This is a genomic window from Streptomyces sp. NPDC008137 (genome assembly GCF_042957035.1).
GTDB lineage: Bacteria > Actinomycetota > Actinomycetes > Streptomycetales > Streptomycetaceae > Streptomyces.
Genome location: NZ_JBIBHN010000010.1, coordinates 1 through 112,286 on the forward strand (window position 1 = coordinate 1; position 112,286 = coordinate 112,286).

101 protein-coding genes, 1 other RNA gene and 3 pseudogenes (1 of these 105 running past the window's edge) are annotated in these 112,286 nt (G+C 71.9%); 59 read left to right on the top strand and 46 right to left on the bottom strand.

The features are described 5' to 3' along the window. Positions 1–91: 91 nt before the first annotated feature. On the bottom strand, positions 92–1,144 hold the full coding sequence (locus ACFZBT_RS18450; protein ID WP_391104495.1) for an MBL fold metallo-hydrolase: 1,053 nt from the start codon (positions 1,142–1,144) through the stop codon (positions 92–94). Between the two features lie 86 nt (positions 1,145–1,230). Here ACFZBT_RS18450 and ACFZBT_RS18455 point away from each other — a divergent pair, with 86 nt between their 5' ends. Continuing rightward, positions 1,231–2,682 carry an aldehyde dehydrogenase family protein gene (locus ACFZBT_RS18455; protein ID WP_391104498.1) on the top strand — a complete coding sequence of 484 codons (1,452 nt, stop codon included), beginning with the start codon at positions 1,231–1,233 and terminating at the stop codon, positions 2,680–2,682. A gap of 2 nt (positions 2,683–2,684) precedes the next feature. Beyond that, positions 2,685–2,918: a ferredoxin gene (locus ACFZBT_RS18460; RefSeq protein ID WP_184592076.1), complete on the top strand. Its 234-nt coding sequence runs from the start codon at positions 2,685–2,687 to the stop codon at positions 2,916–2,918. A 273-nt stretch (positions 2,919–3,191) separates the two neighbouring features. Here the strand turns inward: ACFZBT_RS18460 and ACFZBT_RS18465 are convergent, their stop codons facing one another. Continuing rightward, complete coding sequence (locus ACFZBT_RS18465) at positions 3,192–3,830, bottom strand: TetR family transcriptional regulator (RefSeq protein ID WP_391104501.1); 639 nt, start codon at positions 3,828–3,830, stop codon at positions 3,192–3,194. Between the two features lie 235 nt (positions 3,831–4,065). Between ACFZBT_RS18465 and ACFZBT_RS18470 the strand changes: the two genes are divergently transcribed. From ACFZBT_RS18470 to ACFZBT_RS18480, 3 genes are read left to right on the top strand one after another with little or no spacing between them, the layout of a single operon-like run. Then, on the top strand, positions 4,066–5,505 hold the full coding sequence (locus ACFZBT_RS18470) for a glycosyltransferase (RefSeq protein ID WP_391104503.1): 1,440 nt from the start codon (positions 4,066–4,068) through the stop codon (positions 5,503–5,505). Continuing rightward, a complete protein-coding gene (locus ACFZBT_RS18475) occupies positions 5,499–6,233 on the top strand; it encodes a methyltransferase domain-containing protein (protein WP_391104505.1) in 735 nt (244 codons plus the stop codon). The genes ACFZBT_RS18470 and ACFZBT_RS18475 overlap by 7 nt, the downstream gene beginning before the upstream one ends. Next, positions 6,230–7,300 (top strand): prenyltransferase, encoded by a 1,071-nt coding sequence (locus tag ACFZBT_RS18480; RefSeq protein ID WP_391104508.1) that lies wholly within the window; start codon positions 6,230–6,232, stop codon positions 7,298–7,300. Before ACFZBT_RS18475 ends, ACFZBT_RS18480 begins: the two co-directional genes overlap by 4 nt. A gap of 123 nt (positions 7,301–7,423) precedes the next feature. Here ACFZBT_RS18480 and ACFZBT_RS18485 read toward each other — a convergent pair whose 3' ends face one another. The 7 genes from ACFZBT_RS18485 to ACFZBT_RS18515 all read right to left on the bottom strand — a co-directional run bounded on the left by ACFZBT_RS18485 (position 7,424) and on the right by ACFZBT_RS18515 (position 13,893). Beyond that, a complete protein-coding gene (locus tag ACFZBT_RS18485) occupies positions 7,424–7,717 on the bottom strand; it encodes a hypothetical protein (protein WP_003989869.1) in 294 nt (97 codons plus the stop codon). A gap of 46 nt (positions 7,718–7,763) precedes the next feature. Continuing rightward, complete coding sequence (locus ACFZBT_RS18490; protein ID WP_391104511.1) at positions 7,764–8,774, bottom strand: LLM class F420-dependent oxidoreductase; 1,011 nt, start codon at positions 8,772–8,774, stop codon at positions 7,764–7,766. Positions 8,775–8,871: 97 nt separating this feature from the next. Continuing rightward, complete coding sequence (locus tag ACFZBT_RS18495) at positions 8,872–9,729, bottom strand: hypothetical protein (protein ID WP_391104513.1); 858 nt, start codon at positions 9,727–9,729, stop codon at positions 8,872–8,874. A 158-nt stretch (positions 9,730–9,887) separates the two neighbouring features. Beyond that, positions 9,888–10,835, bottom strand: coding sequence for an N-acetylmuramoyl-L-alanine amidase (locus ACFZBT_RS18500; protein ID WP_391104516.1), 948 nt, complete (start codon positions 10,833–10,835; stop codon positions 9,888–9,890). A gap of 176 nt (positions 10,836–11,011) precedes the next feature. Then, on the bottom strand, positions 11,012–11,305 hold the full coding sequence (locus ACFZBT_RS18505; protein WP_391104519.1) for a hypothetical protein: 294 nt from the start codon (positions 11,303–11,305) through the stop codon (positions 11,012–11,014). Positions 11,306–11,412: 107 nt separating this feature from the next. Continuing rightward, positions 11,413–12,063, bottom strand: coding sequence for a class I SAM-dependent methyltransferase (locus tag ACFZBT_RS18510; protein WP_391104522.1), 651 nt, complete (start codon positions 12,061–12,063; stop codon positions 11,413–11,415). Between the two features lie 90 nt (positions 12,064–12,153). Next, positions 12,154–13,893, bottom strand: coding sequence for an MFS transporter (locus tag ACFZBT_RS18515; protein ID WP_391104525.1), 1,740 nt, complete (start codon positions 13,891–13,893; stop codon positions 12,154–12,156). A gap of 239 nt (positions 13,894–14,132) precedes the next feature. On the opposite strand from ACFZBT_RS18515, the gene ACFZBT_RS18520 reads away from it, so the two are divergent. From ACFZBT_RS18520 to ACFZBT_RS18540, 5 genes are all read left to right on the top strand, one after another. Continuing rightward, positions 14,133–15,551, top strand: a complete 1,419-nt coding sequence (locus tag ACFZBT_RS18520; RefSeq protein ID WP_391104527.1) for a DHA2 family efflux MFS transporter permease subunit — start codon at positions 14,133–14,135, stop codon at positions 15,549–15,551. 271 nt (positions 15,552–15,822) lie between these two features. Beyond that, entirely contained in the window at positions 15,823–16,605 is a 783-nt protein-coding gene (locus ACFZBT_RS18525; RefSeq protein WP_391104530.1) for a methyltransferase domain-containing protein, read from the top strand. A 206-nt stretch (positions 16,606–16,811) separates the two neighbouring features. Continuing rightward, on the top strand, positions 16,812–17,669 hold the full coding sequence (locus ACFZBT_RS18530) for a MaoC/PaaZ C-terminal domain-containing protein (protein ID WP_391104533.1): 858 nt from the start codon (positions 16,812–16,814) through the stop codon (positions 17,667–17,669). 46 nt (positions 17,670–17,715) lie between these two features. After that, entirely contained in the window at positions 17,716–18,792 is a 1,077-nt protein-coding gene (locus ACFZBT_RS18535) for an alcohol dehydrogenase catalytic domain-containing protein (RefSeq protein WP_391104535.1), read from the top strand. A gap of 11 nt (positions 18,793–18,803) precedes the next feature. Further along, the gene (locus tag ACFZBT_RS18540) at positions 18,804–19,745 is read left to right on the top strand and encodes a 3-oxoacyl-ACP reductase (RefSeq protein WP_391104538.1); all 942 of its coding nucleotides are present in this window, start codon (positions 18,804–18,806) and stop codon (positions 19,743–19,745) included. Positions 19,746–19,821: 76 nt separating this feature from the next. On the opposite strand, the gene ACFZBT_RS18545 is transcribed toward ACFZBT_RS18540, so the two are convergent. Together ACFZBT_RS18545 and ACFZBT_RS18550 are read right to left on the bottom strand one after the other, a co-directional pair. Beyond that, positions 19,822–19,989: a hypothetical protein gene (locus ACFZBT_RS18545; protein ID WP_391104541.1), complete on the bottom strand. Its 168-nt coding sequence runs from the start codon at positions 19,987–19,989 to the stop codon at positions 19,822–19,824. Between the two features lie 97 nt (positions 19,990–20,086). Then, entirely contained in the window at positions 20,087–21,322 is a 1,236-nt protein-coding gene (locus ACFZBT_RS18550) for a hypothetical protein (RefSeq protein ID WP_391104543.1), read from the bottom strand. 267 nt (positions 21,323–21,589) lie between these two features. Between ACFZBT_RS18550 and ACFZBT_RS18555 the strand changes: the two genes are divergently transcribed. From ACFZBT_RS18555 to ACFZBT_RS18565, 3 genes are read left to right on the top strand one after another with little or no spacing between them, the layout of a single operon-like run. Then, entirely contained in the window at positions 21,590–22,444 is an 855-nt protein-coding gene (locus ACFZBT_RS18555; protein WP_391104546.1) for a Nif3-like dinuclear metal center hexameric protein, read from the top strand. Continuing rightward, positions 22,441–23,184, top strand: a complete 744-nt coding sequence (locus ACFZBT_RS18560; protein ID WP_391104940.1) for a C4-type zinc ribbon domain-containing protein — start codon at positions 22,441–22,443, stop codon at positions 23,182–23,184. The genes ACFZBT_RS18555 and ACFZBT_RS18560 overlap by 4 nt, the downstream gene beginning before the upstream one ends. Positions 23,185–23,239: 55 nt before the next feature. Next, positions 23,240–24,466, top strand: coding sequence for a bifunctional RNase H/acid phosphatase (locus ACFZBT_RS18565; RefSeq protein ID WP_391104942.1), 1,227 nt, complete (start codon positions 23,240–23,242; stop codon positions 24,464–24,466). On the opposite strand, the gene ACFZBT_RS18570 is transcribed toward ACFZBT_RS18565, so the two are convergent. The 4 genes from ACFZBT_RS18570 to ACFZBT_RS18585 all read right to left on the bottom strand — a co-directional run bounded on the left by ACFZBT_RS18570 (position 24,441) and on the right by ACFZBT_RS18585 (position 27,403). Next, positions 24,441–25,088 (bottom strand): bifunctional 4-hydroxy-2-oxoglutarate aldolase/2-dehydro-3-deoxy-phosphogluconate aldolase, encoded by a 648-nt coding sequence (locus ACFZBT_RS18570; RefSeq protein ID WP_391104549.1) that lies wholly within the window; start codon positions 25,086–25,088, stop codon positions 24,441–24,443. The two genes, ACFZBT_RS18565 and ACFZBT_RS18570, sit on opposite strands and share 26 nt — an antisense overlap. A gap of 75 nt (positions 25,089–25,163) precedes the next feature. Continuing rightward, the gene (yaaA, locus tag ACFZBT_RS18575) at positions 25,164–25,946 is read right to left on the bottom strand and encodes a peroxide stress protein YaaA (RefSeq protein ID WP_391104551.1); all 783 of its coding nucleotides are present in this window, start codon (positions 25,944–25,946) and stop codon (positions 25,164–25,166) included. Positions 25,947–26,001: 55 nt separating this feature from the next. After that, a complete protein-coding gene (locus tag ACFZBT_RS18580; RefSeq protein ID WP_391104553.1) occupies positions 26,002–26,580 on the bottom strand; it encodes a hypothetical protein in 579 nt (192 codons plus the stop codon). Positions 26,581–26,647: 67 nt separating this feature from the next. Next, a complete protein-coding gene (locus ACFZBT_RS18585) occupies positions 26,648–27,403 on the bottom strand; it encodes a MerR family transcriptional regulator (RefSeq protein ID WP_391104555.1) in 756 nt (251 codons plus the stop codon). Between the two features lie 132 nt (positions 27,404–27,535). On the opposite strand from ACFZBT_RS18585, the gene ACFZBT_RS18590 reads away from it, so the two are divergent. From ACFZBT_RS18590 to ACFZBT_RS18670, 17 genes and pseudogenes are all read left to right on the top strand, one after another. Then, positions 27,536–28,102 (top strand): Uma2 family endonuclease, encoded by a 567-nt coding sequence (locus ACFZBT_RS18590; RefSeq protein ID WP_391104557.1) that lies wholly within the window; start codon positions 27,536–27,538, stop codon positions 28,100–28,102. Positions 28,103–28,127: 25 nt separating this feature from the next. Continuing rightward, entirely contained in the window at positions 28,128–28,967 is an 840-nt protein-coding gene (locus ACFZBT_RS18595; RefSeq protein WP_391104559.1) for an AraC family ligand binding domain-containing protein, read from the top strand. An 82-nt stretch (positions 28,968–29,049) separates the two neighbouring features. Beyond that, positions 29,050–29,766: pseudogene (locus ACFZBT_RS18600) on the top strand (DMT family transporter); the annotation flags it as partial. A gap of 124 nt (positions 29,767–29,890) precedes the next feature. After that, an RNA gene (rnpB, locus tag ACFZBT_RS18605) (RNase P RNA component class A) lies at positions 29,891–30,296 on the top strand. 221 nt (positions 30,297–30,517) lie between these two features. Next, complete coding sequence (locus ACFZBT_RS18610) at positions 30,518–31,537, top strand: lytic murein transglycosylase (protein WP_391104944.1); 1,020 nt, start codon at positions 30,518–30,520, stop codon at positions 31,535–31,537. Positions 31,538–31,591: 54 nt separating this feature from the next. Continuing rightward, positions 31,592–32,704 carry a sigma-70 family RNA polymerase sigma factor gene (locus ACFZBT_RS18615; RefSeq protein WP_391104561.1) on the top strand — a complete coding sequence of 371 codons (1,113 nt, stop codon included), beginning with the start codon at positions 31,592–31,594 and terminating at the stop codon, positions 32,702–32,704. Positions 32,705–32,901: 197 nt separating this feature from the next. Further along, positions 32,902–33,831 (top strand): ATP-binding cassette domain-containing protein, encoded by a 930-nt coding sequence (locus ACFZBT_RS18620; protein ID WP_391104565.1) that lies wholly within the window; start codon positions 32,902–32,904, stop codon positions 33,829–33,831. Continuing rightward, the gene (locus ACFZBT_RS18625; protein WP_386492312.1) at positions 33,828–34,598 is read left to right on the top strand and encodes an MlaE family ABC transporter permease; all 771 of its coding nucleotides are present in this window, start codon (positions 33,828–33,830) and stop codon (positions 34,596–34,598) included. Before ACFZBT_RS18620 ends, ACFZBT_RS18625 begins: the two co-directional genes overlap by 4 nt. A gap of 3 nt (positions 34,599–34,601) precedes the next feature. Further along, positions 34,602–35,405 carry an ABC transporter permease gene (locus ACFZBT_RS18630; RefSeq protein ID WP_328338145.1) on the top strand — a complete coding sequence of 268 codons (804 nt, stop codon included), beginning with the start codon at positions 34,602–34,604 and terminating at the stop codon, positions 35,403–35,405. Positions 35,406–35,413: 8 nt separating this feature from the next. Beyond that, on the top strand, positions 35,414–36,655 hold the full coding sequence (locus ACFZBT_RS18635) for an MCE family protein (RefSeq protein ID WP_391104570.1): 1,242 nt from the start codon (positions 35,414–35,416) through the stop codon (positions 36,653–36,655). After that, positions 36,652–37,689: an MCE family protein gene (locus ACFZBT_RS18640; protein WP_391104572.1), complete on the top strand. Its 1,038-nt coding sequence runs from the start codon at positions 36,652–36,654 to the stop codon at positions 37,687–37,689. Before ACFZBT_RS18635 ends, ACFZBT_RS18640 begins: the two co-directional genes overlap by 4 nt. After that, positions 37,686–38,852, top strand: a complete 1,167-nt coding sequence (locus tag ACFZBT_RS18645; RefSeq protein ID WP_391104575.1) for an MCE family protein — start codon at positions 37,686–37,688, stop codon at positions 38,850–38,852. The genes ACFZBT_RS18640 and ACFZBT_RS18645 overlap by 4 nt, the downstream gene beginning before the upstream one ends. Continuing rightward, positions 38,849–39,964, top strand: coding sequence for an MCE family protein (locus ACFZBT_RS18650; protein ID WP_391104578.1), 1,116 nt, complete (start codon positions 38,849–38,851; stop codon positions 39,962–39,964). The genes ACFZBT_RS18645 and ACFZBT_RS18650 overlap by 4 nt, the downstream gene beginning before the upstream one ends. Continuing rightward, the gene (locus tag ACFZBT_RS18655) at positions 39,961–41,271 is read left to right on the top strand and encodes an MCE family protein (RefSeq protein WP_391104581.1); all 1,311 of its coding nucleotides are present in this window, start codon (positions 39,961–39,963) and stop codon (positions 41,269–41,271) included. Before ACFZBT_RS18650 ends, ACFZBT_RS18655 begins: the two co-directional genes overlap by 4 nt. Beyond that, positions 41,268–42,545, top strand: a complete 1,278-nt coding sequence (locus ACFZBT_RS18660; RefSeq protein WP_391104584.1) for an MCE family protein — start codon at positions 41,268–41,270, stop codon at positions 42,543–42,545. The genes ACFZBT_RS18655 and ACFZBT_RS18660 overlap by 4 nt, the downstream gene beginning before the upstream one ends. Beyond that, positions 42,542–43,030, top strand: coding sequence for a hypothetical protein (locus tag ACFZBT_RS18665; RefSeq protein WP_391104946.1), 489 nt, complete (start codon positions 42,542–42,544; stop codon positions 43,028–43,030). The genes ACFZBT_RS18660 and ACFZBT_RS18665 overlap by 4 nt, the downstream gene beginning before the upstream one ends. A 48-nt stretch (positions 43,031–43,078) precedes the next feature. Beyond that, the gene (locus ACFZBT_RS18670) at positions 43,079–43,867 is read left to right on the top strand and encodes a hypothetical protein (protein ID WP_391104586.1); all 789 of its coding nucleotides are present in this window, start codon (positions 43,079–43,081) and stop codon (positions 43,865–43,867) included. A gap of 93 nt (positions 43,868–43,960) precedes the next feature. Here the strand turns inward: ACFZBT_RS18670 and ACFZBT_RS18675 are convergent. Continuing rightward, positions 43,961–44,155, bottom strand: a pseudogene (locus ACFZBT_RS18675) (fumarylacetoacetase); the annotation flags it as partial. A gap of 82 nt (positions 44,156–44,237) precedes the next feature. On the opposite strand from ACFZBT_RS18675, the gene ACFZBT_RS18680 reads away from it, so the two are divergent. Beyond that, entirely contained in the window at positions 44,238–44,873 is a 636-nt protein-coding gene (locus ACFZBT_RS18680) for a TetR/AcrR family transcriptional regulator (protein ID WP_391104589.1), read from the top strand. 16 nt (positions 44,874–44,889) lie between these two features. Next, positions 44,890–45,534 (top strand): TetR family transcriptional regulator, encoded by a 645-nt coding sequence (locus ACFZBT_RS18685; RefSeq protein ID WP_391104592.1) that lies wholly within the window; start codon positions 44,890–44,892, stop codon positions 45,532–45,534. Positions 45,535–45,581: 47 nt separating this feature from the next. Here ACFZBT_RS18685 and ACFZBT_RS18690 read toward each other — a convergent pair whose 3' ends face one another. Next, entirely contained in the window at positions 45,582–46,193 is a 612-nt protein-coding gene (locus ACFZBT_RS18690; RefSeq protein ID WP_391104594.1) for a TetR family transcriptional regulator, read from the bottom strand. A 126-nt stretch (positions 46,194–46,319) separates the two neighbouring features. On the opposite strand from ACFZBT_RS18690, the gene ACFZBT_RS18695 reads away from it, so the two are divergent. Then, positions 46,320–47,942: an MFS transporter gene (locus ACFZBT_RS18695; protein ID WP_391104596.1), complete on the top strand. Its 1,623-nt coding sequence runs from the start codon at positions 46,320–46,322 to the stop codon at positions 47,940–47,942. Positions 47,943–47,951: 9 nt separating this feature from the next. On the opposite strand, the gene ACFZBT_RS18700 is transcribed toward ACFZBT_RS18695, so the two are convergent. The 4 genes from ACFZBT_RS18700 to ACFZBT_RS18715 all read right to left on the bottom strand — a co-directional run bounded on the left by ACFZBT_RS18700 (position 47,952) and on the right by ACFZBT_RS18715 (position 61,048). Next, positions 47,952–58,649, bottom strand: coding sequence for an amino acid adenylation domain-containing protein (locus ACFZBT_RS18700; RefSeq protein WP_391104598.1), 10,698 nt, complete (start codon positions 58,647–58,649; stop codon positions 47,952–47,954). Then, positions 58,609–59,955: an MFS transporter gene (locus tag ACFZBT_RS18705; RefSeq protein WP_391104600.1), complete on the bottom strand. Its 1,347-nt coding sequence runs from the start codon at positions 59,953–59,955 to the stop codon at positions 58,609–58,611. Before ACFZBT_RS18705 ends, ACFZBT_RS18700 begins: the two co-directional genes overlap by 41 nt. 114 nt (positions 59,956–60,069) lie before the next feature. Further along, entirely contained in the window at positions 60,070–60,441 is a 372-nt protein-coding gene (locus ACFZBT_RS18710; protein WP_391104603.1) for a MazG nucleotide pyrophosphohydrolase domain-containing protein, read from the bottom strand. A 49-nt stretch (positions 60,442–60,490) separates the two neighbouring features. Further along, positions 60,491–61,048, bottom strand: coding sequence for a DoxX family membrane protein (locus ACFZBT_RS18715; RefSeq protein WP_391104605.1), 558 nt, complete (start codon positions 61,046–61,048; stop codon positions 60,491–60,493). Between the two features lie 158 nt (positions 61,049–61,206). Between ACFZBT_RS18715 and ACFZBT_RS18720 the strand changes: the two genes are divergently transcribed. Together ACFZBT_RS18720 and ACFZBT_RS18725 are read left to right on the top strand one after the other, a co-directional pair. Further along, positions 61,207–61,533, top strand: coding sequence for a nuclear transport factor 2 family protein (locus ACFZBT_RS18720; protein ID WP_391104607.1), 327 nt, complete (start codon positions 61,207–61,209; stop codon positions 61,531–61,533). A 68-nt stretch (positions 61,534–61,601) separates the two neighbouring features. Next, on the top strand, positions 61,602–62,588 hold the full coding sequence (locus tag ACFZBT_RS18725) for an aldo/keto reductase (protein WP_391104610.1): 987 nt from the start codon (positions 61,602–61,604) through the stop codon (positions 62,586–62,588). Between the two features lie 266 nt (positions 62,589–62,854). Here the strand turns inward: ACFZBT_RS18725 and ACFZBT_RS18730 are convergent, their stop codons facing one another. Then, positions 62,855–63,613 carry an SDR family NAD(P)-dependent oxidoreductase gene (locus ACFZBT_RS18730; protein WP_391104613.1) on the bottom strand — a complete coding sequence of 253 codons (759 nt, stop codon included), beginning with the start codon at positions 63,611–63,613 and terminating at the stop codon, positions 62,855–62,857. Positions 63,614–63,747: 134 nt separating this feature from the next. Here ACFZBT_RS18730 and ACFZBT_RS18735 point away from each other — a divergent pair, with 134 nt between their 5' ends. Further along, positions 63,748–65,388 (top strand): alkaline phosphatase D family protein, encoded by a 1,641-nt coding sequence (locus tag ACFZBT_RS18735; RefSeq protein WP_391104615.1) that lies wholly within the window; start codon positions 63,748–63,750, stop codon positions 65,386–65,388. Here ACFZBT_RS18735 and ACFZBT_RS18740 read toward each other — a convergent pair. Then, the gene (locus ACFZBT_RS18740; protein ID WP_391104618.1) at positions 65,375–66,418 is read right to left on the bottom strand and encodes a Gfo/Idh/MocA family oxidoreductase; all 1,044 of its coding nucleotides are present in this window, start codon (positions 66,416–66,418) and stop codon (positions 65,375–65,377) included. The genes ACFZBT_RS18735 and ACFZBT_RS18740 overlap by 14 nt on opposite strands. A gap of 86 nt (positions 66,419–66,504) precedes the next feature. Between ACFZBT_RS18740 and ACFZBT_RS18745 the strand changes: the two genes are divergently transcribed. Genes ACFZBT_RS18745 through ACFZBT_RS18755 form a run of 3 tightly spaced genes read left to right on the top strand, consistent with a single transcriptional unit; the run spans position 66,505 to position 69,978 of the window. Further along, positions 66,505–67,815, top strand: coding sequence for a Bcr/CflA family efflux MFS transporter (locus tag ACFZBT_RS18745; protein WP_391104620.1), 1,311 nt, complete (start codon positions 66,505–66,507; stop codon positions 67,813–67,815). Further along, positions 67,755–68,942 carry a serine hydrolase gene (locus tag ACFZBT_RS18750; protein ID WP_391104622.1) on the top strand — a complete coding sequence of 396 codons (1,188 nt, stop codon included), beginning with the start codon at positions 67,755–67,757 and terminating at the stop codon, positions 68,940–68,942. The genes ACFZBT_RS18745 and ACFZBT_RS18750 overlap by 61 nt, the downstream gene beginning before the upstream one ends. 46 nt (positions 68,943–68,988) lie before the next feature. Continuing rightward, on the top strand, positions 68,989–69,978 hold the full coding sequence (locus tag ACFZBT_RS18755) for a small ribosomal subunit Rsm22 family protein (RefSeq protein ID WP_391104625.1): 990 nt from the start codon (positions 68,989–68,991) through the stop codon (positions 69,976–69,978). 55 nt (positions 69,979–70,033) lie between these two features. Here the strand turns inward: ACFZBT_RS18755 and ACFZBT_RS18760 are convergent, their stop codons facing one another. After that, a complete protein-coding gene (locus tag ACFZBT_RS18760; protein ID WP_391104627.1) occupies positions 70,034–71,410 on the bottom strand; it encodes a S28 family serine protease in 1,377 nt (458 codons plus the stop codon). 128 nt (positions 71,411–71,538) lie between these two features. After that, positions 71,539–71,751 carry a DUF6243 family protein gene (locus ACFZBT_RS18765; protein WP_391104630.1) on the bottom strand — a complete coding sequence of 71 codons (213 nt, stop codon included), beginning with the start codon at positions 71,749–71,751 and terminating at the stop codon, positions 71,539–71,541. Between the two features lie 110 nt (positions 71,752–71,861). Between ACFZBT_RS18765 and ACFZBT_RS18770 the strand changes: the two genes are divergently transcribed. Further along, positions 71,862–72,491 (top strand): TetR/AcrR family transcriptional regulator C-terminal ligand-binding domain-containing protein, encoded by a 630-nt coding sequence (locus ACFZBT_RS18770; protein WP_391104632.1) that lies wholly within the window; start codon positions 71,862–71,864, stop codon positions 72,489–72,491. On the opposite strand, the gene ACFZBT_RS18775 is transcribed toward ACFZBT_RS18770, so the two are convergent. Next, positions 72,470–73,390 (bottom strand): glycerophosphodiester phosphodiesterase family protein, encoded by a 921-nt coding sequence (locus tag ACFZBT_RS18775; protein ID WP_391104634.1) that lies wholly within the window; start codon positions 73,388–73,390, stop codon positions 72,470–72,472. The genes ACFZBT_RS18770 and ACFZBT_RS18775 overlap by 22 nt on opposite strands. A gap of 192 nt (positions 73,391–73,582) precedes the next feature. On the opposite strand from ACFZBT_RS18775, the gene ACFZBT_RS18780 reads away from it, so the two are divergent. Continuing rightward, positions 73,583–74,311 carry a bifunctional DNA primase/polymerase gene (locus tag ACFZBT_RS18780; protein WP_391104636.1) on the top strand — a complete coding sequence of 243 codons (729 nt, stop codon included), beginning with the start codon at positions 73,583–73,585 and terminating at the stop codon, positions 74,309–74,311. 18 nt (positions 74,312–74,329) lie between these two features. On the opposite strand, the gene ACFZBT_RS18785 is transcribed toward ACFZBT_RS18780, so the two are convergent. From ACFZBT_RS18785 to efeO, 4 genes are all read right to left on the bottom strand, one after another. Continuing rightward, on the bottom strand, positions 74,330–75,322 hold the full coding sequence (locus tag ACFZBT_RS18785; RefSeq protein ID WP_391104639.1) for a hypothetical protein: 993 nt from the start codon (positions 75,320–75,322) through the stop codon (positions 74,330–74,332). 389 nt (positions 75,323–75,711) lie between these two features. After that, positions 75,712–76,554 carry an iron uptake transporter permease EfeU gene (gene efeU / locus ACFZBT_RS18790; protein WP_391104641.1) on the bottom strand — a complete coding sequence of 281 codons (843 nt, stop codon included), beginning with the start codon at positions 76,552–76,554 and terminating at the stop codon, positions 75,712–75,714. A 4-nt stretch (positions 76,555–76,558) separates the two neighbouring features. Then, positions 76,559–77,800, bottom strand: coding sequence for an iron uptake transporter deferrochelatase/peroxidase subunit (gene efeB / locus ACFZBT_RS18795; RefSeq protein ID WP_391104645.1), 1,242 nt, complete (start codon positions 77,798–77,800; stop codon positions 76,559–76,561). A gap of 11 nt (positions 77,801–77,811) precedes the next feature. Next, positions 77,812–78,960 carry an iron uptake system protein EfeO gene (gene efeO, locus ACFZBT_RS18800; protein WP_391104648.1) on the bottom strand — a complete coding sequence of 383 codons (1,149 nt, stop codon included), beginning with the start codon at positions 78,958–78,960 and terminating at the stop codon, positions 77,812–77,814. Positions 78,961–79,221: 261 nt separating this feature from the next. On the opposite strand from efeO, the gene ACFZBT_RS18805 reads away from it, so the two are divergent. After that, positions 79,222–79,866, top strand: coding sequence for a PhzF family phenazine biosynthesis protein (locus tag ACFZBT_RS18805; protein ID WP_391104651.1), 645 nt, complete (start codon positions 79,222–79,224; stop codon positions 79,864–79,866). Positions 79,867–79,920: 54 nt separating this feature from the next. On the opposite strand, the gene ACFZBT_RS18810 is transcribed toward ACFZBT_RS18805, so the two are convergent. Together ACFZBT_RS18810 and map are read right to left on the bottom strand one after the other, a co-directional pair. Next, entirely contained in the window at positions 79,921–80,568 is a 648-nt protein-coding gene (locus ACFZBT_RS18810) for a biliverdin-producing heme oxygenase (protein ID WP_391104654.1), read from the bottom strand. A gap of 157 nt (positions 80,569–80,725) precedes the next feature. Beyond that, entirely contained in the window at positions 80,726–81,583 is an 858-nt protein-coding gene (map, locus tag ACFZBT_RS18815; RefSeq protein WP_391104657.1) for a type I methionyl aminopeptidase, read from the bottom strand. Positions 81,584–81,641: 58 nt separating this feature from the next. Here map and ACFZBT_RS18820 point away from each other — a divergent pair, with 58 nt between their 5' ends. Continuing rightward, complete coding sequence (locus tag ACFZBT_RS18820; protein WP_102913475.1) at positions 81,642–81,875, top strand: hypothetical protein; 234 nt, start codon at positions 81,642–81,644, stop codon at positions 81,873–81,875. An 81-nt stretch (positions 81,876–81,956) separates the two neighbouring features. Here ACFZBT_RS18820 and ACFZBT_RS18825 read toward each other — a convergent pair whose 3' ends face one another. Further along, positions 81,957–82,559 carry a hypothetical protein gene (locus ACFZBT_RS18825; protein WP_391104660.1) on the bottom strand — a complete coding sequence of 201 codons (603 nt, stop codon included), beginning with the start codon at positions 82,557–82,559 and terminating at the stop codon, positions 81,957–81,959. A 117-nt stretch (positions 82,560–82,676) separates the two neighbouring features. Here ACFZBT_RS18825 and ACFZBT_RS18830 point away from each other — a divergent pair, with 117 nt between their 5' ends. The 3 genes from ACFZBT_RS18830 to ACFZBT_RS18840 all read left to right on the top strand — a co-directional run bounded on the left by ACFZBT_RS18830 (position 82,677) and on the right by ACFZBT_RS18840 (position 84,787). Next, the gene (locus tag ACFZBT_RS18830) at positions 82,677–83,786 is read left to right on the top strand and encodes an exo-alpha-sialidase (protein ID WP_391104663.1); all 1,110 of its coding nucleotides are present in this window, start codon (positions 82,677–82,679) and stop codon (positions 83,784–83,786) included. Positions 83,787–83,824: 38 nt separating this feature from the next. Beyond that, the gene (gene npdG, locus ACFZBT_RS18835; RefSeq protein WP_391104666.1) at positions 83,825–84,544 is read left to right on the top strand and encodes an NADPH-dependent F420 reductase; all 720 of its coding nucleotides are present in this window, start codon (positions 83,825–83,827) and stop codon (positions 84,542–84,544) included. A gap of 63 nt (positions 84,545–84,607) precedes the next feature. Next, on the top strand, positions 84,608–84,787 hold the full coding sequence (locus ACFZBT_RS18840; RefSeq protein ID WP_391104669.1) for a hypothetical protein: 180 nt from the start codon (positions 84,608–84,610) through the stop codon (positions 84,785–84,787). Positions 84,788–84,796: 9 nt separating this feature from the next. On the opposite strand, the gene ACFZBT_RS18845 is transcribed toward ACFZBT_RS18840, so the two are convergent. Then, complete coding sequence (locus ACFZBT_RS18845) at positions 84,797–85,597, bottom strand: site-2 protease family protein (RefSeq protein WP_391104672.1); 801 nt, start codon at positions 85,595–85,597, stop codon at positions 84,797–84,799. Between the two features lie 105 nt (positions 85,598–85,702). Between ACFZBT_RS18845 and ACFZBT_RS18850 the strand changes: the two genes are divergently transcribed. Both ACFZBT_RS18850 and ACFZBT_RS18855 read left to right on the top strand, forming a co-directional pair. Then, entirely contained in the window at positions 85,703–86,269 is a 567-nt protein-coding gene (locus ACFZBT_RS18850) for a DUF6578 domain-containing protein (RefSeq protein WP_391104675.1), read from the top strand. Between the two features lie 84 nt (positions 86,270–86,353). Beyond that, positions 86,354–89,629, top strand: coding sequence for a BTAD domain-containing putative transcriptional regulator (locus ACFZBT_RS18855; RefSeq protein ID WP_391104678.1), 3,276 nt, complete (start codon positions 86,354–86,356; stop codon positions 89,627–89,629). A gap of 29 nt (positions 89,630–89,658) precedes the next feature. Here the strand turns inward: ACFZBT_RS18855 and ACFZBT_RS18860 are convergent, their stop codons facing one another. From ACFZBT_RS18860 to panB, 3 genes are all read right to left on the bottom strand, one after another. Further along, positions 89,659–90,480 (bottom strand): ABC transporter permease, encoded by an 822-nt coding sequence (locus ACFZBT_RS18860; RefSeq protein WP_391104681.1) that lies wholly within the window; start codon positions 90,478–90,480, stop codon positions 89,659–89,661. Continuing rightward, positions 90,477–91,496: an ATP-binding cassette domain-containing protein gene (locus tag ACFZBT_RS18865; protein WP_391104684.1), complete on the bottom strand. Its 1,020-nt coding sequence runs from the start codon at positions 91,494–91,496 to the stop codon at positions 90,477–90,479. Before ACFZBT_RS18865 ends, ACFZBT_RS18860 begins: the two co-directional genes overlap by 4 nt. A gap of 153 nt (positions 91,497–91,649) precedes the next feature. Beyond that, positions 91,650–92,501: a 3-methyl-2-oxobutanoate hydroxymethyltransferase gene (gene panB / locus ACFZBT_RS18870; protein WP_391104686.1), complete on the bottom strand. Its 852-nt coding sequence runs from the start codon at positions 92,499–92,501 to the stop codon at positions 91,650–91,652. Positions 92,502–92,891: 390 nt separating this feature from the next. Here panB and ACFZBT_RS18875 point away from each other — a divergent pair, with 390 nt between their 5' ends. The 4 genes from ACFZBT_RS18875 (at position 92,892) to ACFZBT_RS18890 (ending at position 97,757) form a co-directional block, all read left to right on the top strand. Next, a complete protein-coding gene (locus ACFZBT_RS18875) occupies positions 92,892–94,493 on the top strand; it encodes a DHA2 family efflux MFS transporter permease subunit (protein ID WP_391104689.1) in 1,602 nt (533 codons plus the stop codon). Positions 94,494–94,552: 59 nt separating this feature from the next. Next, positions 94,553–95,215 carry a TetR/AcrR family transcriptional regulator C-terminal ligand-binding domain-containing protein gene (locus ACFZBT_RS18880; RefSeq protein WP_391104693.1) on the top strand — a complete coding sequence of 221 codons (663 nt, stop codon included), beginning with the start codon at positions 94,553–94,555 and terminating at the stop codon, positions 95,213–95,215. A gap of 268 nt (positions 95,216–95,483) precedes the next feature. Further along, complete coding sequence (locus tag ACFZBT_RS18885) at positions 95,484–96,443, top strand: endonuclease/exonuclease/phosphatase family protein (protein WP_391104948.1); 960 nt, start codon at positions 95,484–95,486, stop codon at positions 96,441–96,443. Between the two features lie 96 nt (positions 96,444–96,539). Then, positions 96,540–97,757, top strand: coding sequence for an MFS transporter (locus tag ACFZBT_RS18890; RefSeq protein WP_391104696.1), 1,218 nt, complete (start codon positions 96,540–96,542; stop codon positions 97,755–97,757). Between the two features lie 86 nt (positions 97,758–97,843). Here ACFZBT_RS18890 and ACFZBT_RS18895 read toward each other — a convergent pair whose 3' ends face one another. After that, on the bottom strand, positions 97,844–98,254 hold the full coding sequence (locus tag ACFZBT_RS18895) for a MerR family transcriptional regulator (RefSeq protein ID WP_391104698.1): 411 nt from the start codon (positions 98,252–98,254) through the stop codon (positions 97,844–97,846). A gap of 54 nt (positions 98,255–98,308) precedes the next feature. Here ACFZBT_RS18895 and ACFZBT_RS18900 point away from each other — a divergent pair, with 54 nt between their 5' ends. Further along, on the top strand, positions 98,309–99,169 hold the full coding sequence (locus ACFZBT_RS18900) for an alpha/beta fold hydrolase (protein WP_391104701.1): 861 nt from the start codon (positions 98,309–98,311) through the stop codon (positions 99,167–99,169). A gap of 40 nt (positions 99,170–99,209) precedes the next feature. Here ACFZBT_RS18900 and ACFZBT_RS18905 read toward each other — a convergent pair whose 3' ends face one another. Beyond that, positions 99,210–99,923: a haloacid dehalogenase type II gene (locus ACFZBT_RS18905; protein ID WP_391104703.1), complete on the bottom strand. Its 714-nt coding sequence runs from the start codon at positions 99,921–99,923 to the stop codon at positions 99,210–99,212. 85 nt (positions 99,924–100,008) lie between these two features. Between ACFZBT_RS18905 and ACFZBT_RS18910 the strand changes: the two genes are divergently transcribed. Continuing rightward, positions 100,009–100,563, top strand: coding sequence for an ABATE domain-containing protein (locus ACFZBT_RS18910; protein WP_391104706.1), 555 nt, complete (start codon positions 100,009–100,011; stop codon positions 100,561–100,563). Between the two features lie 150 nt (positions 100,564–100,713). Then, positions 100,714–101,202, top strand: coding sequence for a hypothetical protein (locus ACFZBT_RS18915; RefSeq protein WP_391104709.1), 489 nt, complete (start codon positions 100,714–100,716; stop codon positions 101,200–101,202). A 46-nt stretch (positions 101,203–101,248) separates the two neighbouring features. Here ACFZBT_RS18915 and ACFZBT_RS18920 read toward each other — a convergent pair whose 3' ends face one another. The 4 genes and pseudogenes from ACFZBT_RS18920 to ACFZBT_RS18935 form a co-directional block, all read right to left on the bottom strand. Beyond that, positions 101,249–103,003, bottom strand: a complete 1,755-nt coding sequence (locus tag ACFZBT_RS18920) for an NAD+ synthase (protein ID WP_391104711.1) — start codon at positions 103,001–103,003, stop codon at positions 101,249–101,251. Between the two features lie 76 nt (positions 103,004–103,079). Next, a pseudogene (locus ACFZBT_RS18925) lies at positions 103,080–103,484 on the bottom strand (serine protease); the annotation flags it as partial. Positions 103,485–104,243: 759 nt separating this feature from the next. Further along, positions 104,244–104,861 (bottom strand): DUF305 domain-containing protein, encoded by a 618-nt coding sequence (locus tag ACFZBT_RS18930; protein WP_391104714.1) that lies wholly within the window; start codon positions 104,859–104,861, stop codon positions 104,244–104,246. Beyond that, the gene (locus ACFZBT_RS18935; protein WP_391104716.1) at positions 104,858–105,529 is read right to left on the bottom strand and encodes a DUF3105 domain-containing protein; all 672 of its coding nucleotides are present in this window, start codon (positions 105,527–105,529) and stop codon (positions 104,858–104,860) included. Before ACFZBT_RS18935 ends, ACFZBT_RS18930 begins: the two co-directional genes overlap by 4 nt. Before the next feature lie 186 nt (positions 105,530–105,715). Here ACFZBT_RS18935 and ACFZBT_RS18940 point away from each other — a divergent pair, with 186 nt between their 5' ends. After that, a complete protein-coding gene (locus ACFZBT_RS18940; RefSeq protein ID WP_391104718.1) occupies positions 105,716–106,153 on the top strand; it encodes an Rrf2 family transcriptional regulator in 438 nt (145 codons plus the stop codon). A gap of 13 nt (positions 106,154–106,166) precedes the next feature. Here ACFZBT_RS18940 and ACFZBT_RS18945 read toward each other — a convergent pair whose 3' ends face one another. Next, positions 106,167–107,354: a globin domain-containing protein gene (locus tag ACFZBT_RS18945; protein ID WP_391104720.1), complete on the bottom strand. Its 1,188-nt coding sequence runs from the start codon at positions 107,352–107,354 to the stop codon at positions 106,167–106,169. Between the two features lie 294 nt (positions 107,355–107,648). On the opposite strand from ACFZBT_RS18945, the gene glnA reads away from it, so the two are divergent. Continuing rightward, the gene (glnA, locus tag ACFZBT_RS18950; protein WP_184596240.1) at positions 107,649–109,010 is read left to right on the top strand and encodes a type I glutamate--ammonia ligase; all 1,362 of its coding nucleotides are present in this window, start codon (positions 107,649–107,651) and stop codon (positions 109,008–109,010) included. 75 nt (positions 109,011–109,085) lie between these two features. On the opposite strand, the gene ACFZBT_RS18955 is transcribed toward glnA, so the two are convergent. Together ACFZBT_RS18955 and ACFZBT_RS18960 are read right to left on the bottom strand one after the other, a co-directional pair. Further along, positions 109,086–109,532 (bottom strand): VOC family protein, encoded by a 447-nt coding sequence (locus ACFZBT_RS18955; protein WP_391104723.1) that lies wholly within the window; start codon positions 109,530–109,532, stop codon positions 109,086–109,088. Further along, complete coding sequence (locus tag ACFZBT_RS18960; RefSeq protein WP_391104725.1) at positions 109,516–109,776, bottom strand: hypothetical protein; 261 nt, start codon at positions 109,774–109,776, stop codon at positions 109,516–109,518. Before ACFZBT_RS18960 ends, ACFZBT_RS18955 begins: the two co-directional genes overlap by 17 nt. A gap of 248 nt (positions 109,777–110,024) precedes the next feature. Between ACFZBT_RS18960 and ACFZBT_RS18965 the strand changes: the two genes are divergently transcribed. After that, positions 110,025–111,362: an RNA-guided endonuclease TnpB family protein gene (locus ACFZBT_RS18965; RefSeq protein ID WP_391104727.1), complete on the top strand. Its 1,338-nt coding sequence runs from the start codon at positions 110,025–110,027 to the stop codon at positions 111,360–111,362. 353 nt (positions 111,363–111,715) lie between these two features. Further along, on the top strand, positions 111,716–112,286 hold the beginning of the coding sequence (locus ACFZBT_RS18970) for a bifunctional [glutamine synthetase] adenylyltransferase/[glutamine synthetase]-adenylyl-L-tyrosine phosphorylase (protein WP_391104729.1). 2,438 nt of this gene lie beyond the right edge of the window; the window shows 571 of its 3,009 coding nt (coding positions 1–571); the start codon lies at positions 111,716–111,718; the stop codon falls past the right edge of the window.

Sequence of the window (112,286 nt, forward strand, 5' to 3'; positions counted from 1 at the left end):
AAGCCGAGCGTGGGGGAGTCGGCGACCGACGAGAACGCGGCAGATGTGCGTGCCAGGCCCCGCGTCTGCGGCGTGATCCAAACGACAGGCCCTAGACCGCCACGTACGTCACCGGCTCGCTCCCCGGTACCGCCTCCGCCCGGCCCAGCTTCACCAGGCGGCGCAGATGCGCCTCGGCCTCCGAGACCGCGATGTTCCGGGAGCCGTAAGGGATCTGCTCCCAGGGGCGGTTCCACTCCATGCGTTCGGCGAGCTGCCAGGGCGTGAGGGGCTCGGCGAGGAGGGCCCGCAGGGCGGTGAGGCGGGCCTCGTGATGGTCGAGCAGTGCGCGTACGCGGGCGGTGGCGTCGGGGAACGGGTGCTGGTGGGCCGGGAGCACCTCGGCGGGGGCGAGGCGGCCCACGCGTTCGAGGCTGTCGAGGTAGTCGCCGAGGGGGTCGGTCACGGTGGCGTCGTCGGGATCCTCGTAGAGGCCGATGTGCGGGGTGATCCCGGGCAGCAGGTGGTCGCCGGAGAACAGGCGGCCGTGGCCGGGCAGCCGGGCCGGGTGGTCCTCCTCCAGGTGCAGGCAGACATGGCCCGGTGTGTGGCCCGGGGTCCAGATCGCGCGCAGGCGGCGGCCTGCCAGGTCCAGGAGTTCGCCCGGGACGATGTCGCGGTCGGGCAGGGCGGGGGAGAGGCCGGGCAGGGCGCGGGGCCGGGGCGTGCGGAGCGGGGCGATGTGCTCCTCGGGCGCTCCGGCCGCGGTGAGCTTGGCCGTCATGTACGAGAACCAGCGCTCGGGACGGGCCTGGCGGGTCCGTCGTACGACCGCGGTGTCCGCCGCGTGCATCGCGATCCAGGCGCCCGACGCCTCGCGGACCCGGCCGGACAGGCCGTGGTGGTCAGGATGGTGGTGGGTGATGACCACGCCGTGGATCTCGGCCACCGAGGTGCCGCACGCCGTGAGGCCGGCCGCGAGGGTGTCCCAGGACTCCGCATCGTCCCAGCCGGTGTCGACGAGGACCGGGCCCCGGTCGGTGTCGACGACGTACACGAGCGTGTGGCCGAGGGGGTTGTCCGGGATGGGGACCCGCAGGGACCGGACGCCTCCGCCGTGGTCATGCACCACCGGTGTGGGTTCGCGGTCCTGGCTGCTTGTCATCTGCCCTCCTTCCCAAGGCCATTGCCCACTATAACGAGAACTGGTATCAGTTTCTGAAACACCGTCAGATATGAGGGCAGTCGGCCATGACCGGACTCGTGGAACACGGACAGCTGTTCATCGGCGGGGAGTTGACCGACCCCCTGGGCCAGGACGTCATCGAGGTGATCTCGCCGCACACGGAAGAGGTCATCGGGCGCGTCCCGCACGCCTCGACCGCGGATGTCGACCGGGCCGTGGGGGTGGCGCGGCGGGCGTTCGACGAGGGGCCCTGGCCGCGTATGAGCCTCGACGAGCGGATCGAGGTCGTGAGCCGGATCAAGGACGGGATCGTCGCCCGGCACGAGGAGATCGCCCGCGTGATCTCCGGCCAGAACGGCTCGCCGTACTCGTGGAGCGTCCTCGCCCAGGCCTTCGGCGCGGTGATGGTCTGGGACTCGGCGATCACCGTCGCGCGGAACTTCACCTATGAGGAGCGGCGCGACGGCGTGCTCGGCCGCATCCTCGTACGGCGCGAGCCGGTCGGGGTCGTGGCCGCCGTCGCGCCCTGGAACGTCCCCCAGTTCGTCGCCGCCGCCAAGCTCGCCCCCGCGCTGCTCACCGGCTGCACGGCCGTCCTCAAGCCCTCGCCCGAGTCGCCGCTCGACGCGTATCTGCTCGGCGAGATCGCCCGCGAGGCCGGGCTGCCCGAGGGCGTGCTGTCGATCCTGCCCGCCGACCGGGAGGTGAGCGAGTACCTGGTCGGGCACCCCGGCATCGACAAGGTCTCCTTCACCGGGTCGGTCGCGGCCGGGAAGCGCGTGATGGAGGTGGCCGCCCGCAACCTCACCCGGGTGACGCTCGAACTGGGCGGCAAGTCGGCCGCCGTCGTCCTGCCCGACGCGGACGTCGAGACGGCCGTCGCGGGCATCGCCCCCGCGGCCTGGATGAACAACGGCCAGGCCTGCGTCGCCCAGACCCGCGTCCTGCTCCCGCGCTCCCGCTACGACGAGTTCGCCGACGCCCTCGCCGCGGCGGCCGGCGCGCTCGTGGTCGGCGACCCGCTGGACCCCGCCACCCAGGTGGGCCCGCTCGTGGCCAGGCGGCAGCAGCAGCGCAACCTCGACTACATCCGCATCGGACAGGAGGAGGGCGCGAAGATCCTGACCGGCGGCGGGCGCCCGGCGGATCTGGACCGCGGCTGGTACGTCGAGCCGACCCTCTTCGGCGACGTCGACAACTCCATGCGCATCGCCCGTGAGGAGATCTTCGGCCCGGTCATCTGCCTGCTGCCCTACGGCGACGAGGCCGACGCCGTGAAGATCGCCAACGACTCCGACTACGGGCTGAGCGGCAGCGTCTGGACCGCGGACGTCGAGCGCGGCATCGACATCGCCCGGCAGGTCCGCACGGGCACGTACTCGGTCAACACCTTCAGCCTGGACATGCTGGGCCCGTTCGGCGGCTACAAGAACTCGGGCCTGGGGCGGGAGTTCGGGCCCGAGGGGTACGGGGAGTACCTGGAGCACAAGATGATCCATCTCCCGGCGGAAGCGTAGCGATGGGCGACCGCTGGCACGTCGAGGTCGACCGCTCCCTGTGCATCGGCAGCGCCCAGTGCGTCCACCACGCCCCGGACGGCTTCCGCCTGGACCCGGCCCGCCAGTCCCATCCGGTCGCCCCGGACACGGACGCGAACGAACGGGTGCTGGAGGCGGCGGAGAGCTGTCCGGTGGAGGCGATCGTGATCACGCTGGGGGGCGGCGGCGAGGCGGTGTTCCCCCCGGAGGAATAGCGCCCGAGAACGCTCGAAAAATCATGCTTCCGGGGGGTTCATTTCCGTTGGGGTGTTTTATTCTGGAAATCGGCCTACGAGGCGAGTGAGGGAGTCCGACCGGAGTAGCCGACAGTGGCAGGAAGCCAGGACGATCGGGTTTCCGCCGTTGCCGACTGCGACGGTAGGGCTGAGAGGCCGGAAGGACGCAAGGTCGACAGGCCGGGCGGCCGGAAGGCGACCCCCAGTACCTGATCCGGACCATGCCGGCGAAGGGAACCCGTCTCGTAGGTCCTACTTCTGCCCTTCCGGCCCCTGCCCCTCGGGTTTCGTCAGGGTGATCAGCCGGCACACCGTCTCGATGTCGATCCGCACCTGGGCGATCGAGGCGCGGCCCGACAGCCAGGTGATCAGCGCCGAGTGCCAGGTGTGCTCGATGACCCGGACCGCCGAGAGCTGCTCCGGGGTCGGGTCCTCGAGGCCCATCGCGTCCAGGATGATCGCCGTCGTCTGGCGCGAGACCTGGTCGACCTCCGGGCTGACGCTGCGGTCGGCGAAGGTGAGGGCCCGGACCATCGCGTCGGCCAGATGCGGTTCGCGCTGCAGGGCGCGGAAGGCCCGCATCAGCGTCTCCGCGACCCGCTCGGCCGCCGACTCGCCCTGCGGCGGCTTCTTCCGCAGGGTGCCGTGCATGTGCTCCAACTGGTCCTGCATCGTCGCGACCAGCAGATGGATCTTGGAGGGGAAATAGCGGTACAGGGTGCCGAGCGCCACCTGCGAGGACTCCGCGACCTCGCGCATCTGCACGGCGTCGAAACCGCCCCGGCTGGCCAGTTGCGCGCTCGCGTGCAGGATGCGGCGACGGCGGGCCTCCTGCCGCTCCGTGAGGGGCGGGGAGGCGGGGGCTGCGGCTCTGGCTTCCACCTTGGCCACTGTGTTCACCTTGGCTTCCGCGGGGCTGGGGTCCCCGTTCCGTGACGGTCCGTGAGGGCGAGTGATCAGACAGCATGGCACGGGGTCGGTCGTGGCGTGAATCACCTGATCCACTGCTCACAGCGCCGCTACCTGCCGGTAGATTCAGAGCCTCCGAACGATCAAGTCTGTAACTTGTTCTAGATTAGCGTCCCGGCGTAATCTCGCGGGACAGTGCAGGGAGAAGGGGGCCAGAGTGACCGCTGAGGCCAGGGAGGCCGGGCCCTCGGAGGACCCCGCCGCCGACGGCTTGCGACCGCTCCGCATCGCGCTCCTCACCTATAAAGGGAACCCGTTCTGCGGCGGCCAGGGTGTCTACGTCCGGCACCTCTCGCGAGAACTGTCCCGCCTCGGTCACCGCGTCGAGGTCATCGGTGCCCAGCCCTATCCCGTCCTCGACGAGGGATATGACGGCCAGCGCCTCACCGAGCTGCCCAGCCTGGACCTCTACCGTCAGCCGGACCCCTTCCGCACCCCGGGGCGCGACGAGTACCGCGACTGGGTCGACGCGCTCGAAGTGGCGACCATGTGGACCGGCGGCTTCCCCGAGCCCCTGACGTTCTCGCTGCGCGCCCGCCGCCATCTGCGGGCCCGCCGCGGCGAGTTCGACGTCGTCCACGACAACCAGACGCTCGGGTACGGGCTGCTGGGAGACGTCGGCGCGCCCCTGGTGACCACGATCCACCACCCCATCACCGTCGACCGGCAGTTGGAGCTGGACGCGGCGGACGGCTGGAAGCGGCGCCTGTCGGTGCGCCGCTGGTACGCCTTCACCCGCATGCAGAAGCGCGTCGCACGCCGTCTCCCCTCCGTCCTCACCGTCTCCGGCACGTCGCGGCAGGAGATCGTCGACCACCTCGGTGTCCGCCGGGACCGCGTCCACGTGGTCCACATAGGCGCCGACACCGACCTGTTCTCCCCGGACCCCTCGGTGCCCGTCGTGCCGGGCCGGATCGTCACGACGTCCAGCGCCGACGTGCCGCTGAAGGGCCTGGTCCACCTCGTCGAGGCGCTCGCCAAGGTGCGCACGGAGCACCCCGGCGCGCACCTCGTCGTCGTCGGCAAGCGGCCCACGGAGGGGCCCGTCGCCCAGGCGATGGAGCGGTACGGCCTCGCCGGCGCCGTCGACTTCGTCAAGGGCATCTCCGACGCGGAACTCGTCGACCTGGTGCGCTCGGCGCAGGTCGCGTGCGTGCCGTCGCTGTACGAGGGCTTCTCGCTGCCGGCCGCGGAGGCCATGGCGACGGGCACGCCCCTGCTCGCCACGACCGGCGGCGCCATACCCGAGGTCGCCGGCCGGGACGGGGAGACCTGCCTGGCGGTACCGCCCGGGGACGCGGGCGCCCTGGCCGCCGGACTGGGCCGGCTGCTGGGCGACGCCGAGCTGCGGGCACGGCTCGGCGCGGCCGGGCGCGAACGGGTGCTGCGGCACTTCACCTGGGCCAGGGCGGCGGAGGGGACGGTGGCCCGGTACCGCGAGGCGATCGCCAGGTCCGAGGGCGTCGGGGCGGTCCGCTCCGCTCCCTTGCCAGGTGCCGAGCGCGTGGCTGTCACGGATGTCGTGCCCACGGCCCCCGCAGCCGCGGCCCCCACAGATGTAGAAGGCGTCAACTCCGAAAGCAGGGCCACGTGCTGACCGTCGACTTCTCCCGGTTCCCGCTCGCGCCGGGCGACCGTGTCCTGGACCTCGGCTGCGGTGCCGGGCGGCACGCGTTCGAGTGCTACCGGCGCGGCGCGCAGGTCGTGGCGCTGGACCAGAACGCCGAGGAGATCCGCGAGGTCGCCAAGTGGTTCGCGGCGATGAAGGAGGCCGGCGAGGCCCCCGAGGGCGCCACCGCCACGGCCATGGAGGGCGACGCCCTGGCGCTGCCCTTCCCCGACGCGTCCTTCGACGTCGTCATCATCTCCGAGGTGATGGAGCACATACCGGACGACAAGGGCGTCCTCGCGGAGATGGTGCGGGTGCTCAAGCCCGGCGGCCGCATCGCCATCACGGTCCCGCGCTACGGCCCCGAGAAGGTCTGCTGGACCCTGTCCGACGCCTACCACGAGGTCGAGGGCGGCCACATCCGCATCTACAAGGCCGACGAACTCCTGGCGCGCGTCCGCGAAGCCGGCCTCAAGCCCTACGGCACCCACCACGCCCACGCGCTGCACTCGCCCTACTGGTGGCTGAAGTGCGCCTTCGGCGTCGACAACGACAAGGCGCTGCCGGTACGGGCGTACCACAAGCTCCTCGTCTGGGACATCATGAAGAAGCCGCTGGCCACCCGGGTCGCCGAGCAGGCCCTCAACCCGCTGATCGGCAAGAGCTTCGTGGCGTACGCGACCAAGCCCCATCTCCCCCGGGTGGACGCCAAGTGACGACCCCCCGGACAGAACACCTCGTCCTGCCCGGGGTCCTCACCGCAGGGCAGGCCGCCGCGACCGTCGCCGGCATCCTCGCCGTGCAGCGTGAGGACGGGGCGATCCCGTGGTTCCGGGGGCACCACCTCGACCCGTGGGACCACGTCGAGGCGGCCATGGCCCTCGACACGGCCGGCGAGCACGAGGCCGCCGAGCGGGCCTACCTGTGGCTGGCCCGGCACCAGAACGACGACGGCTCCTGGTACGCGGCCTACGCGGACGGAGAGGCCGGCGACGTCACCGACCGGGGCCGGGAGACCAACTTCGTCGCCTACATCGCCGTGGGCGTCTGGCACCACTACCTCTCCACCGGCGACGACACGTTCCTGGAGCGGATGTGGCCGGCGGTGTACGCGGCGGTGGAGTTCGTCCTCAGCCTGCAGCAGCCGGGCGGGCAGATCGGCTGGCGGCGCGACGACGACGGCACGGACACGGCCGATGCCCTGCTGACCGGCAGCTCCTCGATCCACCACGCCCTGCGCTGCGCGCTGGCCATCGCCCAGCAGCGGGAGGAGACGCAGCCGGACTGGGAGCTGGCGGCGGGTGCGCTGCGGCATGCCATACGCCGGCACCCGGAGCGGTTCCTCGACAAGAACCGGTACTCGATGGACTGGTACTACCCGGTGCTGGGCGGTGCGCTGACCGGGGCCGAGGCCAAGGCCCGTATCGAGGAGGACTGGGAGCGGTTCGTCGTCCCGGGACTTGGGGTGCGGTGCGTGGTGCCCAACCCGTGGGTGACGGGGGGTGAGTCGGCCGAACTCGCCCTCGCGCTCTGGGCGATGGGCGAGTCCGACCGGGCGCTGGAGGTGCTGCAGTCGATCCAGCATCTGCGGGATGCGGAGAGCGGCCTCTACTGGACCGGTTACGTGTTTGACGACGACGCGGTCTGGCCGCGGGAGTTGACCACGTGGACGGCGGGGTCGTTGTTGCTGGCCGTGGCCGCGTTGGGTGGGCATGAGGCCACGTGCCAGGTGTTCGGTGGGGATGAGTTGCCCAGTGGGCTGGATTCGGAGTGCTGCGCCTGAGAGCTCGGGGGGTTGTGCCTGGTTCGGGGGGCGCGGGTTGTGCGTGGCTGGTCGCGCCCACGCGGCGGAGCCGCAGGTCGACACAGCCCCGCGCCCCTGAGGACGAGCCCCGTAGGGCGTTTTTCAGTGCCGGTGTGCGCGATTGGCTATGGCGTGGCCCACGAACAGGTAGACCACCGCAGCCAGGCCGTAGCCGCAGACCACTCGGGCCCAGGCCTCGTCGAAGGTGAAGAGGTCGTGGGACCAGCCTGCGAGCCAGCGGGCCGCGTCGTGGATGAACTGGACGAAGCTGTTCGCCTGGTTGGCGTCCAGCAGGTACATCAGGATCCAGAGACCCAGGATGAGAGCCATGATGTCGGCCACGACCGCGACGATCGTGCCGGCCTGATTCGCACCGTTGCGATATCGAGGGGACATGTCATTCGGATTGCCCTTGAACTCGGGATGAAACCCGGGGATTCGCTCAGGCGTTCAACTCGGCGAGTACGCGCAGCGTGTGGCGGTCGGGGCTGAGCACCAGCAGGTCCGTCACCGGCCCCTCGCGCCACGACTCCAACCGCTCCGCGATCCGTTCGCGCGGACCGACCAGGGAGATCTCGTCGGCGAAGGCGTCGGGGACGGCGCGCACGGCCTCGTCCCGGCGGCCGGAGAGGAACAGGTCCTGGATGCGGCGGGCGTCTTCCTCGTAGCCCATGCGGGCCATCAGGTCGGCGTGGAAGTTGCGGGCCGCGTGTCCCATGCCGCCGATGTAGAAGCCGAGCATCATCTTGACGGGCAGCAGGCCCTCGGCGACGTCGTCGCAGACCCGGATCTGGGCCATCGGCGCGACCAGGAAACCCTCGGGCAGGTCGGCCAGGGCCGGGCCGTACACCTCCGGCCGGGAAGGCGACCAGTACAGCGGCAGCCAGCCGTCGGCGATCCGGGCCGTCTGGGCGACGTTCTTCGGCCCCTCCGCACCGAGCAGGACCGGCAGGTCGGCGCGGAGCGGGTGGGTGATCGGCTTGAGGGGTTTGCCGAGGCCGGTGGCGTCAGAGCCCCGATAGGGGTGGGAGTGGAAACGGCCCGCCAGTTCGACCGGCGCCTCGCGCCGCAGCACCTGCCGTACGACGTCGACGTACTCGCGGGTGGCGGTGAGCGGGGACTTCGGGAACGGGCGGCCGTACCAGCCCTCGACCACCTGCGGTCCGGACAGGCCCAGCCCCAGCATCATGCGGCCGCCGGAGAGATGATCGAGGGTGAGCGCCTGCATGGCGGTGGTGGTCGGCGGGCGGGCCGCCATCTGGGCGACCGCCGTGCCCAGCTTGACGGTGGAGGTGTGGGCGGCGATCCAGGCGAGCGGCGTGAACGCGTCCGAGCCCCAGGACTCCGCCGTCCACACGGAGTCGTAGCCCAGCCGTTCGGCCTCCTGCGCCAGAGGTATGTGGTCGGGGGAGGGGCCGCGGCCCCAGTAGCCGAGTGCGAGACCGAGCCGCATACCTGCCTCCTGACGGTGCGTCAGCCGACTGGGGCGACGACTGTACGGCAACGGCCCCCCGCCCGGAAGGGCGAGGGGCCGTGAAGGGGCCGTGGGCTCAGCCGCGCTGGATGCCCGAGGTGTCCTGGAGGACGCCGCGGCGGCCGTCCTGCGTCTGCGCGACCAGGGCAGGGCCGCGCTGCTCGACGGCCAGGTACCAGGTACCAGGGGCGAGTTCGGCGATCGGCGTCGGCGAACCGTCCTCCGCGAACAGCGGACGCGGCACCGGCACCGCGAACCAGAACGGCGAGAAGTCCCCGGCCGGGGCCTGCGGCGCCTGCGCCTGCTGTGGCTGGGGCTGACCGCCGAACGGCTGCCCCGGCTGCGGCTGGCCGGGCTGACCCGGCTGCCCGGGCTGCGGGTGACCGTAGCCGCCGGGCTGCTGGGCGCCCGGGTAGCCGTAGCCACCGGGGGGCTGGGCACCGTAGGGCTGCGGGGCGGCCGGGCGGGGAGCCGGGAGGAGGGCGCCCTTGAGGGCCGGGACGAGGGGGGTGGCGATCGCGGCGCCGGCCATGAGCAGCGTCGCGACGAGGGCGAGGATCAGGCCGATGCCGGGAGTCGGGAGGTTGTCGCCCGGGTTGTCACCGATGTTGTCGAAGCCGCCCGGCACGTCGACGATGTTGCCGAGCGCGCTCCATGCGGCGAACACCGTGAAAGCGGCACCGAACTGGCCGAGGTCGAGCCCGGCGACCTTCGGCACCTGCGGCAGGCCCCGGGCCACGACGACGAGCGCGGCGCCGATGATCCCGGCCAGCACGACGCTGAACACGACCGGGCCGCTGCCCCACAGCATGGGGAGGTCGACGCTGTCCGGGACATTGTCGAACGAGTACAGGTCGAGGAACGACGCGATGAAGAGCAACACCGCTGCTCCGAGCACCACGCCATCGCCTCGAGTGAGGGAGCGGATATTCACTTCAGGTCCTTCGTAGGTCGTCTCATCGTCGGTAGAGGCGTCGCTGTCACCATGTCGCCGTCAGGCCCCTGTGTGAAGCGCGGGGGTGGCCCCTCATCGTAGGGATGACACTATCGTCCGCCCTGTCAGGGTGTCCGCCGGGATCCGACCGTCGAGAGCTACCCGTGCAGGAAACTCACGATTCCCTCAGAGATCCCTTGCGCCGCTTTCTGCCTCCACGCGCCACTGGTCAGTGATGCCGCGTCCTTGCTATCGCGCATGTTGCCGCACTCGATGAACACCTTCGGAACCGTTGACAGATTGAGACCGCCGAGGTCCTTACGCGTGACGAGGCCGGAGCCGTCGCCGACGTAGTTGGACGGCGCGCTGCCGGTGACGGCGACGAAGCGGCCCGCGACGCGCTCGCCGAGGTCGCGGGAGGGGGCGACGATGGCGCGGGTGTCGGCGGAGCCGGCGTGGACCGCGCCGGGCAGGATGACGTGGAAGCCGCGGTTGCCGGTGCCCGAGCCGTCCGCGTGGATCGAGACCACGGCGTCGGCCTTCGCCTCGTTGCCGATCCGGGCCCGCTCGTCCACGCACGGGCCGTACGGCCGGTCGCCGTCCTGCGTCAGCTTCACCGCGGCGCCCTGCTCTTCGAGGAGCGCGCGCATCCGGTGCGCGACGTCCAGGGTGAACTCGGCCTCGGTGTAACCGTCGTTGGTGGACGTACCCGTGGTGTCGCACTCCTTCCAGTTCGTCCCGATGTTCACCTTGCGGTTGATCTCGGACGGGTGCTGGAAGTTCTCCGGGTTGTGCCCGGGGTCGATGACGACGACCTTGCCCTTGAGGGGGCCGGAGGCGGTGGGCGTGGGGTCGGCGTCCGGCTTCTTGCCGTCGTCGGTGGCCTCGGCCGTGGCGTCCTCGGTGGCCGGGCTCGACGCGGCGGGCGGGGAGGACCGTACGGTCGCCTGACCCGAGCCGCCGCCGTCCCCCGAGCCGCCCACGGTCTCGTACACGAGCCAGCCGAGCAACGCCCCCGGCACCAGCGCGGCGAGCGCGACGGTCAGGGGGCCGCGGCGGGGGCGGCGGGGCTGGGGTGGTTCGAAGTCCGGGCCTACGTACGACACGTCCCTCACCTTAGGGCCTGTCGTCCGGAACGGGTCGCAGACGCGGGGCCTGGCGCGCGCGTCCCCGCTCACGGCGTTGAAGAGGTACCGCCGGCTACCTGCAGCCTGATCCGGCCGACAGGCCCCACCGCCGCCCCGGGCCGGCCGCGTGCCGAGGACGGCCGGGTGGGTGGCGGCTACCGCTCGTTCCCGTCCGGGTCCTCGCGGCCCACCGCCTCCTTCACCTCCGCCTCGATCTCCTGGCGGGGTGTGTCCTCCTGTTTCGCGTACGCGGTCAGCGCCGCCTGGACGTCGCGGGCGAGGTCGCGCCAGGCACGCCAGGCGGTCTCCCACGTCGTGGTCTGCTGGTCGCTCCACTTGGTCTGGGTGGGCGGACCGTAGGCGTCCCGCAGCTTCCGCATACGGGCGTGCGCCTCGTCCGCCGCGCGCTGCTTCTCCACGAGCTCTGCGAATGCGATGGTGTGTGCCACGCGCCCGGATCCTTGGGCAGTGACCGTCCCCGACCGACGCGCCACGCCGCCCGTGGGCCGACCGGGAGAGCGCGCGGGCGGTGCGGTTCACCCGGCCAGCCGTTCTCCTAGACGCCCGGGCCGGTGCGCCGCAGCACGCGCAGGGAGTCCGTCGCCGAGACCTCGGTGAACGCGCCCGAGGCGAGGGCGCGCAGGTAGACGCGGTACGGGGCCTGGCCGGTGAACTCGTCCTGCGGGTCCGGGAAGACGTCGTGGATGACGAGCAGGCCGCCGTCGGCCACGTGCGGGGCCCAGCCCTCGTAGTCGGCGTTGGCGTGCTCGTCCGTGTGGCCGCCGTCGATGAAGACCAGGGCCAGGGGAGTGCGCCAGAACCCGGCGATCTGCGGGGAGCGGCCGACCAGGGCCACCACGTGGTCCTCCAGGCCCGCCTTGCGCAGTGTGCGGCGGAACGTGGGCAGGGTGTCCATCAGGCCGATCTCGGGGTCGACCGTCTCCGGGTCGTGGTACTCCCAGCCCGGCTGCTGCTCCTCGCTGCCGCGGTGGTGGTCGAGGGTGAGTGCGCTGACCCCGGCCGCGCGGGCCGCGTCGGCGAGCAGGATCGCGGAGCGCCCGCAGTAGGTGCCGACCTCCAGCAGCGGCAGCCCCAGCCGCCCGGCCTCCACCGCCGCCGCGTACAGGGCCAGCCCCTCGTCCACGGGCATGAACCCCTTCGCCGCCTCGAACGCGGCCAGGATTTCGGGCTCGGGGGCCGCGGGCATGGGGTTCCTCTCGGTCGTACGGGTGTCCGGGCGCCCATCGTGCCGTACCCCCGCCGCAGGAGCGACGGGGGGTACCGAGCAGTAACAGGATCAGGCGGGGACTGTCGCGCCCGGCAGCGGCAGGTCGAGGTCGACCGGGCGGTCGTCGCCCGTGTGGGTCGCGGACGAGGCGAGCGGGGCGTGGCCCGGGGCCCGGGCGGCCACGACGTAGGAGCCCTGGGAGGGGACGGTGAGCGCGTAGCTGCCGTCCTCGGCGGAGAGGGTCGCGCCTGCCTGGCGGCCCCGCCGGTCGATCAGCGTGACCTTGGCCCGGGCGACCGGGGCGCCGTCCGCGTTCAGGACCCGGCCGCGGAAGCCGCGCAGGACCGCTTCGGCGTGCTCCAGGTTGGCGTCCTCCTCGCTGCTGGCCCGCAGCTGCGGATGGTCGGCCGGGCGGCGGCCGGGCAGGAAGAGGGCCAGGACCAGGCCCACGGCGACCGCGGCGGTCGCGATCAGGAAGGAGACCCGGAAGCCGTGCATGGTCGGGATCGCGACGCCGCCGACATCGTTCGCGGTGTTGGCCAGCACCATGCCGATCACGGCGCTCGACACCGACGTGCCGATGGAACGCATCAGGGTGTTGAGGCCGTTCGCCGCACCCGTCTCCGAGGCCGGGACCGCGCCCACGATCAGCGCGGGCAGCGAGGAGTAGGCCAGTCCGATGCCCGCGCCCAGCAGCACCGAGATGACCAGGCTCTGCCAGGCGGCGCTCATCAGGCCGAGGCCGGCGCCGTAGCCGATGGCGATGATCAGCAGGCCGAGGATCAGGGTGACCTTGGGGCCGTACTTGGCGGACAGCCGGGCGTAGACGGGCGCCGTGAACATCATCGTCAGGCCGAGCGGAGCGACGAGCAGACCCGCGACGACCATCGACTGGCCGAGACCGTAGCCGGTGGACTCCGGCAGCTGGAGCAGCTGCGGCAGGACCAGGGAGACGACGTAGAAGGAGACGCCGACCATGATCGAGGCGAGGTTGGTGAAGAGGACGGCCGGGCGGGCCGTGGTGCGCAGGTCCACCAGGGGGGCCTTGACGCGCAGTTCCATCACGCCCCACAGGAGCAGGACGACCACGGCGGCGCCGAACAGGCCGAGCGTGGTGCCGGAGGTCCAGCCCCAGTCGCTGCCCTTGGTGATCGGCAGCAGGAACAGCACGAGACCGGCGGACAGGCCGAGCGCGCCCAGCAGGTCGAAGGAGCCCTCGGCGCGCATCGGGGACTCGGGTACGACGAGGAGGGTCAGGACGATGGAGAGCACACCGAGGCCCGCGGCGCCGTAGAAGAGGGCGTGCCAGTCGGCGTGCTGGGCGACCAGCGCGGCGGCGGGCAGGGCGAGGCCGCCGCCGACGCCTATGGAGGAGCTCATCAGGGCCATCGCCGAGCCGAGGCGTTCCCGGGGCAGCATGTCGCGCATCAGGCCGATGCCGAGCGGGATAGCGCCCATCGCGAAACCCTGGAGCGTACGGCCGGTGATCATGACCAGCAGATCGCTGGTGAGCGCGCTGAGCAGGGCGCCGGCCACCATGACGGCGAGGCTGAGGATCAGCATGCGCCGCTTGCCGTAGAGGTCGCCGAGGCGGCCCATGATCGGGGTGGCCACGGCACCCGAGAGAAGGGTCGAGGTCAGGACCCAGGTCGCGTTGCCGGGGTCGGTGTCCAGCAGTTGCGGCAGATCCTTGATCACCGGGACGAGCAGGGTCTGCATCACCGCGACAACGATGCCCGCGAAGGCGAGCACCGGGACCACGGACCCGCTCGCTCTGCCGGCGGGACGGTCTGTCGTCGTCTGCGTCATTGAGGGGGGCCTCCAGGCCGGGAAGGTGTGCGGGAGCCACAGGGACGGGCTGGGCGGTTACGTGGTGTCTGAACTTGTATGTGCAGGCAACTATTCCGTTGCTTCGGCACTCTAACGAATTCTTGACCTTCTCTTGGGGGAGGGGCCTTCTCCTGGGGGTGGGGTCCAGGTCTGCGGTCGCGAGCCCTAGGCCGAAATCCCGATGCCAGGAGCGTGGATTGGTTGAGAGCATGACACCCATGCTCCAAACCGCCGAAAGGACCCGCACTCCGCGCCGTACCGCGCCGCCCACCTGGCTTGTGGTGGCGCTCACCTGTGCCGGGCAGTTCCTCGTCGTGCTGGACGTGTCCGTCGTCAACGTGGCGCTGCCCTCGATGCGGACCGGGCTCGGGCTGAGCGGGCAGGGACTGCAGTGGGTGGTGAACGCCTACACCATCGCCTTCGCCGGGTTCATGCTGCTCGGCGGGCGGGCCGGGGACCTCTACGGCCGCAAGCGGATGTTCCTCGTCGGGCTCGGCGTGTTCACCCTGGCCTCGGTGGTGGGCGGACTGGCGCAGGAGGACTGGCAGTTGCTGGTCGCGCGGGCCGTGCAGGGGCTGGGCGCGGCGGTGCTGGCACCCGCGACGCTGACCATCCTCACGTCGTCGGTTCCGGAGGGCCCCGCGCGGGCTCGGGCCATAGGGACCTGGACGGCGGTCGGGGGCGCCGGCGGCGCGGCGGGCGGTCTGGCCGGCGGGCTCCTGGTGGAGGCGCTGAACTGGCGGTGGGTGCTGCTGATCAACGTGCCCGTGGGGGTGGTGGTGCTCTGCGCCGCCGCCTGGTTCCTCGTCGAGGGCCGGGCCGGGGACCGGCGGCGGCTCGACCTGCCGGGCGCGCTGCTTGCCACGACCGGGCTCGGCACGCTCGCCTACGGCATCTCCCAGACGGAGGCGGAGGGCTGGACGGCCGCGGCCACGCTGCTGCCACTGCTCGCCGGGCTCGTGCTGATCGCCCTGTTCCTCGCGGTCGAGGCCCGCACCGCGAGCCCGTTGATGCCGCTCGGGCTGTTGCGCCTGCGGTCGGTGGCGTCGGCGAACGTCTCGATGTTCCTGTGCGGCTTCGCGATGTTCTGCATGTGGTTCTTCATGACCCTGTACGCGCAGAACGTCCTGGGCTACACACCCCTGGAGGCCGGACTGGCCCTGGTCCCCAGCTCCCTGGCCGTCGTCCTCGGCTCCAAGCTCGCGCCCCGGCTGATGCGGGCGGCCGGGCCGCGCACGGTGGCGGTGCTGGGCACGCTGGTCGCCGTGGCCGGCTTCGCCTGGCAGTCCAGGATGACCGCCGAGGGCTCCTACGTGACGGCGATCCTGGTCCCCGGCGTCCTGATGATGCTCGGCGCGGGCCTCGCGTCGACCCCGCTCGCGGCCCTGGCCACCTCCGGCGCCGCCCCCGGTGAGGCCGGCCTGGTGTCCGGCCTCGTCAACACCTCCCGCACGATGGGCGGTTCACTGGGCCTGGCCGTCCTGTCCACCCTCGCGGCGGCCCGGACGGCGGGCAGCGCGACACCGGAGGCGCTGACGGAGGGGTACGCGCTGGCGTTCCGGGTGGGGACCGGGGTGCTGGTCGCGGGGGTGCTGCTGATGTGGGTCTGGCTGCCGAGGATGCCGCGGCAGCGGTAGGGCCGGCAGGGCCGGTAGGGCCACCGGACGTCTGCCGCCTGCCCGGCGCTGCGAATCAGCGCGGGTCGCGTTGTCCGGAATGGGGGCGCCGCGGCCCCTGGACGGGGTGCCGCCGGTGTACCGGGCCGGGGGTGAGGTGGTGCGTCGGCGAGGTGTGTCCCGGTGGCGCTGGAGGCCGCGTACGGCGTTCCGCCGATGCCCGAAAACCTACTCTGACCTGGGGATTTGTTGGATCCCGGCATACGATTGGCGGATGCGGAAGGGGGTCCGGATGGACCGGAACATACGCACCGTCGACGACGTACTCGCCCTGCTCGACGGGCTGTTCGCGCACGAGGCCGACCGGTGGACGGGCCGGGGTGCCGACTGGTGGGACGGCTTCTACGCCGACCGTTCCCGGCCGGTGCCGTTCTTCGTGGCGAAGCCGGACGAGAATCTGGTGAGTTGGGCGGAACGGGGACTGATCAGCGGCGGCCGCGCGCTGGAGCTGGGGTGCGGTCCGGGGCGCAACGCGCTGTACCTGGCGGCCCGGGGGTTCGAGGTGGACGCGGTCGACCTGTCTCCGGCGGCCGTCGACTGGGCCGGGGAGCGCGCCCGAGAGGCGGGGGTGGAGGGCGTCCGGTTCCACTGCGGTGACGCGTTCACGCTCGCCGGTACGGAACTCACCGGGCCGTACGACCTCGTCTACGACTCCGGCTGCTTCCACCATCTGCCTCCGCACCGGCGGATCAGCTATCTGGCGCTGCTGGAGAAGGTCCTGGCACCCGGCGGTCTGTTCGGCCTCACGTGCTTCGCCGCGGGTGCCGGGGGGATGGGGTCGGAGCTGTCCGACGCGGACTTCTACCGGGAGGCGGGCGGACTGCGGGGCGGGCTCGCGTACACGGCCGAGTCGGTGCGGGGGATCTTCTCGGGGCTCACCGAGGTCGAGCTACGACGGATGCGGGACGAGCCGGAGGAGTCGGGGTGCTTCGGGGAGGGCTTTCTGTGGACGGCGCTGTTCCGCGGGGCGGGGGCGCGGGGCTCACGGCCGGCCCTGGCTGCGGGCCTCGCGTAGGGCCTCCATCTCCCGGAACCTCGCTATCTGACACGACGTCAGGAGGCTTCACAAGTGTGCGGGCCTGGGCTATACAGAGGTCGCAGGACTGGAACGCGTTCCAGTTCGGCCCCAGACGGCCTCGGTGCGGCCGACGGTGCGGACGGCCGTGCCGAGGTCTCTTCCACGGCGCCGCCGAGGCCATTCCCACGGCGATCAGGAGCCCCATGCCCATCGACGCAGCCAAGGCGCTCGCCGCCGAACCCCGGACCGGCGAGATCACCTGGGACCACAAGGACGTGCAGCTCTACCACCTCGGCATCGGCGCGGGCACCCCCGCCACCGACCCCGACGAGCTGCGCTACACCCTGGAGTCCCGGCTGCACGTCCTGCCGAGCTTCGCCACCGTCGCGGGCGGCGGAAAGCCCGGGGTGACCGGCGGGCTGTCCATGCCCGGCATCGAGGTCGACCTCGCCCGCGTCCTGCACGGCGGCCAGAGCCTCGCCCTCCACCGGCCCCTCCCGGCGGCGGGCACCGCCACCGCGACCAACCGGATCGCCGCCGTGTACGACAAGGGCAAGGCGGCCGTCCTGGTGCTGCGTACCGAAGTCGGCGACGCCGACGGCCCGTTGTGGACCAACGACGCCCAGATCTTCATCCGCGGCGAGGGCGGCTGGGGCGGCGATCGCGGCCCCTCCGCCCGGCTCGATCCGCCCGCCGGTGAGCCGGAGCGGGTCGTCGAGCGGCACGTCCGCGAGGACCAGGCCCTCCTCTACCGTCTCTCCGGCGACTGGAACCCCCTGCACGCCGACCCCGAGTTCGCCAAGCTCGCCGGGTTCGAGCGGCCCATCCTGCACGGGCTGTGCACCTACGGGATCACGCTCAAGGCCGTCGTCGACACACTCCTCGACGGGGACGTGACCCGGGTGCGCGCCTACACCACCCGGTTCGCCGGGGTCGTGTACCCGGGGGAGACGCTGCGGATCCGCATGTGGCGGACGCGCGAGTCCACGAGGGTCGCCGTCAGCACCGTCGAGCGGGACGACGCGCCCGCCCTCGCCGACACCATCGTCGAACACACCTGAGTCCTTCGATTCCTTGAACGCACGCCGTACGAGGGGAGCCCGCACCATGCGCGCAGCCGTACTGCACGAGATCGGCCAGGACAAACTGGAGGTCCTCGACGACGTCGAGGCGGTGGGGTTCGGACCCGGCAAGGTGCGGATCAGGGTGCGCGCCACGGGGCTGTGCCACTCGGACCTGTCCGCGATGAGCGGGGTGCTGCCGCAGCCCGCGCCGTTCGTGCCCGGGCACGAGGGTGCGGGGGAGATCCTCGAAGTCGGCGAGGGCGTCGGCCACTTGAAGGCCGGCGACCGGGTCGTCGTGTGCTGGCTGCCCGCCTGCGGCGCCTGCCCCGCCTGCAAGCGCGGGCAGACCGAACTGTGCCTCGCCGGGTTCATGAACGCCGGCACGCCCAACTTCAAGCGCCCCGGCGGAGACGTCTTCGGTTTCGCCGGCACCGGCACCTTCACCGAGGAGGTCGTCGTCGACGCCGGCTGCGCGGTACCGATACCCGACGACGTGCCCTTCGACATCGCCGCCCTCATCGGCTGCGGCGTGACGACCGGACTGGGCGCCGCCCTCAACACGGCGGACCTGGAGGCCGGCTCGTCGGTGGCGGTCATCGGCTGCGGGGGCGTCGGCATCTCCGTGATCCAGGGCGCCCGGCTGCGGGGCGCCGCCGAGATCGTCGCCGTCGACCCCATCGCCTCGCGCCGCGAGAGCGCGCTCGAGTTCGGCGCCACCAGGGCCGTCTCCCCGGACGAACTGCCCGACGTCAAACAGCGGGTCACCGCCGGCGAGGGCTTCGACTACGTCTTCGAGGTCGTCGGCAAGTCGGCCACGGCACGGACCGCGTACGAGACCACCCGGCGCGGCGGCACCCTCGTCGTGGTCGGCGCCGGCGCCATGGACGACTTCCTCCAGCTCAACATGTTCGAGCTGTTCTTCGACGAGAAGCGGATCCTGCCGTCCATGTACGGCGGCGGAGACGTCCTGCGCTCCTACGAACGCACTATCGCCCTGTGGCGCGCCGGCCGGGTCGACCTGGCGGGCCTGATCACCCACCGGGTCCCCTTCGCCGACGTCAACGAGGCCCTGGATCAGATGCGGACGGGGACCGCCCTGCGTACGTGCATCGAGATGTGAGGACATCCATCATGCCGCTGCCTCTCCAGGGATTGTCCGCCGTCGTCACGGGCGCGGGCCGCGGGCTCGGCCGGGCCGAGGCGCTGGAACTCGCCCGGCTCGGTGCCGCCGTGGTCGTCAACGACTACGGGCAGCCGGGCCGCGACGGCAGCGGCGAGGCGTCCCCCGGGCCCGCCGAGGAGGTCGCCGCCGAGATCCGGTCGGCGGGCGGAGCCGCCCTCGCGCACACCGGTGACGTCTCCGACTTCCGGCAGGCGGGCGAGCTGGTCGAGGCGGCCGTCGCCGCGTTCGGCAGGCTCGACATCCTCGTCAACAACGCGGGCATCCTGCGCGACCGCATGGTGTTCTCGATGGCCGAGGAGGAGTGGGACGCCGTGCTCCGTGTGCACCTCAAGGGGCACTTCAACACCACCCGGTTCGCCGCCGCCCACTGGCGGGAGCGGTCCAAGCGGGCCGGGGAGCCGGTGTTCGGACGGATCGTGAACACCTCGTCGGAGGCCTTCCTCGCCGGTTCCGCCGGGCAGCCCAACTACGCGGCCGCCAAGGGCGGGATCGTCGGCCTCACCACCTCCACGGCCCTCGCCCTCGGCAAGTACGGCGTGACGGCCAACGCGATCTGCCCCCGCGCCCGCACCCGGATGACCGAGGATGTCTTCGCCGGCGTCGAACAGCCCTCCGGCAACGGCCTCGACCCGCTCGCCCCCGAGCATGTCGCCCCGCTCGTCGGCTATCTGGCCTCGCCCGCCGCCGCCCAGGTGAACGGGCAGCTCCTCGTGGTGCACGGCGGAATGGTCGCCGTCGTCGAACGGCCGCGGGTCGCCGCCAAGTTCGACAGCAAGCAGGACACCTTCACGTACGACGAACTGGACGCCGCCCTCGGGCCGTACTACGCGGACCGGCCGGCGGGGGAGACCTTCGCGGCGGCCGAGGTACTGGGACTGAAACGCGGCTGAGCGACGGGAAACGGAAACGGCCCCGCCCGTCATTCCCACGGGTGGGGCCGTTCACTGTCCGGTCACTGACGTTCCGTCAGGCCGCCGTCTCGGTCTGCTCGCTCTCCGCCACCGGCTTGCGGTGGCGGCCGCGCGGAGCCGACTCGCTGTCCCGCGTGGAGACCTCGCCACGGTGCCGGCCTGGGCCGGTGGAGGTCTCCTGGACGTCGGCGGTGTGCAGCTGGTTCGTGCTGGCGTCGCTCATCGGATGGAATTCACCCCGTCAACATGATCTTTCTTACAGCCGGGCGAGTGTAACCGGCACCCCTCACCCGTGATCCAGGCGGCCACGCCAACCGGCACTAGTTCGTTACAAGCCGTCCCAATGGCGCTTGCTGCAGCGGCACCGGGCGAGGTGTGGAGGGGGCCGGGGGTGCCGGCTCCGCTGCCGGTCCTGGTGCCGTTGCCGGTCCCGGTTCAGGGGGATGCCCCGGGGCGGCGGTCGTGCAGGCTGTCCGCCCGCCCGCCTCCCGCCCTGATTCCTCGCCGGGCTCCGGCACCGGCACCGCCGCCCCGGGCGGGCTCACCTGCGCCACGCCGCACGGCACGACCTCCGTCGCGTACGGCAGCCGCAGCACCCCCTCCGGTGTCCACAGGCCGGTGCCCGCCAACCACCCCTCGGGTGCCGGGAGATGATGCACCCGCCGCTCGGCCGGCCGCCAGACGGCGACCCAGCTGCCCGCCGGCCCGTCCACGCGCAGCGCCACCGCGCAGCTCTCCGGCGTCAGCACCTGCCCCGGCTGGATCGCGAACGGCGTGACCGCGCAGTCCCGCAGCCGCAGGCACTCCGGGAAGCGCACCGGCAGGGTGCTGCCCAGGACACCCCAGCCCAGCCGGTCCTGGCCCGGCGACGGCGCGTCCGAGCGGACGATCAGCAGCCCGCTGTCGTGATCGGCGAGGAGCAGCCGGTCGTCGCTGTCGGCGGCGATCTGCAGCAGCGGCGACACCTCGCCGCCGCGCTCCAGGTCCACCACGACGGTCTTGGTGGGCCCGCCGGTCTCCCGGTCCAGGGCCAGCAGCCGCCCGGCCGGGTCCAGCCAGACCCCGCCCGAGCAGCGGCCGGGCAGCTCGGCCAGCTGCCGGGGTCCGAAGGTCCCGCCCGCCACCAGCCACACCGCCGTGGAACGCCGGCCGACCGCCAGGGCATACGCCCGCTCCCCGCCGGGGGCGGGTGGCAGCAGCCGCAGCCGGGCGGCCGGGTCCGGGCACTCGATCGCGCCCAGGGGCAGCTCGCCGGTGCCGGGGCCGGTCGGGTACAGCAGGGAGAAGGCGTGCCGCCCGGCGACCAGGCGGTGGATGAGGACCCGCCCGTCGGTCATCGGCTGCACCTCGGTGCCCGGCTCCTCCGGCTGGTTGCGGGGCAGCGGCACCGCGTACGGCTCGGGGCCGTCCAGGGTCCAGCGCTCCGGGAACCAGGAGTCCCCGGCCGACGCCAGGCGTGCGGCGTAGGCACCGTCCGCGGAGAGGGCGCAGCCCGTCGGCTCCGCCCCGTCCCCGTCCTCGTGTCCCGCCGAAGGCTCGATCGCACAGGCAGTCATCGTTCGGTCACCTCCAGTGACGAACGTAGTTTTCGTGCCACAGGCGGGGAATCCGGGCGCTCCGGCTTCACACATAAGGGTGTTCCAGGAACGATTCGCCTGAGGAGAACGGCGCATTTGTGCTCGGCGGGGCGACTGGCGGCCGACGGGGCGGCGACGCGGCGACGGCACGAGCGGCGGTGTGGGTGGCGGTGCCGATGCCGGCACAGGCGGCGGCAGTGCCGGTGTCGGTTCAACGCCACAGATCAGGCGGGTAGCCTTGCTCCCGTGCCCCGTCTGTCTGAAGTCATCGCCGCGCTCGAGAACCTGTGGCCCGCCGAGCGGGCCGAGTCCTGGGACGCGGTCGGCACCGTCGTGGGCGACCCGGACCAGCAGGTCACCCGGGTCCTGTTCGCCGTCGACCCGGTCCAGGAGATCGTCGACGAGGCGGTGAAGCTGGGCGCCGACCTGCTCGTCACCCACCACCCGCTCTATCTGCGCGGCACGACGACCGTCGCGGCGACCCACTTCAAGGGCCGTGTCGTCCACACCCTCATCAAGAACGACATTGCGCTGCACGTCGCCCACACCAACGCCGACACCGCCGACCCGGGTGTCTCCGACGCCCTCGCGGGCGCCCTGGACCTGCGCGTCACCGGACCGCTCGTCCCGGACCCCACCGACCCCGAGGGCCGCCGGGGCCTCGGCCGCGTCTGCGCGCTGGACCACCCGATGGCCGTCCGCGAGTTCGTCGCCCGCGCCGCCGAGCGGCTGCCCGCCACCGCGCAGGGCATCCGCGTCGCCGGCGACCCCGAGGCGGTCGTCCGCACGGTCGCCGTCAGCGGCGGCTCCGGCGACAGCCTCTTCGACCACGTACGCGCGGCGGGCGTCGACGCCTTCCTCACGGCGGACCTGCGCCACCACCCCGTGTCGGAGGCCCGCGCCCACAGCCCCCTCGCGCTGCTCGACGCGGCGCACTGGGCCACCGAGTGGCCCTGGTGCGAGCTGGCCGCGAGCCAGCTCGACGAGATCTCCGACCGGCACGGATGGGACCTGCGGGTCCACGTCTCGAAGACGGTCACCGACCCCTGGACCGCGCACGCGGCCTCAACCACTTCTGACCCCCTGGGAGCCCCGAACTGAACGCCGCGCCCGCCGACCAGATCCGCCTCCTCGACGTCCAGAACCTCGACGTCCGCCTCCAGCAGCTCGCGCACAAGCGGAAGTCGCTGCCCGAGCACGCCGAGATCGAGTCGCTGACCAAGGACCTCGTCCAGCTGCGCGACCTGCTGGTGGCCGCGCAGACCGAGGAGAGCGACACCGCCCGCGAGCAGACCAAGGCCGAGCAGGACGTGGACCAGGTGCGTCAGCGCGCCACCCGCGACCAGCAGCGCCTGGACTCCGGTGCCGTCACCTCCCCCAAGGACCTGGAGAACCTCCAGCGCGAGATCGCCTCCCTCGCCAAGCGGCAGGGCGATCTGGAGGACGTCGTGCTGGAGGTCATGGAGCGCCGGGAGTCGGCGCAGGAGCGTACGGCCGAGCTGACCGAGCGGGTCTCCTCCGTCCAGTCGAAGATCGACGACGCGACCGCGCGCCGGGACGCGGCCTTCGAGGAGCTCGACGGCGAGGCCGCCACGGCGGTCAAGGAGCGCGAGGTCGTCGCCGGGTCGGTGCCCGCCGATCTGCTCAAGCTCTACGACCGGCTGCGCGAGCAGCAGGGCGGGGTCGGCGCGGCGAAGCTGTACGCACGCAGCTGCCAGGGCTGCCGGCAGGAGCTGGCCCTCACGGAGCTGGCCGATATCCGCAAGGCGGCGCCCGACACGGTGATCCGCTGCGAGAACTGCGGGCGCATCCTGGTGCGCACGTCCGAGTCGGGGCTGTAGTCCGGGCACTCCGGGTCTGCGGTCGGGTCTGTAAGAGGTGACAGGGGCGGTGGCCGTGCGGGAGTTCATCGTCGAGGCCGACGGCGGGTCGCGGGGCAACCCGGGGCCCGCGGGCTACGGGGCCGTGGTGAGCGACGCGGCGACGGGGGAGACCCTTCGGGAGGTCGCCGAGTACATCGGCGTCGCCACGAACAACGTCGCCGAGTATCGCGGCCTCCTCGCCGGCCTGCGCGCCGCCCATGAACTGGACCCGGAGGCCACGGTCCACGTCCGCATGGACTCCAAGCTCGTCATCGAGCAGATGTCGGGCCGCTGGAAGATCAAACACCCCGACATGAAGCCCCTGGCGGCGGAGGCGGCCCGGGTGTTCCCGCCGGGGCGGGTCACGTACGAGTGGATGCCGAGGGAACAGAACAAGCACGCGGACCGGTTGGCCAACGAGGCGATGGACGCGGGGGCCAGGGGAGAGCAGTGGTCGGAGCCGGCGTCGACGGCGGAGCTGGACGCAGCCCCTTCCGGGACCGCTGAAGCCACCGGGTCCGCCCCCGGGGACGCCACCGGGTCCGCTCACGGGGACGTCGACAGGTCCGCCCAGGGGGACGCCGACACCCGCGCCGCCAAGGCCGTCGCCACCCCTGGCTGGGCCCCCGCCGACATGGGCGCCCCCGCCACCTTCGTCCTCCTGCGCCACGGTGAGACCCCTCTCACCCCCCAGAAGCGCTTCTCCGGCAGCGGCGGAACCGACCCCTCCCTCTCCGACGCCGGCCGGGACCAGGCCGAACGGGCCGCCGCGATGCTGGCCCGGCGCGGCACGATCCAGGCGATCGTGTCGTCGCCCCTCGCCCGCACCCGGGAGACCGCCGGTATCGTCGCCGCCCGGCTCGGGCTGGACGTGAGTGTCGACGACGGGCTGCGCGAGACCGACTTCGGCGCCTGGGAGGGGCTCACCTTCGCCGAGGTGCGCGAGCGCCACCCCGACGACCTGAACGCCTGGCTGGCCTCCCCGGACGCCCAACCCACCGGCGGCGGCGAGAGCTTCGCGGCGACGGCCACCCGCCTCGCCGCCACCCGCGACCAACTGGTCGCGGCGTACGCGGGCCGCACGGTCCTGCTCGTCACCCACGTGACCCCGATCAAGACGCTCGTCCGGCTCGCCCTCGGCGCCCCGCCGGAGTCCCTGTTCCGTATGGAACTCTCGGCCGCGTCCCTGTCGGTGGTCGCGTACTACGCCGACGGCAACGCCAGCGTCCGCCTCCTCAACGACACGTCCCACCTGCGCTGAGCCCCGCCGCCGTACGGGCCAGCGCCTCGACACGCCCCCAGTCGCGGGCCGCGACCGCGTCCTGCGGAAGCATCCAGCTCCCGCCCACGCAGCCGACGTTGGGCAGCGCGAGATAGTCCGGAGCGGAGGCCGGACCGATTCCGCCCGTCGGGCAGAAGCGGGCCTGCGGCAGCGGCCCGGCGAGAGACTTCAGATACGCCGTACCGCCCGCGGCCTCGGCCGGGAAGAACTTCATCTCCCTTACCCCGCGCTCCAGCAGCGCCACCACCTCCGACGTGGTCGACACCCCCGGCAGGAACGGCACCCCGGACGCCCGCATCGCGTCCAGCAGCAGCTCCGTCCAACCGGGGCTGACCAGGAACCGGGCACCCGCCGCCACCGACTCCTCGACCTGCCCCGGGCTGATCACCGTCCCGGCACCGATCAGCGCCTCCGGCACCTGCCCCGCGATCTCCCGGATCGCCTCCAGGGCCGCGGGCGTCCGCAGCGTCACCTCGATCGCGGGCAGCCCCCCGGCGACCAGCGCCCGCGCCAGCGGTACGGCGTCGCCCGCGTCCTCGATGACGACGACAGGGATGACGGGCGCGAGGTCCAGCACGGAGGCGGGCAGGGAAGAGACCATGGCGGTATCCTGCCGCCCGCGCAACAACATGCGCAAAGCCCATTGCGCATGCTGCAACTCGCGATGCTGGGTGTGTCAGTGCACCTCGTCCACCAGCACATCCAGCGCCCACGCCTGCCCCGCCTTGGCCGGTGCCTCGGCCTCGACCACGTACCCGAGCTCCCGCAGGGCCGTGACCAGCTCGGCCGGGTCCTTCGGGTCGGCCCCGGCGGTGAGCAGGCCGCGCACGATCCGCCCCTTGGTCGCCTTGTTGAAGTGGCTGACGACCTTCCGCGTCGGCGCGTGCAGCACCCGTACCGACGCCGTCCGCCCGGCTACCTCGCCCTTCGGCTTCCAGGCGGCGGCGTACGCGGCGGACCGCAGATCCAGCACCAGCCCGTCCCCGGCCACCTCGGGAAGCACCGACGCCATCGGCGTACGCCAGTGCGCGCCCAGCGCCCCGAGCCCCGGCAGCTTCACCCCCATCGAGCACCGGTAGGACGGAATCCGGTCCGTCACCCGCACGGCACCCCACAACCCGGAGAACACGAGCAGCGACCGCGCCGCCCGCCGCTTGGCGGCGGCGTCCAGGGTCGCAAGCCCGAGGGCGTCGTAGAGCACACCGGTGTAGATCTCCCCGGCCGGCCGCGTCCCCGCCGTCCGCAGCTCCGCGTTCTTCGCGACCTCGCCCCGCAGCCCCTCGCTGAGCCCGAGCACCTCGCGCGCCTTGTCCGCGTCACCGGCGCACAGCTCGACCAGCTCGGTGAGGACGGCCTCCCGGGCGTCGGTCAGCCCCGGCAGCGACAGCGACTGGGGCTTCAGCGGGGCACCGCGGCCGGAAGAGGCCTTGCCTTCGGACGGCGGCAGCAGGACAAGCACGCGAACTCCTTCGATCGAACTCCGCCCGACAGCGTACGGGGAGCTCAGGCTGGGCTCAGACGCGCGCCCGGCCGAGGGCGCGGACGAGCCCGTCGGCGTCGTCGGCATGGAACCGGACCATCCGCACCGGGCGCCGACGCCCGAAGAAGGTGAGATGAGTGACGGGTTCCGTCAGCTCGACCGTGACGGTGGTCTGGGACCCCACCGCCACATTCAGCTCCCCGTCGGCCGGCTCATGCGTCATCCGCAGCTCGCGCCGCACCGAGGCGATCCGCTCCAGAGGCACCCGCAGATCGACATGGACGTACCGCCGGACCCGCAGCTCACCACCGTCCACATCCAGCACATGCGGACGTACGACGGACGAGGCGTGCAGCCCGACGACGAACACGACGCTGTACACGTCCACGAAGAGGAAGACGGCGTGCACGGTCGGCCAGTCCTTCAGCAGCACGGACATCGCGACCGTCTCGACGAGACACACGAACGCGAACCCGAACATCATCGCGCCCTGCCCCCGCGCGTACCCGAAAGCCTGACCACCCCGGGTCCCCTCCGTCCGCCGTGCCGTCCACAGCACGAGACTCACGAGCACACGCACCTCGTGCCGGACGAGCATCTGTACGATCCTCATCGCCGCTCCTCCGTGACGAGCCTCGCGAGCGCCCGCACCTCAGGCCGGAGCAGCAGCCACACGATCCTCATCGCCGCTCCTCGGCGAGCAGGCGCAGCGTCCGGCGGATCGCCTCCGCCTGGGCCGGTGCCAGGTCGTCGTAGAAGGCGCGCATGACACTGTCGTCGTGGTCGAGATCCCCGACCTCCGGGAACAGTCCCGGGGGAATGCAGTCGGCCAGAGCCCGGGCGGCCCCGTCGACATGCGGATCATCCGGCTCCGCCCCGGCGAGCGCGTCGAGCAGCGCGTACGCCTCATGGGCTCGCGCCACGGCCTCGGGATTCCCCAGGGCCTCACCCAACGCCGACACGAGCTGCTCCCGTGCCTCGTCCGGCATGGCCGTCTCCAGGAAGGCCATGATCTCGCGGTCCTTGGCGGCCATGGGAGAGTCCGCGAGCTGTTCCGACCCGGCGAACAGCGCGGCCAGCTCGGGCGATACCGGCCCCTCAGCCGGCAACCCACCCTCCGCCTCCAGCAGCGCCCGCAACCGCCCCCGCCGCTCCCGGATCGCCTCCTCCTGCCGCGCCAGATCCTCGTCCAGCTCGGTCAGTACCTCGACGAGGTCCTTCCCGGCCTCGTCCGCCAGCACATCCCGCACCTCGGCGAGCCCGAGCCCCAGCTCGGTCAGCCGCCGGATCCGCGCCAGCACGACGGCATGCCGCAACCCGTACTCCCGATACCCGTTCGCCCGCCGCTCCGGTTCGGGCAGCAGGCCCAGCTGGTGGTAGTGCCGCACAGCCCGCGTGGTGACGCCGACGGCGCCGGCGAGTTCTCCGATCCGCATGGGACCAGTGAAGACGTTGACGTTGCGGCAAGGTCAAGCGACACCATCGAGGGAATGGCTCCCCAACCCACGGACGTGACCTTCGCCGTGTCCCAGTCTGATCAGTGATCGTCGGAGGGGGGCATCACCGCTATGGCGCAGGACCCGTACACGCAGAAGCTGCTGCTGGACTGGTTCGTCGGACTGGACACCCCGGAGGGTTTCCGGGCGGAGCTGGTCGAGGGCGAATTCGTTCTTACATCGCTGCCGGACGGGCATCATGAGCACTGCATCAGTCGGATCGTGAGCCAGTTCTACCGGCGCTCCGAGTTCGATATTCAGTTCTCCGGGAACAAGGGCCTGAAGCTGGGGCACGCGGACGGCTATCCCCAGGACCATGTGATTCCGGACGGCACGATCGTCGCCCGCGCACCCCGGCTCTTCCAGGGTGCTCCCCCATGGATGCCCTGCGAAGGAGTCACCATGGCGCTGGAGGTGACCTTCACCAGGCCGGATATCGACCGCGTGGCCAAACGCCGTTGCTACGCCCGCGGTGGTATCCCGTTCTACCTGCTCGTCGACCGCGACGCTTCCTCGACCACCCTGTTCACCGAGCCGGAGAAGAACGACTACCGCCGGCTCTGCACCGCGGCCTTCGGTAGACCGCTCACTCTCCCGGAACCCTTCGCCTTCGACCTGGACACCACGGATCTCCTCTGATCCCCTGTGGGCGGGGGGGTACGAGGTGAACACACAGCAGCAGATACGAGAACAGGCCCGCTGGACCAGGGCACGGCTGGGTCGCTGCGGGCCTCCCCTCGACCTGCTCACCGCCCACTTCGACCAGCACGTCTACGCGCCCCACGCCCACACCGAGTTCACCATCGGCGTCACGGTCGGCGGCTCGGAGGTCATCGCGTACCGGGGTGGTCACATCCACTCCTACCCCGGCTCGATCGTCGTCCTGGAACCCGGCGAGATGCACACCGGCGGCCCGGCCGCCTGCGACGGCTACGCCTACCAGGCCCTCTACGCCGAACCGGCCCTCCTCACCGACGGCACCCTCGGCGGTCTCCCGCACTTCCGCGACCCCGTCCTCCACGACCCGGAACTGGCGACGGCCCTGCGCGCCGCCCACACGGACATCAGCACCTGCCCCGACCCCCTGGAGGCCGAGTCCCGGCTGCCCTGGCTGCTCACGGCCCTGGCCCGCCGCCACTCCACGGCGAGGGCGAGCACGGACGCGATCCCCGGGGCCGACCACATCGCCAGGTCCGTACGCGACCGCCTCGCGGACGAACTGCTGGACCCTCCGTCCCTGGCCGACCTCGCCACCGACCTGGGCCTCTCCCGCTACCAACTCCTGCGCGCCTTCCGCACGGCGACGGGGATACCGCCGTACGCCTGGCTCGCCCAGCACCGGGTCGCCAGGGCCCGCAGGCTCCTGGAAACCGGCATGCGCCCCGCCGAGGTCGCCGGACTCGTCGGCTTCGCCGACCAGGCGCACCTCACCCGCTGGTTCCGCCGGGTCCTGGGAGTGACCCCGGCGGCGTACCGCAACAGCGTTCAAGACACGGCAGGGTGAGACGGCCGAGACTCGCCGCATGACTGCACGCGGCTGGTTCCTGTTCTCCCTGATGGGAGTCGTCTGGGGTGTCCCCTACCTGATGATCAAGGTGGCGGTGGACGAGCTGTCCCCGTCCATGGTCGTGTTCGCACGCTGCGCCCTCGGCGCGGTGCTCCTGCTCCCCTTCGCCCTGCGCCAGGGAGGCTTCGGCCGTACCGTGCGGGCGCACTGGAAGCCGATGCTGGCCTTCGCTGTCATCGAGATCGTCGGCCCCTGGTGGACCCTGACCGACGCCGAACGCCATCTGTCCAGCTCCACCGCCGGACTTCTCATCGCGGGCGTGCCGATCGTCGCCCTGCTCCTGGCCCGCTTCTTCGGCGCGGAGGAGCGGGTCGGCGCCCGCCGCATCACGGGCCTGGCCCTCGGCCTCGCAGGTGTCACGGTCCTCACCCTGCCGCACCTCACCGGCGGCGACGCCCTGTCGATGGCCGAGGTACTGGTGACGGTCGTCGGCTATGCCACGGCCCCGCTGATAGCGGCCCGGTACCTCAAGGACGTCCCGACGCTGCAACTGATCACCCCGTGCCTCACGCTGGCCGCCGTGGTCTACGCCCCCGCGGCATTCCTCACCCGCCCCGCGACCATGCCCTCGGGCGAGGTCCTGGCGGCCCTCGCCGGCCTGGGCGTGGTCTGCACGGCGATCGCGTTCGTGGCCTTCCTGGAGCTGATCAAGGAGGTCGGCCCGACGCGAGCCGGCGTGATCACGTATGTCAACCCGGCGGTGGCGGTCGCCGCGGGCGCGCTGTTCCTGGACGAGAAGCTGACCCTCGGCATCGGCGTGGCCTTCACCCTGATCCTGGCGGGCTCGGTCCTGGCGACGGCCGCCGCGGCGCCGAAGCGGGACGTCCGCCGGGTACGGGTACCATGGTCGACACGGCAGACGAGCCGGGCGGACGGCCGCGTGGAGTCCCCCTGACGGGGAGCTTCCCGAGGAACGTCCGGGCTCCACAAGGCAGGGTGGTGGCTAACGGCCACCCGGGGTGACCCGCGGGACAGTGCCACAGAAAGCAAACCGCCCAGCGCTTCGGCACTGGGTAAGGGTGAAACGGTGGTGTAAGAGACCACCAGTGCCCAGGGTGACCTGGGCAGCTAGGTAAACCCCACCCGGAGCAAGGTCAAGAGGAAGCACCCCGGTGCTTCTGCGCGGACGATCGAGGGCTGCCCGCCCGAGTCCGCGGGTAGACCGCACGAGGCCGGTGGCAACGCCGGCCCTAGATGGATGGCCGTCGCCCGGAGCTCCGCGAGGGGCTCCGGGAACAGAACCCGGCGTACAGCCCGACTCGTCTGCCGCTCTTTGTTTTCGCAGGTCAGCGTCTGACCTTGCTGACGTTCTCCACGTGGGCGTCCAGTCACGCTCGCCGGAATCCGGCTCGACTTGCGCAACCCCCGCGACGGACCCACCCCCCTCCCCCGTAGAGCAGACGACAGACAGCTCACAGGGAGGGGAGCCGGACGTGGCAGGACACAAGGCCAAACGCGTCAGAGGTACGGCGGTCGCAGTGGTGGCGATGGCGGCGCTCACCGCGTCGCAGGCGCCGGGGGCGGTTCCGGCGCGGGCCTCCGTGCCGGTGGCCGGTCAGGCACCTGCCGCGGACGGACCGAGCGTGTCCGACGACGCGCCGTACCGGACCGAGCTGCCGCCGCTGCGGACCGGGAAGGGCGCAGGCGGCGGGGCGGAAGCAGAGGTGGGCGGCGCGCTGCCGGCGAGTGTGTTCGCCGCCTATCGGCGGGCCGAGGACCGGCTCGTACGCGAGGCGCCCGGCTGCCGGCTGCGCTGGCAGCTGCTGGCGGCGATCGGGCAGGTGGAGTCGGGACAGGCGCGGGGCGGCAGGGTGGCGTCGGACGGTACGACCTTGGCGCCGATCCTCGGGCCGCGGCTGGACGGCGTGGCCTTCGCGCTGATCCGGGACACCGACGGCGGTGTCCACGACGGCGACACGGCGTACGACCGCGCGGTCGGGCCGATGCAGTTCATCCCGTCGACCTGGGCCCGCTGGGGCGCGGACGGCAACGGTGACGGGCGTACGGATCCCAACAACGTCTTCGACGCGGCACTCGCCGCCGGACGGTATCTGTGTGCGGGCGGGCGGGATCTTTCCCTTCCCGCCGCGCTGGACCGGGCGATCCTGGGCTACAACCACTCGGCGGCATATTTGCGCACGGTCCGGGCCTGGTACGCGTACTTCCTGGAAGGGCACCGTGTGGTGCCGGACCGCTCCGCCGGGTCCTCCTCCGCGCGCTCCGAGCCGTCACGATCGCCCTCGAAGCCGGAACGAGCCGCACCCACTCCTTCCGGCCGTCCGACCGCCATCCCGTCCCGCCCGTCACCGGCCCCCGCATCACCGGCCCCCACCCCGTCCCGTCCGGCCGCCGAGCCCCCGGAGACGGACGAGCCGCAACTCCCCGTCCCCGACCCGGACATGGAGCTTCCCGGCGAGAACCTGCTGCCCAGCGGCGCCCCGTTCACCAGTAACAGCGCGGACTCGATGACCGTCTCCCCCTCCACAACCGCCGATACTGGGCGGTAATGTCGCCCACCGCCGGACAGCACGAGACCGGTGGGTGAGCGCGAAGGGGCCCTCATGGCGACGGACACGTCTGCGGACATGCCCGCGGAGACACCTGCGGAGGTGACCGCGGCCGACGAGCGGTGGCGGCGTATGTGGAGCCACCGTGAGCACCTGCTCAAGGTGGCCCGGCGCAGGTCGATGAGCCCGGAGGACGCCGAGGACGCGGTGCACGAGGCGATGCTGCGCGCCGCCGAGCGGCCCGATCTGGACGAGGAACGGCTCGCGGCCTGGCTGACGACGGTGACGATGCGCCTGTGTGTCGACCGCTACCGGCAGGTGAACCGCGAGGCCGAGGTGCGTACCAGCCCGACGCTCATCGCCCCCGGTCCGGTTCCCGTCGAGGATGCGGTGTGCGACCGGGCCGAGGCGAAGTGGCTGGCGGTGCGCAGTGGCGAGCTGCCCGCGCGGCAGGCCGAGGCGCTGCGGCTGAAGTCGCAGGACCTGGACGTCGGCCAGGTCGCCGTCCGGATGGGGCTGAGCTACCGGACCGTCGAGTCGTTGCTGGCCCGGGCCCGACGGACGCTGCGGCAGTCGCTGGCCGCCACGCTCGGGTTCGCGTTGTTCCTGATCGGGTGGGGACGGCCGCGCGGAGTCGGCAGGGCGCAGGCCGTGGCGGTCGCCTCGACGGCGGCGTCCCTGGCGGTGGCGGGGTTCGTGCTGCCGTACGCGCTCGACGGCGGTGGAGGCGGGGGCAGCGCGGCACCTCGGCCCGCGGTCGCCACACCGGGCGCGGAGACGCTGCGGCAGGACGGCGGTGGCGAGGGCCGTACGCCTCGGGGGCCTCGGCCCACGGCTGCCGCAGCCGAGCGCGGAGCGGCCGGGGCTCCTGCCGGCGAATCGTTCCTCCCGCTGTCCGTGCCGTCGCTGCCAGAGGTCCCGGTCGTCGCGCAGGTCCCGGATGTTCCGCAGGTCCCGAACGTTCCGGAGGTCCCGGACCTTCCGGAGGTCCCGGCGGCCCCGCTGTCCGCGCCGGAGGTCCCGCAGGTGCCCGACGTCCCCGACCTGCCGGTGGAGCCCTCCGCCCTGCCGACGGGCACGGCGGCCACCGCCGTCCCGGAAGCTCCCGAGACATCCGACGCGCCGTCCACCTCGTTCCCCGAGCTCACAGCGAGCCCGCTTCCGTAGCGCCACCAGAGAACCTTCCCGGTAGCGCTGCCCGGCACCGCCCGAAGGCGCTGCCCGGAAACCGACCCAAAAAGCGCTGCCCGCAACCCGCCCGAAAAAAATCCGCCACACCAGCGACGGACGCCCAGCCCCTCCCCGTAGAGCAGATGTCAGAGCCGCTCCAGGGGCACTGCTCCACGGGCTGAAGGGTGGACCGGATGGGTGTCGAGATCTGTGTGGAAGGGCTGACCAAGTCCTTCGGTCACCAGGTCATCTGGCAGGACGTCTCGCTGACGCTGCCCGCCGGGGAGGTCTCGGTCATGCTCGGCCCCTCGGGCACGGGCAAGTCGGTGTTCCTCAAGACGCTCGTCGGACTGCTGAAGCCGGAGCGCGGATCGATCACGATCCAGGGCCGCGACATCACCAGGCTCCGTGAGCACGATCTGTACGAGGTGCGCAAGCTGTTCGGCGTGCTGTTCCAGGACGGCGCGCTGTTCGGCTCGATGAACCTGTACGACAACATCGCCTTCCCGCTGCGCGAGCACACCCGTAAGTCCGAGAGCGAGATCCGGCGCATCGTGCTGGAGAAGATGGACATGGTCGGGCTGATCGGGGCGGAAGGGAAGCTGCCCGGTGAGATCTCCGGCGGGATGCGCAAGCGTGCCGGGCTGGCCCGGGCCCTCGTCCTCGACCCCGAGATCATCCTCTTCGACGAGCCCGACTCGGGTCTCGACCCGGTCCGCGTCGCCTACCTCAACCAGCTCATCGTCGACCTCAACGCCCAGATCGACGCGACCTTCCTGATCGTCACGCACGACATCGCCTCGGCCCGCCAGGTGCCGGACAACATCGGGCTGCTGTTCCGCCGCGAGCTGGTGATGTTCGGGCCGCGCGAAGAGCTGCTGGCCAGCGACGAGCCCGTCGTACGGCAGTTCCTGAACGGCCGGATGCAGGGCCCGATCGGTATGGCGGAGGAGAAGGACGCCGCCCAGGTCGAGCAGGAGCTCGCGCAGATCGACGACAGTGCGGGCGTGCAGCAGCTGACTCCCCGCCTGCTGCCGGGACCGGGCATCACCCGGCCGCCCCGCTGGCAGGCGATCGCACGGCGCGAGGGCCGGCTCCACCACAAGGAGGTGGCCGGCGCATGAGCCTGTCACCGGCCGGAGCGCTGCGGCACTCCGGCAGCCTCTTCGCGATGGCGCTGGACGTCGTCCGGACGATCCCCCGCCGGCCCTTCCAGGCACGGGAGTTCATACAGCAGACGTGGTTCGTCGCGAGCGTCACCATCCTGCCGACGGCCCTGGTGTCCATCCCGTTCGGGGCGGTCATCGCGCTCCAGATCGGCAGCCTGACCCGGCAGCTCGGCGCCCAGTCCTTCTCGGGGGCCGCCTCCGTGCTCGCCGTGCTGCGCGAGGCCTCGCCGATCGTCACGGCGCTGCTGATCGCGGGCGCCGGCGGCACGGCGATCTGCGCCGATCTCGGGGCGCGGAAGATCCGCGACGAGATCGACGCGATGCAGGTGCTGGGCATCGACCCGATCCACCGGCTGGTCGTCCCCCGCGTGCTGGCGTCGATGCTGGTGGCGGTGCTGCTCAACGGCCTGGTGTCGGTGGTCGGCGTGGCGGGCGGCTACTTCTTCAACGTCGTCCTCCAGAACGGCACTCCCGGCGCCTACCTGGCCTCCTTCACCACGCTCGCCCAGCTCTCCGACCTGTGGGCGGCCGAGGTCAAGGCGCTGGTGTTCGGTGCCATCGCGGGGATCGTCGCCTCCTACAAGGGGCTGACCGCGAAGGGCGGGCCCAAGGGTGTGGGCGACGCGGTGAACCAGTCGGTGGTGATCACCTTCATGTTGCTGTTCGTGACGAACTTCGTGATGACCGCCGTGTACTTCCAAGTCGTTCCCCAGAGGGGCTGAGGCATGGCGCTGTTGAAAGGCCTGGAGGAGCTGGGTGCCCAGCTGTCCTTCTACGGGCGGTCACTGGCCTGGACCGGCCGCACCCTGCGCCGCTACAAGAAGGAGATCCTGCGGCTGCTCGCCGAGGTGAGCTTCGGCCGGGGCGCGCTCGCCGTCGTGGGCGGCACGGTAGGGGTGATCGCCTTCCTGTCGTTCTTCACCGGCACGGAAGTGGGGTTGCAGGGGTACGCCGCGCTCAACCAGCTCGGCACCTCCAACTTCGTGGCGTTCCTCTCGGCGTACTTCAACACCCGTGAGATCGCCCCGCTGGTGGCCGGGCTCGCGCTCTCCGCGACCGTCGGCGCCGGGTTCACCGCCCAGCTCGGCGCGATGCGGATCAGCGAGGAGACCGACGCGCTGGAGGTCATGGGCGTGCCTTCACTGCCGTTCCTCGTGACGACGCGGATGATCGCCGGGTTCGTGGCCGTCATCCCGCTGTACGTGATCGGGCTGCTGTCCTCGTACCTGGCCGCCCGCACCATCACCACCGGCTACTACGGGCAGTCCACGGGCACCTACGACCACTACTTCCAGCAGTACCTGCCACCGGTCGACGTGCTGTGGTCCTTCGGCAAGGTGCTGGTCTTCGCCGTCCTGATCATCCTGGTGCACTGCTTCTACGGCTACTACGCGAGCGGCGGCCCGGCGGGCGTCGGCGTCGCGGTGGGCCGCGCCGTGCGGACCTCGATCGTGGCGATCAACGTCCTGGACTTCTTCCTGTCGCTGGCGATCTGGGGCGCCAGCACGACCGTACGGATAGCGGGGTGAGCCGCCGGATGAGGGTGCTGAGACTGCGGTTGTACGGAGTCGTCTTCATCGCCGTGCTCGCGTTGCTGCTGTCCCTGTCCGTCGCCGTCTACCGGCAGGCGTTCACGCCGGTCGTGCGGATCACGCTGGAGGCCGACAGCCTCGGCAACCAGCTCGACCCGCGGGCCGACGTCAAGCTGCGCGGGCTGCTGGTCGGCGAGGTGCGCGGGGTGCGGGCCGACGGGACGAAGGCGACGCTCGACATCGCGCTCAAGCCGGAACACGTGGTCCACATCCCGTCCGACGTGCACGCGCGCCTGCTGCCCAAGACGCTGTTCGGCGAGAAGTACGTCGACCTGGTCGCACCGCGCGGTTCCGCGGCCCGGCCCATCCGTGCCGGTGACGTCATCACCCAGGACCGCACCCGCGTCGGCATCGAGGTCCAGCAGCTGATGAACGACCTGCTGCCCCTGCTGCGGACGGTCCAGCCCGGCAAGCTCAACGCCACGCTCTCCGCGTTCGCCACCGCCCTCGACGGCCGTGGCGACCGGATCGGCGACAACCTCACGCGAATGGAGGCCTACCTGCGCCGCCTCAATCCGCACCTGCCGTCCCTGAAAGAGGACATCGCACGCTTCGCCGACGTCGCCGAGGTCTACGGCGACGCCGCGCCCGACCTGATGGAGATCCTGCGCAACACCGTCACCACCAGCCGCACGATCGTCGAGGAGGAGGGCCGGTTGGCCGCGGCGCTGAAGTCCACGGCCACCGTCGCGGGCACCGCCGAGGACTTCCTCGACGCCAACGGCGACCGGCTGATCACCCTCGGCCAGGTCTCCCGCCCGACGCTGGAGCTGTTCGCCCGCTACTCCCCGCAGTACCCCTGCCTGCTGGCCGGTCTGGTCCGGCAGGAGAAGGCGTCCGAGGAGGCGTTCAAGGGCGGAAAGATGCACATCACGCTGGAGGTCGTGCGGCCGCAGGGCGCGTACGAACCGGGTGAGGAACCGCGCTACGGCGAGCGGTCCGGCCCCAACTGCCGTGATCTGCCGCACCCTCCGGTGCCGGCACCCGGCGCCCACCTCAACGACGGTTCCAGGGAGGCGAGTCCGTCCTCGGGCGGTCCGCTCGGCGCCTCCGCCACCCGGGCCGAGCAGCGGGCCGTCGGCTCGCTCGTGGCGCCGGTGCTGGGCGTGCCCGCCGACGAGGTGCCGCCGGTCGCGACCCTGCTGTTCGGGCCGATGGCGCGCGGGACGGCGGTGAGCGTCGCATGAGCACCACAGGAGCCCGGCGGACCGCCGCCCCGCTCATCAAGTTCAGTCTCTTCGCGCTGGTGACGGTGGTGGCGACGGCCCTGCTCGCCGCCACCATCGTGAACATCTCCTTCACCCCCGAGCACGAGTACCGCGCGGTCTTCAGCGACGTCACCGGCCTGGAGGAGGGCGACGACATCCGGGTGGCCGGAGTGCGGGTCGGCGAGGTCGAGGGCATCCGGATCAAGGACCGGACGCTGGCCGAGGTCACCTTCACGGCCAGTCAGGAACGGCCGCTGCTCACCAGCACGGGCGCCGTCATCCGCTACCGCAACCTGGTCGGGCAGCGGTACGTCGCGCTGACCGAGGGCGCCGGCGACGGCACCCGGCTGCGCCCCGGCGGCACGATCCCGCTCGCGCGCACCCAGCCCGCCCTCGACCTGAACGCGCTGCTGAACGGCTTCAAGCCGCTGTTCGCCGCGCTCAGCCCGAAGGACGTCAACCAGCTCGCCACCGAGATCATCAAGACCCTCCAGGGCGAGGGCGGCACCGTCAACAGCCTGCTGACGCACACCGCGTCGCTCACCACGACGCTGGCCGGCCGCGACAAGCTGATCGGCTCGGTGATCGACAACCTCAACACCGTGCTGAAGACGCTCGACAAGCGCGGCGCCCGCTTCTCCGGACTGCTCAAGCAGCTGCGCCGGGTCATCTCGGGCCTGTCCGCCGACCGCAAGCCCATCGGAAAGTCGCTGGTGGGCATCGGCGATCTGACGGAGGCCACGTCGGGCCTGCTGAAGGACGCGCGTCCGCCGCTCAAGGACGACATCGCGGAACTGACCGACCTCACCGGGACGCTGAACGACAACGAGAAGACCGTGGAGGGCGTGCTGAAGCGGCTGCCGAACAAACTCAACGAGCTCACGGGGACGGCGTCCTACGGCTCGTGGTTCAACTTCTACCTGTGCGACTTCGACGGCCGGATCGTGCTGCCGAAGACGAAGCAGGTGCTCACGCCCGAGATGCACGTGGCGAGGGCGAGGTGTGGAGCATGAGCCGCAAGCGCCGCCCGGAGCCGCTGTTCAAGGTGCGCGTGGAACCGCCGAAGCTGCCGAGAGTACGGCTGCCGCGGACACGGCTCCTGCCGCGCCGCAAGCCGCGTCCGCAGCCGCTGGTCAAGGTCCGTATCGACCCGCCGAAGCTGCCGAGGATACGGCTCCGCCGTCCGCGCCTCGGCCCCTTCCGCGAGCGGAACCCGATCGTCATCGGCGCCGTCGGACTCACCGTCCTCGCGCTGCTGACCGTGGCCGCGTTCAACGCCGACCGCCTGCCGGTGATCGGCGACGGCGAGACCTACAGCGCCGCCTTCGCGGAGGCGGGCGGTCTCAAGCCGGGTGACGAGGTGCGGATCGCCGGGGTCAAGGTCGGCAAGGTCGAGGAGGTCGACCTGGACGGCGACCACGTCAAGGTCACCTTCAAGATCAAGGGTGAGCCGGGGTTCGGCACCGGGACCGGCGCGTCGATCCGGGTCAAGACGATCCTCGGCGCCAAGTACCTCGCCCTGCACCCCAAGGGGCGGGGCCGGTTGGAGCCCGGCAGCGAGATCCCGCTGCGGCGGACCGTCCCCGCGTACGACGTCGTGCAGGCATTCAGCGATCTCACCACCACGTCGGAGAAGGTCGACACCGACCAGCTGGCGATGGCGCTGGACACCATCTCGACGACCTTCGAGGACTCACCGGAAGAGGTACGGGCGTCCATCAAGGGCCTGTCGAAGATCTCCCGGACGGTGGCCTCGCGTGACAAGGCCCTCAGGGAGCTCCTCGACCACGCGAACGGCGTCACGGGCGTACTCGCCGACCGTTCGGGCGACTTCACCGCCCTGGTCGAGGACGGCGACAAGCTGTTCAAGGAGATCAGCAAGCGGCGTACGGCGATCCACAAACTGCTGAAGACCTCCGCCGCGCTCGGCATCCAGCTCTCCGGCCTGGTCCAGGACAACGAGAAGGAGATCGGGCCCGCCCTCAAGGGCCTCAACACCGTGGTGAAGATGCTCGAACGCAACCAATCAAGCCTGGACCGGAGCATCAAGCTCCTGGCCCCTTACGTGCGGGTCTTCACCAACACCCTCGGCAACGGCCGCTGGTTCGACTCCTACGTCCAGAACCTGGTCGCCGCCCCGGTGGTGCCGCGGACGCGGACGGGAGGCGCGCAGTGAGCAACCGTTGGAAGAAGGGCGCGGCCCTGCTGACCGCCCTGGCCCTGGTCGCCGCGCTCACCTACGTCCTGTGGCCGCGGACCGAGTCGGCTCGCGTCACGGCGTACTTCCCCCGCACCGTCGGCATCTACCCCGGCTCGGACGTCCGCGTGCTGGGCGTGCGGATCGGCGAGGTCAGGAAGATCACGCCGGAGGGCGGCCGGGTGCGGGTGGAGCTGGAGTACGACGCGGACCGCAAGGTCCCGGCGGACGCGCAGGCCGCGATCATCAACTCCTCGGTGGTCAGCGACCGTTACGTGCAGCTGCTGCCGGTGTACCGGAGCGGTCCGGTGCTGCGGGACGGGGACGAGATCCCCGAGTCGCGTACGGCCGTACCGGTCGAACTGGACCGCGTCTTCGACAGCCTGCACACCACGGCCGAGGCGCTCGGCCCCGAGGGCGCCAACAAGGACGGCGCCCTGTCACGGCTGCTCGGCGTCAGCGCCGACAACCTCGACGGCCAGGGCGGGAACCTCCACCGGACGGTCGAGGACCTCTCGGAGGCCGTCACGACTCTCTCCGACGGCCGCACGGACCTGTTCGGCACGGTCCGCAACCTCCAGGTGTTCACGGCGGCGCTGGCGGCGGACGACAAGAGCGTGCGGTCGTTCAACAGCAGCCTCGCCAAGGTCGCCGAGCAACTCGCGGGCGAGCGCAAGGACCTGGCGGCCGCGTTGAAACACCTCGGCACGGCGCTCGGTGACGTGTCCGCCTTCGTGAACAAGAACAAGAAGTCGCTGACGTCGAACGTGGAGGGCCTGAGCAAGGTGACCAAGGTGCTCGTCACCCAACGGGCGGCGCTGGAGGAGCTGCTGGAGGTCGCGCCGACGGGCATGTCGAACCTGAACAACGCCTACAACCCCTCCGCCGGCACGCTCGACACCCGCAACAACCCCGGCCATCCGCAGGATCCGGCCTCACTGCTGTGCTCGATCCTGAAGACGACCGGGGAGAAGTCCGACTGCAAGGACCTGAGGGACCTCTTCGACTCCCTGCCCGAAGTGCCCAAGGGCACCGCGGTCACCGGCACGGTCGACCGCACCCTCGGCGGAATCCTGGGGGCGAGCGCATGAGGCCACTGCGCAAGGGCGGGGCCGTCGCATGGGCGGCCGTAGGGACGCTGTTCCTGTCCGGCTGCGAGGTCAACGGCTGGTACGACGTGCCGCTCCCCGGCGGAGCCGCCGCCGACGGCCGCGCCTACCACGTCACCGTCGAGTTCCGCGACGTCCTCGACCTGGTTCCGCAGTCGGCGGTCAAGGTCGACAACGTCACCGTGGGCGCGGTGGAGAAGGTCGAGCTGGAGGGCTGGCACGCGAGGGTCCGCCTCCGGGTCGCGGACTCGGTGAAGCTGCCGGCCAACGCCATCGCCGAGCTGCGGCAGACCAGCATGCTCGGCGAGAAGTACGTGGCGCTGTCCAGGCCGCTGGAAGGCACGCCGGCCGGCCGGCTCAGCGACGGTGATGTGATCCCCCTGTCCCGCAGCGGCCGCAACCCGGAGGTCGAGGAGGTGCTGTCCGCGTTGTCCGCCCTGCTCAACGGCGGCGGCGTGGCCCAGCTCAAGACGATCACCACGGAGCTGAACAAGGCCTTGGAGGGCCGGGAGAACCGGGTCAAGTCCCTGCTCAAGGAGCTCGACACGTTCATCGGCGGCCTGGACGACCAGCGCCAGGACATCGTCCGCGCGCTGAAGGCCGTGGACCGGCTGGCCGAACGGCTGGGCAAGGAGAAGAGGACCATCGCCGAGGCCGTCGACGCCATGCCGCCCGCCCTGAAGGTCCTGGCCGACCAGCGCCGTGACCTGACCAAGATGCTCACCGCCCTGTCCAAGCTGGGCAAGACCGGCACCAAGGTGGTCAACGCCTCGCACGCCGACACGGTCGCCAACCTCGAGCGGCTGCGGCCGATCCTGCGACAGCTCAACAAGGCGGGCAGCGACCTGCCCAACTCCCTCGAGCTGCTGACGACGTACCCGTTCCCGCGCAACGTGGTGGACGCCATCAAGGGCGACTACGTCAACCTGCACATCACGGCGGACCTCGATCTGGCCGGGATCTACGGCAACCTGACGGACGAGCCGGGCGGTGGGAACGGCGGGGACACCGGGCCCGGGCTTCCCGAGACCCCAAACCTGCCTGACGTACCGGACCTCCCGGACGCGCCGGACCTCCCGGACGTGCCGCGCGTGCCGAAGCCCACCGCGCTGCCGAGCGGTCCGAGCGTGCCGTCGTCCCCGTCGGCCCCCGACGGCGGCGGCGACCCGCTGTGCCCGCCGGTGTGCACCGCCGGCTACGGCTCCAGCGGCTACCGCACCGGGGGCGACTGGCCGGAGGGGATCGACCTCGAACTCGCCGAGCTGATGCTGAAGGGGGTCCAGCCGTGATCACCCGTACGGTCAAGGCGCAACTGCTCGCCTTCGCCACCCTCACCGCCGTGGGGGTGTCGTACGTCGGCGCCGAGTACACGGGCCTGGTGGACGAGGTCCTGGACCGCGGCTACACCGTGAAGGCCGACTTCGCCGATTCCGGGGGCGTCTTCCCCGGCGCCGAGGTCACGTATCGCGGGGTGCCGGTGGGCAAGGTCGGCGCACTGCGCCTCGCCGGCCCGGACGGGGTCTCGGTCACGCTCGACATCGAGGACGGGGCGCCGCGCATCCCGGCGGACACGCTGGCCGTGGTGGCGAACCGTTCGGCGGTGGGCGAGCAGTACGTCGACCTTCAGCCCCGCACCTCCCACGGCCCGTACCTGCTGGACGGCAGCACGATCCCGCGCGGGAGCACGCGGGTGCCGCTGTCGACGACGGACATGGTCCTCAGCCTGGACCGCCTGGTGAACTCGGTCGGCAAGGACGACCTGCGGGTCACGGTCGACGAGTTGGGCCGGGCCTTCGCCGGCACCGGACCGAACCTGAGCCGCCTGGTGGACTCGGGCAACACCCTCGTCGAGTCGGCGTCCGAGGCGCTGCCGGAGACGATCGCCCTGATCGAGGACTCGCGGAAGGTCCTGAAGACGCAGGCCGACCAGGGCTCGTCGATCAAGTCGTTCGCCCGCGATCTGGCGGCGCTCTCGGCCCAGTTGAAGACCAGCGACGGGGACCTGCGCAAGCTGATCGGCAACGCGCGGCCGGCGGCGCAGGAGCTGAACTCGCTGCTGAAGTCCGCCGGGCCGGAGCTGTCGGTCCTGCTGGCCAACCTGATCAGCGGCGGCCAGGTCACGCTGGCCCGCCTCCCCGGCGTGGAACAGGCCCTGGTCACCTTCCCGCTGATGGTCGCGGGCAGCTACACGGTCGTCCCGGGCGACGGCACCACCCACTTCGGCCTGGTGCTGAACGCCGACGACCCGCCGGCCTGCACCCAGGGCTACGGCACGGCACGCCGCGACCCCGCGGACACCAGCACCCGCGAGGCGAACACCGACGCCCGCTGCACGCTCCCGCGCGGCAGCCAGTCGTCGGTACGGGGCGCGCAGAACGCTCCGGGCGCGTCGAGCACCGACGGCGGCGCGAACCAGGCGACCTATGTCACCCCGTACGACCCGGAGACCGGCACCACCACCGGCCCGGACGGAAAGAACGTCGAGATCGGCTCGACGGGCGGCCAGCAGGCCGTGTTCGGAAAGGAGTCGTGGCAATGGCTGCTCGTTGGCCCCGTGGCATGAGGCCGGTGCGCCCCGGAGTGATGACGGCGGGACTCGTCGCGGCGACCGTCCTCACCACAGCACTGTCACTCTGGCTGGCCTTCGGCCTCTACGAACAGCGCGAGGCGGACCAGCGACGCCAGGGCATCCTGGCCGCGGCCCGCCAGTCGGCGCTGAACTTCACGTCCCTCGACTACCGGCACTACGACCGCGACAGCGTGAACGTACTGGCGGGCGCGACCGGTGACTTCAAGAAGCAGTTCACCGCACAGACGGAGCAGTTGACGAAGCTGGTGGCCCAGAACAAGTCCGTGTCCCAAGGCCAGGTCCTGGAGGCGGGCATCGTCCGCTCCGACGAGGACTCGGCCCGTGTGCTGGTGGTCGCCGACAGCAAGGTGACCAACACCGCCGCGCCCGAGGGGGAGGCGCGCACGTACCGGCTCCAGCTCGACCTCGTACACGAGGACGGCCGCTGGCTGACGTCCGACGTCGAGTTCGTCGGCTGATCCACCGGCCGATCCGCCGACCGACAAGCACCGACGAGGAGTACCACCATGCCGAAGACGACCACCGGCCGCGCCCCCGGTCCCGGCACCCGCCGCACCATGACGGCGGCCGCCCGCGCGGCGGCGAAGCGCGCGGAGCGCGGCCACCGCGCAGCGGGCGCGGCGACGGCCACGGCCACCGACGAGGAGTCCCCGGACCGGGCCGAGCGGCCACTCGCCGGACGTACCGTCCTCATCGAGGCCCCGAGGGACGGGTGGGACGACCCGCCGGAGCCGTCCCCGCAGTCGTTCGAGGAGGACCGGCCGCAAGAGCGGAGCGAGCGCGGCCCCGACGGCCGTGGGAGGCTGCTCACCTCGGTCCTGGCCGTCCTGCTCGCCGTCGGCCTGGTCGCGCTCGCCGCCCTCGGATGGCAGTACCGCGACGGCCGCCTGACGGAGAGCGCCCGGACCGAGGCGCTCGCGGCCGCGCGCAAAGCGGCGCCGGTCGTCCTGTCGTACGACTACCGCCACCTGGACAAGGACTTCTCGACGGCCCGCGCCCACCTGACCGGCGAATTCCGCGACGAGTACGGCAAGACCACGAAGACCGTGGTCGCCCCCACGGCCGAGAAGTACCGCGGCGTGGTGAAGGCCACGGTCGCCGCCCCCGGCTCCGGCGCCGCCCCGGCCGCCTCCGTCGTCTCGGCCTCTCCCGACAAGGTCGTGGTCCTGCTCTTCGTCAACCAGGTCACCGACAGCACCCAGGTCTCGGGCTCCCGCGTGGACCTGAACCGGGTGCGGATGACGATGGACCGCACGGGCGACGGGTGGAAGGTGAGCGCGGTGGACGCGTTGTGAAGGCCGCGCCGACACCTCAGCTCGGGTGGGACCGACGGGCCGACCACGTCCATCACGACCCGGTCCGGCCGCAGGAGTGCCGCGTCCGCTCGCTCAGGTGCCGGTTCGCTTCGGCCAGTCCGCGTGGGACACGGGCGTGCGCTGCCCTCCGAGGTCGATGCGTCCGTCCGGGGTGGCGATGGTCGCGGTGACCACGTCGCCGTGGCGCAGACAGCGGGGGTTCTTCGCCTGGCCCTTGAAGAACGCCTTCCATTTCACCGCGGGCGGCAGCAGCGCGGCGATCTTCTCAGCTTTGACTGTTCGATCGTCAATGGCCGACCTTGAGTGAACTGAGGATTTCATCAGGAGTGTGTTGACTAGACTCGCGCGCATGCCGTCGTCAGCCCCGCCCCGCAACCGCTTCGAACGGCGCCGTGCCGAGACTCGTCAGGCGCTGGTGCGCGCGGCGCGGCAGATCCTCCCCGAGACGGGGGACACCAGCGCGAGCATCCAGCTGATCGCGGAGGGCGCGGACGTCGGCTTCGGCTCCTTCTGCAACCACTTCGAGTCGAAGACGGAGCTGTCCGACGCTGCGGTGCGGGACGCGCTCGAAGAGCTCGGCCAGGCCTTCGACGAGCATCTGCGGGATGTCGACGACCCGGCGGAACTCGTCGCGACCGGCTTCCGCCTCAGTTTGCGTCTGGCCGACTCCCGGCCCGAGCTGATGCGGGTGCTGCGCCACCGCGGCCTCGGGTACATCCACTCGGAATCGGGCCTGGCGCCGCGCGCGGTGCGTGATCTGGAGGCCGGTATCGCCTCCGGCCGGTTCACCATCGCCGATCCCACCGTCGCCGTGACCGCCCTGGGCGGTTCGCTGCTGGCGCTGGTGGAGCTGCGGTTCGCCCGGCCGGAGCGCGACGGCGACGAGGCCGCCACCAATCTCTCCGAGATGCTGCCGCGCATCCTGGGAGTGCCGCCCGAGGACGCCCGTGACGTCGCCCGCCGCCCCCTGCCCGACCTCGACTGACAGGGGCTTGAGCGCCATGACCAAACCCGTCGTCCGCGAACCGCTGCGCCGCAACTCCCGTTCCAACCGGGCCCGGATCCTCGCCACCGCCCGGCAGGAGTTCGGCCGGAACCCCGATGTGACCCTGGAGGAGATCGCACGGGCCGCCGGGGTGGTCCGCCGTACGCTCTTCGGGCATTTCCCGGGGCGGGCGGCCCTGCTGGAGGCGCTCGCCGAGGAGGCGTCCGAGACCCTGCGCGGCATCGTGGCCGGGGTCCCCGACGCGGAGGAGACGCCGGAGCGGGCCCTGGCCCGGTTCGTCCTGTCGATCTGGCCCGTCGGCGACCGCTACCGGCTGCTCCTCTCCCTCGCCCGCCAGGACCTGGGCACGCAGCGGGTGTCCGAGACCCTCGCCCCGGCCCGCGACGGGGCCACCGCGATCCTGGAGCGCGGGCAGCGCGCGGGTGTGTTCCACGACCACCTGCCGGCGGCGGTGCTGAGCGCCGCGCTGGAGGCCGTCACCCTCTCCCTGCTGGAGAGCGTCAACACGGGTGCGTGGGAGGACGACGGGACCCGGACGGCGGTGGCCACGCTGGTCGCCGCGGGGGTGTCGGACGAGGCGGCGACGTCGATCGTCGGGGACGTGGTGTCGGAGATGCGAGCCGAGACCACCGACAGCTGATCGGGGCAGTACTGGTGAGTCGTTGACCGGCGTCTGAGGCGGTTCGCTCACTCGGCGGGGCTTGCCCTCCCCGCGATCACGCGCTTCGCGGATCTCTCCGCTCCCACCGCGATCAGCGCCGCCCTCGCGCTGTGCGTGCCGTCGTCGCTCCAGGTGCCGGCGTTCACGCAGTCCAGGAGGGCCAGGAGGAGTTTCTCCAGTGCTCTGGCGAGCGGGGCCGGTGGGATGCCGGTCTGGAAGACGCCCTCCTGCTGTCCGCGTTCGATGATCGCCGTTGCCAGGTCGCGGGCGGGGGCGAGGATCTCGTCGGCCCGTGCCGTCCCGAGATCCTGCGGTGTGAGTCTCAGCAGGATGCGATAGCGGTCGCCGACGGGCCAGAGCGCCAGGACGAAGTGCCGTAGAGCGGTGGCGGCGTCGGCGTCCGGAGCGCGGGTCGCCACCGCCGCCAAGGCGCCGCGCAGTGCCTCCGCGGCCTCCGTGGCGAGGCCCTCCACCAGCGCGGACCGGCCGGCGAAATGGCCGTAGACGGTGCGGCGCACCACCCCGGCGGCCTCGGCGATGTCCGTGAGGCTGCTGTCGGGATCGCGGCCGAGTTCTCGTCTCGCCGCTTCCAGGATGCGGGCCCTCGTGAGGCGTGCCGGGCGGCGTGGACGGGTCATGGCGGTTCGGACCTTCGGGCGACGAGGGAGGGTGGCTCGATATTTGCACACCTATGGGCAATAAACTAGTCTGCACATCGTTGGGCAAATAACTGTCCTCGTCGCCTCACCCCCGAGGAGCCTCCGATGCCGCTGCTTGCGGACACACCCGCCGAGAAGATGACAGCCCCCTATCCACGGCGCTGGTGGGCCCTGCTGGTGCTCTGCCTGAGCCTGCTGATCGTCGTCATGGCGAACACGTCGCTGATCGTGGCGGCGCCGGACATGACGAAGGACCTGAGCCTGAGCAGCAGCGACCTGCAGTGGGTCGTCGACGGCTACACCGTCCCGTACGCCGCGCTGATGCTCGTGCTGGGCGCGATCGGCGACAAGTACAGCCGCCGCGGGGCGCTGATCCTCGGTCTGCTGATCTTCGCGGGCGGCTCGGTGATGGGCGGCATGGTCGACGAGACCACTCTGGTCATCACCGCTCGAGCGATCATGGGCATAGGTGCCGCCGTCGTCATGCCGGCCACCCTGTCCCTGCTGGTCGCGATCTTCCCGAGGGCCGAGCGGGCCAAGGCCATCACGGCCTGGAGCGCCACCTCGGGCCTCGCCATCGCCGCCGGGCCGCTCGCCGCGGGCTGGCTGCTGGAGAGCCACGCCTGGGGCTCCACCTTCCTGATCAACGTCCCCATCGCGGTTCTCGGCGTCGTCGGCGCCCTGCTTCTCGTACCGCCGTCCAAGGCGGAGCGGATGGGCGCGATCGACTACGTCGGCGGCCTGCTCTCCATCGTCTCCATCGGCTCCCTGGTCTACGCGGCCATCGAGGGCCCGCACTTCGGCTGGGGCACCGGCCCCATCACCGCGGCCGTGGTCGCCGGCGTCGGCCTGCTCGCCTTCGTCGCCTGGGAGCTGCGCCACCCCAACCCCATGCTGGACGTGCGCAAGTTCAGGGAGCGCCCCTTCAGCGGGTCGATGCTCGCGGTGCTGTTCTTCTTCTTCGGCACCTTCGGCTCGATCTACTACTCCACCCAGTTCCTGCAGTTCGTCCTCGGCTACAGCGCGCTGGAGACCGGCGTACGGCTGCTGCCGCTGGCCGGAGCCGTCTTCGCCGGTGCCGCGGTGACCGGCGGGCTGGCCCCGAAGCTGGGCGTGAAGCTGGTGGTGGGGACCGGTATGGCGCTCGGCACCGTGGGCGTCCTGCTGCTCACGCGGATCGAGTCGGGCTCCGCGTACACCGACTTCCTGGCGCCGCTGCTGCTGCTCGGCTTCGCGATCGGCCTGAGCCTGTCCCCGGCCACCGACACCATCATGGGCTCCTTCCCCGAGTCGGAACTGGGCGTCGGCGGCGGCGCCAACGACACCGCCCTGGAACTCGGCGGCGCCCTCGGGATCGCCGTCCTCGGCTCGCTCCTCGCCACCTCCTACAAGGACAAGCTGACCGACCTGGTCGGCGGCCACCTCCCGGCCACCGCGATGGACACCGCCCAGGACTCGGTGGGCGGCGGCCTCGCGGTCGCCGAGCAGGTCGCGAAGACCCCCGACGGCGGCGCCCGGCAGGCCCAGGCCCTCGTCGACGCGGTCCACGAGTCCTTCGCCCACGCCATCGCGCAGACCAGCCTCATCGGCGCCGTCATCATGGCTGCCGGCACCATGATCGTCATCGCCGTGCTGCCCGGCCGCAGGGCCACGGTCAAGACCGGCGACGACGACCCGGCGGCGGCAGCCGACCGGGACGAGGAGTACGCGGAGTCCGCGCAGCGGTAACGGCCCGGCCTACCCCCGCAGGAACCCGGTGAAGGACCTGGCCCACCCCTCGACGGTCTCCCTGGTGAACAGGTCCGTCGAGTACTCGAAGGTGACCGTGATGCGGTCGCCTTCCGGGGCGATCACGACGTACAGCTCGTTGCGGGCCACGCCCTGGACGGGGAGGGCGTGTACGGCCGTCGACACGCCCTGGAGGTCCAGGGCCGGTGGCTCCGTGGTGATCACCGTGAAGAGGACCGTCGGGAACAGGGCGCCCTTCAGGTCGGGTGACACCAGGGACACGACATCCGTCAGGGGGAGTTCCTGATGGTCGAGGGCCGTGAAGAGGGAGACGCCGAGTTGCGCGACCAGGTCGCCGAAGGTCTCGGCCTCGCCCAGCCGGGCCCGCAGCAGTACGGCGTCACCCAGGATGCCGACGATCTCCGAGCGGTCGCGCCGGACGCGGTTCGCACTGGACGCTGCCAGGACGAGGTCGTTCCCCTCGCCGCACAGGTCGCCCAGCCACCTGGCGAACAGGGCTGCCAGGACCGTGTAGGTGGTGGTGCCCAGGCGGGTCGCCGTGTCGGCCAGGAGGGCGGGGGTGTCGTCGTCGATGACCCAGGTGTGCAGGGCACCCCGGCCGGACAGCGTGCCGGGGTGCGGGTGGTCGTAGGGGAGGGACGGGCGCAGCGGGACGCCTTCGAGTTCCGTGCGCCAGAAGTGTTCCAGGGCTGTCCTGCGTTCGTCCGGCAGGGCGTGTTCCGATCGGGCGAAGTCGGTGAACTGCTCTACCTCGCTGGGTAGTTCAGGAGTCCTTCCCGCCCGTCGCGCGTTGTACAGCTCTTCCAGGTCGCGCCGGATGATGCCCAGGGACCAGCCGTCGCAGACCGCGTGGTGGAAGACCGTCACCAGGATCCAGTGGTCGGGGGCGACCCTGGCCAGACGGAAGCGGTGCAGCGGGGATCGGTCCATCGCGAAGGGGGTGGACACCTGCTCGTCGCACCAGCGGTCCACCGTGTCCGCTGCCGCCCTCGTGAGGTCGGTGAGCGGCAGCGGCACCGGGACCTCCGCCAGGACTTCGACCTCGTAGCGGCCGTCCGGCCTGCGTACCGGGCGGCCGCGCAACGCGTGATGGCGGGCCACCAGGTCCGTGAGGGCCCGGTGCAGGGCGCCAGGGTCCACGTCGCCGCGCAGGTCCACGCGGTGGGCGATGTTGTAGACGCTCGGGTCGGTGAGCGCGTGGTGGCGGCGCCACAGTCGGCGCAGGGTGGACGGCATCGGTGCGGTGTCCACGACACGGCCGCGGATCTCGTCGCCGCTTGTCGCCTCGCTGCGGGTCGCGATGCCCCGGATGGTCGGATCCAGGAAGAAGTCGGCCATCGTGAGGTCGACGCCGGCCTCGTCCCGCATACGGTTCAGCAGCCTGATCGCGCTCAGGGAGTGGCCGCCGAGTTCGAAGAACGACGTGGTGACCGGGACCGGGTCCGCGTCCAACTCCTCGCGCCACAGGTCGTGGAGCGTCTTCTCCAGGGCCGTGGCCGGCACGGCGGCCACAGTCACTTCGTCGGTGCTGTCGCCCGGCTCGGGCAGGGCGGCGCGGTCCAGCTTGCCCGAGGCGTTCACCGGGAGGCGGTCCAGGGGCACCCAGCGGCGGGGCACCAGGTGGTCGGGGAGTCCGGCTGCCAGTGCGGTGCGTACGGAGTGGCAGGAGGCCGTTTGAGCCAGGACCACGTATGCGACCAGTTCCGTGTCGCCGTGGCGGTCGCGGCGGGTGAGGACCGCCGCGTCCCGGACGGCCGGCAGTGCCGTCAACGCCGCCTGGATCTCGCCGGGTTCGACCCGGTAGCCACGGATCTTGACCTGGTCGTCCGCCCGGCCCAGGTAGACCAGGGTGCCGTCCGTGCGCAGCCGGCCCAGGTCGCCCGTGCGGTACAGCACCCCGCCCGTGCCGTCGTCGAGGAAGGCCTCGGCGGTCTCGGCGGGGCGGTCGTGGTAGCCGTATGACACCGGGATCCCGCCCACGTGGATCTCGCCGACCGCCCCGACCGGGACCTGCCGGCCCGTGCCGTCCAGGAGCTGGACGCGTGCTCCCGGCACCGGGGTGCCGATCGGCGGCCATTCCTCGCCGTCCGGGTCGACGCGGTGCGAGGTGACGATGACCGAGGTCTCCGTGGGGCCGTACTGGTTGTGCAGCGCGCAGTGCGGGTGCGTGGCGAGGAAGCGGCGGAAGGCGGATGTGAGCTGGAGTGCCTCGCCGGCCGAGAACAGCTCGCGCAGGGACGGTAGTCGGGGAGTGGTCTCCATCAGGTACTTCAGCGGGGTGCAGGGCATGAACATCCGCTGCACCTCATGGCGGCGCACCGCCTCGGCCACCGCCGCCGGGTCGTGCCGTACGGCGTCGTCGACGAGGACCAGCGCGGCTCCCGAGGCCAGGGTCGTGAAGATCTCCTGCACGCTGACGTCGAACGCCGGTGACGTCCATTGCAGGGTGCGGAGGGCCGGGTGGCGGCTCAGATGGCCCTGGACCAGGTTCGCCGGGCCCCGGTGGGGTACGACGACGCCCTTCGGGCGGCCGGTCGAGCCCGAGGTGTGGATGCAGTACGCCGGGTCCTCCGGGCGGGCTCCCTCCGGCACGGGGCCGGTGGGGAGGGCGTCGTCCACCTGTTCCACTCGCTGGACGGGCAGTCCGGTCGCCAGGTCCGGGTGTGCGGTGAGGGCGTCGTCGGAGGTGAGCAGGAGGACGGGGGTGGCGTCGGCGAGCAGCAGGGAGAGACGTGGAGTGGGGAGGGACGGGTCGAGGGGGAGGTACGCCGCCCCGCTCTTGAGCACGCCGAGCAGCGCTGTGATCAGGTGCGGGCCGCGCGGCAGCAGCACCGCCACCCGTTCCCCGCGTGCCGCGCCCCGGGTGCGGAGCTGCCGGGCGAGGCGGTCGGCCGCCGCGTCCAGGTCCGCGTAGGAGAGCCGCTGTTCCCCGCTGATCAGCGCCACGGCGTCCGGGGTGTGGCGGGCCTGCCGTTCGAACAGGCCGTGCAGGGTGGCGGGGGAGGCCGGGTCGTCCACGGCCGCCGGGTGCTCCCAGCGGGCCAGGGTCTCGCGGTCGGCGGCGGTGAGGGCGGTCAGTTCGGGCAGGGGCGCGTCGGGGGCGGCCAGGGCGCGGCGCAGCACCTGCTCTACGTAGTCCACGAAACGGCGCACCGTGGCCTCGTCGAAGAGGGCCGTGTCGTATTCGACCATGAAGCGGACGCCGCCCGCGTGATGGGTGAGGTAGACGCTGAGGTCGAACGGGGCGCGGGCGCTCGGCACGTCGAGCAGGGTGGCCGTCAGACGGGGCGGGTCGAACACCGCCTCGCCCTCGTTCTCGTACTCCACCATCACCTGGAACAGCGGATTGCGGCCCGGGTCGCGACGCGGGTTGAGCGCGCCCACCAACTCGTCGAAGGGGAGGCCACTGTGTTCGTACGCCGAGGTGCTGCTCTCGCGGACCCGGTGCAGCAGGGCCGGGAAGTCCGGGTCGCCGGTGAGGTCCAGGCGCAGCGGCACCGTGTCGAGGAACAGGCCCACCTGGTCCTCGGCGCCGGCGGGGCGAGCCGCCACCGCCGTGCCGATCACCACGTCCCGCTGCCCGCTGAACCGGCCCAGGACCGCGCCGATCGCGCCGGTCAGCGTCATGAAGAGCGTGGCGCGATGGCGGGCCGCGAACGCCCGCAGGCCGTCGGTCAGTTCGGCGTCCAGGGCGTGCGTGAGGCTCGCGCCCGCTCCCGATCTGACCGGCGGGCGGGGACGATCGGTGGGGAGTGTCAGCTCCGGCGCGTCGGCGAGTCGCCGCCGCCAGAAGTCGAGGGACGCGGGATCCGGCTCGGCGACCGTCGGCGGTTCGGACAGAGGCGGTGGTACGGATCCCCCGCCCCGCCGGGCCCGGTAGTACGCGGCCAGATCGCGGGCCAGTACGGCCGTGGAGGAGGAGTCGAAGACGATGTGGTGTGCCATGAGGAACAGCAGGTGGTGCTCCGGGGCCAGCCGGAGCAGGCGGGCCGTGACCAGCGGGCCCGAGACGAGGTCGAGTCCGTGGTCCGCCGCGAGCGCCGCCCGTAGCGCCTCCTCTTCCGTCGACCCCGTGTGGTCCGCCACCGGGCAGTCGAGCGGCATCCGGTCGCGTATCTCCTGGTACGGGACACCGGCCGTGGCACCGAAGACCGTGTGCAGCGCCGGGTGGCGGTCCGCGACGCGTTCCAGCGCCCAGCGCAGCGCCGGTACGTCCAGGGGGCCGTCCAGCCGGATCGCCTTGGGCTCGTGGTACATGGCGGTGGCCGGGTGCAGTTGCTCCAGGAACCAGATGCGGCGCTGGGCCGGGGTGAGCGGGGTGCGGGGCGGCGTACGGCGGGGCTCGGGCAGGGCCCGCGCTGCCGGTTCGGGCGTGGTCCGCCGCACGCGGTCCAGCACCGGCAGCGCCGCCAGCACCTTCTCCCTCGGTACGCCGAAGTCCACGAAGCAGGCGATCTCGTCCGCCCCGGCCGCCAGCAGCCGCCCCACGGTCTCCGCCGCCGTGTGCTCGTCGCCGATCAGCGCGCGGTCGTCGCAGTAGCGCTCGTAGGCGCGCCCGAGGAGGAACTCCACGTCCTCCTCAAGGGTGTTCTCCAGGTCCACCTCGAAGCCGAGACTGTTGGTGACCTGGTCGAAGAGGGAGAGGGAAGACCGCAGATACGACAGGAACGGCCGGTACGCCTCGGCCCGCGCCCGCTCCGCGTCGTCCTCCAGGTACGTGTGCACGAGCACCACGACCCGTCCCGCCGCCGGGTCCAGACCGTGCTCGGCTCGGCAGCGCCGGTACAGGGCGATGTTCTCGGCCAGTTGCTCCACTGTCTGCGTCATCAGATTGGTGACCACGCCGAGGTCCTCGGCGGCCGCCCGGCGGTAGCTGTCCGGGTTGCCGACGACGGCCACGTACATCGGCGGCCGTTCCTGGACGGGGCGGGGATGCAGGCGGATCTCCACCTGGGTGCCGTCGCCCGCCGTCGTCTTCAGCGCCTGCCCCGACCACAGGTCCCGTACGGCCGTCAGGTGCTCGTACATCACCTCGCGGTGCCGGCCGAAGTGCTGCGGGGCGAGCGCGAAGTCGGTGGCGTGCCAGCCGCTCGCGAAACACAGGCCCGTCCGGCCGCCGGAGATGTTGTCGACGACCGACCACTCCTCGGCGACCCGGGCGGGATGGTGCAGCGGCAGTACCACGGATCCGGCGTTCAGCCGGACCCGGCTGGTCCGGGCGGCGAGGGCCGCGGCCAGCACGGAGGGGTTGGGGAAGAGCGCGCCGAAGGAGTTGAAGTGCCGTTCGGGGAACCACAGGGCGTGGAAACCGTGCTGGTCGGCGAAGTCGGCGGCGGCCATGATCAGGCCGTATTTGTCGTGGTCGGTGTGCTCGGGGTAGTCGCCGAAGAAGTAGAGGCTGAAGTCGACGGCTCCGGAGGGCGTGGGCTCGGGAACGAGGCGCGTCGGCACCGGTTCCGGAGTGAGCGGTGTCGTCGTGGCGCTGGGCGCCGTCGCGAGTACGTCCAGCTGGCGGGAGATCATCTCGCCGACCTGGCCCACCAGTTGCTCCGCCAGCCGTAGCTGCTGACCGAACAGGGCCTGGAGGTCCTGCGAGCCTTCCTGGGGCGTGGCGGGCGCCGCCGAGGGTTCCTCGGCCACGGGCTCCCGCACCACCGGCGCCACCACCGGCGCCACCACCGGCGCCACCACCGGCGCCACCACCGGCGCCACCACCGGCGTGTCGTCGCCCCGCAGCCCCGCGACCCGTTGCAGCTCCGCGACCCGTTCGGCCAGTCGGCGCGGTGTGTCGGCCGAGTCGAACACCTCCCGGACCGGGACCCGGACGCCGAACCGCTGTTCCAGCTCCGTCGTCATGCTCATCAGGGAGAGCGAGTCGGCGCCGAGTTCGAAGAAGGAACGGTCGGGGGTGACCTCGGCAGTCGGGCGGCCCAGCTTGTCCGCCGTCAACTGCCGGATGATGTCCACGATTGCGTCAGCGCGCGGTTCCGGCCGCCCGGGAACCGCCACCGGCGTCTCGGACCGGTACGGCACCCTGCTCCGCCGCAGCGGATGCCCGGGGAGCGGCACCCGGCCGGCGTCGTCGCCGAGGAGCGCCCGCCAGTCCAGGTCGGCACCCCTGCGGTACAGCGAGCCGAGCGCCGTCAGGAACCCGTGGGCCTGCTCGGCGGCCCCGTCCCCGTCGCCCTGTCCGCTCAGCCAGCGGCTGTCGGGAACGCAGTGCCGGCCGAGCCCGATGAGGGTCCGCCCGGCGCCGGTCTCCACGAAGTCCCGGAAGCCCTGCTCGACGGCCGTCTCCATGGCGAGGTCGAAGCGGACCGGCCGCCGGGCCTGCCGGCAGAGGTGGTCCACGTCGACCGTCCAGCCCGCCGGGCGCCACTCGCCGTCGGCCGTGGTCACCAAGGGGGTGTGCAGCGGCCGGTACGTCACCTCGCGCGCCCGGATCCGGAACTCGTCCAGCGCGCTGTCGATCTCCGCGGAGTGGAACGCCCGGTCGACCGGCAGCGCACGCCACCGAAGGCCGTCCAGGTCGAACAGCCGTGCCGCCTCCTTCACGGCCCCCGGCGGGCCCGACAGCACCTGGGCGCGGGGGCCGTTGACCGCGGCGAGTTCCGCACCGGCGGCCTCGGCGACACGTCGGGCCGTGGCCTGGTCGGCCCGGACGGCGAGCATGCCCCCGGCCGGACAGCGGGCCTGCATGAGGCGCCCGCGCCAGGCGGTGAGCCGCAGCCCGTCCTCCAGGGTCAGGGCACCGGCCGCGTACAGGGCGGCGTACTCGCCGACGCTGTGGCCGAGCAGGAGCCCGGGGCGTATACCGGCGGCCCGCCAGGCGTCCGCCAGCGCCGCCTGATGGGCGAAGAGGGCGGCCTGCGCGGTCTCGGTGGGCCAGCTGTCGTCTTCCGCGGAGGGACCGGCGAGACCGGGGGCGGCCAGGAGCGGTTCCAGCAGGCTGCGGCCGAACTCCCCGGCGTAGAGCTTCTCGCACCGGTCGAGCGTGGCCCGTGCGGCCGGGCCCGTGGCGTGGAGGCCGCTCGCCATGCCGCGGCGGGCGCTGCCCTGGCCCGGGAAGGCGAAGGCGATCGGGCCCGGAGGGGAGGCCTCGGTGAGGTGGTCCCCCTCCAGGGCGCGGACGAGTTCGCCGGCCGTGCGGCCGACCACGGCGGTGCGTGCCGCACGGTGCGGTCTGCCGAGGGCCAGGGTGGCGGCCACGTCGGCGGCCGGGAGGTCCGGCCGGGCCTTCAGCCGGTCGAGGAGCGCGGCCGTGAGCTCGGCGAGGGCCTCGGTGTCCCCGGCCGACACCGGTACCAGGACGGGCAGTTCCGCACCGGAACGAGGGCGAGCGGGCGGCGCCTCCTCCAGCACCACATGGGCGTTGGTGCCGCCGACGCCGAGCGCGCTGACCCCGGCCCGGCGGGGCACACCGTCCGGCACCACCCAGGGCCGCAGCTCCGTGGCCAGCGTCAACGTGCTGTCGGCCAGCGGGAGTTCCGGGTTGGGCCGGTTCAGGTGCGGTGTCGGCACCAGGGTGCGGTGGCGCAACATCAGTACCGTCTTGATGAGCCCGGCCATTCCGGCACAGCTGTCGAGGTGCCCGATGTTCGGCTTCACCGAGCCGACGACACAGCCGCCGGCCCGGCCTGGGCGCCCCGCGTTCTCGCCCAGCACCCTTGCCAGCGCCGTGAGTTCCACCGGGTCGCCGAGCCGCGTTCCCGTGCCGTGCGCCTCCACGTACGAGATCGTCTCCGCGGGTACGCCGGCCCTGCGCAGAGCCTGCCGTACGACGTCGGCCTGCCCCTCGACCCCGGGTGCGCTGAAGCCGACCTTGGCGGCTCCGTCGTTGTTGACCGCGGAGCCCAGGATCACCGCGTGCACGGTGTCGCCGTCGGCCAGCGCCCGGTCGAGGCGCTTGAGCAGGACGGCGGCCACGCCGTTGCCCCCGACCGTGCCGTCGGCCTCCGCGTCGAAGGCACGGCACCGTCCGGTGGGGGACAGGATCGACCCGGGGTGGCTGCGATAGCCGGACTCCTGGGGCAGGTGCACGGCCGCCGCGCCGGCCAGCGCCAGGTCCGTGTCGCCGGTCAGCAGCGCCTGGACCGCCAGGTGCACCGCGACCAGCGACGTGGAACAGGCCGTCTGCACACCGATCGCCGGGCCGGTGAGACCGAGCCGGTAGGCGACCCGGGTGGCGAGGAAGTCGGGCTCCTGCCCGATGGCCCGCTGCATGTCGGCAGCCGGATCGGCGGGGCCGGCCGGGTCGTACGGCGAGCCGGTGGCGGACGGCTGCTGGTGGTCGTAGAGGTTCATGCCCGACCCGGCGAACACCCCGACCCTGACGCCCGGCGCGGTCGCCGCGTGGCCGCCGTCCTCCAGCGCCTGGTGGCAGCACTCCAGGAACAGCCGGTGCGCGGGATGCGTGAGCCCGGCCTCCTTGGGGCTCAGTCCGAAGAAGTCCGTGTCGAACTCCTCGACACCGTCGAGGACTCCGGCGACGGGCACGTGGCCGAAGGCCGTGGGGGCATGGCCGGAGGTCATGAGCTGCGGATCGCCGAACACCCGGACGCTGTCCACGCCGTCCCGCAGATTGGCCCAGAACCCCTCCGCCGAGTGCGCGCCGGGGAAGCGCAGCGCCACTCCGATGACGGCGACCCGTCGCTCGGGGGAGGGGGGCGTGCCGTCGTAGGTCTCCGTTTCCGGCGCGACCGCCGTCGCCGGCCCACTCGCGAGATGCGCCGCGAGCGCCGTGACCGTCGGATGCTCGAAGAACGCGGTCTGCGCGATCGGCGTGCCGAGACGTTCCGCCAGCCGGTTCCGCAGGCGCACCAGCAGTACGGAGGTCAGGCCGAGTTCGTAGAACGGCACGTCCGCGTCGGCGGGGCCGCCCAGCACGGCGGCCAGTTCCTCCCTGACAGCCCGGGTCACGGTGTCCGCGTCCGCGTCCGGGGCCGTGGTGCCGAAGCCGCCGTCGATCAACCTGTTCTGGAGTTCCGCACGGCGCACCTTGCCCGCCGGTGTGCGCGGGAACTCGTCGGCCGGCACGGGCAGGACGTACGCGGCGGTGAGCCTCAGGCGGGTGAACAGCGCCGCCTTCAGCTCCGTGGCGATCCGGGTGTCCTCGGGGGCGCCGCGGCTGACGAAGAACACCGCGAGTTCCTCTGTGCCGCGCTCCGGATGCGGGATGCCGCACGCGGCGATCTCGCCCTGCCGGACGCCGTCGACGGCGGCGGCGGTCTCCTCCACCTCGTGGCAGTACACGTTGTGGCCGTTGAGGATGATCAGGTCCTTGCGCCGGCCCGTGATGACGACCTGTCCGGAGTCGAGGAAGGCCAGATCGCCCGTGTCCAGCCAGTCCCGCCCGGCGGGGTAGGCCGCGGCGTCCGCCTCGGGGTTGTCGACGTAGCCGGGGGTGAGCCGCGCGGGGGAGTGGACCTGGAGCCGGCCGATCCGGCCCGGCGGGGCGAGGTCGCCGTGGTCGTCGACGACGCGCAGGGTGACGCCGTGCGCGGGCGAGCCGGACGCGACGAAGGTGACGCAGTCGGCGTCCGGGGCGTCGGCACCGGCCGGGACCAGGTTCCCGCCCAGGCTGCTCTTGAGCAGGCGGTGCACGGTCCCGGGCCGGTCGAGGCGGCCGTAGGTGACGGCCGTGACCGTCTCGGCCATGCCCCACACCGGGGCGATGTGCTCCTCGCGCACCCCGTACGGGGCCGTCGCGTCGAGGAAGCGGCGCAGCACCGGCAGCACGACCCGCTCGCCCCCGCACAGCAGAGACTTGAGGCCGCTCAGGTCCCAGTGGCCGTCGGGCCGCTCGGCCAGCGCGTCGGCTTCGGCGAGCGCGTCCGCGACGAGCCGGTAGGCGAAGGTGGGCGCCCAGCTGTGCCGCGCCCGGTGTTCGTGGAGGAGGTCGAGCCAGCGCAGCGGGTCGGTGAGCACATGCTCGGTGGGCGCGTGGACGTTGGTGCAGCCGGTGAAGACCGCGAGCAGGTGGTAGAGCAGGAAGGCGCCGCTGTGGTCGACCGGCAGCCAGTTCACCATGGTGTCGTCCGGGCGCACGTCCAGGATGCGCCGGCTGCTCGCCGCGAAGTCGGCGAGCCCGGCGTGCGTCAGCCGCGCCGCCTTCGGGACGCCGGTGCTGCCCGAGGACAGCATCAGCAGGGCGGTGTCGGACGGGTCCGGCAGGACGTGGTCGTCGTCGGCGTCCCCGGCCGGCGCGTTCAGGCAGTCCCGGGCGAGGGCGACGCTCGGTGCGGGCGTGGCGTGGGCGAGCGCGGCGGCGCCCGGCGCGTCGGTCAGGACCAGGGGGCGGTCGAGTAACGCGCAGGCCTCCCGCAGCCGTTCGAAGGCCGGGGAGCCCGGCGCGGGATGCTCGGCGATGGCCACCGGCAGGGCACCGCCGAGCACACAGGCCCAGAAGGCGGGGAAGAACTCGGCGAGCGGCAGCCCGCACAGCACCACCGTGTCGCCGCGCCGCACCCCGTGGGCCCGTAGCCCGGCGAGCATACGGCGGGCCGCGTCCAGCAGTTCGGGATACGACCGCGAGGCCGTGGTGCCGTCGGCGGCGACGGTGACGACGGCTCCTCCGGAAGCGGACCGGGCGGCGCTCAGCAGCGCCCGCACGGCGTCGACCGGATCGGCCTCGGTGCGCTCGGGCTCAGGGCCCTGGCAGAGGGCGTGCCCCCGTAGACGTTCCATGCGTGTGCTCTCCCTTTTCCCCGCTGGTGGACGAACGGTCCGATTCCCCGTCGGTGGACGAACGGTCTGAGTGGTCCCGGCCTCTACGCGCGTCACGCCGCCGGACGGTGAGCAGCAGCAGAAGCAGCGCCCCGCACGCCGCCGCCCCGTGGAAGACCCCCACGACGGCGAGCGCGGGCAGGGCCTCGAGCGCGGCCGCCGCGGCGATCGTGCCCAGGGCGAACCCGGACTGCTCGGCGGTGGCGGACAGTCCGAACAGCCGGCCGCGCTGCCGGTCGGGGGCCGCCTGGAGGCGCGAGGTGTAGACGATCTCGGTCCAGCCGTCCGCGAACCCGGCCGCCACGGCCGCCGCGATCAGGGCCGGGGCGGGCGGTCCGGTGAACGCGGCCACGAAACACAGCGACATCGCGCAGGTGCCGACGGCGAACGCGCGCTCGCCCCAGGACGTCCCGTGCGACCGGCGTTTGAGGACCTGGTGGGCGAGCAGGGTGCCCACCGCCCACGCCGCCCAGAACCGGGCCATGAACACCGCCGGATCGGACGGCTCGGCCGCGTGTGCCGCCAGCGGCAGGGCGACGTTGTGCGACGCGGACGCCAGCGCGTCGAGCCCCCGCAGCGCGATCAGGGCGAGCAACGGGCCCGCGAGGCCCGCGACGCGGCGCCGCAGCCGGCCGCCACGCCCTGGCGAGAATCCGTCCTCGCCGTCCTCCGCGAGGCACGCGTCGCCGCCGGTGTCGCCCGCGCCGCCACTGTCCGTGCGCGGCCGGAGCAGCAGCACCGCCGCGGCGGACACCGCGAAGCTCGCGGCGTTGACCCCGAACGCGACGCCGAAACCGCCGAGCGAGATGACCGGCGCGGCAGAGGCGAAGCCCAGCACCGTGGCGACGGACCGGGCCGTGACCAGCACGCCGTTCGCCCGGGCCCGGTCGTCCTGCCCGACCATGACCGGAACCGCGCTGCGCAGGGCGACGCTGAAGAAGGTGTTCCCCGCGCCCAGCACGACCACCGCCCCGAGCAGCGCCCACAGCGGCGTGCGCGACGCCCAGAGTGCTAGCACCACCATGGCGAGGGTCTGGGCGAGGTCCGTCGCCACCATGACGGTCCGGCGCGTGAGCCTCGCGGTCACGGCCCCGGCGGTGAGACCGGCCATGACACCGGACAGCAGCCGCACCGCCATCACCGCGCCCACGCCCAGGGCGCTGCCGGTGACCTCGTACGAGAACAGGCTGAGCGCGATCAGATTCAGGTAGGTCCCGTAGGCCGACACGGCGTGCGCGACCACCAGGGACCGGAATCTTGAGTCCACCCCCGTCACCAAACTCCTCAACCCGGCAGGGCCAGGTTTCGGCCGCTCGGCATATTCATTCGCAGCGTAGCCCGACGAGGCGGCGGGGGCGGGGTGTTGTGGAGTATCGGGTGATCAGCGCGGGGCGGACGGAGACCGAGGAGGCCGGTCCGGCGAGGCCAGCGACCGCTCCCGCACCCGCTCCAGATGCCGGGCGAACACCTCGCGCGCGTCCGGCGTCAGGTTCCGCAGGGCCACCAGGGCCGTGATCACCACATCGCACAGTTCCGCCTGGACGTCGTCCCAGTCGTGGGTCACGCCCTTGCGCGGGTTCTGGCCGGTCGCGCCGATCACCGCCTCGGCGACCTCCCCGACCTCCTCGGACAGCTTCAGGACGCTCAGGAGCACGCCCTCGCGGCCTTCGACGGCGCGTTGGGTGTCGAGCCACTCCCACAGGGTGTCGACGGCGGCCCACAGATCCGGTCCGGGCGGTGTCTGATCGTTCATGGGGCGGCAGCCTGCCACGACGGTCTGACAACGCCCGGTCGCCCGCCTCCTACTCCAGGTACTCCTCGTCGAACAGCGGGTCCTGCTCGCCCTCCTTCGCCTTCCGCAGCCGCTTGGTCCGCGCCCCCACGACCAGCGCGGTACCGGCCGCCGTCGCGGCGAACGCCGCCGGGATCATCCAGCCCCGGTTCACCGCGTGCCCGAGCAGATGGTCCAGGGAGAGCCGTCCCGGGCCGGTGACGGCCAGGCCGGTGGCCGTCAGGCCCAGCGTCGCCGCGTACTCGTAGCCGCCGCCCTGGTTGAAGAAGCCGTTCGGGGTGTGCACCGCGGCCGCCCCGGCCATCGCACCGGCCGCCGCGGCACCGGCCGCCGGAGTGGCCAGGCCCAGGGCCAGCAGGGTGCCGCCGCCGGTCTCCGCGAGGCCGGCCGCCGTCGCGCTCACCTTGCCCGGGACATAGCCGACGGACTCCATGAACTGCCCGGTGCCCTCGATGCCGCCCCCGCCGAACCAGCCGAACAGCTTCTGCGTGCCGTGGGCGGCCAGCACACCGCCCGTCCCCAGCCGGAGCAGCAGCAGGCCCAGATCACGTCGGTCGTAACGCCTCACGTCGTCTCCCGGAGCGGACAGCACAGCGGATGAGTACTCCCTCGTCGCGCTCCCACCGTCGCACCCCTGGGCTCCCGCGACACCCGGCGGAGCCGCCCGGGACGCCGTTCGGGTGGCACGGGTGGCGGGGGCCGCCGAGCGGCACGAGGCTGACTGGCATGACGATTCAGACCACGCGCCTCAGCGACCCGGCCGTCCGCGCCTTCGTGACCGCCGTGAACAACCACGACCGCGAGAGCTTCATGGAGCTCCTCGCGCCGGGCGCGACCATGGCGGACGACGGCTCCGACCGCGACCTCGCCGACTGGGTGGACCGGGAGATCTTCCTCTCCCACGGCCATATGCGGGTCGACAGCGAGTCCAACGACGGCCGTTCCCTCGTCGCCCACTACAACAACGACACCTGGGGCGAGATGCGCACCCGGTGGAGCTTCACGGTCGACGAGGACGGCAGGATCTCCCGCTTCGAGACCGGGCAGGCCTGAAGGACCCCGAGGTTTCCTCGCCCGGAGCCTTGCCTTCGCGTGGGCTCCAACTCATAGCGTCCCCGGGCATGGACACCACACGCACACTGGGACGCAGCGGCATCGAGGTGAGCGCCCTGGGCTTCGGCTGCTGGGCGATCGGCGGGGAGTGGCAGGGGCCCGACGGGCAGCCGTTCGGCTGGGGCAAGGTCGACGACGAGGAGTCGGTACGGGCGGTGCGACGCGCCCTCGACCTTGGTGTCACCTTCTTCGACACGTCCGACAACTACGGCACCGGGCACAGCGAACGCGTGTTGGGCCGGGCCCTCGGCAAGCGCAGGGCCGACGTGGTCGTCGCCACCAAGTGGGGCTACCTCTTCGACGAGCGGACGCGGACCGCCGACGGCAGCGACGACTCCCCGGCCCATCTGCGCCGCGCGCTGGCCGCGTCCCTGCGCCGCCTCGACACCGACTATGTGGACCTGTACCAGTTCCACATCGGGGACGCCGGACCCGAGCGGGCCGCCCGGCTCCGCGACACCTGCGAGGACCTGGTGCGCGAAGGGCTGATCCGCGCCTATGCCTGGAGCACCGACGACCCGGCCCGCGCCGCCGTGTTCGCCGAGGGCCCGCACTGCGCCGCCGTGCAGCACGCCCTCAACGTCCTTCAGGACGCGCCCGAGATGCTCCGGCTGTGCGAGGAGGCGGGGCTGGCCAGCATCAACCGCAGCCCGCTCGCCATGGGGCTGCTCGCCGGGAAGCGCCGGGCCCATCAGCCGCCGGAGAGCGGCGACATCCGCAGCAGGCCGCCGGCCTGGCTCCAGGGGTTCGGTGACGGATCGGGTGCCGACCCGGAGTGGCTCGCCCGCGTCGAGGCCGTCCGCTCCATCCTCACCAGCGGGGGCCGGACGCTCGCCCAGGGCGCCCTGGCCTGGCTGTGGGCCCGCAGTCCCGCCACCGTCCCCATCCCGGGCTTCCGCTCGGTCGAGCAGGCGGAGGAGAACGCGGGCGCGATGGCGAGGGGAGCGCTGACCGGCGGGCAACTGGCCGAGATCGACCGGTTGCTCGGCCGGTAGCCGCCGTCGAGCTGTGCGGCAGTCGTTCCACGTACCGGTGCGTACCCCGCGGTCCCACGCGGGGTCCACCCCCACCCGGTGCCGTGGAACGACTGCCGCCTCCCCCCTGGATGTGGTCGATGGGTCCGACCTACGGAAGCTCTCTGCTCCAAGTGTGAAGCTTTGGTGTAGGAGAGTTGAGCATAAGCGCCCGACCGGCCGCAATAGGGCGGACGTTGGAATTCCATTTGTGTAGGTTGATGCGTTGACGACCGTGGGGCCGGCGTTCAGCCGCGCCCGATGTACGGCATCGCCGTGGCGAGTACGGCCGCGAACTGCACGTTCGCCTCCAGCGGCAGCTCCGCCATGTGCCGCACCGTGCGGGCCACATCGGCGACGTCCATCACCGGCTCCGGGGCCACCTCACCGTTCGCCTGCAGCGCTCCCGTCTGCATACGGGACGTCATGTCGGTCGCCGCGTTGCCGATGTCGATCTGCCCCACCGCGATCCCGTACGGCCGCCCGTCCAGCGACAGCGCCTTGGTCAGACCGGTCAGCGCGTGCTTCGTCGCCGTGTAGGCAACCGAGTGCGGCCGGGGCGTGTGCGCGGAGATCGAGCCGTTGTTGATGATCCGCCCGCCCCGCGGGTCCTGCTCCTTCATCTGCCGGTACGCCGCCTGCGCGCACAGGAACGCCCCGTTGAGGTTGGTGTCCACCACATGCCGCCACGCGTCGTAGGGCAGCTCCTCGACCGGCACACCGCCGGGCCCGAACGTGCCCGCGTTGTTGAACAGCAGGTCGACCCGCCCGTAACGCCCGGCGGTGGCCTCGAAGAGGGCGGACACGTCCTCGGGGCGTGAGACGTCCGTCCGTACGGCGAGAGCCGCGCCCTCGGGCGCCAGGGCCGCCGTCTCCTCCAGTGTCTCGGTCCGTCGGCCCGCCAGCGCCACCGACCAGCCCGCGCGCAGCAGTTCCACGGCGACCGCCCGGCCGATGCCGGAACCCGCCCCGGTCACCACCGCGACCGCATTTTCCTTGGCATTCATGGGCCCGCAGCGTACGGGAGGCCCCGCCATCCGGAACTCATCCGTCCGTCACGTGAGCGCGGTGTGCATGTCGACCGCGTGTCGACCCCGGCCACTCCAATGCCCGGTGCAGCCATTCGCCAGGGGAGGACCGGATGACACCCGCAGCACGCCCGTCCCAGCACGCCCCCGAACTCCGCGCGGCAGCCCGGCACATCGGCCGCCGCGGCTTCCTCACCACCACCGGGGCCGCCGCAGCGCTGGCCTTCGCCACCAATCTGCCCTCGGCCGGAGTCGCGGCCGCCGCCGAACTCGACGCCGCGCGGATCACCGAGAACCCGTTCACGCTGGGCGTCGGTTCCGGCGACCCCCTGCCCGGCTCCGTGATCCTGTGGACCCGCCTCGCACCCGCCCCGTTCCGGGCCGACAGCGGACTGCCCGCCGAACGCGTCACCGTCCAGTGGGAACTGGCCCACGACGAGCGGTTCCGCCGTATCGCCCGGCGCGGCACCGTCACCGCGCACCCCGAGTTCCACCACACCGTCCACGTCGAGGCGAGCGGCCTGGAGGCCGGCCGCGGCTACCACTACCGCTTCCGCGTCGGCCGCTGGGTCAGCCCGGCCGGCCGCACCCGCACCGCCCCGGACCCCGGCAGTCGCGTCTCCGGACTCACCCTCGCCGCCGTCTCCTGCCAGGCCTACCACGACGGCTACTACACGCCGTACGCCCATCTCGCCGCCGACGACGTCGACCTCGTCTTCCACCTCGGCGACTACCTCTACGAGTACGCCGTCGACTCCGTCGGCGGGCAGCGCAAGTACACCGACCGCACGCTGCCCGACCTGTTCAACCGCGAGACGCTGACCCTGGAGGACTACCGCCTGCGGTACGCCCTCTACAAGTCCGACCCGGACCTGAGCGCCGCACACGCCGCGCACCCCTTCGTCGTCACCTGGGACGACCACGAGACCGAGAACAACTACGCCGACGAGGTCCCCGAGAACGACGTCCCGCCGGAGGAGTTCCTGCTGCGCCGCGCCGCCGCCTACCGCGCCTACTGGGAGAACCAGCCGCTGCGCCGGCCGCAGCGCCCCGCCGGACCCGACATGCAGCTGTACCGCCGCCTGACCTGGGGCCGGCTCGCCCAGTTCGACGTCCTGGACACCCGCCAGTACCGCTCCGACCAGGCCTACGGCGACAAGGCGCACGTCCCGGGACCCGAGTCCGACGACCCGGCGCGCACCATGACCGGCGCGACCCAGGAACGCTGGCTGCTCGACGGCTGGCGCACCTCCCGGGCGCTGTGGAACGTCGTACCGCAGCAGGTCATGTTCGCCCGGCGGCACATGGACGCGACCACCCCGTCACGGGTGTCGATGGACGCCTGGGACGGTTACAGCGCCTCACGCCGACGCGTCCTCGACGGGGCGAAGACCGCCGGCGTGGAGAACCTGATGGTGCTCAGCGGCGACGTCCACTCCGCGTACGCCTTCGACATCAAGGACGACTTCGCCGACCAGTCCTCGGCGACGCTCGGCACGGAGATCGTGGCGACGTCGATCTCCAGCGGCCGGGACGGCGCCGACAAGCCTCCGACCTGGGACACCTACATGGGCGCCAACCCGCACCTGAGGTTCTTCAACGGGCGGCGCGGCTACGTCACCGTCGCCCTCGGACAGGAGTCCGCGCGGGCCGACTTCAAGACCGTGCCGTACGTGACCACGCAGGGGGCGCCGGTCACGACGGCCGCGTCCTTCGTCACGGAGGTGGGGGAGCAGGGGCTCAAGCCGGCGTGAGCCGCGGCTCGCCCGTCTCTTCGGGGGACTCGCCCGTCTCGCCGGGGTAGCGGACGCCGACGCGGTCCCGGATCGCGTCGAGCGTCCGCATCACGGCGAGCGTGCCGTCGAGCGGGACGAGCGGCGACTCGGTCTCGCCGGCGCGCACGGCGCGCATCACCTCGGCGGCCTCGTGCCGTAGGCTGTTGCGCGGCCCGTCCGCCGGGTCGGCCGTGAACTCCTCGGCGTCACGGCCGTCCCGGTGCAGCACGAAACGGTCCGGGAAGAAGAACCCGTCCGGGATGTCGATCCGGCCCCGCGAGCCGGTGACCGAGGCGGAGGTCGCCGTACCGCCGACGATGGAGCAGTGCACGGAACCCAGAGCGCTGCTCTCCCAGGAGAGCAGCGCACCCGTCTGGAGATCGACGCCCTCCTCCGAGAGCACCGCTCGCGCCGCGATGTCCGACGGCTCCCCGAGCAGCAGCTGCGCGAACGACACCGGATACACGCCCAGATCGAGCAGCGCGCCGCCGCCCAGTTCCGGGTTCCGCAGCCGGTGCGAGGGAGGGAAGGGACCGGCCAGCCCGAAATCGGCCTGCACACTGCGCACTTCGCCGATCGCGCCGTCGTCCACCAGCGACTTCAGTCGCCGCACCAGCGGATTGCAGTACATCCACATCGCCTCCATCAGGAAGCGCCCGTGCTCCCGCGCCAGCGCGACGAGTTCCGCCGCCTCGCGCACGTTCAGCGTGAACGGCTTCTCGCACAGCACGTTCCGCCCGGCCGCCAGACACAGACCGGCGGCTCTCCGGTGCGCCGTGTGCGGCGTGGCCACGTAGACGACATCGATGTCCTCGTCCCGCGCGAGCGCGTTCCAGTCGCCGTACGCCCGGGGTATCCCGAACCGCTCCGCGAACGCGTTGGCCGACTCCTCGGACCGCGACGCCACCGCCACGACCTCCGCGTCCGGCAGGTCGATCAGATCCGCCGTGAACGCGGCCGCGATCCCACCGGTCGCCAGGACGCCCCACCGCACCGTGTCCGCCGTCATTACCGCCCCGCCTTCACCTTGTGACCCCGAGCAGTCCGTACGAGCTGAGAGCATAGGGGGCGATCGAATCGAACAGGGAGGGACTCATGCCCGAGGGTGGGGCGTCCATATCGAACACCGCACAGGGGGCCGCAGCAGGCACGGAGCGCCCCGACCTCACAGCGCACCGCCGCACCGGGCTCCTCGTCACGTTCCTCCTGGGCAGCCTGACGGCGGTACCGCCGCTGGCGATGGACATGTACCTCCCGTCGCTGCCCGAGGTCACCCGCTCCCTGCACGCGCCCGCCGCGACCGTCCAGCTCACGCTCACCGCCTGCCTGGCCGGCATGGCGCTCGGCCAGCTCGTCGTCGGGCCGATGAGCGACCGCTGGGGCCGCCGCCGCCCGCTGCTCGCCGGGCTCGCCGTCTTCGTCGTCGCCACCGTGCTGTGCGCCCTCGCCCCCACCGTCGAACTCCTGGTCGCCTTCCGGCTGGCCCAGGGCCTCGCGGGCGCCGCCGCGATCGTCATCGCCCGGGCCGTCGTCCGCGACCTCTACGACGGCATGGCCATGGCCCGCTTCTTCTCCACCCTCATGCTGATCTCCGGGGTCGCCCCGATCGTGGCGCCGCTGATCGGCGGGCAGGTCCTGCGCGTGACGGACTGGCGGGGCGTCTTCGTCGTCCTCACCGTCATCGGCGTCGCGATCGGCGTCCTGGTCTGGACGAGGCTGCCCGAGACCCTGCCGCCCGCCGAGCGCCACAGCGGCGGCGTCGGCGAGGCCCTGCGCGCGATGCGGGGCCTGCTCGCCGACCGGTCCTTCGCCGGCTACACCCTCGCCGGCGGCTTCGCCTTCGCCTCGCTCTTCGCCTACATCTCGGCGTCCCCGTTCGTCATCCAGGAGATCTACGGCGCCTCCCCGCAGACGTTCAGCCTGCTGTTCGGCGTCAACTCCGTCGGTCTTGTCCTCGTCGGCCAGATCAACGGCAAGATCCTGGTCGGCCGGGTCAGCCTGGACCGGGTGCTGGGCATCGGCCTGACGATCGTCATCACCGCCGCGACCGCGCTGCTGCTGATGTCCACGGGAGTGTTCGGCGAAGTCGGCCTCGTGCCCGTCGCCGCCGCGCTCTTCGTGCTGATGTCCGCGATGGGCATCACCCTGCCCAACACCCAGGCCCTCGCCCTGATGCGCACCAAGCACAACGCCGGCTCCGCGTCCGCCCTGCTCGGCACGTCGTCGTTCCTCATCGGCGCGATCGCCTCCCCGCTCGTCGGCGTCGCCGGCGAGGACACCGCCGTCCCGATGGCCGTCGTCCAACTGGCCGCCGCACTGGTGGCGGTGGCCTGCTTCGTGGGAATGTGCCGACCTTGGCGGAAGACGGACAGCAAGCCGGTGAGCGTGGAGGGAGAAGACAGCTGAGCGCACCGAGACTGCGCGACGGCACGCCGGAACGGGCCGGACTCGACCCCGCGGAACTGCGTCAGCTCGTCCGGGAGGTCCACGTCCTCACCACCGGGCAGCGCCCCTGGGCACCGGGCGCGGTCCTGGTCGTCGGGCGCGGCCCCGTGATCGCGGTGGAGGAGGCGGCGGGCTGGGCCGTGCGCTACGCGGCCTACGACGAGGACGCCGACGCCGGTGTGGAGCTGCCCGCCGAGGACCGCGTCCCGATGACCGTCGGCACACCCTTCGACCTGGCGTCCCTGACGAAACTGTTCACGTCCGTGGCCGCGGTCCAGCAGATCGAGCGCGGGACGCTGGGCATCGACGCGAAGGTCGGGGCGTATCTGCCCGACTTCACGGGGGCGGCCCGGCACGGCGTCACCGTACGGCAGCTGCTCACCCACACCTCCGGGCTGCGGCCCGAACTCCCGCTGTACGACTGCGCCGACGCCGCGCACCGGCTGGCGATGCTCCAGGCGGAGCGGCCGGTCGGCGTGCCCGGCACGTACTGCTACTCCGACCTGAACATGCTCCTCCTCCAGCACGTCCTGGAACGCGTCAGCGGACGCACCCTCGACGTCCTCGTCCGCGACGGCATCACCCGGCCCCTGGGCATGACGGCGACGGAGTTCGGGCCGTGCCCCGGGGCGGCGGCGACGGAGGACCAGCGGCGGCCGTGGGCCAAGGCGGACCGGGGCATGCTGCGGGGCGAGGTCCACGACGAGAACGCCTGGGCGCTCGGCGGTGTGGCCGGCCACGCGGGCCTGTTCTCCACGGGGCGGGACCTCGCGGTGTTCTGCCGCACCCTCCTCGCCGGCGGCTCCCACGGCCCCGCCCGGATCCTCGGCCCCGACTTCGTCGAGCTCCTCTTCACCCCGCCCGGCCTCGGCTTCTCCCTGGACCAGCCGTGGTTCATGGGCGACCTCGCCGGCCGGGGCGCGGCCGGCCACACGGGCTTCACCGGCACGTCCCTGGTCCTCGACCCGGCGACGGACACGTTCCTGATCCTCCTGACGAACGCGGTCCATCCGGTCCGCCGCCGCCCGGACAGCGCGCCGAGGGCGGCGGCGGGGGCACGGGTGGCCCGGGCGGTACGGGGGATGTGAGAGCACCGCTCTCTCGCACCCCCCTCGACCCTCGTAGAATCGCCGGGTGAACGCCCCCGCACCCCCGGCCGCCGAAACCCTCCGTGCCGCTCTCGCCGGTCTGCTCGACGGGCTGCCGCCCCGGCAGGCCTCGCGGGCGGTGGAGCGTCTGATCGCCAGCTACCGGGGGGACACCCCGACCGACGCTCCGATCCTCCGGGACCGGGCCGATGTCGCCGCCTACGCCGCCTACCGGATGCCCGCGACCTTCGAGGCGGTGGGGTCGGCGCTGGAGGCCTTCGCGGACGCCGTGCCCGGGTGGGTGCCCGGCGGGCATCTGGACGTCGGCGGCGGTACCGGCGCCGCGGCCTGGGCCGTGACCGCGACCTGGGACGGGGAGCGGCCCGTCACCGTGCTCGACTGGGCCGAGCCCGCCCTGGCCCTGGGACGGGAGATCGCCGCGGCCAACCCGGCCCTGCGGGACGTGCGGTGGCAGCGCTCCCGGATCGGAGCGGCGCTCACCCTCGAGAGCACTGATCTCGTCACGGTCTCCTACGTCCTCAACGAGCTGACCGCCCCCGACCGCACCGCCCTCGTCGACGCCGCCGCGGCCGCCGCGCAGGCCGTCGTGATCGTCGAACCCGGCACCCCCGACGGCTACGCCCGTGTCATCGAGGCGCGGGAACGGCTGATCGCCGCCGGCTTCCACATCGCCGCCCCCTGCCCGCACAGCGCGGCCTGCCCCATCGCCCCGGGCACGGACTGGTGCCACTTCTCGGCCCGGGTCAGCCGTTCCTCCCTGCACCGCCAGGTCAAGGGCGGCTCCCTCCCCTACGAGGACGAGAAGTTCAGCTACGTCGCCGCCGCCCGCTTCCCCGTCGAACCGGCCCCGGCGCGCGTCGTACGCAAGCCCCAGATCCGCAAGGGCCAGGTCCTCCTCGACCTCTGCGAGACCGACCCGGCCCTGAACCGCGCCACCGTCACCAAGCGCCACGGCGACCTGTACAAGGCCGCACGTGACGCGGCCTGGGGAGACGCCTGGCCGCCCGCACCCTGATCACCGGCCTCCTGTCGGGTACGCCTGAGATCAACTCGCGCGGCGCTGTCGAACGTCAGTACTTCTGACCGGCCCAGCGGAGCACCGTCTCCTCCGCCGACGCCCGGTCGGCGGGGGACAGGTTCGCGATGTCGACGCTGTGATTGCCGCCCGGCACCCACAGCACGCGGGAGTCGGGACCCCCGGGACTGAAGTGCTCGGCGACGGCCGGGTCCTGGGCGCCGTTGACGAACAGCAGCCGGCTGCCGCGGCGGCGGACCCAGCGGTCGATGTCCGGCATGGCGCGAGCGTCGAAGACCATGGGGATGTCCCGGGGGACGAAGTTGCGCGCCGCGATGCCGTCCGGGTGGCGCAGCAGGTCCGCCACGTGGGCGGTGGGGACGTCGCCGTACCCCAGCTGCGTGCCGATCTGGTACCAGTACGGGATGTAGTTCCGCGCGGAGTTGTCGGCGTACAGGGGCAGCCCCGCCCAGCGGTCCAGCCATGGGTACAGCTCGTCGGCCGTCGCCTCGGGGCCGGGGATCGCGGTGATGTCGGCCGGCGTCGCGCGCTGCCAGAACATGAACAGCACCCGCAGCACGGCGATTTCGAATGCCTTGTCGGCGCCGCCGACGATCCGGAAGGTGTCGCCGGTGGCGGACGCCCAGGCCTCGTAGCGGGCGACCAGCTCGGCCCGGTGCAGCAGCATCCGGCGCTGGGCGGCCCTGACGGCCTCGCGGGCGGGGGCGGTGCCGACCGTCTCCAGGAAGCGCAGGCAGGCGGAGTCCTCGCGGTCGTCGACGTTGTTCGGGGCCGAGTAGACCACCGTGCCGTTCACGTCGCCGGGGTGGAAGCGGCGGTGGTAGACGCTCGTCATGCCGCCCTTGCTGCCACCGGTGGAGAGCCATGCGCCGGGGTAGACCCGGCGGAGGAGACGGACGACGCGGTGATGGTCGTCGGCGGCCTGGCGGATGGTGAGGTGGGTGTAGCCGGGGCCCGGCGGGCGTGAGCTGCCGAAGTAGCGGTGTTCCACCTGGAGTTGGTTGGCGCCCAGCAGTGTCGCCGGTTCGGTGAGCCGGGGCGTGAGGACCGCGTGGTAGCCGGTGCTGAACAGCACCGTGGGCCGGTCGGCGGCGGTGTGGAGCAGGGTGAGGCGCTGCTCGAAGGTGCCGGCCGAGGGGTCGGTGTGGTCGACCGGCTGCCGCAGGCCCAGGACGAAGTGCCGGTACCCCGGTCCGGCGTCCTGCCGCTCCTCGATCAGCCGCAGTCCGGGCAGTGCCCGCAGGGTGTCCGCGATGCCGGCGTCCCCCGGCCGCGGTCGTCCGTCCGCCGCCCGCGCCGGTCCGGCCGCCGTGACGGTGAGGCCCGCCGCAGAGACCGCAGAGGCTGCCGAGACCGCTGAGACCGCCGAAGCGGCCGAGGTGAGCAGCCGTCGTCTCGTCCACACGCGCATGGTGTTTCCTCCCGGGTGTCCGTCGGTGGCGGTTCGGTCGCGGTGTTCACGACCGCTTCAGTACATCCGCCGGACGTCCCGGGAGGATCCCGCGCGCGAGGGGGCTCCCTCCCCCGGGCGGGGGAGGTTCACGACGACCGGCCGGTCGTACCGCCCTCCTGCCCTTCGCGCTGTTGCTGTCGCCTCTCCTGGAGCTTGCGCAGCAGCTCGCGCTTCTGGGCCTGCGGATCGAGACCGCCGCCGATCCGGCCGTCCCGGCCGCCGCCGCGCAGCGCGTTGCGGCCGAGGTTCTTGCGCGATCCGCCGACGCCCAGCATGTTTCCGGCTCCGCCTCGGGTCATGACGGGGCTCCTCTCCTGAGTGAGATGATGCGACGAGACGTATCGTCTCGAACCGACCTCACCACTGTCCGGCGAGACGCACCGTCTTGTCAACCTGATAAATTCGGGCCATGAGCCCGAACAAGCCCGCGCAGTCCGCCCCCGACTCCACCCGGCGCAGCGAGAGGTCCCGGCGCGCCATCTACGACGCCGCCCTCACCCTGGTCGCGGAGGTCGGCTATCCCAGGACCACCATCGAGGGCATCGCCGCCCGGGCCGGTGTCGGCAAGCAGACGATCTACCGCTGGTGGTCCTCCAAGGCCGACGTCCTGTTGGAGGCCTTCCTCGACCTGAGCGAGCAGGCGTCCCGGGACGCGGGCCCGGAGTACGAGTTCGCCATCCCGGACACCGGCGACCTCGCCGCCGACCTCAAGGCCGTCCTGCGCCTCACCGTCGACCAGCTCCGGGACCCCCGCTTCGAGGGCCCGTCCCGCGCCCTGGCCGCCGAGGGAGTGGTCGACGAGCAGCTGGGTCGCGTCATGGTCGGCAAGCTCCTCGAACCGTCGCTCCAGATGTACGCCGACCGGGTGCGCTCCGCCCAGGAAGCCGGCCAGGTCCGCCCGGACGTCGACCCGCGCATCGCCCTCGAACTCTGGGTCTCCCCCCTCGCCCAGCGCTGGCTCCAGTACACCGGCCCGATCTCCTACGAGTACACCGACACCCTCGTCGACTACGCCCTTCACGGCCTCGCGCCCCGCTGAAGGGCCCTCCGGGCGTCCCGCTGGGCGTCGTCCCTGGCCTCCCGGACCTGCCAGGCCTCCCGCTCGGCGATGCGCGCCAGCCGCCCCGGCGCGTCCGTGATCACCCCGGTGCACCCCAGCTCCAGCACCCGGTCCCGCTGCGCGTCCGTCACCACCGTGTGCGCCCACACCCGCGCGATCCCCGAGTTCACCGCCCGCACCAGGTCCGTGTCGCGCGCCCGGTGGTCCACGTCCAGCAGGTCGACGTACGACCGCCAGCGCTCCGGGCGGTCCGTGCGCAACTGCCGCGCCGAGCGCCACAGCTGGGTGAGCAGGCCGAGGCGGTGGGCGCGCCGGGCCACCCGCGGGTCGTTGGAGTTCACGAAGACCGAGCGGGTCAGGCCACGGGCCCGGATCAGGCCGGCCAGCCGGTCCAGGCTCCGCGGGTCCTTCGCCTCCAGCATCAGCACGATCCGCCCGCCGAAACGGTCCAGGACCTCCGCCACCGTCGGCGGCCGCTCCGACCGCCAGCTCCCGGGCAGCACGTCCCTCGGGCGCAGCCGTACCCCCTGCCACTCCCGGGTGTCCAGGCCGCGCACCGCGCCGCCCAGGTAGGTGGTGCGGTTCAGGGTCTCGTCGTGGAACACCACCGGCGTGCCGTCGCGCAGCAGCCGGGTGTCGAAGTCCAGCACCTGCGCCGTACCGCGCCGGAAGGCGGCCATCAGCCCCGCCATGCTGTTCTCGGGGACCTCGTGGGCGCCGCCGCGGTGCGCGACGTACGTGATCCGGGGGAGTGCCGCCACCGTCAGCGGGCCGGTGCCCCACTCCAGCGGCATCGGGGTGGCGCCGTGTCCCGTGAGGGTCAGCGCGGCCACGGAAGCCGCGGTGGCGAGGCCCGTCAGCGTGATCGTTGTGACCATGGCGATACGGTAGGGCGCCATATCGGGGCAAAGCAGGCATTGACACCGATCTTGGTGCGGCATATGCCTCGCTCGCCCCACCGGTGCATGTCTTGTAGCTCATGCCCCGGATGTGGGCACTGGCCCCCCGGTGCGGGGGAAGATGGGAGCATAGGGCATGCTGTTCCGCACGACGGCGAGGCGAGGGGATAGATGAGCGCGGAGTTCGGCGGCCGGACCGGCCTGCAGGGCAAACTCACCCAGTGGCTGCGCGCCGGGCGCCGGCCGAAGGAGACCGCCGGTGACGGCGGCCGTGAGGCCCTGCTGCTCGCCGCCGCCGGCGCGGGACTGCCCCTGGCGCCCGCCGCCCACCCGGCCGGCTACCGCTGCTCCTGCGACCGCGTCGGCTGTCCCACTCCGGCCCGGCACCCCGTGTCCTTCGCCTGGCAGACGCAGTCCACCACCGACCGCGCCCAGATCGAGCGCTGGGCCCGCCATCAGCCCGAAGCCAACTTCATCACCGCGACCGGCATGACGCACGACGTCCTCGACGTGCCCCTCGATGCCGGTCGCGACGCGTTGGAGCGGCTGCTCGCGGAGGGTGTCGAGGTCGGGCCGGTCGCCGAGAGCGACGACGGCCGCATGCTCTTCTTCACCCTCACCCGGGGTACGCCCGAGGACGAGGACGAGTGGTGGCCGTGCGAGCTGGACTGCCACCCCGAGACGGCGGACGAGCACCCCGGGCTGCGCTGGCACTGCCGCGGCTCGTACGTCCTCGTGCCGCCGGCCCGGCTGCCCGGTGACGGTCAGGCGGTGCGGTGGGTGCGCGGGCCGGAGCACGCGCTGCCGGACCCGTTGAGTCTGCTTGAGGTTCTCACCGAGGTCTGCGGCCGGTATGTCGACGCCGACTCGGCGGGGTCGGCGTGGCCCTCGCGGGGCTGAGTCGGCCGAGGCCCTGGATCAAGAGCCCTCCGCCGAGGTCATGCCCTGGATCCGGCCCAGGATCGTCACCTTGCCCTGGCCCTTCGGGTCCAGCGCCACCTCGTTGGAGACGAACTCCAGCGTGAGGGACTGCTTGATCTCGCCCTTCGTGAGGGCGAGCACGTCCTTGTTGGGGGCCGGGAAGGTGGTGCCCGCGTAGGCCGTCTGCTTCTCGTAGTGCCGCGTCGTGAAGAACACCAGCGCGCCGCCGTCCGTCGTGCGCAGCGCCAGCGGCCCGTAGTCGCCGTTCGTCAGCGGCTCGTCGATGTACTGGGTGACCAGGCCCGGCCTCTTGGTGTTCTTCTCGCGCAGGGCACGCCACTGGCTGGTGTGCGCGCCGTCGGTGAAGGCGGCTCCGCCGTTCTTGAGGTACGTCGTGTACGTCTGGCTGAGGTCGCCGGGCTTGGCCGCCAGGTTCGTCGAGTTCACGGGGACCGACTCGGCCCAGCCGTCCGCGTCCTTCTTGAACTCCGGGACCTTGCCGGGGGCGACGAGGGTCAGGTACGCGACCTGGAACGGGTCGTCGAGGCTGCTGCGGGTGAACACGAGCAGCCAGCGGGCGGTGCCGCCCTTGTTGCCGGCGGCGTCGACGACGAACCAGCGGGGCCAGCCGGCCTTCTTCGGGATCGTGAACTTCGCGTCCGTCAGCTTCAGCGGGGTGTGGTTCGGGTTGCCGCCCGGGTTGTTCTTCCGGCCGGCCTCCAGACGGGCCGAGTCGATGTCGGCGAGGGCGCCGGTGGTGTGCTCGGCGTCCAGGGAGGCGTCGTAGGCCTTGTCGGCGTCGTTGTACGCGGCGGTGAACTCCTGGAGGGCCTTGGCGGCTTCGGCGCGGGTCGTCGACGGGAGGACCTCCCGTTCGCCGTGCACGACGACGCATCCGCTCGCCGTCAGCGACAAAGCGGTCACCGAGGCCGATATGAGGGTCCTCCGGCTCAGCGTGCGGAGTGTTCGAGGGTCGAGATCCCTGATCATCGGGTGCCTTCACCTTCCCCTTTCCGGAGGCGAACCCTACCGGGTGCCTCCGGCGGTCGGGGCGGGGTGGGTGCGTCTGCTCGGCGGTGGTGGGTCGGGGCCGCGCCGGGGGGTGTCCGTCCTCGGAACGTCGCGATGGGGTCGGATAACAATTGACTGTCCGTTGACGCGACAACCGCTGCGGGCGGACACCCCCCGACACGTCCCCTTCTCGCCGTGCGCGGGTGCGGGTGCGTCGTGGCTCGCGCGAGGCGCCGAGGCTGCGGGCGCCGCACCCGCCCCCGCTGCGGCATGCGTTGCCGCCCTAGCTGCGGGCATGCGTGCCGCTAAGGGCGGCACGGGTGGGCGCAGCGGTACCTCGTCGCGCCGAGTTGCGCACCCACCCGGCCTCAGCGGTCCCGCGCCGGGGCTGAATTCGTCCCGCGTTGTCCGAGGCCGGCCGGCGCCAGGAACAGCACCAGCGTCGGGACCAGGTACAGGAGCCACACCGTCACCTGGAGGACCGTCGGGTCGGGCTGGAAGTTGAAGACGCCCTTGAGGAGGGTGCCGTACCAGCTGTCCGGCGGAATCGTGCCGGAGATGTCGAACGCCTTGTTCGTCAGGCCGGGCAGGAAGTCCGCCTCCTGGAGGTCGTGGAAGCCGTACGCCAGTACACCCGCGGCCACGATGACGAGCATGCCGCCGGTCCACGTGAAGAACTTCGCCAGGTTGATGCGCAGCGCGCCCCGGTAGAAAAGCCAGCCCAGGAGGACGGCGGTCGCGAGGCCGAGGGCGACGCCCAGCAGCGGCCGCGGCGTGCCGTCGCCCGCCGCGTGCACCGAGGCCCAGACGAACAGCGCCGTCTCCAGACCCTCCCGGCCCACGGCCAGGAACGCCGTGGCGACCAGCGCACCCGTGCCCATCGCGAGGGCCGCGTCCAGCCTGCCGTGCAGCTCCGCCTTGAGATGCCGGGCGGTGCGGCGCATCCAGAACACCATCCACGTCACCAGAGCGACCGCGAGGACGGAGAGGGAGCCGCCGAGGGCTTCCTGGGCCTGGAACGTCAGCTCCTGGGAGCCGAATTCGAGCACGCAGCCGAAGCCGAGGGACAGGGCGACCGCGACCCCGATGCCCATCCAGATCGGCTTCAGGGCGTCCCTGCGGTCCGTCTTGACCAGGTAGGCGATGAGGATGCAGACGACCAGGCTCGCCTCAAGTCCCTCGCGCAGGCCGATCAGGTAGTTGGAGAACACGGGCTCAGGCCTCCTCGGTGAACAGCGTCCGGCCCCACCAGTCGTCCTTGTCACGGACGCCCGGCGGGATCGCGAAGAGCGCCGAACCCACGTGCTGGATGTACTCGTTGAGCGCGTCCGTCGCCAGATTGCGCTGGATCGGGATGAAGCCCTCGCGGACGTCCCGCTGGTAGGCCAGGAAGAACAGGCCCGCGTCCAGGCGGCCGAGTCCGTCCGTGCCGTCCGTGAAGGAGTAGCCGCGGCGCAGGATCGTCGCCCCCTGGTTGGAGTCGGGGTGCGCGAGCCGGACGTGCGCGTCGGGCTTCATCGCCTTCAGGAACGGCTCGTCGCGTTCCTTCGCCTTGCCGACCGGGGCGCCCTCGCCCTTGTCCCGGCCGAAGATGTCCTCCTGCTCCTGGAGCGAGGTGCGGTCCCACGGCTCGATGTGCATGCGGATGCGCCGGGCGACGAGGTAGGAGCCGCCCGTCATCCAGGCCAGTCCGCCGTCCTTCCCGGACACCCAGACGTGCTCGCGCAGGCGGTCCGTCTCCGTGCCCGCGATGTTGCGCGTGCCGTCCTTGAAGCCCATCAGGTTGCGCGGGGTCTGCGCCTCGGGCGTCGTCGACGACGTCTTGCCGAAGCCGAGTTGCGACCAGCGGATGACCACCTTGCCCATTCCGAGGCGGGCCAGGTTGCGGATCGCGTGGACCGCGACCTGGGGGTCGTCGGCGCAGGCCTGGACGCACAGGTCGCCGCCGCTGCGGGCCTTGTCCAGGTTGTCGCCGGCGAACTTCGGCAGGTCGACCAGGGCTTCGGGGCGGTGGTCCGCGAGGTCGAACTTCTCGAACAGGGCCGGGCCGAAGCCGATCGTGAGCGTCAGGCGGGAGGGCTTGAGGCCCAGGGCCTCGCCCGTGTCGTCCGGGGGCGCCTCGGGCAGGCCGCCGTAGGCGCCCTCGCCCACCGGATGCCCGGCCGTCATCCGCCGCGCGGCCTCCGTCCAGTCCTTGAGCAGTTGGACGAACTGCGGGCGGTCGTCGGTCGTCACGTCGAACGCGGCGAAGTGCAGGCGGTCCTGCACCGGGGTGGCGATGCCGGCCTGGTGCGCGCCGTGGAAGGGGACCGCTGCTCCGGCCGCGGCCGGGGCGTCGTCGTCGCCGCGGGCCATCGCGACCGCTCCGCCGGCCGCGGCGGCGCCGAGGGCCAGGCCCGCACCGCCCCAGCCGAGCAGGGAACGCCGGGAGGGAGAGCGGGTGTCGTCGTCCGTCATGGGCGCGTCCCCTACTTCGCGACGGCGGCGGCGAGCTTGGACAGCGGCTCCGCGAGGGCGTTCACCGCGTCCGAGAGCTCCTTGCGATCCGCCTTGCCGACCTTGTCGTACGAGGTGAAGTCGTAGGACGTGGTGTTCGGGCGGTACTGGTCGAGCAGGGTGTTCAGCGCGGTGAACTGCTTGTCGAGTTCGGTGACGAGGGCCGCGTCGTTCTCCTTGGCGACCGGCTTCAGCAGCTCGTACGACTGCTGCGCGCCCTCGACGTTGGCCTTGAAGTCGACCAGGTCGGTGTGCGAGTAGCGCTCCTCCTCGCCGGTGACCTTGCCCGTGGCGACCTCGTCGAGGAGTTCCTTGGCGCCGTTGGCCATGGAGGTGGGGGTGATCTCGGCCTTGCCGACCCGCTTCTGCCAGTCCTTCAGGTCGGTGACGAGCGTGCCGGCGAGTTCCTTCTCGCGGTCGCCGATCTTCTTGTCCTGCCAGAGGGCCTTCTCCAGGCGGTGCCATCCGGTCCAGTCGGTGGCCGGATCCTGGCCGTCCTCCAGGCCGTCCTCGCGGACGTCGACCTTCGGGTCGATGTCGCCGAAGGACTCGGCGACCGGCTCGGTGCGCTCCCAGCCGATGCGGGAGGGGGCGTACGCCTTCTTCGCGGCCTCGATGTCGCCGTCCTCGACGGCCTTCGCGAACGTCTCGGCCTTGGGCAGTGTCTCGTCGGCCTGTGCCTGGACGTAGGCGCGGTAGGCCGCCACCGCCTTGTCCAGGCGCGGGTCGCGCCGGACGGCCTTGCCACCGGTGACCTTGACGGCCTGGCGGATGCCCTTGCCCTTCATGCCGGGCTTGCAGGCGATCTGGTAGTCGCCGGCCTTCACCTCGGCGGTGACGCGCTGCTTGGTGCCGGGGCCTATGTTCTCCCGCTCGGTGACCACGCGGTCGTCGGGGAAGAGGACGTAGACCTCGGTGACCTTGGACCCCTTGTTCTCGACGGCCAGTTCGACGTGCCCGGCCGGGAACTCCTTCTTCGACACCTCGCACTTGTCGTCCGTCGCCGTGACGTGGACGACGTGGTCGCCGTCCTTCCCGCCGCCCTTCTCGGTGCAGCCGGTGACGGTGGTGAGGGCTGCCGCGACGGCGATCGCGAGGGAAGCGGGTCTGGCGGGTCGCATGAGGGCTCCAGGGAAGGGAAGGTGAGGCTCACCTAAGGACCACATCAGGATGCCTGAATGGCTCAAAATCGCCGTCATGGATGAGTCAAGGAGTGGTCAAGGCTCCCGCCGGGGGGTCACCAGGAGCGCTCCGGTCCGGGGGTGCGGAAGGACCTCGACGGCCTGGTCGTGGACGGGCCTCTCCAGTACGGTCATCCAGCCTTGCCTGCGCTCTCCGCCGGTCGTCGTGGCGGTGGAACGGTTCAAGGCAGAATTGCCCTCGTGACTGACTACGACGTACTCCGCGTCTTCTGCGGGCCGCGCGGTGGATACGGCAATGAACTCGGGGTCGTCCGCGAGGGTTCGGTGCTGCCCGGGGAGAGCGAGCGGCAGGAGTTCGCCGCGAAACTCGGGTTCAGCGAGACCGTGTTCGTCGACGACCCCGAGCGCGGCGTGATCGACATCTACACGCCGACCCTGCGGCTGCCCTTCGCCGGGCACCCCTGCGTCGGGACGGCGTGGCTGCTCGACGTGCCCGAACTGGTCGTCCCCGCCGGGATCGTCGGTGCCAGGCAGGACGGGGAGTTCTGCTGGATCGAGGCGCGGGCGGAGTGGGTGCCGCCGCGCACCCTGCGGCAGTACGGCAGCGCCGCCGAGGTCGACGACCTGGCCGTACCCCCGCCCGGGGAGTGGGTCTACGCCTGGGCCTGGGAGGACGAGCCCGCCGGCCGGGTCCGCGCCCGGGCCTTCCCCGGCCGCGGCGACGGCATCGACGAGGACGAGGCGACCGGGGCGGCCGCCCTGCTGCTCACCGACCGGCTGGGCCGGGCCCTCAACATCACCCAGGGTGCGGGCTCCCAGTTGCTGACCGCGCCCCAGCCGGGCGGCTGGACCGAGGTCGGCGGCCGGGTGCACCTCGAGCGCTGAACCAGGCGGTGGCCTCACGGACTCACACCGATACGGCCCCACGTCCGCACCGGTCTACGCCGACAGCGGGAACTCCTCGCCCAGCTCCTGGAACACCGCGTTGTTCAGCGCGTACGCCCGCTTGCACTCGGCCACGACCCGCTGCCGCTCCAGCTCGTCGCCGGGCACCGCGTCCAGCAGCGCGCTGTAACCCCGCTTGAAGGCCGCCGGGTTGGAGATCTGCTCGAAGACGTAGAAGCGGACCCCGTCGCCCTTCTTCGGGAAACCCCACGCCTTCTCGGCCGTGTCGCGGATGATCTGCCCGCCGGAGAGGTCGCCGAGGTAGCGGGTGTAGTGGTGGGCGACATAGCCGGCCGGCCAGGCGTGGGCGCACTCGGTGATCCGCTCCGCGTACGCCAGGGTGGCGGGCAGCGCGCTGATGCCCGATCGCCAGCCGGGGCCGCGCAGATACTCCAGGTCCTGCTCCAGCGAGGCCATGCGGAACAGCTCCGGGCGGACGAACGGGCCGGCCACCGGGTCCGCCGCGAGCCGCGTGGCCACCGACTCCAGCGCCCCATACACGAACCACAGCTGCTCCGTGTAGCGCGCGAACGCGCCGACGCCCAGTTTGCGCCCCAGCAGGTCGCTCATGAAGGTCGAGCCCCTGACCTCCTCGTGCTGCTCTCGGGAAGCGGTCCGAATGAGGGTCGAGAAGGAGTCCATGGGCGCCACTTTCTATGGTTAGGCTAACCTAAGTCAATAGCCTTGCCGACCTGTTGTCGGTAAACTTCCCGACGCGATGTCGGTAAAACCCGCCGGGGGCAAGCGAACGGCCCGCCCTCCGGGGAGAGCGGGCCGTTCAGCGGTGTGGGTGCGGATGCTAGGGCAGCGTGAGGATCTCCGCGCCCGTGTCCGTCACCACCAGCGTGTGCTCGAACTGGGCCGTCCGCTTGCGGTCCTTCGTCACGACCGTCCAGCCGTCGTCCCACATGTCGTACTCGTGCGTTCCGAGCGTCAGCATCGGCTCGATCGTGAACGTCATCCCGGGCTGGATGACCGTCGTCGCGTGCGGGGAGTCGTAGTGCGGGATGATCAGGCCCGAGTGGAACGAGCTGTTGATGCCGTGACCGGTGAAGTCCCGGACCACGCCGTAGCCGAAGCGCTTGGCGTACGACTCGATGACCCGGCCGATGATGTTGATCTGCCGGCCCGGCCGGACCGCCTTGATCGCGCGGTTCAGGGACTCCCGCGTCCGCTCCACCAGCAGCCGCGACTCCTCGTCGACCTCGCCCACCAGGTACGTCGCGTTGTTGTCGCCGTGCACGCCGCCGATGTACGCCGTCACGTCGAGGTTCACGATGTCGCCGTCGCGCAGGACGGTGGAGTCCGGGATGCCGTGGCAGATGACCTCGTTGACCGAGCTGCACAGCGACTTCGGGAAGCCGCGGTAGCCCAGCGTCGAGGGGTAGGCGCCGTGGTCGCACATGTACGCGTGCGCCACCTTGTCCAGCTCGTCCGTGGTCACCCCGGGGGCGATCAGCTTCGCGGCCTCCGCCATCGCCCGGGCGGCGATCCGGCCGGCGACGCGCATCGCCTCGATCGTCTCGGGGGTCTGCACCTCCGGTCCGGTGTACGGCGTCGGCGCGGGCTTGCCGACGTACTCGGGGCGACGGATGTTTCCGGGCACGGGACGGGTGGGGGACAGCTCCCCCGGGACGAGCAGCGACTGGCCAGACATGCCAGCGAGTCTAACCAGCGCCCATGGGGGAACATGTCGATGGCGAGAGGAGCTGGTCATGGCCCTGTTCAAGAAGCGCACGGTCGGCAAGCCGGGTGAGTGGTACTACTGCCTGGAGCACAAGAAGGTCGAGGAGGGGCCGGAGTGCCCCAACAAGGACCGTTTCGGGCCGTACGCCTCCCGCACGGAGGCCGAACACGCGATGGCGACCGCCCGCGAGCGCAACCTTCAGTGGGAGAACGACCCCAAGTGGCACGACGCCCCGGCGGGCGGCAGGGACGACGAGAGCTGATCCCGCCCACGCCCGGGGCCGCGGCCCCGGGCGTTCGCATGCCCCGGGCGCCTCAGGCCTCGGCAGCGGGATGCCCGGACGTCACCAGCGGGCGGGCGGCGGGGCCGTCAGGTGCTCCGCCAGCCGCGCCACCCGGTCCCGCAGGCGGCGCCGCCCCCGCGGGGCGGGCAGGGCGTTCTCCCCGGCCGCCGCGCTGACCAGGTGCTGCACGGTGGCAAGGTCCAGTTCCGAGCCGTCCGGGACGGCCAGGGCCTCGTGCGCCAGCGACGGGAGCTCGCCCTGGCCGGGGCCGAGGGCCAGGACCGTCGCCCCGGCGCGCCGGGCGTCGGACACCCGTTCAAGGAGTGGCGCGGCCGGTCCGTCGGGGGACACCACCAGCAGCGTCTCGCCCCGCCGGGCCGCCTCCAGGCGCCCCAGACCGACCGCGAGATGCGCCGGGTCGCAGGGGCGCGCGCCGTGCCGTACCAGCGTCGGTGCCAGCTCCGGCGTGCCCGACCACGCGGCCTCGTCCACCAGATGCGCGGCCAGATGCCACGGCTCGTACTCCGGCGTGCCGACGAGCAGCAGCCCGCCCCCGTGCGACACCACCGAACCCCGCAGCGCCCCGGCGAACCGCCGCGTGGCGCCCAGCCACTCGGTCCCGGCGAGCACTTCCCGCAGCAGCGCGACCCGTACGGCATCCATGCGCCGCATCCTGCCCCGACCGGTCACTCGTGACGGGGAATTCACCACGAATTCGCCCGGCTCGGGCAGGGGGAACGGTCACCCGTGCCGCTGTCGAACAACCGGAGGAACCCGCCGATGACCGAGACCAGCGTCCCCTTCCGCGCCGGCCACGAGGGATACGCCAGCTTCCGGATCCCCGCCCTCGTCGCCACCGTCCCCCACTCACGGCTCCGCTCGAGCGGGGGCACCCCCATCGGCACCCTGCTCGCCTTCTGCGAGGGCCGGGTCGGCTCCCGGGACGACTTCGGCCACATCGACGTCGTCCTCAAACGCTCCACGGACGGCGGCCGCACCTGGGGCCCGCTCCAGGTCGCCGCGAGCAACGGCGACGCCCTCGCCGGCAACCCGGCCCCCATCGTCCTCGACACCGGACGCGTCCTGCTCGTGCACGTGCGCAACGCGGCCCTCGCCACCGAGGACGCCATCCGGCGCGGCAAGGTCAGCGCGGCGGACGGGCGCCGCGTCTGGGTGCTCCACAGCGACGACGAGGGCCTCACCTGGTCCGCGCCGAAGGAGATCACCCAGGAGGCCAAGCGGCCCGAGTGGCGCTGGTACGCCACCGCACCCGGCCACGCCATCCAGCTGAGCACCGGCCGGATCGTCGTCCCCGCCAACCACTCCCTGCCGCCCACCGGCACGGACAACGGCACCGAGGGCCGCTACAACGGCGGCCACTGCCTGCTCAGCGACGACCGGGGCGCGACCTGGCGGATCGGATACGTCGACGACACCACCGACGCCTACATCAACGCCAACGAGACCACCGCCGCCGAACTCCCCGACGGCCGCGTCTACTTCAACACCCGCAACGACTCCACCTCGCCCGGCACCCGCGCCGACGCCCACTCCGCGGACGGCGGGCAGACCCTGGTGAAGCCCTTCCGTCCCCAGGCCGGCCTCGCCGCCCCCGTCTGCGAGGCGAGCGTCCTGCAACTCCGCGACCCCGACCTGCTCCTGTACTCCGGCCCCGCCGACCCGGGCTTCCGCGCCCTGATGACGATCCGCGCCTCCGCCGACGGCGGCACCACCTGGCGCCCGGCGTTCACGGTGGACGGCCTGCCCGCCGCGTACTCCGATCTGGTCCGCGTCGACCCGGACACCGTGGGGCTGTTGTACGAGACCGGCGACTTCGGCGCCTACGAGACGATCACCTTCCGGCGGGTGCCCGTGACCGAGCTGACCTGAACCGCCCGGGGCACCGGCGCGGACGTAGAGTCGGGGCCATGACCTCTACCGACAGTGCTGCCACCGACAACGCCCAGAAGGCCCCCGCCAAGGACCCCTGGGACCTGCCCGACGTCTCCGGACTCGTCGTCGGTGTGCTCGGCGGGACCGGGCCCCAGGGCAAGGGCCTCGCCTACCGGCTCGCCCGGGCCGGCCAGAAGGTGATCATCGGCTCGCGGGCCGCCGAGCGCGCCCAGGCGGCGGCCGGGGAACTCGGGCACGGCGTCGAGGGCGCCGACAACGCCGAGACCGCGCGCCGCAGCGACATCGTGATCGTCGCCGTACCGTGGGACGGCCACGGCAAGACGCTCGAGTCCCTGCGCGAGGAACTGGCCGGCAAGCTCGTCGTCGACTGCGTCAACCCGCTCGGCTTCGACAAGAAGGGCGCCTACGCCCTCAAGCCCGAGGAGGGCAGCGCCGCCGAGCAGGCCGCCGCCCTGCTGCCGGACTCCCGGGTCACCGCCGCCTTCCACCACCTGTCGGCCGTGCTGCTCCAGGACCCGGAGATCGACGAGATCGACACCGATGTGATGGTGCTCGGCGAGGTCCGCGCCGACGTCGAGATCGTCCAGGCCCTCGCCGGCCGCATCCCCGGCATGCGCGGCATCTTCGCCGGGCGGCTGCGCAACGCCCACCAGGTGGAGTCGCTGGTGGCGAACCTGATCTCCGTGAACCGCCGCTACAAGGCACACGCGGGGCTGCGCCTCACCGACGTGTGAGCCGGTGAGGCGCATGGGGGACACTGGTGGCGTAGCAGTGTCCCCCGACAGGAGTCGACCGAAATGCCCCGCCTTGCCGTTTACGCCCTGATCGTCTGCGTCCTCGCCGTGGCCGCGGCCGTGGTCTCCTTCGTGCAGGGCAGCTGGCTGGGGATCGTCTGGGTCCTGCTGGCCGGGTTGTCGTCCAACATGGCCTGGTACTACCTACGGCGCGCCAGGGCACAGAAGTCGGTCACGCACTGACCGCTTCCGTCACGGGGCCGCCTGGCAGAACTCGTTCGAGCCCTGCCAGAAGCGATACAGCTCCTGACCGCAGTACGTCTCCAGGTCGCTGATCCCCAGGGACTTCAGGATCGTGTCGATCACGTCGAAGAACACGCCGTTCACCGCGGGCAGCCACAGCAGCGCGAACACGAACAGCAGGCCGAACGGCGCGAACGGCTCCACCTGGCGCCGGATCTTGTACGACAGCCATGGCTCGATCACGCCGTAGCCGTCCAGGCCCGGCACCGGCAGGAAGTTCAGCAGCGCGGCCGTCACCTGGAGCAGGGCGAGGAAGGCCAGCGCGAACCGGAAGTCGCTCGGCACGCCGTCCAGGGCGTCCAGCCAGAACGGGGCCGTGCACACGATTGCGAACAGCACGTTCGTCAGCGGACCCGCGGCCGAGATCAGGCTGTGCTTCCAGCGCCCCTGGATCCGCCCCCGCTCGATGAACACCGCGCCACCGGGCAGGCCGATCCCGCCCATGATCACGAAGATCACCGGGAGCACGATGCTGAGCAGGGCATGTGTGTACTTCAGAGGATTCAGCGTGAGGTAGCCCTTGGCGCCGACCGAGATGTCGCCGCTGTGCAGGGCGGTGCGCGCGTGCGCGTACTCGTGCAGACACAGGGAGACGATCCAGGCCGCCGTCACGAAGAGGAACACGGCGACGCCGGGTTGCTCCGCGAACCCGGTCCAGGTCGCCCAGCCCGTGACCGCCGTCACGGCCATGATCCCGACGAACACGGGACTGATCCGCCGCTCGCTGTGGCGGCTGGTGGCGGTGGTCATGGGGCTCCCTGCACTCCTCGGGCACGCGATGGGACTGCCCGACCGTACCGGGCGCGGACGGAAAACGTCTCGCGCGGGTCGGTCGGTTCCGGGGAGGGTGGGGGCATGAGGCTGTGGCACGTGTTCTACGAGGACTGGCAGATCGAGTGCTGCGGCACGGTGTTCTCGGTCGGGGAGGAGGTGAGCTGGCCGCTGCTGCTCCAGGACTCGGACCGGGTGCTCGGCGGTGGCTGGCACGACCAGCTCACGAAGGTCGCCGGGCCGGTGGAGGACGTGGGCGGGGTCCGGGTCCTGCGGGAGGCGACCGGCCTCACGGTGGCGCTGGGCGGGGACCCCGACAGCGACGAGGACCGGCGGCCGAGGCCTGGCGACTGGACCAGGTCGGTCGGCCTGCTGTCGGTCGAGCGGCACGGCGGGAGGTGGCCGGAGGCCCGGGGCCGGGTGCGGGCCGTGCAGGTGCTGACCCAGGCCTGGGCGGAGAGCGCGCCGGGCTCGCGCTCCTACGAGCCGGTCGCGGGGGAGCGGTGGCTGCGGGGGGTGGAACGGTGCCCGAAGCGGTTCACCGAGACCGACGACGGACGCGGCGGGCGACAGCGCGAGTCCGGGGTGATCGCGACCCTGGAGGTACCGGCCACGGACTCCCCCAGCCCGACCCCGAGCCCAGCGCCCTGACCCTGTACAAGCTCCTCTCCACCCCGACCCCGTCCGCCCGCCGCACCGCATATCGCCGTGACCCCGCTCGTACCACCGGAGACAATGGACCCCGTGCGCTATCGCATCCTCGGCACCACCCAGGCGCTCCGCACCGACGGCACGGTCGTTCCGGTGGGCGGGGCGCGGTTGCGTGCGCTGCTGACCGTGCTCGCCCTGCGGGCAGGCCGGACCGTGCCCGTGGGGCTGCTCGTCGACGAGGTGTGGGACGGTGCGCCGCCCGCCGACGGGCCGGCGGCGCTGCAGGCGCTGGTCGGGCGGTTGCGGCGGGCGCTCGGGGCGGACGCGGTCGCCTCCGCCGACGGCGGGTACCGGCTCGCGGCCGCGCCCGACGACGTCGACCTGCACCGGTTCGAGCGGCTGGCCGGCGAGGGAGTGCGGGCCCTGGCCGACGGCGATCCCGCCAAGACCGCCGTCATCCTCGACGACGCCCTCGCCCTGTGGCGCGGCCCGGCCCTCGCCGACCTCCCCGACCGCACCGCCGAGGCGGCCCGCCTGGACACCCGCCGCCTGGACGTCCTGCGTGCCCGCCATACCGCCGCCCTCGCCCTCGGCCAGGCCGACCAGTCCCTGCCGGAGCTGACCGCCCTGTGCGACGGCCACCCCCTGGACGAACCCCTCCAGACCCTGCGCCTGCGCGCCCTGCGCGACGCGGGCCGCGCGGCGGAGGCCCTGGACGCCTACGAGGAGGTCCGGCGGTCGCTCGCCGACCGGCTGGGGGCCGACCCGGGGCCGGAACTACGGTCCCTGCACGCGGAGTTGCTGAGCCTCGGGGACGGCCCCGCGTCCGCCGCCGAGCCCCGGCCCGTCGGCAATCTGCGGGCCCGGCTGACCTCCTTCATCGGCCGCGAGAGCGACATCGAGACCATCCGGGGCGATCTCACCACCGCCCGGCTGGTCACGCTGCTCGGGCCCGGCGGGGCAGGCAAGACACGGCTGTCGCAGGAGGCCGCCGAGACCGTACGGTCCGCCATGTCCGGCGGCGTCTGGCTGGCCGAACTCGCCCCGGTCGACGACCCCGCCGCCGTCCCGGAAGCCGTGCTCACCGCCGTAGGAGCTCGCGAGACGGTGCTGTACGGCGCCGGCGCCGAGGGCATGCGGGCCGCCGTGGCCGACCGGCTCGACGACCCCGTCGAGCGGCTCGCCGAGCACTGCTCCCGCCCCGGCATGCTGCTGATCCTCGACAACTGCGAGCACGTCGCCGACGCCGCGGCCCGGCTCGCCGAGGAACTGCTGGAGCGCTGCCCGGGCCTCACCGTCCTCGCCACCAGCCGTGAACCCCTGGGCGTGCCGGGGGAGTTGCTGCGTCCCGTGGAGCCGCTGCCCGAGCCGGTCGCGCTGCGGCTGTTCGCCGACCGGGGCGCGGCGGCCCGGCCCGGCTTCCGGGTCCAGGACGACCCCGGGGCGTGCGCCGAGATCTGCCGGCGTCTCGACGGACTGCCCCTGGCCATCGAACTCGCCGCCGCCCGGCTGCGGATGCTCACACCCCGCCAGATCGCCGACCGGCTCGACGACCGCTTCCGCCTCCTCACCTCCGGCAGCCGTACCGTGCTGCCCCGCCAGCAGACCCTCAGGGCCGTCGTCGACTGGTCCTGGGACCTGCTCGACGAGGACGAACGGGACGTCCTGCGGCGGCTGTCTGTGTTCGCGGGCGGCTGCGACCTCCCCGCCGCCGAGGCGGTGTGCGGGCCGGTCGCCCTGGAGGCACTCGGCTCGCTCGTCGACCGCTCCCTGGTCGTGGCGGCGCCGCCCGGCGGGTCGGCCGACGGCGAGATGCGCTACCGGCTGCTGGAGACCGTCGCCGAGTACGCCGCCGAGCGGCTGGACGAGGCCGGACAGCGCGCCGAGGCGGAGCGCGCCCATCTGACGTACTTCCGCGAACTCGCCCGCGTCACCGACCCGCTGCTGCACGGACCCGGCCAGCTCGCCGCCATCCACCGGCTGGAGCGGGAGTACGAGAATCTGCGCACCGCCCTGCGCCACGCCGTCGCCCTGCGCGACGAGCAGGAGGGGCTCTGCCTGGCGCTGTCCCTCGTCTGGTACTGGCAGATGCGCGACCTGCGCATCGAGGCCCGCACCTGGTGCCGCGAGGTCATGGCGCTCGGCCCCGACCCCTTCACCGAGCCCGTCCACCGCGCCGCCCCGGTCTGGCGGCGCTGCACCGACGCCCCGCCCCCGATGACCGGCGAGGTCCTCCAGGAGGCCCGGCGCGGGGTCCACCTGGCCCATCTCGCCTGCATGGACACCGAACTGGACGCGTGGCAGACCCCGCGGGCCCAGCAGAAGCTGCAGATCATCGCCGATACCTACGAGCCCGGCCTCCCGCAGACCTGCCGGCTCCCCGGCCTGCTCTGGTTCTTCGCCGTGATGCTGACCGGCGACATGGACCGGCTGCGCGTCGTCATGGAGGCGTCCATCCGCACCTGCCGGGAGACCCCCGGCTTCGAGTGGGAGCTGGCCTCCGGCCTCCAGATGCGGGCCAACTTCCTCGCCAACCGCACCGACTGGGCGGGCGACGCCGCCCAGGACGCCGACGAGTCGCTGGAGATCTACCGGCGCCTCGGCGACGCCTGGGGCACCGCGGAGGCCCTCTCCGCCCGCGCCGAGACCCACGAACGCAGGGGCGCCTACGCCTTGGCCGCCGCCGACTACGAGGCGGCCATCGCGCACGCGGAACAGCTCGGCGCCCACGGCCAGACGGCCGTGCTCACCGCCCGGCTCGGCAACGCGCTGCTGGAGGCCGGCGAGGAGGAGCGCGGTGAGCGGCTGCTGCGCGAGGTGATCGCCGAGCGCGGGGACTCGATCAGCGAGGCCATGCCCGCCGCCCGCCTCTTCCTGGCTGTCTGGCTGGGGCTGACGAGCCGGGTCCCCGAGGCACGCGAGCAACTGCGGCGGCTGCGGCAGGACTTCCGTATCGCCCACTTCATCGTCTTCGACGCGTTCATCCTGGGCGCCGAGGCCTGGCTGGACGCCGTGGAGGGGCGGCACGCGGAGTGCCTGGACCTCATCCGCGATGCGCTGGAGCGCGCCGCCGATCCGCGCTCGCAGGTCATCGCCCCCCATATGCGGGCGGTGTACCTGACCATCGGGGCAGGAGCCCTGGCGGGCCTCGACGGCGGGCACCGCGCCCGCGACGCGGCCCGCTGCCTCGGCGCCGCCGACGGCCTCCTGCCGCCCGGCCATGTCGCGGCGCGGCAGGAGCGCGAGACCCGTGAGCGGGCGGAAGCTCTGGCCCGGGCGGTGCTCGGCGACCCGGCGTACGAGAGCGCGTACGCGGAAGGCGGCGGCCTCTCCGCCGAGGAGGCCACCGCCCTGGTGTGACGCGCAGGGCCCGGAGGCGGGCCCTGCGCTCAGCTCTTCGTGCGGAACTTGTGGATCGCGATCGGAGCCATCACCGCCGTGATCGCCACCGACCAGCCGAGCGTCACCCACAGGTCGTGCGCGACCGGCCCGCCGACCATCAGACCGCGCGCGGCGTCCGCCAGCGTGGACAGCGGGTTGTAGTCGGTGAAGGCCTGCAGCCAGCCCGGCATCGAGGTCGTCGGCGCGAAGATCGACGAGCCGAACTGGAGCGGGAACAGCACCAGGAAGCCCATCGCCTGCACGGACTGCGCGTTCTTCATGATCACGCCCAGGGTGAGGAACACCCACATGATCGACGAGGCGAACGCCGTCGACAGGGCCACGGTCGCGAACAGCCCGAGCCAGTTCTCGATCTCGAACCCGACGGCGACGGCGACGATCATCAGCACGGCGGTCGCGAACAGCATCCGCAGCAGCTCCACCGAGATCTTCGCGAAGAGCACCGAGCCGCGGCCGATGGGAAGGGACCGGAAGCGGTCCATGACACCGGAGTTGAAGTCCTGACTGAAGCCGGTGCCGACGCCCTGGGACAGCGTCATGCTCATCATCGCGATCATGCCGGGGATCACGTACTGCACGTACCGGTCCTGCCCGCCGCCCAGCGCCTGCCCGATCGAGCCGCCGAAGACGAACACGAACAGCAGGGTGAAGATGACCGGCATCAGCAGCGCGTCGGCCATCGACTCCGGGTCCTTGCGGATCCACAGCAGATTGCGGCGGACCAGGGCCCCGGTGTGGCGCAGATGGGCGCGCGGCGAGATTCGGGCGTCCGCCTCGCCTTCGTGGAGGGCTGCGGTGGCGGCGCTCATACGGCGACCTCCTGACGGTCGTCGGCGGGCACGGTGTCCTGCGGGGCACTGGCGCGATGGCCGGTGAGGGACAGGAACACCTCGTCGAGGCTGGGCAGTTCGGTGGTGATGGAGGAGAGCGTGATGCCGCGCGAGGTGACGGCGCCGACCACGGCGGTGAGCTGCTCGTCGCTGAGGATCGGCACGAGGACGTCGCCCCGGTCGGTGTCCACGGTCGTGGTGGCGAGCCCGGTGATCCCCAGCTCGTCCAGCGCGGCGGCGAGAGGCCGCAGCTGCGTCGGATCGGCCGGGCGAATCCGCAGCGCGCGGCCGCCGACCTTCGCCTTCAGCTCCTCGATGGCACCGCCCGCGATGACCTGTCCGCGGTCGACGACCGTCAGCTCGGTGGCGAGCTGCTCGGCCTCCTCCATGTACTGGGTGGTGAGCAGCACGGTGACGCCGTCGCCGACCATGCGCTTGACCTCGTCCCACACCTCGTTGCGGGTGCGCGGGTCGAGCCCGGTGGTCGGCTCGTCCAGGAAGAGCACGGCCGGCCGGCCGATCATCGAGGCGGCCAGGTCCAGCCGTCGCCGCATGCCTCCGGAGTACGTCGCCGCGGGCCGCTTGGCCGCCTCGGTGAGCGAGAAGCGCTCCAGCAGCTCGTCGGCCCGGCTCCGGGCGCTCTTGCGGGGCAGATCGAGCAGCCGCCCGATCATGTACAGGTTCTCCCAGCCGGAGAGCTTCTCGTCCACGGATGCGTACTGCCCGGTGAGTCCGATCACCCGGCGCAGCTGCCGGGGCTGCCGTACGACGTCGTAGCCGACGACGGTCGCCCGGCCCGAGTCGGGGGCGAGCAGCGTGGACAGGATCCGCACCAGGGTCGTCTTTCCGGCCCCGTTCGGCCCGAGTACCCCCATGACGGTGCCTTCGCGCACGTCCAGGTCGACCCCGTCCAGTGCCTTGGTCTCGCCGTAGTGCTTCACCAGCCCCCGCACGGTGACCGCGGCGCCGCCGGCGTGTGTGTCGATTCGCGTCATGAGACAGACGGTCTCAGGGCCCACCGACAAACCACCGACAAGCGACCGACAAGGGAACGACAAGCCGCCGACGGACCGTGCCGGGCCCCCGGGCACGGGAACGGCCCGCCGACTGGGGGAAGGCCGGCGGGCCGTCGTGGTACCGCTGTGGCTCTAGTGGACGGAGTGCTCCTCCTGCGGGAACGTTCCGCCGACGACGTCCTCGGCGAACGCCTTCGCCGCGCCGCTCATGACCTCACGCAGGTCGGCGTACTGCTTCACGAACTTGGGGACGCGTCCGCCGGTCAGACCCAGCATGTCGGTCCACACCAGCACCTGCGCGTCGGTCTCGGGGCCGGCCCCGATGCCCACCGTCGGAATGTGCAGCACCCGCGTCACCTCGGCCGCCAGCTCCGCCGGGACCAGCTCCAGCACCACCGCGAACGCGCCCGCGTCCTGCACGGCCTTCGCGTCCCGCAGCAGCTGCTGGGCCGCCTCCTCGCCCCGCCCCTGCACGCGGTAGCCCATCGCGTTGACGGACTGCGGGGTCAGGCCGATGTGCGCCATGACCGGGATGCCGGACTCGACGAGCAGCCGGATCTGCTCGTGCGACCGCTCGCCCCCCTCCAGCTTCACGGCCTGCACGCCCGCCTCCTTCACCAGCCGGGTCGCCGAGCGCAGCGCCTGCACGGGACCCTCCTGGTAGGAGCCGAAGGGCAGGTCGCCGACGATCAGGGCGCGCGAGGTGCCCCGTACGACGGCCGCCGACAGCATGGTCATCTCGTCGAGGGTGACGGGCACGGTCGACTCGTACCCCAGGTGGCAGTTGCCCGCCGAGTCGCCGACGAGCATGACCGGGATGCCGGCCTCGTCGAAGACGGACGCGGTCATCGCGTCGTAGGCGGTGAGCATGGGCCACTTCTCGCCCCGCTCCTTGGCGGCGGCGATGTCCCGCACGGTGATACGGCGGGTGCCCTTGCCCCCGTACAGCGTCTTGGCGCTCTGGGCAGCCGAAAGCTGCGTCATTGCACGGCTCCTCACACGTCATCTCGAGGCGCCCTGACGGCGTCCCCGGACCACGTCCATGGTGGCACCTCGTGCCAAGCAGGGCTAGGGCCTGTCGTTTGGATCACGGCGCAGGGAATCGGCAGCACTTCTTCGACGCCGGTGAGCGGGGCCTGGTGCGTGCAGCTGCAAGGCGGAGGAGGGAGTCGACGCGGAGCGTCGGCGACCGACGAGAACGCGGCAGATGTGCGTGCCAGGCCCCGCGTCTGCGGCGTGATCCAAACGACAGGCCCCAGGGGAGGTCCTGTGAGTTCCGCCCCGGCGCCCCGAGGCGGCCGTGCGGGTAAGAGCTCGGTAAGGGCATTACAATACGAGACGGTCTCGTATCGAAATGGTTCTACGCTCGGCGGTATGACTACTCCTGCCGACCGCGCCGCCCCCACCGGCCCCCGGATACCGGAAGCGGTGCACCGGCGCCGCTGGGCGATCCTCGGTGTGCTGATGCTCAGCCTGCTGATCGTCGTCCTCGACAACTCGATCCTCAACGTCGCCATCAAGACGATCTCCACCCCGGCCCCGACCGGCCTGGGTGCCACGCAGAGCGAGCTGGAGTGGGCGATCAACGCCTACACCCTCGTCTTCGCGGGCCTGCTGTTCACCGCCGGACTGCTCGGCGACCGGCTCGGCCGCAAGAAGGTGCTGCTCGGCGGGCTCGCCGTCTTCGGCGTCGGCTCCGCGCTCGCCGCGTTCTCCGGCTCGCCGGGGGAGCTGATCGCCTTCCGGGCCGTGATGGGGCTGGGCGCCGCGTTCGTCATGCCCGCCACCCTCGCCGTCCTCATGAACGTCTTCGAGCGCGAGGAGCAGCCGAAGGCCATCGGCATCTGGGCCGGCGGCGTCGGCCTCGCGATCGCCATCGGCCCGATCACCGGCGGTGTCCTGCTGGACCACTTCTGGTGGGGCTCGGTCTTCCTCATCAACGTCCCGATCGTGCTGCTCGCCATCGCGCTGATGCTGTGGCTGGTGCCCGACTCCCGCGACCCGAAGCCGGGCCGCGTCGACCCCGTCGGCGTCGTGCTGTCCGTAGTCGGCCTGGTCCTGCTCGTCTACGGCATCATCAAGGGCGGCCAGCTCGCCGACTTCACCGACGCCACCGTGCTGTCGACGATCGGCGCCGGCCTCGCCGTCCTCGTCGCCTTCGTGGTGTTCGAGAAGCGCAGCGACCACCCGTCCGTCGACGTCACGTACTTCAAGAACAAGGTCTTCTCGTCCGCCATCGCCGCCATCGCGCTGGTGTTCTTCGCACTGATGGGCGTGACCTTCTTCTCCGTCTTCTACACCCAGAGCGTGCGCGGCTACTCGCCGCTGCAGACCGGCCTGCTGATGCTGCCGCTGGCCGCCGCCCAGATGATCTTCGCGCCCCGCGCCCGGCTTCTCGTCGACCGCTTCGGCAACAAGGCGACCACGACCGCCGGAATGCTGCTCCTCGCCGCGATGCTGGCCGCCTTCGCCACCCTGGACGCGGACACGCCCATCTGGATCCTGGAGGTTGTCTTCTTCCTCATGGGCACCGGCATGGCGCACATCATGACCCCGGTCAGCGTCGTCATCATGCAGGCCCTGCCCCGCGAGAAGGCCGGCTCCGCCTCCGCGCTCAGCAACACCTTCCGGCAGGTCGGCGGCGCCCTCGGCATCGCCGTCCTCGGCTCGGTGCTGTCCACCGCGTACCGCACCGGCATCGAGGACAGGCTCGGCGTGCTGCCGCCCGCCGTACGCCACACCGCGGGCGAGTCCATCGAGGCCACGCTCGGCGTCGCGGCGAAGCTCGGCCCCGAGGGCAAGGCCCTCGTCACCCCCGCCTACGACGCCTTCCTGCACGCGATGCACGTCACCGCCCTGTGGGGCGCGGGCGTCGCCCTCATCGGCACGGTCGTCGTGGCGCTGTTCCTGCCCGGGAAGCCCCCGGCACCCGAGCAGGGGGAGGAGGAGAAGGAGTTGTCGGACGCGCGGTCGTGACCCTGCGCGACAATGCAACCCACGACAGCAACCCACCAGCCGGCAAAGGACGGAGCGACGTGAGCCTCGCCGAACGCCACCCCCCGACCGACGGTCCTCCGAGGGGCCGCCCCAGAAGCGAGGCCGTCGAACGCGCCATCATCGAGGGCGTGATGAGTCTCCTGGAGCAGGGCGTCCCTCTCGGGGAGCTGTCCATCGAGCGCGTCGCCCGCACCGCCGGCGTCGGCAAGGCCACCATCTACCGCCGCTGGAGCGGCAAGGAGGAACTCTTCGTCGACGTCGTACGCGCCGCCGAACTCCCCGACCCGCCGCTCCCCGGCACCTCCATGCGGGACGACCTGGTGGTCCTGCTGGAACAGGTGCGGCTGCGCGGTCTGGCCAACCGGTCCTCGGCGATCCTGCACAGCGTGCACGCCCAGATGAAGAGCAGCCCGAAGATCTGGGCGGCGTACCACGCCGCGGTCATCGAGCCGCGCCGCCGGCGTGGCATGGAGGTCATGCGCCGCGGCCAGGAGACCGGCGAACTGCGCGCGGACGTCGACCTCGACCTGCTCAACGACCTGTTCGTCGGCCCCCTGCTGCTGCGCGCCGTCCTGCACCCGGACGCCGACCTGCCGGAGGGCCTCGCCGAACAAGTCGTCGACACGCTGCTCGAAGGGCTGCGTCCCGGCGTGCGTCCCGACGGCTCACCGTCCGTCAGTTCGGTTCCGCGGCCGTCCTAGTGTGCGCGTTTCGTCACAGCACGCGCTTTCACAGGGGGTGACCGGAACTCCCCGCGCGGACTCGTTCGTCCTCGCCCCCGTACGGCCGTCGACGGACGGCGGGAACGGAACGGATCATCCCCTAGGGTCGTATGGACACGGGGGCGATGGTGTGCACGGCAGGCAGTGAGGCGACGGTATGGCGCAGCAGGCGTACATGACGGAGACGGACAACGGCGGCTCGGGGCCCGAGCGCCGGGGGAACCGGCTTCGGCGCCTGTTCGACCGTATGGCGGGCGGCCGACGGGGCGACCCGAGGATGTGGCGGCGCGGTCTGGTCGTGGCCCTCTGCGCGGTGCTGCTGGCCGTGGTCATGCTGGTGCACTCGCACATCCCCAACTCCATCGGCAACCTGGGCAGCCTCATCGAGACGTTCCTGCCCTGGCTGGGGCTGTTCGTCCCGCTGCTGCTCCTGCTCGCTCTGATCCGCAGGTCCGCGACCGCGCTGATCGCGCTGATCCTGCCGTCGCTGGTCTGGCTGAACCTCTTCGGCGGCCAGCTCAGCGACAAGACCGCCACCGGCGGCGACCTCACCGTTGCCACGCACAACGTCAACGCCGAGAACCCGGACCCGGCCGGCACCGCCCGTGACGTGGCCGCCTCCGGCGCGGACGTCGTGGCCCTGGAGGAACTGACGGCGTCCGCCGTCCCGACGTACGAGAAGGCGCTGGCGTCGACCTACCGCTACCACTCGGTGGAGGGCACGGTCGGGGTCTGGAGCAAGTACCCGCTGACCGGCGTACGCTCCGTCGACATCGACCTGGGCTGGACCCGGGCGATGCGCGCCACCGTGACCGCCCCGTCCGGGCAGGTCGCGGTCTACGTCGCCCACCTGCCGTCGGTGCGCGTCAAGATGGAGGCCGGCTTCACGGCCCGGCAGCGCGACCGGAGCGCCGATGCCCTGGGCGAAGCCATCTCCCACGAGCCGCTGAAGAACGTCGTACTGCTCGGCGATCTGAACGGCACCATGAACGACCGCGCGCTCAACGCCGTCACCTCCCAGATGCGCTCCACGCAGGGCGCCGCCGGCAACGGCCTCGGGTTCAGCTGGCCCGCGTCGTTCCCCATGGCGCGCATCGACCAGATCATGGTCAGGGGGCTGAAGCCGGAGAGCTCCTGGACCCTCCCGGAGACGGGCAGCGACCATCTGCCGATCGCCGCCCGTGTGAAGGTCGCCACAGACGGCTGAGTGCGGCCGTAGGCGGAATAGCAGGCCTGAGAGACTTTGTTCCGTACTTGAACATACGAAGTACGGATCCCCCAGCAAGACTCGAAAGGCTTCCTCATGCCCCTGGCCCTGCTCGCCCTTGCCGTGGGCGCCTTCGGCATCGGTACCACCGAGTTCGTGATGATGGGGCTGCTGCCCGATGTCGCGGACGACCTGCACATCTCGATACCCAGCGCCGGCCACCTGGTGTCGGCGTACGCGCTGGGTGTCGTCATCGGCGCCCCCCTGCTGGCCGCGGTCACGGCCCGGATGTCCCGCCGCACGGTCCTCATCAGCCTGATGGGACTGTTCGTCGCGGGCAACGCCCTGTCGGCCCTCGCGCCCGACAACGGCTGGCTGCTGGCGGCCCGCTTCCTGAGCGGCCTGCCGCACGGCGCCTTCTTCGGTGTGGGCGCTGTCGTCGCGACGAACATGGTCGCCCCGGAGCGCAAGGCGCGCTCGGTCTCCCTGATGTTCCTCGGCCTGACGGTCGCGAACGTCCTGGGTGTGCCGGTCGCGACCCTCATGGGCCAGAACCTCGGCTGGAGGGCGACCTTCCTCGGCGTCAGCGCCATCGGCCTGGCGGCGATCGCCGCGCTCGCGTTCCTGATCCCGCACGACCACGAGCACACCACCGCCCAGGGCCTGCGCGGCGAACTCGCCGCCCTGCGCTCCCTCCCGGTCTGGCTGTCGCTCGGCACCACGGTCGCCGGCTTCGGCGCCCTCTTCTCGGCGTACAGCTACATCACGCCGATGCTCACGGACGCCGCCGGCTACGCCGGTGCCAGCGTGACCCTGCTGCTGGCGCTGTTCGGCGTCGGCGCGACCGCGGGCAACCTGCTCGGCGGCCGGCTCGCCGACCACTCCCTGCGGGGCACGCTCTTCGGCGGCCTGACGTCCCTCGTCGTGGTCCTGGCGCTCTTCCCGCTGCTGATGCGCACGGAGGTCACGGCCGCCGTGGGCGTGATCCTGCTCGGCATGGCCGCCTTCGCCACCGGCTCCCCGCTCCAGCTGATGGTCATGGAGAAGGCCTCCTCGGCCCCGTCCCTGGCCTCCTCCGCCAACCAGGCCGCCTTCAACCTGGCCAACGCCGGCGGCGCCTGGATCGGCGGCCTCGCCCTGGCCGCGGGCTTCGGGGTCACCTCCCCGGCCCTGGCGGGCGCGGCCCTGGCCGTCCTCGGCCTGGCGGTGGCGTCCCTGGCGTACACGGTGGACCGGCGCAGGGCGCCCGCCACCGGACGCGAGCGGATCGTGGCGAGCCACGTGCCGCAGGAGGCGGAAGCGGTGCACCACTGACAGGTGCCGGTACGCCGGCGCGGTGACCCGGGCGGCAGTCCGTGGGGTCGGTCCCACGGACTGCCGCTCTGTGTGTCCGTGGGTTGTCAGGGCGTCGTCGACGGCGGCACATGTTCGTTCTCGTGCAGGGGGACGCCTTCGGCGTAGCTCGTGCACGCGTCGCACCTGGTGAGCAGATCATGCTCGCAGTCGACCACATGGACGAGGAAGCGTTCGGCATCCTCGAGTTGCGCTCGCTGCGTCCGGATCCGGTGGAGTTGCCGCTCGATCGCGTCCTGCCGCTCGGGTTCACCTCGGTGCAGAACCTGCCGGATCTCCGGCAGGCTCATGCCGACGCCCTGGCATGCCCGCAGGACCCGCAGGCGGTGGAGGTGCTCCTCGCTGTAGTCGCGCAGGCCCGACGGGGTGCGGTCGGGCACGACGACGCCCACGGCGTCCCAGTGCCTCAGCACATGCACCGCTACCCCGAGACGGTGAGCGACCTCTCCGATCCTCATGAGGCCATTGTCGCCGCTTGACCTCAGGTCGACCTGAGGTTCTAGCTTCGCCGTATGAACACGAGTGAATGGCGGCTTCCGGATCCTGTCCACGTCACCGTCGACGGGGCGAGTGTCGCGACCTACGTACTGGCTCCCGAGGGGCGGGCTCCGCTGGGGGATGTGGTGTTCTGCCACGGCACGCCGTGGTCGTCCCAGGTGTGGGCGGCAGCCGCACGGCACCTGAGCGGCAGTCATCGGGTGTTCCTGTGGGACATGCCTGGCTACGGCCGATCGACGCAGGATCCGGCGGTACCGGTCGACCTCGCCTCCCAGATGTCGCGGTTCGCTCAGCTGCTCACGCACTGGGGCTTGGACAGGCCCCACGTCGTCGCACACGACATCGGAGGAGCCGTGTCACTCGGGACCCATCTGCTTCACGGCAGGGAGTACGCGAGTCTGTCCCTCTGGGACGCGCTGACGCTCGATCCCTGGGGATCGCCCTTCTTCCGTCTGGTCGCCGACCACGCCGACGTGTTCACGGAACTCCCAGCCGCACTCCACACGGCCCTGGTCAGGGAGTACATCGCCGGCGCGGCACATCACCAGTTGTCAGCCGGTTGGGTGGACGCACTGACTCAGCCGTGGTCGGGGGCCTCGGGGCAGCCGGCCTTCTACCGTCAGATCGCCGCGCTCCGGCCTGAACACACTCGCCCGGTCGCGGAACGCCTGCCGCAGGTGAGCTGCCCGGTGGCGATCGGCTGGGGCGAGCAGGACCCCTGGCTTCCCGTCGACCAGGCAACTCGCTTGCGGGACCTGCTCCCCGGAAGTCCCCCCGTGATGCTGCTGGGCGGGGCCGGGCACCTGGCCCCTGTCGAGGCACCGTCGCGTGTGTCTCGCGCTCTCGGCGACTGGCTCGGCGGCCCGCACGCGTGAGGCTCATCCGGGCCGGCCCCGACCCGGCTGGTGCTGACGGTCAGGGTGAGCCGGACGCCACCTGACCAGCTGTCAGCGCGAGGACCAGTCGGTCGAGTCCGTCGAACTGTCCGTCGAAGTCGTCGGAGCCCGTCGGCGGATCCCCGAGGGGCCGATGGACATAGGCGGTCCGAAGGCCCACCGCCCGCGCTCCCCGCAGGTCCCAGGCGTGGGCGGCCACCATGAGGACGCGTTCCGGTGGGCATCCGGCAGCGTCGACGGCGAGCCGGTAGACCTCCGGCGCCGGTTTGTAGGCGCGGACGGCCTCGGCGGACAGGGCCTGATGCCAGCGCAGCCCCGCATGCGCGTTGAGCCGCAGCAGGGCGGTGCTACTGGCGTTGGAGAGCCCCACCACGGGAAACCGCCGCGCGAGCCGCCCGAGACCGGCGACGGAGTCGCCCCACGGGGGCAGGCGCTGTCCCGCCGTGGCCAGCCGGTCGATGGCCGCCGGATCGTCGATCCCGGCCCGCTCGGCGACACGCCGGGCGGCCTCCGCATCGATGACCTCGGTGTCGGCATAGGGGCGGTGCCCTTGCCGGATGCGTTGCTGCTCGCGCTCGCAGTGCCGCTGCCACAGGCCGACCCACTCGTCGACGGCGGCCTCGCCGGACGCGGGGGCCGCCTCACGCATCGCTGCCCTGAGCCCGCCGGATTCATCGACCAGCGTCCCGAGGACATCGAAGACGACGACCTCGATGCCGTGGATCCCGCTCATGCGTCCTCCTGCCGTTGGCCCACCGTCACCACTTCAACCGGTGACGATATTGCGCGGCGACTTCGTCACCGGTCAAGATGGTGACGTGGATTTCACCTTCGTGAGCGGCGACCCGGCCCTCGACCTGACCGGCACCGTGCTCAGCCGCCGGGACGAGCCCGTCGACCTTCTGACCGCCCCCGTGGATCTCGAACGGTGGGTGGCCGCGTGTGACGGGCTTCCCGACCGGGTGACCGCCGACGGGCAGACCTTCGCGTCGGCGCTGGCTCTGCGAGAGGCGCTCTACCGGCTGGCCCTCGACCGCGTGCTGGAGCGCCCCTTCGACCCCGGCAGCCTCGACACCGTCAACGGTGCGGCTGCGGGGCCGCCGTGCACCATCGAGCTCAGCGACACGGGCCTGCGCACATCGGGGGACCTCCCCGCGGCACTGTCCCAACTGGCCCGGAGCGGAATCACCTTGCTGGCCGACCCCCACACCCGCCTCAAGGAGTGCGGCCGCCCCGACTGCACGCGCCTCTACCTCGACCGCTCACGGGGTGCGCGGCGCGCGTGGTGCGGGATGGAGGAGTGCGGCAATCGCGTCAAGGCGGCGGCCTATCGGGCGCGGAGACGGGGCGCTGCCGACAGCGCGGAGTCCTAGGCAGGGTCACCGAAGTGTCACGCCTGCGCCGGGAGCGATGCGAGGATGACGGCTCCCGGAGACTTGGGCCGTGCCGCCTGGTGGGTCCCCTCCGTCCTGCCCCTGATCCCGGAGCCCGCATTGCCCATACGGACAGGCACCACCCGCCCCATGCCCCTGCTCCTGTCGATCGTGCTCGCCGCCGGCACGCTCACCGGCTGCGCGCTGCGGGAACTCACAAGGGACTGCGGGGGGACCGACGACCGGGTCAAGGAGATGGCCGCGCTCGGCATCCTCGACTCCCGGCCCGCCGGTGCCGCCGTCGCCCGGGGCTTCGAGAAGGTCGACGCCGGCTGCTGGGCGGACAGCGGCGATGTCTCGGTGTACGCCCAGCGGACCTACGCCTTCCCCGGCACGCGGGCCGAAGTCGCCGCGCACTACCGGACGGCAGCGGAACGAGACGGATGGACTCCGGCCCCCGAAGCCTCGTCCGGCGACTTGTGCTTCGCGAAGGAGCGGATGTCCCTGCGGATCGTCTTCCTCACCGCCGAGGGCCTCGCGGAGAACGGCCACGGAAGCCGCCCCGACCTCACGGCCGGGGCAGGCTACTCGATCAGCGCCGACTCGTTCGTGAACAGCGGCGCCGAGGCGGGCTGCTAGAAGCAGGCGGGCTGCCGGAAGAGGCGGGCTGCTGGAAGTCGCGCCCTCAGACCGACTCCCGCCACCCGTTGGTGATCGGCAGCCGCCGGTCCTTCCCGAAGCCCTTCGCCGAGATCTTCGTGCCCGGCGGGTACTGCCGCCGCTTGTACTCCGCCGTGTCGACCATGCGCAGGGTCTTCGTGACCAGCTCCCGGTCGAAGCCGGCCGCCACGATCTCGTCCGCGCCCTTGTCGTGGTCGACGTACAGGTCGAGGATCGCGTCGAGCACCGGGTAGTCGGGGAGCGAGTCCGTGTCGACCTGGCCGGGGCGGAGTTCCGCGCTCGGGGGCTTGGTGATGGAGTTCTCGGGGATCGGCGGGGTCTGGCCGCGCTCCCGGGCCGCCCTGTTGCGCCACTCGGCCAGGCGGAAGACCGACGTCTTGTACACGTCCTTGATGGGGCCGTACGCGCCGACGGAGTCGCCGTAGAGCGTCGAGTAGCCCACCGCCAGTTCCGACTTGTTGCCTGGGGCCAGGACGATGTGGCCCTCCTGGTTGGAGATGGCCATGAGGAGCGTGCCGCGCAGGCGCGACTGGAGGTTCTCCTCCGCCAGGCCCGTCAGGCCCAGCGAACCCATGTACGCGTCGAACATCGGCTCGATGGCCACGGTCCGGAAGTTCAGGCCCGTGCGGTGGGCCATCTCCGCCGCGTCGTCCTTGGAGTGGTCCGAGGAGTACTTCGACGGCATCGACACGCCGTACACGTTCCGCGCGCCCACCGCGTCGCAAGCGATCGCCGCGACCAGCGCCGAGTCGATGCCGCCCGACATGCCGATCAGGACCGACTTGAAGCCGTTCTTCGCGACGTACGCCCGCAGGCCCACGACCAGCGCCGAGTAGACCTCCTCGTCGTCGTCCAAGCGGTCCGCGTAGCCACCGGAGAGCTCCCGCTCGTACGGAGCGAGCGGCTTCTCGGAGAGCACCACGCGGTCGATGCGCAGACCGTCGTCCACCACACCCGTCGGCGCGTCAGCCTGCGCCTCCGGAAGGTCCAGGTCCAGGACCACGCAGCCCTCGGCGAACTGCGGCGCCCGCGCCACGACCTCGCCGTCCTTGTCCACGACGATCGAGTCACCGTCGAACACCAGCTCGTCCTGGCCGCCGATCATGGCCAGGTACGCGGTCGTGCAGCCGGCCTCCTGGGCCCGCTTGCGGACCAGATCGAGGCGCGTGTCGTCCTTGTTGCGCTCATAGGGGGAGGCGTTGATCGACACCAGCAGGCCCGCCCGCGCCGAGCGCGCCGCAGGGACCCGGCCGCCGTCCTGCCAGAGGTCCTCGCAGATGGCGAGGGCGACATCAACACCGTGGACCCGCAGGACCGGCATGCTGTCGCCGGGCACGAAGTAGCGGAACTCGTCGAAGACGCCGTAGTTCGGCAGGTGGTGCTTGGCGTAGTTCAGGACCACCTCGCCGCCGTACAGCACCGCCCCCGCGTTCTGCGGCGCGCCGGCCGGCTGGCCGTACTTCGGCTGGGCGGTCGCGCTGCGGTCGAGATAGCCGACGATCACCGGCAACTCGCCGAAGCCCTCGTCGGCCAGCCGGGTGGCCAGAGCGCGCAGCGCCGCCCGGGAGGCCTCCACGAAGGACGACCTGAGGGCCAGGTCCTCGACGGGATACCCGGTCAGCACCATCTCCGGGAACGCCACGAGATGCGCTCCCTGCTCGGCGGAGTGCCGGGTCCAGCGGACGACCGACTCGGCGTTCCCGGCGAGGTCGCCGACGCTCGAATCGATCTGGTTCAGGGCAAGACGTAGTTGAGGCACGCGCCCAGTGTAATCGTCAGAGCGACGCAATGGGGTGGTGTGAGTGACCCCACACCACCCCGTCCACTCCCGGAGCTCAGCGGCGCCGGTACGACTCGAGGTAGCCGCTCGCGGGCGTGCCCACGCCGGTGACGTCGTCGTAGCCCTTCACAGCCGCGAGTGAGCTGTCCTTGCCCAGGCCGCGCACGGATGTGGCCAGACCGCCGGTGGCGTCGTAGCCGTTCACGAAGTCGACGCGGGCCACGGCGAGGCCGGAGCCCGTCGGGTCGTCGGTGACGTCGTGGTAGACCTTCGAGCCGGCCTTGGCGTAGATCGCCGGGTCGGCGAAGCCGATCGGCTCGCCGCCCCGGGCCTCCTGGGCCAGGGCCTGGATGGCCGCGATCGTCGGCGCGGCGAGCGAGGTGCCGCCGATGCGGTACTCGCCGTACGCCTGCGTCTTCCCGTCCGGCTGGGTCTGCGTCTGGCCGACCAGGAAGTCGGTGTAGTACGAGGAGAACGGCCCGGCGTTGCGGAACACGGTGTCCGGCGGCGGCAGCCGGTCGTCGTGCGTGACCATGTGGGGCGCGTTGTCCAGGCCGGTGACGGTCAGTACGGCGTCCTGAGGTTTCGCAGGGGCGGTTGAGGCCGTGCACAGCGCGGCCCTGGCTTCCCCGCTTCCGGAGAGCCAGGACCGATCGCATGCCGGGTGCCTGCGCCGACAGGCAGCAGCCTCACTGCCGCGTCCAGCCCACGACTGGATCTCATGGAACCGTTCCTGAGCAGTACGCGGCTGGGCCGAGCACTGGCACGCCCCGAACGGTAGTTGGGCGTACTGGTCGTCCGCTTTCGCATCCCGAGCGGCGACACGGATCCTGTCCGTGGTCCGGGTCGGGCGGGCGGAGTCCCTCACGACCTGACCCGGCAGGAACGGCCAGGGGCGACGGAGAGGCCCTGAACCATCGCTCTGGTGGAGCAGGGGCCCCGCACGCTGTCGCCGTACCAGTTGTCGCAGGTCGCAACAGGGACCGTAACCGTCCGCGCAAATGATCCTCAAGGCGTACCGGCTGTCGCCACTCGATCGAGTGGCGTCGCTGTGCCCTCTGTGCGGGTCCTCGCGAGTGGATCACACGACGCCCGCCACTCTCGCGACGAACCGTTCATGTCAGGGGAATGCGAAGCCCAAGAAGCGCCCTGGGCGGGCCAAGAAGTGCCCAAGGAGCCGTAAGGCAGGGTGATTTGAGGCTTAAGTGCCGTACGGGTCCTACGAGCGCGGCGCGGCGCCCCGCTCCTTCAGCAGGTCCGACATCAGGCCGATCTCCGACTGCTGCGCCTCCACCATGCCCTGCGCGAGCCGCTTCTCGACGCCGACCGTGCACCTCTCCACACAGCCCTCGGCCATGTGGACACCGCCCTTGTGATGGTCCGTCATCAGCTGGAGGTAGAAGATCTCCGCCTGCTTGCCGTTCAGCGTGCCGAGCTTCTTCAGCTCGGTGTTGGTGGCCATGCCCGGCATCAGCGCGCCGTCCTTGCCGGAGGCCATGCCGCCCATGTCCATCCAGGCCATCGGCTCGGAGGACACCTTGGGCAGCCCCCACAGGTCGAGCCAGCCGATCATCATGCCGCGCTGGTTGGCCTGCGTCTGGGCGATGTCGTACGCGAGGCGCCGCACGTCCTCGTCCTTCGTGCGGTCGCGCACGATGTACGACATCTCCACGGCCTGCTGATGATGCACCGCCATGTCCCGCGCGAACCCGGCGTCGGCGGACTCGGCGGAAGGGGTCTTGCTGCTGCCGTCGTCCCCGGCGACGGCGTAGGTGATCCCGCCGGCCGCGGCGAGCGCCGTCAGCGCGGCCCCGGCGATCAGACCGGCGTGCCTCACTGCGACAGCCCGTTGGTGCAGGCGGCACCCGGCTCGGGCGTCTGCTCGCCCTGGACGAACTTCTCGAAGAACTTGTCCACGTTCGGGTCGCTCGCGCCGGTCACCGTGCGCTGGTGGCCCCACGCCGACAGCATGATCGGGTCCTTCTGGTCGTCCATCGGGCTCATCAGCGTGTACGGCGTCTTCTTCACCTTCGCCGCGAGCGCGTCGACGTCGGCCTTCTTCGCCTTGGCGTTGTACGTCACCCACACCGCGCCGTGCTCCAGCGAGTGCACGGCGTTGGTGTTGTCGAGCTGCTCGGTGTAGACGTCCCCGTTGCAGTTCATCCAGGCCTGGTTGTGGTCGCCGCCGACCGGGGGCTCGGAGGCGTACTTCACCTTCTTGGTGACATGGTTGCGGGCCAGCTTCCCTTCCCAGGTCCTCACGCCGTCCTCGCCGGTGACGAACTTCCCCTTGCCCGAGGTGTCCTTCGCGGCGGCGGTGTCACTGCCGCCGTCGCCGGACTGGGACCGCACGAGCACGACACCGCCGCCGACGAGACCGCACACCACCACCACACTGGCCGCGATGACGAGGATCCGGTTGCGGCGCTCACGGGACTGCTCGGCGCGCCGCATCTCCTCTATCCGCGCCTTGCGTGCCGTGCTGCTCTTGTTGGCGGAGCCCATGAGGTGCCCTTCGTGGGAAAGGTGGGACGGTCGGGTGAGCTGATCGTAATGGGGGGAGCGGGGCGCCTCGTAGAGCGGCGGAGGGAATGGGCTGAATCGATATGGCACCGACAGGTGCCCGACAGCTTCGGAGATGCGGGGCCCGGATAATTTGAACCGCAGATTCCCATTACCTACGCTGCGTGTATGCGGCTGCTGCGCTCCACCGACCTCGCCCTGCGGGTCCTCATGCGGCTCGCCGTCGCGGGCGAGTCGAGTCCGACGACCCGGGAGGTCGCGGACGGCATGGACGTGCCGTACACGCACCTGGCGAAGGTCGTCGCCGAGCTCCAGCACATGGGGCTGCTCGAGGCCCGCCGGGGCCGCGGTGGCGGACTCACCCTGACGGAGCGGGGCCGTACAGCGTCGGTGGGTGCCGTGGTGCGCGCCTTCGAGGGCGACGGCGACGTGGTCGACTGCGAGGGCAGCACCCCCTGCCCTCTGAACTCCGCCTGCCGGCTGCGCGGCGCCCTGCGCCGGGCCCAGGAGGCGTTCTTCGCCTCACTGGACCCGGTCACGGTCGGGGACATCGTGGCGGAGCCGACCGGGGCGCTGCTGCTGAGGATCTCGCGGGGAAGCCTCTAGTCCGCCCAGGACCTCAGGCCTGCCCCGCCAGCCACAGGTCCGGCCCGAACACCTCGTAGTGGATGTCGGCCGGGGCCACGCCCTTCGCGATGAGCTGGGCCCGTACCGCCCGCATGAACGGCAGCGGCCCGCACAGGTACGCGCGCGTGCCCGGCGCGACCGGGACGCCGGTGAGGTCGACCAGCCCGGAGTGGGTGCCCGAGGGGGCGTCCTGCTCATACCAGAGGTGGACGGCCGAGTCCGGCAGCTTGGCCGCGTAGGCCTCGTGGTCGGCGCGCAGGGCGTGGGTGGCGGGTGAGCGGTCGCCGTGTACGACGGTGACCGGGGCGCGGTGGTCCGATCCGGCGAGGTGCGCCAGCATCGCGGTCATCGGGGTGACGCCGATGCCTGCCGAGGCCAGCAGCAGCGGCGTATCGGGGCCGGCGTCCAGGACCAGATCGCCGTACGGCTCCGACAGTTCGAGGACGTCGCCCTCGCGCACGCGCGCGTGGAGGTGGTTCGAGACCTCGCCGTCGGGAGCGGCGTCCCCGTGCACGCGCTTCACGCTGATCTGCCGGAGCAGCGGACCGGGCGCGCCGGAGAGGCTGTACTGCCGTATCTGCCGGGCGCCGTCCGGGAGGGCGACGCGCACGGAGACGTACTGGCCCGCGAGGAAGTCCCGCACCGGGCCCCCGTCGACGGGCCGCAGCCGGAAGGTGACGACGTCCGCGGTCTCGGGGACGCGCTCGGCGACCTCCCAGGTCCGCCAGCCTGGCCGGCCGCTCTCCTCCAGCAGCCGCTTCTCGACGGCGATCAGCGCGTTCGCCATCAGCCAGTAGACCTCGTCCCAGGCGGCGGCGACCTCGGGCGTCACGGCGTCGCCGAGCACCTCGGCGATGGCGGCGAACAGGTGCTCGTGGACGAGGCCGTACTGCTCGGGGGTGACGCCGAGCGAGGCGTGTTTGTGGGCGATGCGCTGCAGCATCGCGTCCGGCCGCTGCTCCGGACGGTCCAGCAGGTGCGTCGCGAAGGCGGCGACGGAGCCTGCGAGCGCCTGCCGCTGGGTGCCGGCGGCCTGGTTGCCCCGGTTGAAGAGGTCCCGCAGCAGTTCGGGGCGGGCCGCGAACAGGCCGGCGTAGAAGCGCTCGGTGATCTCAGCCAGCGCCGCGCCGACGGCGGGGAGTGTGGCGCGGACGGTGGCGGCGGACTGCTCGGACAGCATCGGGGCTCCTCGGTGCTCGACTGCGCGCACGGTATTTAAAGTTGCATCTGAGATGCAACTTTAGCTGGTGGAGCAACGAAGCGGACCGGCCGTTACGGATGTCACCGCGAGCAGGCACTATGGGCGGAAGAGCAGTTCACCCGCCGTATGTGAGGCGTTCGGCCCCGGGCCGGCCGGGCGATCATGGTGCGCAACGCGTACGAAATGGTGGTGTGGTGGGATGCTCAGGTGCCCGACCGCCTCCCGTGGTACGGAAGAGAAGGCGGCCTGACCAGCAAGGATGGGAAGCGGAAGATGGACAAGCAGCAGGAGTTCGTGCTCCGGACATTGGAGGAGCGCGACATCCGGTTCGTACGCCTGTGGTTCACGGACGTGCTGGGCTTCCTCAAGTCCGTCGCCGTGGCCCCGGCCGAGCTGGAGCAGGCCTTCGACGAGGGCATCGGCTTCGACGGCTCCGCGATCGAGGGCTTCGCCCGGGTCTACGAGTCCGACATGATCGCCAAGCCGGACCCGTCGACCTTCCAGATCCTGCCGTGGCGTGCGGAGGCCCCGGGCACGGCCCGCATGTTCTGCGACATCCTCATGCCGGACGGCTCCCCGTCCTTCGCCGACCCGCGCTACGTCCTCAAGCGCGCCCTGGCCCGCACCTCCGACCTGGGCTTCACGTTCTACACCCACCCGGAGATCGAGTTCTTCCTGCTGAAGGACCGCCCGCTGGACGGCTCCCGCCCCACTCCGGCCGACAACTCCGGCTACTTCGACCACACCCCGACCAACGTCGGCATGGACTTCCGCCGCCAGGCGATCACCATGCTGGAGTCGATGGGCATCTCGGTCGAGTTCTCCCACCACGAGGGCGCCCCGGGCCAGCAGGAGATCGACCTGCGGTACGCCGACGCGCTCTCCACGGCCGACAACATCATGACGTTCCGCCTGGTCATGAAGCAGGTGGCGCTGGAGCAGGGCGTCCAGGCGACCTTCATGCCGAAGCCGTTCTCCGAGCACCCGGGCAGCGGCATGCACACGCACCTGTCGCTCTTCGAGGGCGACCGCAACGCCTTCTACGAGTCCGGCTCGGAGTACCAGCTCTCGAAGGTGGGCCGCTCCTTCATCGCGGGCCTGCTGCGGCACGCGGCGGAGATCTCCGCGGTCACCAACCAGTGGGTCAACTCCTACAAGCGCATCTGGGGCGGCGCGGAGCGCACGGCGGGCGCGGGCGGCGAGGCCCCCTCGTACATCTGCTGGGGCCACAACAACCGCTCGGCGCTGGTCCGCGTCCCGATGTACAAGCCCGGCAAGACCGGCTCGGCGCGGGTGGAGGTCCGCTCCCTGGACTCGGGCGCGAACCCCTACCTGGCCTACGCCCTCCTCTTGGCCGCAGGCCTCAAGGGCATCGAGGAGGGCTACGAGCTCCCGCCCGGCGCCGAGGACGACGTCTGGGCCCTCTCCGACGCCGAGCGCCGCGCGATGGGCATCGAGCCGCTCCCGCAGAACCTCGGGGAGGCCCTGACCCTGATGGAGCGCAGCGACCTGGTCGCCGAGACCCTCGGCGAGCACGTCTTCGACTTCTTCCTGCGCAACAAGCGGCAGGAGTGGGAGGAGTACCGCAGCGAGGTCACGGCGTTCGAGCTGCGGAAGAATCTGCCGGCGCTGTAGGGGCGACTCAGAACCGCAGGGGGCCGACGGTCGCGACCGTCGGCCCCTCGTCCGTTCCTGCGGCGCCCGGCAGCGTCAGGCCCCCTGTCGCTTCAGTTCCGCCAGGAGCAGATGCAGCGGCTTCTCCGCCCGCTGCCGGTACTCCTGGATCGCCCAGCCGTTGCCGTCCGGGTCCTGGAAGTGCATGAATGTGGCGCCGTCGTCGGGGGCGTACTGGACCGGCTCCGAGACGTCGAGGCCGCGTTCGACGAGTTCCGCGTGGGCCGCCTTGATGTCGGCGACGCACAGTTGCAGGCCCTGGTAGGAGCCGGGGGCCGGGGTGGGGCCAGGGGTCATCTCCCAGATGGAGTCGCCGAGGGCGATCGAACAGCCGGAGCCGGGAGGCGTCAGCTGGACGATCCGCATCCCGGGCATGACCTCCTGGTCGATGTCCACGTGGAAGCCGACCTTGTCTCGGTAGAAGTCCCGGGCACGGTCGATGTCGGTCACGGGCAGCGGGATGACTTCAAGAGTGAAGTCCATGGCGTGACTCCTTTGACAGGCATCGGTGAAACCACCACCTTGTCTGGCTGGACGGCTCCACCTTACCGGCGATCTTGCGTGAAGGCCCCGGCGTTGACGCCGGGGATGAAACGCATTTCGGAACTGCCCTCACTGGCATCTTGGAGCGGACGAATCGCTGCTCGCTGTAGTGGCGGACGGTTGCCGGCGGTGCTCCACAGCAGGAGGCGGAGAAGTACGAGGGCGACCACAGGTGTCCGTGCATGGTGGCGCGGTTGATCCGGCCGGTGAACTCCTGGCCGATCCGGCGGGCGGAGACGCCTTGAGGCTGACCCGTTTTGAGACGGCGACCTTCGGTGCGTCGTGCACCAACAGGTGAACATGATCGTGTCGCCGTTGAACTCCCTCAGCTCCATAGAAGTCCTCGAACACGGTTGCTTACATCGTGAGCAATTTCGGTTGGATGTGATCTTTCGCCGTGAGCGGCCAGGAAGCATCCATACGGTGATCCGTATGCAGCTCCGCTACAACTTCCGGGCCTATCCGGATGCCTCCCAGCGCCGTGCGCTGGCCAAGGCGTTCGGGTGCGCCCGTGTGGTGTGGAACGACTGCCTGCGCGACCGGCAACAAGCGCACGCGGCGGGGCAGCCGTATGTGAAGTCGGCGGAGTTGTCCCGGCTTCGTATCACCCAGGCCAAGCGCACCGAGGAACGGGCCTGGCTCGCCGATGTGTCGGCAGTCGTCCTGCAGCAGTCCCTGCGGGACCTGGACACTGCCTACAAGAGCTTCTTCGACAGCCTGAGGGGTAAGCGGCACGGCGGGAAGGTGGGGCCGCCCCGCTATAAGTCGAAGAAGGACACTCGGCAGTCGATCCGCTTCACCACCAATGCCTTCTCCTTACAGGGCGACGGCACGGTGTATATGGCCAAGGTCGGCAATCTCAAGGTCAAGTGGTCCCGCCGCCTGCCGGCCGCGCCGACCTCCCTGACCGTCATCAAGGACAGTTGCGGCCGGTACTTCCTCAGCTTTGTCGTGGACACCGAGCTGGACATCCTCCCCGAGCTGGAGGCGGAGTCCGGTATCGATCTGGGTCTTTCCGCCTTCGCGGTTTTGTCCGACGGGCGGAAGATTGACAGCCCGCGCTTCCTGCGCAGGGCTGAGAAGAAGCTCAAGCGCCTTCAGCGGGAGCTTTCCCGCAAGGTCAGGGGGTCGAAGAACCGGGCCAAGGCCCGTATCAGGGTCGCGCGCCAGCACGCCAAGGTGGCCGACCGGCGCCTAGACTTCCACCACAAGGTTTCCACGCAGATCATTCGCGACAACCAAGCGGTGTACGTGGAAGACCTCGCGGTGTCCGGTCTCGGCCGCACCCGGCTCGCCAAGTCCGTGCACGACGCGGGATGGTCCGCGTTTGTTGGCATGCTGGAGTACAAGGCGGTCAAACACGGCCGCACCTTCGCCAAGGTGGACCGTGCCTTCCCGTCCACTCAGCTCTGCTCGGCTTGCGGATTTAGGGACGGCCCCAAACCGTTGCACGTCCGGGAGTGGATGTGCAGGGCGTGCGGCACCGTGCACGACCGTGACCACAACGCAGCCCGTAACGTCCTCGTCGAAGGACGCCGTATCGTCGCCGCCGGACGGGCGGAGACGCTAAACGCCTCGTGGAGCGCCGGTAAGACCAGGACGAAAGTCCCGGCACAGCGCGGTGAAGCAGGAAGCCTTCGGAAGGGTCAGCCGACCCAGGCCGGAATCCCAGGACTTCATGCCGGGGAGCACGTCAACGAAGCCGAAAACGGTGTGTGGCACCACCGCGTAGACGGCGGCGTGTCCCGCACCGTTCTCTCTGGTTCGTGATCGCTTCGTGCACTGTCGCATCACACGCGACCGCACCTGTTGCCACCTGCCGACCCCGGACTCAACGGCACGGACCATCATCAAGCAGACGGGCATGGCGGTCCCTCCTTGCCCTTGAGACAATGGGGGAGTACTGACCCCCGCCCGGCTGCACCGTCATGATCCAAAACAGCTCCGGTTGCCGTGAGCCGCACTCCGCCGTCGGCGACCGCGACGGAGCGCCCCCACAGGGGAGACCTGCCCCCGTCTGCCTGACGAACTCATCGGAGCCTCCACCGGGGTCTGCGGCTAGGCTCAAAGCCGTACGACCTTGATCCGAAGCAAGTCCGAGGCGAGTCCGAGGGAGGCCCGGGATGACGGCGGCGCCGGGGCGCAGGAGCAGTACCTTCACACGGCTGCTGCGGCACGGCTTCACGGACGCCTCCGCCGCCGAACGGCTCCTGGACAGTCCCGAGCTCGTGCTCCTGCGCGACGACCCGGTGCTGCTGGAAGCGCTGGGCGGGACCGCCGACCCCGATCTCGCCCTGCTCGGACTCGTCCGGCTGCTGGAGGCCCAGCGGGACCCCGGCGCGCGCCGGGAGCTGCTCGACACGCTGATCTCGTCCAAGCCGCTGCGCGACCGGCTGCTCGGCGTGCTGGGCGCCTCCACCGCCCTCGCCGACCATCTCACCCGGCACCCGGGCGACTGGCAGGCACTCGTCATGTACGAGGCGTACGACCTGCACCCCGGGGTGGAGGAGTTCGAGGCGGGCCTCGCGGAGGCCACCGACCCGGTCTCCCTGCGCGTCGCCTACCGGCGCTGCCTGCTGTCCATCGCGGCCCGGGACGTGTGCGGCACGACCGGCGTCGCCGAGTCCGCGGCCGAGCTCGCCGACCTCGCGACCGCCACCCTGCGCGCCGCCCTCGGTCTCGCCGAGGCCGCCG

Excerpts from the sequence above, each read along its gene's own strand:
- ACFZBT_RS18450 (WP_391104495.1), bottom strand. The coding sequence starts at position 1,144 with ATGACAAGCAGCCAGGACCGCGAACCCACACCGGTGGTGCATGACCAC.
- ACFZBT_RS18455 (WP_391104498.1), top strand. The coding sequence starts at position 1,231 with ATGACCGGACTCGTGGAACACGGACAGCTGTTCATCGGCGGGGAGTTG.
- ACFZBT_RS18460 (WP_184592076.1), top strand. The coding sequence starts at position 2,685 with ATGGGCGACCGCTGGCACGTCGAGGTCGACCGCTCCCTGTGCATCGGC.
- ACFZBT_RS18485 (WP_003989869.1), bottom strand. The coding sequence starts at position 7,717 with ATGTCCCCTCGATATCGCAACGGTGCGAATCAGGCCGGCACGATCGTC.
- ACFZBT_RS18490 (WP_391104511.1), bottom strand. The coding sequence starts at position 8,774 with ATGCGGCTCGGTCTCGCACTCGGCTACTGGGGCCGCGGCCCCTCCCCC.
- ACFZBT_RS18510 (WP_391104522.1), bottom strand. The coding sequence starts at position 12,063 with ATGCCCGCGGCCCCCGAGCCCGAAATCCTGGCCGCGTTCGAGGCGGCG.
- ACFZBT_RS18515 (WP_391104525.1), bottom strand. The coding sequence starts at position 13,893 with ATGACGCAGACGACGACAGACCGTCCCGCCGGCAGAGCGAGCGGGTCC.
- ACFZBT_RS18520 (WP_391104527.1), top strand. The coding sequence starts at position 14,133 with ATGCTCCAAACCGCCGAAAGGACCCGCACTCCGCGCCGTACCGCGCCG.
- ACFZBT_RS18525 (WP_391104530.1), top strand. The coding sequence starts at position 15,823 with ATGGACCGGAACATACGCACCGTCGACGACGTACTCGCCCTGCTCGAC.
- ACFZBT_RS18530 (WP_391104533.1), top strand. The coding sequence starts at position 16,812 with ATGCCCATCGACGCAGCCAAGGCGCTCGCCGCCGAACCCCGGACCGGC.
- ACFZBT_RS18535 (WP_391104535.1), top strand. The coding sequence starts at position 17,716 with ATGCGCGCAGCCGTACTGCACGAGATCGGCCAGGACAAACTGGAGGTC.
- ACFZBT_RS18540 (WP_391104538.1), top strand. The coding sequence starts at position 18,804 with ATGCCGCTGCCTCTCCAGGGATTGTCCGCCGTCGTCACGGGCGCGGGC.
- ACFZBT_RS18545 (WP_391104541.1), bottom strand. The coding sequence starts at position 19,989 with ATGAGCGACGCCAGCACGAACCAGCTGCACACCGCCGACGTCCAGGAG.
- ACFZBT_RS18550 (WP_391104543.1), bottom strand. The coding sequence starts at position 21,322 with ATGACTGCCTGTGCGATCGAGCCTTCGGCGGGACACGAGGACGGGGAC.
- ACFZBT_RS18570 (WP_391104549.1), bottom strand. The coding sequence starts at position 25,088 with ATGGTCTCTTCCCTGCCCGCCTCCGTGCTGGACCTCGCGCCCGTCATC.
- ACFZBT_RS18580 (WP_391104553.1), bottom strand. The coding sequence starts at position 26,580 with ATGAGGATCGTACAGATGCTCGTCCGGCACGAGGTGCGTGTGCTCGTG.
- ACFZBT_RS18585 (WP_391104555.1), bottom strand. The coding sequence starts at position 27,403 with ATGCGGATCGGAGAACTCGCCGGCGCCGTCGGCGTCACCACGCGGGCT.
- ACFZBT_RS18590 (WP_391104557.1), top strand. The coding sequence starts at position 27,536 with ATGGCGCAGGACCCGTACACGCAGAAGCTGCTGCTGGACTGGTTCGTC.
- ACFZBT_RS18610 (WP_391104944.1), top strand. The coding sequence starts at position 30,518 with ATGGCGGCGCTCACCGCGTCGCAGGCGCCGGGGGCGGTTCCGGCGCGG.
- ACFZBT_RS18615 (WP_391104561.1), top strand. The coding sequence starts at position 31,592 with ATGGCGACGGACACGTCTGCGGACATGCCCGCGGAGACACCTGCGGAG.
- ACFZBT_RS18620 (WP_391104565.1), top strand. The coding sequence starts at position 32,902 with ATGGGTGTCGAGATCTGTGTGGAAGGGCTGACCAAGTCCTTCGGTCAC.
- ACFZBT_RS18625 (WP_386492312.1), top strand. The coding sequence starts at position 33,828 with ATGAGCCTGTCACCGGCCGGAGCGCTGCGGCACTCCGGCAGCCTCTTC.
- ACFZBT_RS18630 (WP_328338145.1), top strand. The coding sequence starts at position 34,602 with ATGGCGCTGTTGAAAGGCCTGGAGGAGCTGGGTGCCCAGCTGTCCTTC.
- ACFZBT_RS18635 (WP_391104570.1), top strand. The coding sequence starts at position 35,414 with ATGAGGGTGCTGAGACTGCGGTTGTACGGAGTCGTCTTCATCGCCGTG.
- ACFZBT_RS18640 (WP_391104572.1), top strand. The coding sequence starts at position 36,652 with ATGAGCACCACAGGAGCCCGGCGGACCGCCGCCCCGCTCATCAAGTTC.
- ACFZBT_RS18645 (WP_391104575.1), top strand. The coding sequence starts at position 37,686 with ATGAGCCGCAAGCGCCGCCCGGAGCCGCTGTTCAAGGTGCGCGTGGAA.
- ACFZBT_RS18655 (WP_391104581.1), top strand. The coding sequence starts at position 39,961 with ATGAGGCCACTGCGCAAGGGCGGGGCCGTCGCATGGGCGGCCGTAGGG.
- ACFZBT_RS18665 (WP_391104946.1), top strand. The coding sequence starts at position 42,542 with ATGAGGCCGGTGCGCCCCGGAGTGATGACGGCGGGACTCGTCGCGGCG.
- ACFZBT_RS18670 (WP_391104586.1), top strand. The coding sequence starts at position 43,079 with ATGCCGAAGACGACCACCGGCCGCGCCCCCGGTCCCGGCACCCGCCGC.
- ACFZBT_RS18680 (WP_391104589.1), top strand. The coding sequence starts at position 44,238 with ATGCCGTCGTCAGCCCCGCCCCGCAACCGCTTCGAACGGCGCCGTGCC.
- ACFZBT_RS18685 (WP_391104592.1), top strand. The coding sequence starts at position 44,890 with ATGACCAAACCCGTCGTCCGCGAACCGCTGCGCCGCAACTCCCGTTCC.
- ACFZBT_RS18690 (WP_391104594.1), bottom strand. The coding sequence starts at position 46,193 with ATGACCCGTCCACGCCGCCCGGCACGCCTCACGAGGGCCCGCATCCTG.
- ACFZBT_RS18695 (WP_391104596.1), top strand. The coding sequence starts at position 46,320 with ATGCCGCTGCTTGCGGACACACCCGCCGAGAAGATGACAGCCCCCTAT.
- ACFZBT_RS18700 (WP_391104598.1), bottom strand. The coding sequence starts at position 58,649 with ATGGAACGTCTACGGGGGCACGCCCTCTGCCAGGGCCCTGAGCCCGAG.
- ACFZBT_RS18710 (WP_391104603.1), bottom strand. The coding sequence starts at position 60,441 with ATGAACGATCAGACACCGCCCGGACCGGATCTGTGGGCCGCCGTCGAC.
- ACFZBT_RS18720 (WP_391104607.1), top strand. The coding sequence starts at position 61,207 with ATGACGATTCAGACCACGCGCCTCAGCGACCCGGCCGTCCGCGCCTTC.
- ACFZBT_RS18725 (WP_391104610.1), top strand. The coding sequence starts at position 61,602 with ATGGACACCACACGCACACTGGGACGCAGCGGCATCGAGGTGAGCGCC.
- ACFZBT_RS18730 (WP_391104613.1), bottom strand. The coding sequence starts at position 63,613 with ATGAATGCCAAGGAAAATGCGGTCGCGGTGGTGACCGGGGCGGGTTCC.
- ACFZBT_RS18735 (WP_391104615.1), top strand. The coding sequence starts at position 63,748 with ATGACACCCGCAGCACGCCCGTCCCAGCACGCCCCCGAACTCCGCGCG.
- ACFZBT_RS18740 (WP_391104618.1), bottom strand. The coding sequence starts at position 66,418 with ATGACGGCGGACACGGTGCGGTGGGGCGTCCTGGCGACCGGTGGGATC.
- ACFZBT_RS18745 (WP_391104620.1), top strand. The coding sequence starts at position 66,505 with ATGCCCGAGGGTGGGGCGTCCATATCGAACACCGCACAGGGGGCCGCA.
- ACFZBT_RS18760 (WP_391104627.1), bottom strand. The coding sequence starts at position 71,410 with ATGCGCGTGTGGACGAGACGACGGCTGCTCACCTCGGCCGCTTCGGCG.
- ACFZBT_RS18765 (WP_391104630.1), bottom strand. The coding sequence starts at position 71,751 with ATGACCCGAGGCGGAGCCGGAAACATGCTGGGCGTCGGCGGATCGCGC.
- ACFZBT_RS18770 (WP_391104632.1), top strand. The coding sequence starts at position 71,862 with ATGAGCCCGAACAAGCCCGCGCAGTCCGCCCCCGACTCCACCCGGCGC.
- ACFZBT_RS18775 (WP_391104634.1), bottom strand. The coding sequence starts at position 73,390 with ATGGTCACAACGATCACGCTGACGGGCCTCGCCACCGCGGCTTCCGTG.
- ACFZBT_RS18780 (WP_391104636.1), top strand. The coding sequence starts at position 73,583 with ATGAGCGCGGAGTTCGGCGGCCGGACCGGCCTGCAGGGCAAACTCACC.
- ACFZBT_RS18785 (WP_391104639.1), bottom strand. The coding sequence starts at position 75,322 with ATGATCAGGGATCTCGACCCTCGAACACTCCGCACGCTGAGCCGGAGG.
- efeB (WP_391104645.1), bottom strand. The coding sequence starts at position 77,800 with ATGACGGACGACGACACCCGCTCTCCCTCCCGGCGTTCCCTGCTCGGC.
- efeO (WP_391104648.1), bottom strand. The coding sequence starts at position 78,960 with ATGCGACCCGCCAGACCCGCTTCCCTCGCGATCGCCGTCGCGGCAGCC.
- ACFZBT_RS18810 (WP_391104654.1), bottom strand. The coding sequence starts at position 80,568 with ATGGACTCCTTCTCGACCCTCATTCGGACCGCTTCCCGAGAGCAGCAC.
- map (WP_391104657.1), bottom strand. The coding sequence starts at position 81,583 with ATGTCTGGCCAGTCGCTGCTCGTCCCGGGGGAGCTGTCCCCCACCCGT.
- ACFZBT_RS18820 (WP_102913475.1), top strand. The coding sequence starts at position 81,642 with ATGGCCCTGTTCAAGAAGCGCACGGTCGGCAAGCCGGGTGAGTGGTAC.
- ACFZBT_RS18825 (WP_391104660.1), bottom strand. The coding sequence starts at position 82,559 with ATGGATGCCGTACGGGTCGCGCTGCTGCGGGAAGTGCTCGCCGGGACC.
- ACFZBT_RS18830 (WP_391104663.1), top strand. The coding sequence starts at position 82,677 with ATGACCGAGACCAGCGTCCCCTTCCGCGCCGGCCACGAGGGATACGCC.
- npdG (WP_391104666.1), top strand. The coding sequence starts at position 83,825 with ATGACCTCTACCGACAGTGCTGCCACCGACAACGCCCAGAAGGCCCCC.
- ACFZBT_RS18840 (WP_391104669.1), top strand. The coding sequence starts at position 84,608 with ATGCCCCGCCTTGCCGTTTACGCCCTGATCGTCTGCGTCCTCGCCGTG.
- ACFZBT_RS18845 (WP_391104672.1), bottom strand. The coding sequence starts at position 85,597 with ATGACCACCGCCACCAGCCGCCACAGCGAGCGGCGGATCAGTCCCGTG.
- ACFZBT_RS18850 (WP_391104675.1), top strand. The coding sequence starts at position 85,703 with ATGAGGCTGTGGCACGTGTTCTACGAGGACTGGCAGATCGAGTGCTGC.
- ACFZBT_RS18855 (WP_391104678.1), top strand. The coding sequence starts at position 86,354 with ATGGACCCCGTGCGCTATCGCATCCTCGGCACCACCCAGGCGCTCCGC.
- ACFZBT_RS18860 (WP_391104681.1), bottom strand. The coding sequence starts at position 90,480 with ATGAGCGCCGCCACCGCAGCCCTCCACGAAGGCGAGGCGGACGCCCGA.
- ACFZBT_RS18865 (WP_391104684.1), bottom strand. The coding sequence starts at position 91,496 with ATGACGCGAATCGACACACACGCCGGCGGCGCCGCGGTCACCGTGCGG.
- panB (WP_391104686.1), bottom strand. The coding sequence starts at position 92,501 with ATGACGCAGCTTTCGGCTGCCCAGAGCGCCAAGACGCTGTACGGGGGC.
- ACFZBT_RS18875 (WP_391104689.1), top strand. The coding sequence starts at position 92,892 with ATGACTACTCCTGCCGACCGCGCCGCCCCCACCGGCCCCCGGATACCG.
- ACFZBT_RS18885 (WP_391104948.1), top strand. The coding sequence starts at position 95,484 with ATGGCGGGCGGCCGACGGGGCGACCCGAGGATGTGGCGGCGCGGTCTG.
- ACFZBT_RS18890 (WP_391104696.1), top strand. The coding sequence starts at position 96,540 with ATGCCCCTGGCCCTGCTCGCCCTTGCCGTGGGCGCCTTCGGCATCGGT.
- ACFZBT_RS18895 (WP_391104698.1), bottom strand. The coding sequence starts at position 98,254 with ATGAGGATCGGAGAGGTCGCTCACCGTCTCGGGGTAGCGGTGCATGTG.
- ACFZBT_RS18900 (WP_391104701.1), top strand. The coding sequence starts at position 98,309 with ATGAACACGAGTGAATGGCGGCTTCCGGATCCTGTCCACGTCACCGTC.
- ACFZBT_RS18905 (WP_391104703.1), bottom strand. The coding sequence starts at position 99,923 with ATGAGCGGGATCCACGGCATCGAGGTCGTCGTCTTCGATGTCCTCGGG.
- ACFZBT_RS18915 (WP_391104709.1), top strand. The coding sequence starts at position 100,714 with ATGCCCCTGCTCCTGTCGATCGTGCTCGCCGCCGGCACGCTCACCGGC.
- ACFZBT_RS18935 (WP_391104716.1), bottom strand. The coding sequence starts at position 105,529 with ATGGGCTCCGCCAACAAGAGCAGCACGGCACGCAAGGCGCGGATAGAG.
- ACFZBT_RS18940 (WP_391104718.1), top strand. The coding sequence starts at position 105,716 with ATGCGGCTGCTGCGCTCCACCGACCTCGCCCTGCGGGTCCTCATGCGG.
- ACFZBT_RS18945 (WP_391104720.1), bottom strand. The coding sequence starts at position 107,354 with ATGCTGTCCGAGCAGTCCGCCGCCACCGTCCGCGCCACACTCCCCGCC.
- glnA (WP_184596240.1), top strand. The coding sequence starts at position 107,649 with ATGGACAAGCAGCAGGAGTTCGTGCTCCGGACATTGGAGGAGCGCGAC.
- ACFZBT_RS18955 (WP_391104723.1), bottom strand. The coding sequence starts at position 109,532 with ATGGACTTCACTCTTGAAGTCATCCCGCTGCCCGTGACCGACATCGAC.
- ACFZBT_RS18960 (WP_391104725.1), bottom strand. The coding sequence starts at position 109,776 with ATGCACGGACACCTGTGGTCGCCCTCGTACTTCTCCGCCTCCTGCTGT.
- ACFZBT_RS18965 (WP_391104727.1), top strand. The coding sequence starts at position 110,025 with ATGCAGCTCCGCTACAACTTCCGGGCCTATCCGGATGCCTCCCAGCGC.